Origin of the sequence: Rhizobium sp. 862_C5_N1_2 (assembly GCF_051811205.1) — a bacterium.
GTDB lineage: Bacteria > Pseudomonadota > Alphaproteobacteria > Rhizobiales > Rhizobiaceae > Rhizobium > Rhizobium leguminosarum.
Genome location: NZ_JBPWPT010000004.1, coordinates 454,843 through 566,971 on the forward strand (window position 1 = coordinate 454,843; position 112,129 = coordinate 566,971).

The window sequence follows — 112,129 nt, forward strand, 5'->3', positions numbered from 1 at the left end:
ATCGGAAAAGCCTCGCAGACCGCAGCCTCAAGAGATTTCAAATTCGTGCGGTTATCTTTCGCAAAATTGCTGATTTGCCATCGGCGGGTGCTAGCTCAAAGACGGACCGAACGCTGGTATTCCTTCGGAGTCGCCCCCATCAGGCGGCGAAAGACGCTGGAGAAATGCGCCTGGCTGGAAAAGCCTGTGGCATAAGCGATGTTTGCGAGCGTCTCCTTGCCATCGGCGAGGTAAAGTCGCGCCCGCTCGATCCTGCGTTCGAGAACGAAGCGATGCGGTGCCATGCCGGCCGCCCGTTTGAATTCCCTGCTGAAGTGAAAGGGGCTCATATGGGCCACCCCGGCCAGCTCCTCCACACTCAGATCGGATTTGCCAAGCAGGTTCTCGATGTAATCAATCACACGCCGGAGATTGTCCGATGTCAGCGGACGATCGCCGACTTCGGGTTTGGCGCCTAGCAGCTTTACAACGCAGCAGGCGAGCGCCATCCCCAGATGCTGCATCAAAAGCGGGTCGTCGCGCCCGGTCTTCTCGGCGGCAAACGCAAGGGAGAGCGCGACCTGCAGCGTTGTCGGATCAGTCGTCGCGCTCAGCGCATCACTATCCCAATGCTCGGGATCGAAGCGAGAGCCGCCGATGCTGCTGTAGAGCGCAGGTGACTGGAAGATCGAGATATAGTCCGCCGCATCGCCATCGACTTCAAGGACGGTGGCGGCCGGTTGAAATCCCAGGGTGAACGGCGGCCTCTCAACTTTGCGGAATGCCCCGCTTCCAAGCCGATAGGCATATTTGCCGTGCGCCGTGCGGTTGATCGAAATTCTATGAAGGGAGCCCCTCGAAATCATTTGCCCCGCGGCGCTGCGATAGGTCTCGACGATCATGTCGCGTTGAACGAAGGCCTTGTAGCCTCCGAGGGATGGCCGGCTTATTGAGAAAATCTGCGGGTCGATGTCGGGCATTGTTTCATTCTCCCTAGCAGGGGAGAGGCAAGTTGCGCGCCAAGTGGAGCCAAGCTTCGCGCTGGATATCAACGTCGCAGCATAAAACCCGACGGTGCCCGTTAAATCCTGATTTTCCGCCTGCCGTCGCCCACACGGCACCACGGCCTCGCAGGAGTTCACCCTCGGCAAATTTGGTCGCATGCGCAAGAATTATGCAGTGCATGTTTCTTCTTGATCGGCCCGCTCGCGGGAAACCGCGGCCGGAAATGAGCGTTCGCTCCGTCCACTCTTTTCATCGGAGAGCGTCATTTTGGAAATTCCTTTCTCCCTATTCTCATTAGTCTACTTAATTTATAGACATAACTGAATTGGAGAGAATGGTAATGAGCATCGAAAAGTCCGGAAGCGGTCTCGGAAGACGAGATCTGTTGAAACTGTCTGCCGCGGCCGGGGTTGCCGTCGCCGGTGCTTCGCTGGTCGGGCGGAAGCCGGTTCTTGCAGCCGAAGAGCAGTCGCTGAAAGGCAAACGCATCGCCATCAGCGCGACCGGCACCGATCACTTCTTCGACCTGCAAGCCTATAATGCCCAGATCGAAGAGGTGAAGCGACTCGGTGGCGAGCCGATCGCCGTCGATGCCGGACGCAATGACGGCAAGCTGGTCTCGCAGTTGCAGACGCTGATTGCCCAGAAGCCGGATGCGATCGTTCAAATCCTCGGCACGCTCAGCGTCATCGATCCGTGGCTGAAGAAGGCGCGCGATGCCGGGATCCCGGTTCTGACCGTCGACGTCGGCTCGACCAATTCGATCAACAACACCACCTCCGATAACTGGGGCATCGGCAAGGACCTGGCGCTGCAGCTCGTCTCCGATATCGGCGGCGAAGGCAACATCGTCGTCTTCAACGGCTTCTACGGCGTAACCCCCTGCGCGATCCGCTACGACCAGTTGGTCAACGTCGTCAAATATTTCCCGAAGGTGAAAATCCTCCAGCCGGAATTGCGCGACGTCATCCCGAACACCGTGCAGGACGCCTTCACTCAGATCACGGCAATCCTCAACAAATATCCGGAAAAGGGCTCGATCAAGGCGATCTGGTCAGCCTGGGACATTCCGCAGCTTGGCGCGACCCAGGCTTTGGCGGCTGCCGGGCGCACCGAGATCCGCACCTACGGCGTTGACGGCAGCCCTGAGGTACTCCAGCTCATCGCCGATCCGAATTCCCCGGCCGGCGCCGATGTCGCCCAGCAGCCGGCAGAAATCGGCCGCACCGCCATCCGCAACGTCGCCAAGCTGCTCGCCGGCCAGACGCTGCCGCGCGAGACCTATGTTCCAGCACTGCTCGCCAACAAGACCAATGTCGGCGAAGTCACCAAGAAGCTCGGCATCGGCTGACATTGAACCCGAGCGATCCGGTCGTCGCCAGATCGCTCGGAATCTGCCCGCCGGGAGAGATCGACATGACGGCCATTTCATTGAAGCAGCCGGTGACGGCACGCGACGACATCATCCGCTTTGAAGGCATCGTCAAGCATTTTGGCGGCGCGCAGGCGCTTGCCGGTGCGTCGCTGATCGTCAGGCGCGGCACCATCCACGGTCTCGTCGGTCAGAACGGAGCCGGCAAGTCGACGCTGATCAAGCTGCTGGCCGGTCTCCATCAGCCCGATGGCGGCCGGATCGAGATCGAAGGGCAAACATTCGACAGGCTGACACCACATCTTGCCGAAGAGCTTGGCATCCACTTCATTCACCAGGATCGACTGCTGGTGCCGACCTTCACCGTCGGCGAAGCCCTGTTCCTCGGCCGGGAGCCGCGGATATCAGGCACGCCGTTCCTCGACCGCCGACTGATGCAGCGCCGCGCGTCTGATATTCTCAACGACTATTTCGGTATCCGCTTGCCGAACGCCGCCTTGATCAGCGAATTGTCGACTGCCGAAAAACAGATCGTGCAAATCACCCGCGCCCTCCTCAATCAGCCGAAAGTGCTCGTCTTCGATGAGCCGACGGCCGCCTTGGTGCGCCGCGAGGCCGATATCCTCTTCCGGTTGATCCGCCGTCTGCGCGACGAAGGCGTCACCATCATCTATATCTCGCATTACCTGAACGAAATCGAAGAGCTCTGCGACCACGTCACCGTGCTGCGCAATGGCCTCGACGTCGCCTCCCTGCCGATCGGCGACACTTCGGCCGGTGCAATTGCCCGGCTGATGGTCGAGCGCGACATCAAGGAGATGTTCCCGAAGCCGCAGGTGACGCCGGGCGAGGAAATCCTCAAGCTCGAGCAGCTGTCGGCGCCAGGGAAATATAGCGACGTGAGTTTTACGCTTCGCCGCGGCGAGGTGCTCGGCCTCACAGGCCTGCTCGGCTCCGGCGCAAAGGAATTGGTCCGCACTCTCTTCGGTCTGGAGACCCCGGCTTCCGGCCATATCGAGATCAGCGGCAAGACCACCCGTTTCACCAATCCCACCCAGGCAGCCGGTCGCGAGATCGCACTGGTGCCGGAAGACCGGCGTCGCCACGGCGTCGCGCTCGACCTCAGCGTCGCGGAAAATATCAGCCTTTCGAGCCTTGGCCGCTTTACGCGTTTTGGCTTTCTCGATCGCAGACGCGAACAGAGAGAAGTGGACGCTCTGATTACGCGGCTGCAGGTGAAGACCAACGGGCGTGATGCCCTGCTGCGCACGCTTTCGGGCGGCAACCAGCAGAAGATCGCCATCGCCAAGTGGCTGAGCCGCCGTTCCGAGGTCTATCTCCTCGATGAGCCGACGGTTGGCGTCGATATCGGCTCCAAGGTCGAGATCTATACGCTGATCGGCGAACTCGCGTCGCGCGGCGCCGGGGTCATCGTGCTGTCTTCGGATCTGCCCGAACTCATCGGCATCACCGATCGCATCCTGGTGCTCTTCCGCGGCCGCGTGGTGCGGGAATTCATATCGTCGGAGACCACGACGGATGCGGTGCTGGCTCAATCGACCGGATCATCCGAGGGACATCGCCATGTCGGCTGAAGTGGAATTCGCGCCTTCCGGTTTTTCCGCTGCTGAACCGCCTCCCCGCCCGGCCGGCAATATTGCGGCTGCGGCATTGCGCTTCGGATCGCTGATCGCTTTCGCCGCCATCCTGATTATCTTCTCGCTGACCGCACCTTATTTCCTCAGCATCGGCAATATCGGCAACGTGCTTGGCCAATCGGCCATCTCCGGTGTGCTGGCCATTGGGTTGACGATCGTGCTGATCGCCGGCGGCTCCAATGTCGTCACCGGTGGCATCGACCTGTCGCTCGCTGCCAATATGGGTCTCAGCGCCGCCGTCTATGCGAGCCTGACGCAACTCGGCTACGGCGATGCGACGGCGATTGCCGCGACAATCTTGACCGGCGCCCTGATCGGCACGGTCAATGCCATTGCCGTCGTCTATGCCGGCATCGTGCCGCTGCTGGCCACGCTTGCCGTCATGAACGTCGTCGCCGGTCTGGAGTTGGTACTGACCGGCAATACCGTCCTGCCGGCCTCGACACCTTTCCTATCGGCGCTTTCCGCCTCGGATCCTTTCGGCATCCCGGTTCTTGCCTATGTGCTTCTCGGCTTCACGGCCGTCACCACGGCGATCGTGCAATATACGCCGCTCGGCCTGCGTCTCTACGCCGTTGGTGAGTTCCCGGATGCGGCGCGTGCCGCCGGTCTGCCGCTTCGCCGGCTGCTGGCTGGCGCCTTCGTCGCCAGCGGCGTCTCCGGCGGCATCGCTGGTATCCTGTCGGTTTCCTATCTGAGCGGCAGCACGACCGGTGCCGGTGAGATGCTGTTGCCCGTCGTCGTGACGGCCCTGCTCGGCTCGGTCTTTTCGCGCCGGCTGGTTCCAACGGTCACCGGAACGCTGCTTTCGGCCCTTTTGGTCGGCTTCCTGGTCAATGGTTTCCAGCTGCTGAACATTTCGAGCACGCTGGTCAGCGGCGTCCAGGGTGTGCTCATTCTCATCGTCGTTTCCGCGACCACGCTGCTGCGCCGACAGGAGGCCTGACATGTCGCTCCAGACCCCTCCCCTCGCCACCATCGGCTTGCCGCGTCTTATCGTCGGCGGCTTGGTGCGCTATGGCTTGATCCTCGCCCTGGTTGCGGTATTTGCCGCCTTTTCCGTGGCAACGCCGACGTTCCTGACGCCTGCGAACCTGCAGAGCATCCTCGTCAACAATTTCACGCTGCTTGCCATCGTCTCCATCGCCATGACCTTCGCCGTCGCGTCGGGCGGCATCGATCTTTCGGTGGGAACGGCGATGGATTTTGCCAGCTTCGCCTTCGTTTCGCTCGTCCTCGCCGGGCAGCCGGTGGCAGTCGCCGCACTCGCGGGACTGGCCGCCGGAGCGTTCGTCGGTGCGTTCAACGCGCTGCTGATTTCCGGGATCGGCGTGTCGCCATTCCTCGCCACGCTCGGCACGCTGTTTATCGGCCGCAGCGTTCAGCAGCTGCTGACCAATGGCGGCAATCCGGTCTATCTGCCGCCGAACGGCGTGCCGGAAGCCTTCCGTTTCCTCGGCCACGGCACGATCGCCGGCTTCCCGGTGCCGCTTGCGGTTGCCATTGCCGTGATCGCGGCCGCTGCGGTCGTTTTTGCCCGCACGCGGTTCGGCCGCGTCATCCTGTCGATCGGCATCCAGCCGGGCGTCGTGCGCTATTCCGGCATCGCCGCGCCGGCCCATGTCGCGGTCACTTTCATCCTGGTCGGGTTGATCGCGGCAATCGTCGGCCTGATCCTGACCGCAACCGTCACCACCTATATCCCCTCCTCGGGCAATGCCTTCCTGCTGAATGCGATCGGCGCGACCTTCATCGGCACGACACTCAGCCCACTCGGGCGGCCGAATGTCGGCGGGACCGTTCTCGGCGCGCTGCTGCTCAGCATCGTCGCCAATGGGCTGCTGCTGACGGATCTGAACTTCTATTGGCAGCAGGTCGGCACGGGAACGCTGATCTTCGCCGTGCTCGCCCTGAGCTTTATCAACAGAAAAGCTGCCGACGGCGCTTAAGAGAAGCCGCCACTGCGGTCGTATTTGGGGAAGCTGTTCTACCCCACTGAGGCGTCGGAAATCATTCGCGATACGGCATTCTTCCAGCCGATGATCTTGGTCTGCCGCTCGGTCTCATCCATCGAAGGGCTGAAGCGGCGGTCGCAGGCCCAAGCCTGCGCAAAATCCCGCATGCCTGGCCAGATGCCGGCTTTCGAGCCGGCAAGCCAGGCTGCGCCCAGCGCCGTCGTCTCGCGGATCGCCGAGCGGTCGACGGGGTTTCCGGTCATATCGGCCAGGCACTGCATCGTCCAATCCGAAGCCGCCATGCCGCCATCGACGCGCAGCACCGTTTCCAGCTGGTTGACGCCCCAGTCCTTCTTCATCGCCACCAGCAGGTCGAGCGTCTGGTAGGCGACGGATTCAAGCACGGCGCGGGCGAATTCCGCTGGCCCGCTGTTTCGCGTCAGACCGAAGATCGCGCCGCGCGCAGCCGGATCCCAATAGGGCGCGCCGAGGCCGGTGAAGGCTGGGACGATATAGACCTGCTGTCCGGGATCGGCCTTGGCCGCAAGCACCCCTGCCTCGGATGCCTGACCGATGACGCCGAGGCCGTCGCGTAGCCATTGCACGGCGGCACCGGCGATGAAGATCGAGCCTTCGAGCGCATAGGTCGTCTCGCCGTCGAGCCGGTAGGCGATCGTCGTCAGCATCCGGTTGGAGGAGGAAACACGATCCCGGCCGGTGTTCAACAGGGCAAAGCAGCCGGTGCCGTAGGTGGATTTCATCATGCCGGGCTCGAAGCAGGCATTGCCCATCGCCGCCGCCTGCTGGTCGCCGGCGACCCCGAGGATCGGAAGTTCCGCGCCGAACAGCGTCTTGTCGACGCGGCCGAAATCATCGGCACATTCCCTGACTTCAGGAAGCATGGCGGCCGGAATGCGGAGAATGCCGAGAAGCTCCTCGTCCCAGGCACCGTCGTCGATATTATAGAGCAGCGTCCTCGATGCATTGGTCGCATCGGTGGCATGCACGCGGCCACCCGTCAGATTGTAGATTAGCCAGCTGTCGATCGTGCCGAAGCAAACGTCGCCCGCCTCGGCCTTCTCACGCAGGCCGTCGACATTGTCGAGCAGCCAGCGCAGCTTCGTTCCGGAGAAATAGGGGTCGAGCAGCAGGCCGGTCTTGGCGCTGAACAGCTTCTCATAGCCATCGGCCTTCAGGCTCTCGCACATTTCGGCCGTGCGCCTGTCCTGCCAGACGATCGCGCGGTGAAGCGGTGTCCCGGACCTGTGATCCCAGACGACCGCGGTCTCGCGCTGATTAGTAATGCCGATCGCGGCAATGTCGGCGGCATCAATACCGGCATCGACGATCGCCTTGCGCACAGTATCGACGACCGATCGCCAGATTTCGGCGGCGTCGTGCTCCACCCATCCGGGCTGCGGATAATATTGGGTGATCTCCGCCTGCGCCGAGCCGGCCATTTTCATGTCGCCATCGAAGATGATCGCGCGCGACGATGTCGTGCCCTGGTCGATTGAAAGAATATAGCCGCTCATATCCGTCTCCGGCTCGCACGAAACCGCTCCGCCTGCAGAGGACAGCAGGACGCGGACGTTTCATGAGAGAAAGATTGTGGGTGCCACCGGCTTGCTGCCGGTGGCAGGAAGGGATGGCCGGAAGCCTCGTCGCTTCCGGCCGGGTCCGCCTTACTTCTTCTGCCAGCTCTTGACGAGATCGTCGTAGTTGACAGTGACCGGCTTATCCTTCTCGTTCTCGATCTTCAGCTGCGGGGCAAGGTTGCCGTTCTTCACCGCATCCGCGTTCCAATAGGCGAGATCATGCTCCTCGGCGAGCTTCGGGCCGATGTCGCCCTGGACCTTGGCGCGTTCCAGGCGCTGCAGTACCTTCTCCTGTTCGGAGCAAAGCGAGTCCATCGCTTCCTGCGCCGTCTTGGCGCCGGAAGAGGCATCACCAATCGCCTGCCACCAAAGCTGAGCCAGCTTCGGATAGTCAGGAACGTTCGTACCGGTCGGCGACCACTGCAGACGGGCCGGCGAACGATAGAATTCGATCAGGCCGCCGAGCTTCGGCGCGCGATCGGTGAAGGACTTGTGGTCCAGCGTCGACTGGCGGATGAAGGTCAGGCCCATGTGGCTCTTCTTCACGTCGACAGTCTTGGAGGTGACGAACTGGGCATAGAGCCAGGCCGCCTTGGCGCGATCGTCAGGCGTGGACTTCATCAGCGTCCACGAACCGGCATCCTGATAGCCGAGCTTCATGCCGTCCTTCCAGTAGACGCCATGCGGGCTCGGCGCGAAACGCCATTTCGGCGTGCCGTCCGCGTTGACGACGGGCAGGCCCTCCTTGACGAAGTCGGCGGTGAAGGCCGTGTAGGTGAACATCTGCTGAGCGACTTCGCCCTGCGAGGGGACGGGGCCGGATTCGGAGAAGGTCATGCCTTGGGCGGCAGCCGGTGCATAGGCCTTCATCCAGTCCAGATATTTCTGGATGGAATAGACCGCAGCAGGGCCGTTGGTATCGCCGCCACGCGCCACGCAGGAGCCGACCGGACGCGAGTTCTCGTCGACCTTGATACCCCATTCATCGACAGGTTTGCCGTTCGGGATGCCCTTATCGCCATTGCCGGCCATCGACAGCCAGGCATCGGTGAAGCGCCAGCCGAGCGATGGGTCCTTCTTGCCGTAGTCCATATGGCCGAAGACTTTTTTGCCATCGATCTCGCGACCGGTGAAGAACTCGGCAATATCCTCATAGGCCGACCAGTTGACCGGCACGCCGAGATCGTAGCCATACTTCGCCTTGAAGTCCGCCTTGTTCTTCTCGTCGTTGAACCAGTCGTAACGGAACCAGTAGAGGTTCGCGAACTGCTGGTCTGGCAACTGATAGAGCTTGCCGTCAGGCGCCGTGGTGAAGGACTTGCCGATGAAGTCGTCGATGTCGAGGCCCGGATTGGTGACATCCTTGCCTTCGTTGGCCATCCAGTCGGTCAGCGAGCGAGCCTGCTGATAGCGCCAATGGGTGCCGATCAGGTCGCTATCGTTGATATAGGCGTCGTAGATGTTTTCGCCCGACTGCATCTGCGTCTGCAGCTTCTCGACCACGTCGCCTTCGCCGATGAGGTCGTGGGTGATTTTGATGCCGGTGATCGCCGTGAAGGCGGGCGCCAGCACCTTCGATTCGTATTCATGGGTCGTGATCGTTTCGGACACGACCTTGATGTCCATGCCGGCGAAAGGCTTTGCAGCATCAACGAACCACTGCATTTCCTTTTCCTGGTCGGCGCGCGGAAGCGTCGAGAGATCGCCGACCTCCTTGTCGAGGAACGTCTTGGCCTCGTCCATGCCGGCATAGGCCGATGCTGTCATTGCCAGCAGCAAGCCTGCTGTCGTCGTCAATAAGTGCCTTCGCATAATATCCTCCCAGGGTTTGCGATTGCAGTCACGTCTCAGGCGGCCAGTACCCCCGGCCATCTGTCTTCTCCTTGCCGTCACACGTAGCGGAAGACGCCGATGGCGTAGACCACGGAGATGGCAAGAGCCCACCACAGGTTGGGCCCACCGAGCCCAAGCCATGCAAGATGAATGAAAGCGCTGCCCAGCAGCGAAATGAAGAGGCGGTCGCCGCGCGTCGTCTCGAAACGCAGCACGCCCGTGCGCGGTGAGCCGCCCGGCGAAAGATATTCCCAGACGCTCATGGCGATCAGAAGCGCCAGGATCGTCAGGAAGAACAGCGTCGTCGGCAACGTCCAGGCCATCCAGGAAAAATTCATGACCGTCTCCTCCTCAAACGCGCCCGAGCGCGAAGCCCTTGGCGATGTAGTTGCGGACGAAATAGATGACGAGTGCGCCCGGAATGATGGTGAGCACGCCGGCCGCAGCCAGCACGCCCCAGTCCATGCCCGAGGCGGACACCGTTCGCGTCATGATCGCCGAGATCGGCTTTGCCGCCGTCGTCGTCAGCGTGCGGGCCAGCAGCAGCTCGACCCACGAGAACATGAAGCAGAAGAAGCCCGCGACACCGACGCCGCTGGCGATCAGCGGAATGAAGATCCTGATGAAGAAGCGCGGGAAGGAATAACCGTCGATATAGGCGGTTTCGTCGATCTCTTTCGGCACACCCGACATGAAGCCTTCTAGGATCCAGACGGCGAGCGGCACGTTGAACAGGCAGTGGGCAAGCGCCACGGCGATGTGCGTGTCGATCAGGCCGAAGGCCGAATAGAGCTGGAAGAACGGCAGCGCGAAGACCGCCGGTGGCGCCATGCGGTTGGTCAGCAGCCAGAAGAACAGGTGCTTATCACCGAGGAAACGGTAGCGCGAGAAGGCGTAGGCCGCCGGCAGCGCCGCAGCGACCGAGATCACCGTGTTCATCACCACGTAGATGATCGAGTTGATATAGCCGTTGTACCAGGACGGGTCGGTAAAGATGACCGCGTAGTTGCGCAGCGTCGGGTTCGTCGGCCAGAGCGAGAAGGCGCCGGTGATCTCCGAATTCTCCTTGAAGCTCATATTGACCAGCCAATAGATCGGCAGGATCAGGAACAGGATGTAGATCGTCGGAACGAGCCAGGAGAGGCTGCCTGCAGGTTTGTATTTGTTGGTCATATCTCGCCCTCCCTTTAGCTCGCGTCGCTGCTGGTCATCACGGTGTAGAATACCCATGAGAGCAGCAGGATAATGAGGAAGTAGATGATCGACATTGCCGCCGCCGGGCCAAGATCGAACTGGCCGACGGCCATCTTCACGAGGTCGATGGAGAGGAAGGTCGTCGAGTTGCCGGGCCCGCCGCCGGTGACGACGAAAGGCTCGGTATAGATCATGAAACTGTCCATGAAGCGTAGGAGCACGGCGATCAGCAGCACCCGCTTCATCTTCGGCAGCTGAATGTAACGGAAGACGGACCAGCGCGAGGCGCCGTCGATCTTGGCAGCTTGATAATAGGCATCCGGGATCGAGACCAGGCCGGCATAGCAAAGCAGCACGACGAGGCTTGTCCAATGCCAGACGTCCATGACGATGACGGTGACCCAGGCGTCGACAGGATCGCGGACATAGTTGTAGTCGAGGCCGATCGCTTCGAGAGTGTGGCCGAGCAGGCCGATATCGACGCGTCCGAAAACCTGCCAGATGGTGCCGACGACGTTCCACGGGATGAGCAGCGGCAGCGCCATCAATACCAGGCAGACGGGAACACCCGGGCCTGATTTCGGCATGTTGAGCGCGATGAAGATGCCAAGCGGAATCTCCAGCGCCAGGATGATGAACGAGAACAGCAGATTGCGCTCAAGCGATTCCCAGAAACGATCGGAATGCAGCGTCTGGACGAACCAGTCGGTACCGGCCCAGAAGAACTCGTTGTTGCCGAACGTATCCTGCACCGAATAGTTGACGACGGTCATCAGCGGGATGACGGCCGAAAACGCCACAAGCAGCAACACCGGCAGGACCAGAAACCAGGCTTTGTTATTCCACGTCTTCTGCATGGCTCAGGCCTCCCTGCCGACACGCCAACTGTCGGCGTAGATGCTGATGGCGGACGGATCGAAGGTGACGCGGGCATCCGCGGGAATGTCGGCATCCTCCGGCACGACGATTGCGATCGGCTGGCCGGCAAAGCGGGCGCGCACGATCTTCTGCCGGCCGATATCCTCGACCTTGCTGATCGTGACCTGCATGCCCTCCCGTCCGAGGCGAATGAATTCGGGGCGGATGCCGAGTTCGGTCTTGGCGGTACCTGATGTCTTCGGTGCGTAATCGAGCGTCAGCGTCTCGCCTCCGACCTTGACGGCGCTGCCCTCGATCCTGGCCGGCATGAAATTCATGCCCGGCGAACCGATGAAATAGCCGACGAAGGTGTGGCTCGGCCGCTCGAACAGCTCGGCCGGCGTGCCGATCTGGACGATCTGGCCGTCATACATGACGACGACCTTTTCGGCGAAGGTCAGAGCTTCTGTCTGGTCGTGGGTAACATAGACCATGGTGAAGCCGAACTGCTTATGCAGCCGCTTCAGCTGCGAACGCAGCACCCATTTCATATGCGGATCGATGACGGTCAGCGGCTCGTCGAACAGGATGGCGTTGACGTCGTTGCGCACCAGCCCGCGGCCGAGCGAGATCTTCTGCTTCTGGTCGGCGGTCAGGCCCTGCGCCTTGCGCCTGGCCCAGCTGGCAAGGTCGATCATTTCGAGGATGTCGCGGACACGCCGGTCGACATCCGCCTCGGCCACACCGCGGTTGCGCAGGGGAAAGGCAAGATTGTCGTAGACCGTCATCGTGTCGTAGATGACCGGAAACTGGAAGACCTGTGCGATGTTTCGGCTCTGGGTCGAAAGGTTCGTAACATCCTTGCCGTCGAACAGGATGCGGCCGTGCGAGGGCTGCAGCAGGCCGGAGATGATGTTGAGCAGCGTGGTCTTGCCGCAGCCGGAGGGGCCGAGCAGCGCATAAGCACCGCCATCATTCCATTCGTGGTCGACTTCCTTAAGCGAATAATCCTTGTCGGATTTCGGATTGGCGCCGTAGGCGTGGCGGATATGGTCGAGCGTGATGCGTGCCATTGTGCTCTCCTATGCCTTTCCGGCCGCAGCGATGGCGCGGCCGTCGCTGCCGAAGGCCATCAGGTGGCGGGTGTCGAGAAAAGCTTCGACCTCCACGTCGGGATCGATGTCGTGAATGCCATGCGCCAGCATCACCCAGCGCACACCGTCATATTCCAGGTGGACGAAGCTCTCCGAGCCGGTGATCTCGGAAACCAGCGTGCGCGCCTGCAGGCGGGCCGCATCGCCGGTCTGCGGCGCAAGGCCGAGATGATGCGGGTGGAAAGCGACGGTGACGGGACCATCCGGCACGACGGCCAGATGCGAGGGAACTGAGATCGTGACCCCGCTCGGACGCGTGAACACATTGCCGGATTTCGTGACGTCGAGGGTGTTCAGCGGCGGATCGGCGAAAATGCCGGCGGTGGCGAGATTGACGGGTCGGCGATAAACCTCGATCGTCGGCCCGAACTGGGTCACCCGGCCCTGGTTCAGCGTTGCCGTATTGCCGCCAAGCAGGAGCGCCTCGGAAGGCTCGGTTGTGGCATAGACGAAGATCGCGCCGGATTGGGCGAAGATCTTCGGCAGTTCCTCGCGCAGTTCCTCGCGCAGCTTGTAATCGAGATTGGCGAGCGGCTCGTCCATCAGCACGAGGCTGGCATTCTTGACCAGAGCGCGCGCAAGCGCCGTGCGCTGCTGCTGGCCGCCGGACAGATTGAGCGGGGTGCGGTCGAGATAGGGCGTGAGCTTCAGCAGCTCGGCCGCCTTGCGCACCTCACGGTCGATCGTGGCGGCATCCTTGCCCGATATGCGCATCGGCGAGGCGATGTTGTCGTAGACAGTCAGCGCCGGATAGTTGATGAACTGCTGGTAGACCATGGCGACGTTGCGCTTCTGCACCGGCATGCCAGTGACATCAGCACCGTCGAAATGGATGGAGCCGCCTGTGGGACGATCAAGGCCCGCCATCAGCCGCATCAGCGACGTTTTACCCGCGAGCGTCGGCCCGAGCAGGACGTTCAGCGTGCCCCGCTCGAGAACCAGATCGGTCGGGTAGATATGATAGTCCGCGCCCACCATCTTGGCGGCGTTTCGCAGTTCCAGCATTCCGATTCCCGTGCCTCCACGCAGCGGGGACCACACGTTGCCCTTATCCGACCATCGCCGGTATGGCAGCCATGTACTCCTCCAGTGACTGGGCCTGCTCCTTCGAAAGGCGCAGACCATCCTTTGTTCTCCTCCACAGCACGTCTTCGGCGTGCCGGGCCCATTCATGTTCAACGAGATAGGTAACCTCGGCCTCGTAGAGATCGCCGCCGAACAGCCGTCCGAGATCGTCGATGCCGCGGGCATCGCCGAGCAGCGCCTCGGCCCTGGTGCCATAGCGGCGCACCAGGCGGCGGGCATGCTGATCGGCGAGGAACTGATAACGCCGCTTCAGCTTGTCAACTTGTGCCTCATAGCCCCGAACCGGGAAGTCGCCGCCCGGCAGATGGCTTTTGCCCGTCCATGGGGCACCCTTGACGCCGATCGCAGCGCCGATCTTCTCCAGCGCGTGTTCGGAAAGCCGGCGATAAGTGGTGAGTTTACCGCCGAAGACGTTGAGTAGCGGCGCGGCGGCACCTTCGCCTTCCAGCTTCAGTACATAGTCGCGCGTCGCCTCCTGTGCCTTCGAGGCGCCGTCGTCATAAAGCGGCCTGACCGCTGAATAGGTCCAGACGATATCCTCCGGCCTGACGGGCTCCTTGAAATATTCCGACGCCGCATTGCAGAGGTAGACGGTCTCCTCCTCGGAGATCCGGACATCCCGCGGATCGGCGGTATAATCGCGATCCGTGGTGCCGATCAGCGTGAAGTCGCCCTCGTAGGGGATGGCGAAGATGATGCGGTTATCGGGATTCTGGAAGAAATAGGCTCTCGCATCGTCGAATTTCTTCTTCACGACGATATGGCTGCCCTGGACGAGGCGGACATGATGGGCTTCGTTCTGGCCGAAGGCGGAACGAATGACATGATCGACCCAGGGACCGGCGGCATTGACCAGCATCCTGGCCTGATGGCTGTCATTGCGGCCGGTGACGGTATCGGTGGTTTCGATATGCCACAGGCCATTCTCGCGCCTCGCCGACACCACTTTGGTGCGCGGCATGATGGTTGCCCCTTTGTCGGCGGCGTCGCGGGCGTTCAGTACCACCATGCGGGCATCGTCGACCCAGCCGTCGGAATATTCGAAGGCCTTGGCAAAAAGCGCTTTCAGCGGTTTGCCGGCCGGATCGCTGCGCATGTCGAGTACGGATGTCGGCGGTAGCAGCTTGCGGCCGCCGAGATGGTCGTAGAGGAACAGGCCGAGCCGGATCAGCCAGGCCGGACGGATCCCGCCCTTGTGGTAGGGCAACACGAAACGCAGCGGCCAGATGATGTGCGGCGCCATCGCCCAGAGGATCTCGCGCTCCATCAGCGATTCACGCACCAGACGAAACTCGTAATGCTCAAGGTAACGCAGGCCGCCATGGATCAGCTTGGTGGCGCCCGACGAGGTACCCGAGGCGAAATCGTTCATCTCCGCCAGCGCCACCGAATAGCCACGCCCAACAGCGTCGCGCGCGATGCCGCAGCCGTTGATGCCGCCCCCGATGACGAATATGTCGTGAATATTTCGGCCCAATTCCCCCTCCGAGCCCGCTGTCGATTTCGCATCGCACAAAATTTGCGCAATTGCGAAAGTAACACCAGTTAAAACGAAAGAGATCCGAATGTCAAACGAATGTTTCCGCAGATCCCCATCTAACGGGATCTGCCATTCGTTTCGATCAGTTTCACATTGTTTTCCAGGCAGAGATTGCGGATCGACGGCACCGGACAGTGGTCGGTGATGAAGGTATGAACCTGGGAAAGCTGGCCGATCCTGACCGGTGCGGTGCGTTCGAACTTCGTCGAATCGGCAACGAGAATGACATGTCGGGCATTGGCGATAATTGCTTGAGCAACCTTCACTTCGCGAAAATCGTAATCGAGAAGCGCGCCGTCGATGTCGATCGCCGAAGCACCGATCACGGCGTAATCGACTTTGAACTGGCGGATGAAATCGACGGCCGCCTCCCCGACGATCCCGCCATCCGAACCGCGTACGACGCCGCCGGCAATGACGACCTCGATTGCCGGAAAAAGACGTAACCTATTGGCAACGTTTATATTATTTGTGATCACCATCAGCTCGTGATGGTTGGCGAGCGCCTCGCCCACCGCCTCGGTCGTCGTTCCGATATTGATGAACAGCGAGGCACCGCTTGGGATGAGCTCGACCGCCGCAATGCCGATTGCCTGTTTCTCGGAAGCGGCGATCTGCCGGCGCGCCTCGTATTTGACGTTCTCTGTCCCGCTCGGAAATGTTGCGCCGCCATGGATGCGTGTCAGTACCTGCGCATCGCAGAGATCGTTCAGGTCCTTGCGGATCGTCTGTGGCGTCACCGAAAAGCGGGAAGCGAGCTCCTCGACCAGAACCCTGCCGCTCGATTTCGCAATCGCGACGATTTCAGTTTGTCGGTCGGTCAAGAACATGGGACGCCTTTCGATCTGCTTTCGTTTTAAAGAAAGCGAATGGCGGCGCAATGCCTAACTGTTACCAGGCCGCCTTCGCGGCCCGAATTTGACGCTACCGCTTCCGCATCACGTTGACGACCAGCACGCCGAGAATTGCCATGATGCCACCGATTGCGCCGAGCGCGGTCGGAATTTCGCCCAGCCAGACAAAACCGATCAGCGTGGCGACCGGCGGAACGCCGTAAAGAAAATTCGAGGCGCGGGCGGCCGTCAGCCGCTTCAGCGCGATCGCCCAGGTGAGGTAGCCGATCGCTGTGGGGAAGATGACGAGATAGGCAACGCCCCAGTTCACCTCCGCCGGTGCGGCGGCAAGCGCCTGGATCGTCGCCGGAACGGCCGGAACCAGCGGCACGGAACCGATGAGCAGGATCCAGGCGGTGACGGCAAGCGCCGGCAGCCGTCCGAGCAGCGGCTTCTGCAGCACGCTGGCGATCGCCGAGCAAAGCGCTGCGCCCAGGATGAGGATGGCATTCGGATCGAGCTTGAAACCGTCATTGGAGGCGACCGCAATCAGCGCCACGCCCCCGAAGGAAACCGCGGTCCCCGCCCAGCCCCAGCGGCCGAAACGCTCGCCAAGCGCAAATGTGGCGATCAGGGCGGTGAAGACGGGCATGGTGTTGATGATGAAACTCGCCGGTCCTGCCGTAACGGTCTGCTCGCCAGTGTTCAGCAGCACCGCATAGGCGGCGATAAAAAGCACGGCGGCAACGGAGAGGCGGACGAAATCGCGTTTTTCCGGCATCGGCCGGTAGATGACGAGATAGACGAGAGCAATGACGCCGGCTGCCACATAACGCGCCGTCGCCAGTTCGATCGGCGTCAGCGGTCCGAGGCAGATGCGGATCACCACGAAAGAGGAAGCCCAGAAGAGGATGGTGACGAGGATCGCCGCAAAGGCCACCAGATCGAACCCGCCTTGCTGTTTCGTCGACATCGATGCGCTTGCCGCCATGCTCATTTTCGCCTCCATATGTTCCTGCGGACAATGGATTAGGCCTTCGATGCGTGCTTGAAAAGCATCGCAATCGATGATCAAATGTGCGTATGGTTCACAGCTCACCAGTGCTTCCGCCACTCGATACGCTCGAGACCTTTGCCCGTGCAGCCCGGCTCGGATCGTTTTCGGCCGCAGCCGAGGAAAGCGGCATCACCCATGGCGCGGTGTCGCGGCAGGTCTCGCGCCTGGAGCGCTGGATGGGCGTGCGCCTGTTTGCGCGCGAAGCCCGCGGCGTGCGCCTGACGCCGGAAGGTATGCGGTTTTTCGCGCGGGCGGAGGAAGCACTTGCGCTGCTCGGCAATAGCGGCGAACGCTGGCTGCCTCGCCGTAACAAGGCGGTAGTGCGCCTTTCGGTGACGCCCTCTGTCGCCTCCCTATGGCTGTTTCAACGCCTGCCGAAGCTCGAAGGAAACGAGCTGCATGTCGAGCTCACGCTCGAACACCGGCTGGCGGATTTCGGCGAAGGCACCGATCTGGCCATTCGCTGCGGCAAGGGGCCGTGGGCCGGCGTACGCGCCCTGCCGCTCTGGCAGGAGAAATCGTTCCCGATCGCCGCCCCGGCGCTGGCGGACCGGCTCGGGCAGCATTCCGATGCCCTTTCGCTGCTCGATCTGCCGATTCTGCATGATTCGAACATCGAAGGCTGGCGCCGCTGGCTCTCCCGCGAGGGTGTCGACTATATACCGCGCGGCCACGACCGGCGCTTCGAGGACTACAATCTGGTGATCGATGCCTGTGCGCAGGGGCTCGGGATCGCACTCGCGCGGCCGCCGCTATCGGATGCCGCGCTGGCGGCCGGACGCGTCGTCGCCGTATCGGAGCGGACGCTCGATTATCATGTGGCCTTTCACCTGATCCGGCCGGACGATGCGCTTAGAAGCCCTGCCATCGAATTCGCCAGCCGCTTCCTGCGCGAGGCCGGCCACGACGAGGCGACGATTGCCACTTTTATCGCGCCCGGCCGAGCGAAAACGTAAGTGGAAGAAGCGACACCGGCGGCCTTCAAGCGGCCGGGCATGAGGTCTTTACCCTCGGTTTCGATGCGGGAGAGGTCGCGCGCTTCGATGAAGGCTTCGCCCGGGCCGTTACTCTGCCAGAAGCTTCAGGCGCATTTCCTTCGCCAGCTCGAAACCAGCGGCTCGATAGACGGGCTCGCCGGCATCTGAAGCATGGATGACGGCCGTCGTGCAGCCGATCGATTTCAGATAGTCGACAGCCTTGTCGGTCAGCGCCGATGCGATGCCGCGCCGGCGGAAGGCGTCGGCGACATAGACGGACCAGATGTAACCGTGCAGCCGCTGTTCCGGCCGGATGACCTCCGGAAACGGCGATTGGTGCAGCTGGCAGGATGCAGAACCGGCGATGTCACCGTCGACGACCGCAAGGAACGAGGTCAGGCGGCGCTCTTCGCGACCGCTTCTGATAAAGGACAAAATCCGCGCCGCCGCATCAGACCTGTAGTGTTCCGGTGGTGTGCCGTAGCTGTCCCAGATCTTCAGATAGTGCCCAACCAGGATCTCGTCCTCGCTGGGCTTTGCCATTCGAATATCCATCGTGTCGTGATCCGGCTTGGGCATATGAGGGCGCGAAATCGCTCCTCAGACGAGGTGGCGTCCCCTGCCGCGATGCGGCAGGGGACGCCAAAAGGCTACATCAATTCGCTGCCGTGAGCGTCATCGAGGCGCTGCCGGCCGCAACGTTGAGGCCGAGCTGACCGGTCAGGCTGACCGTCTGCAGATGGATCGAGCCGGACGTGCCGCCAACCAGGAGATTGGCGCCGACACCGGCACCGAGCGTCGCTTCAGCGCTAGCGCCGACATAGAGGCCGGCGAGCGAACCGCGGTGATAGCCGGCCGTCGGCGCGAACACGGCCCAGATCAGGCGGCTGCGCGTGGTGAAGCCAAGGTCGATGCCGAGCTTTCTCACTTCGCCCGTATAACGATCCGAAAGTTCGTTGCCGACGGTCGACTGGAAGATGCAGTCGGCCTCTTTGGAGGAGCCGAGCACGTAACCCGTGCCGCCGCCGATATCGCAGGTGAGGTAGCCGATCTTCACGCCATTGCGCAGGTCCGGCTCTTCATACGTCCTGGTGACGAGGTCGGCGGCATTAACCGCCCCAGCGCCGACCAGCGTCAACGATACCGCGGCAAACGCCGTCGCAAAAGTTTTATTCATAAGTCTCTCCTTCTCAAATCGTGACGGGAGCATACCCGGCTACTCGCCACCAGATTCGGCAACAGATAACGGACGGAACCGCAAAACGATCCCGACCCGGCATCATTTACGCATCGCATGTCAAAGCGCATGGGAGGGCGCAACCGACAAACACGGCTACGGTTCAGCCCCCATTGGGACATTTCGAAGGCATCATTTCGCGTCATCCGGTTATTTTACGATGTTGTCAGCGATGGTTGCCGGAAAGGCACGATCCTGATCGCCGTCAACTCTTAACGAGCGGTATCATGCAAATTGCAGGCGCCCCATTTGGATAGGCGATCGATGATCGCGCAGGTTGCCATGCCGTATAGATAGCTGTACTATTTGAAAATACTCTCCATGCAGCGCTGTAACTGGAGAGGAATCGGCATGATTGCTTGGCATTGCCGCAGAATTTCCGCTTGTTTTCCGGAATTATGCTTCCGTTCGAACGGAAACTAAGTCTGAATTTGAGAGATATAATCAGGCGATATTTTCGCGGGGGCCGGACAATCGTACGCCCGCTCATCTCTATTGGAGATAGCGGGTAATTTATCGGGAGGGAAAGATGCGCATACGCAGGACAAACATCATACTGGCGGGATGCCTTGCCGTCTCCGCCTGCCAGTCCGGGCCGACGTCACAGGCCGTCTCGGATCGTAATTCCGAATTCGGCTGCATCGCGGGAACCGTCGGCGGCGCGATTGTCGGTGGCTTGATCGGCAGTACGATCGGCGCCGGAACCGGGCAGGTGCTTGCTGTCGGCGCCGGCATAGGCGGTGGCGGTTTCGTAGGCAACCGCCTGGCTTGCCGATAATTGGGGAGGGATATCAAGCGATGAAAACCTTGGCTTTCGCGACGACACTCATCCTGTGCCAATGTGTTGGGGCAGTGGCGCAACAGCAGCAACAGCCCGGATCGATGTATCAGGGCCAGATGGACCGGCTCGACGGCAATGCCAGCAAGGCCGTCGACCGTTCGGAATACGAGACCTTCATGGGCACGGCTTTCGGAAGTCTCGACAAGAACAAGGACGGCAGCCTGCAGTCCGACGAGACGGTGCAGATCCTGACGGTCGAGCAATTCACTTTGACCGACGCGAACCACAACGGCCGCATCAGCCGAAGCGAATTCATGCAGCGGGTGATGGCGGATTTCGCGACCGCCGACCACGACCGGGATGGAAACCTTCAGTGACGTAGAGGTCAAACCGAGTGTGGCAATAAAGAAAAACCCGGCGATGTGTTCGCCGGGTTTTTATACTCGATCTGTCCGCACTATACTTTTCGCATTAGTCTCATGACGAGCGACACGACGAACAGAACCAGGAAAATGAAGAACAGAACCTGGGCAATGGAAGCTGAAGCACCTGCGATGCCGCCAAATCCGAGGACGCCGGCAATCAAGGCCACAACGAGAAACACCAGAGCGTAGTAAAGCATCGCAATCTCCTTTTACGTTGCTGCGGAGATAACGGAGGCCGCCCCATTTGGTTCCCGTCCGTGTCACGGTCGGCGCATCGGCTTGTTCAGCCGAAATGAAAAACGCCGCTGTACCTCCGGTCGCCTTCATTCGGCTCGGGAGGTTCGGCCGCATCGAGATAGGCCTTGAGCGGCCCGGTCAGCACGAACCAGATGCTGGCTCCGAGCATGAAACAGGCTCCCACCGGATCGTCGATGCGGGCGATGAACGGAAGGCAGGCGGATGCGAACAACACGATGATCCGCACCGACCACTCCGCCTCACGTTTGGCGATGGCCCGCGCTCTCAGCGATTTATATTCCCGAGCGCCGTAACCGCCTCCCCCTGCCTTCACAGCCGAAAGCAGTTTTCGCGCGGACGGCAGCGCCAGCATGATCAGCGCGGCAACGCTGAGCGTGAAAGTCTCGCCGGCCATGACCTGCCCGCTCGCGATCAGCAGAAAGGAGAGCACGACGAGATTCCATGTCGGCTCCAACAATTCCGGCGGTTGCCGCGTGCGGAGATGCCAACTCCGCAGCAAACCCGCCGCGCCGTGCAGTAGCGGCTGATCGATATAGCGATTGATCCAGTCCATGCCGTTGTGCCCGTCCCCGATTGCATGAAGAGGCCTTCGAACACCACGGAATTTGGTCATCATCGTGGCGATAGCCGTGGAATCCGCTCTTCGCGTGGACGAACTGGCATTACCGAGGCGCGTCACGGTCGCAAAATCTGAAGGCGACCTCAGAACTCGGCGACACCAATTTAGCGCAATTCCTGCGCAACCTCCCAGACATGGCCCGACGGATCCGCAAAGGCCGCGGTACGGCGGCCCCATGGACGATCGATCGGACCATTGAGCAGCGTGACCCCGAGCTTGCGCAGTTCCGCGCAAACCGCATCGACGGCATCGACCTTGATCGTCAGCAGGACGCGCGCGCCGGAACCCGGTGCTGCCACCGCCGACGGCTCGACCAGTTGAGGCGCTTCCGTCACTTTCAGCAGGTTGATCATCGTCCCAGAGAATTTCAGCACCGAGGATACTGCGTCCTCATAGACGATCTCGGGTGCAAAGACCTTCTGGTAGAACGCTTTGGCCTCGTCGATATCATCGACGAACAGGGTGACGACCTCGATCCTGTCTAACAGCATGGACATATCTTCCTCCGTTGCTTCGACCGCTCAGCCGATATCGCTGGCCGGCTGTCTGCTGGTCGCCTCGAGCCTGGCAATTTCGACATGCCCCGCGAAAAAATCCGTCAGCTTCGCAGGCCGGGCGCCTCCTGGCCGGTGCGCGCCACATATTCGGTGTAGCCGCCGCCATATTGGTGGACGCCCTCGGGCGTCAGTTCCAGCACCCGGTTGGAGAGTGCGGCGAGAAAATGCCGATCGTGCGAAACAAACAGCATGGTGCCCTCATATTGCGACAGTGCCTTGATCAGCATTTCCTTGGTGTCGAGGTCGAGATGGTTCGTCGGCTCGTCGAGCACGAGCAGGTTCGGCGGGTCGAACAGCATGATCGCCATGACCAACCGGGCCTTCTCGCCGCCTGATAGTACCCGGCACCGCTTCTCGACATCGTCGCCGGAGAAACCGAAGCAGCCGGCCAGCGCGCGCAACGGCCCCTGCCCTGCCTGCGGGAACTGGTCTTCCAGCATCTGGAAGACAGTGCGCTCGCCATCCAATATATCCATGGCGTGCTGGGCGAAATAGCCCATCTTGACGCTGGCGCCGAGGGCGACGCTGCCCTGATCAGGCGCGGTGGAGCCGGTCACCAGCTTCAGCAGCGTCGACTTGCCGGCACCGTTGATGCCCATGATGCACCAGCGCTCCCGGCGGCGCACGACGAAGTCGAGTCCCTCGTAGATGCTGCGGCTGCCGTATTTCTTATGAACGTTCTTCAGGTTGACCACGTCCTCGCCGGAGCGCGGCGCCGGCTGGAACTCGAAGGAAACGATCTGGCGGCGCTTGGGCGGTTCCACCCGGTCGATCTTCTCCAGCTTCTTCACCCGGCTCTGCACCTGCGAGGCATGCGAGGCGCGCGCCTTGAACCGCTCGATGAACTTGATTTCCTTGGCAAGCATGGCCTGCTGGCGCTCGAACTGGGCCTGTTGCTGCTTCTCGTTCTGCGCCCGCTGCTGCTCGTAGAATTCGTAGTCGCCGGAATAGGCCGTCAGCGTGCCCGCATCGATCTCGATGATCTTGGTGACGATGCGGTTCATGAACTCGCGATCATGCGAGGTCATCAGCAGCGCGCCCTCGTAACCTTTCAGGAATTCCTCTAGCCAGATCAAGCTTTCGAGATCCAGATGGTTGCTCGGCTCGTCGAGCAGCATGACATCGGGGCGCATGAGGAGAATGCGAGCAAGCGCTACGCGCATCTTCCAACCGCCCGACAACGCGCCAACATCGCCGTCCATCATCTCCTGGCTGAAGCTGAGCCCCGCGAGCACTTCGCGTGCGCGGCCCTCGAGCGCGTAACCGTCCAACTCCTCGTAGCGCGCCTGCACCTCTCCGTAACGCTCGATGATCTCTTCCATGCTATCGGCTTGCTCGGGATCGGCCATGGCGGCCTCGAGATCGCGCAATTCGCCGGCAACGATGCTGACCGGGCCGGCACCGTTCATCACCTCGGCGACGGCGCTGTGGCCCGCCATCTCGCCGACATCCTGATTGAAATAGCCGATGGTGACGCCCCTTTCGACGGAGACCTGCCCCTCGTCGGGCTGCTCCTCGCCGTTGATCATCCGGAAGACGGTCGTCTTACCGGCGCCGTTCGGGCCGACGAGGCCGATCTTCTCGCCTCTGTTAAGAGCCGCGGACGCCTCGATGAAGAGGATGCGGTGACTGAGCTGCTTGCTGATATTTTCAATACGGATCATGATTTGCGCGGGAGCCTGGAGAAGGAGATTTTGGCGCGCTTATGCCATGCGGGGAAATCGCAGGATAGCCCTGTTTCCGACCGTCTTGATCTCAAGAGTATGATGCCGAAAGGTGTGAGCGGTTTTCGGGCGAACATGCTCGCCTTCTTTAATTTGGAACCGGATTGGATATTATCGCGGCTCACGCCAACGGAGACCTGTGCCAATGAGCGTTCGTCCGCCGCAGTCCTTCAGACCATCCGAGCAGAATAAAAACGGCTTCAACGTCCTCGAATACGAGCTGATGTCGGAACGCGCGGATTCGCTTGGACGTCACGGACTGAAAGCGGAGGCGGCACTTGCCGCACTGAGGAACGCGAGAGGCTTCTCAATGAAGCCTCCGACGCCGTCTGGGCGTTCTTCATCCAGCGTGAGATCTGCGGGTTGCGGAACAACCGCGACGCCGTCCAGCGCTACGGCATTCCGAACGAAGTGATCGCCAGATTGGGCGCGGTGCGGAAGTAGCGCACTGCGACGGCTCTGCTATTGTCACCGTGGCTGCCGTCCTGCCTCTCTCTATTGGGTGGAAATCCCCGGTGCGGAAAGGTATGGCTTGGTGCCCAACCAATGCGAAAGGGAAACGCGATGCCAACCTCCATCCGGATCGGCAATCAGGATCTCACCGTCGATGTCTCCACCCTCGGCGCCGAGATGCAGGCGCTCACGTCAAGCGATGGGCGTTCATGGTTGTGGACGGGCGACGCGGCCTTCTGGACCGGGCGTTCGCCGATCCTGTTTCCGATCGTCGGCAAGACACCTGACGACAAGATCACGATCGACGGCACGGTCTATCCGATGGCCCAGCATGGTTTTGCCCGCCGCAGCGAATTCGCGCTTGCGGCATCCACCGAGACGATGTGCCGGTTCGAACTGACCGCCTCGGAGGCGACGCGGGCGGTCTATCCCTTCGAGTTTCAGCTGGCCGTGGTGCATGCGGTCGAGGGCCGGGCGTTGACTGTCACGGCGGAGGTCAGCAATCGCGACCAGAAGCCGATGCCCTTCGGTCTCGGCTTCCATTCGGCCTTCGCCTGGCCATTACCCGGTGCTTCCGGGCGCGACCATATCGTCACCCTAGACAATGAAGGCGAGCCGGCGCTCGTGCGGCTGGAAGGCGGCCTCATCAACCCTGCGGCCTTGCCCTCGCCGTTCGATGCCGGCCGGCTGGTGCTCGATCATGCCATGTTCGAGCAGGATGCGATGATTTTCCCGAGCGGTGCGGGCGAAGGGCTGCGCTATGGCGCAGAAGGCGGGCCGGCCATGCATTTCCATTTCGAAAACCTGCCCAATCTTGCGCTGTGGACCAAGCCGGGGGCGCCCTTCCTCTGTGTCGAGCCCTGGCATGGAACGGCCGCGGAAGCGGGAGGTTCGAGCGAGCTATCGAAGAGGCCTTCGACCACGATCCTGGAACCGGGTGCTGTCGCCCGCTTCGCCTTTACGGTCGAAATCCCGCAATAGAAAGCGCTCGCCAGGAAGCCCGGCGAGCGCCGGTATTTCGTTCAGTGAGCGCCGGCGCCACCGCCGGCCCGCGGTTTCTGGGTGAGCAGCAGGGCAACGGCTGCAATGGCAAGAACAACGCCGATGACGGCGAAGGTATCGGCAAAACCCAGGATGAGGGCCTGGCGCCTGACAATCTGGCCAAGCGCCACGATGGCTTTCTGGGCTGCGACGGCATGATCGGAAACACCATGCTGCAGGAAGTAGCCAGTCATCTGGTCGAGACGGTTGCGGACTTCGTCGCGGCCGAGCGTCACCGACTGGCCGATGATATTAGAGTGGAACTGCTCGCGTTTGGTCAGCACCGTGCCGAGTGTCGCCGTGCCGACGGCGCCGCCGAGATTGCGCAGCATGTTGGTCAGGCCCGAGGCGGCGGCCGCATCTGATGGAGCGATGCCGGCAGTGGTGATGGCGGTGATCGGTGTCAGCACCAGGGCCTGGCCGATGGCGCGGACGATATTCGGAATCCAGAACTGGTCGCCGGCGGTATCGGCCGAAAGCGTGATGTTCATGAAGCAGCTGATCGCGAAGATCGAGATGCCGAGGAAGCCGATGTAACGCGCATCGAAGCGCTTCATCATCATCGGCACGAGCGGGATCAAAAGCAGCTGCGGCAGGCCGGTCCAGGCCAGGACATTGCCGATCTGCTCGGCATTATAACGCTGCACCTGGCCGAGATATTGCGGCAGGATATAGACGGTGCCGAAGAGAGCCACACCGACCAGCACGTTGACGGCAACGCCGATGCCGAAATTGCGCTGCTTGAGCAGCCGCAGCTTGACCAGGGGCTTCTCCACCGTCAGCTCGATCCAGATGAAGGCGACGAGGAAGACGAAGGCGACGATGCTGAGCTTGACGATGAAGGGCGAGGAGAACCAGTCTTCCTTGTTGCCCTCTTCAAGCACCGTCTGCAGCGCCGAAAGACCGATCGCCATGGTGAAGATGCCAGCCCAGTCGCCCTCCCTGAGTAGGCCAAGCTGCATCGGCTGCTTGTCGAGCGTCAGGGCAAGGGCGACCGCCATGATGGCGCTCGGGATGGCGTTGATGAAGAAGATCGTCTGCCAGCCATAGTTTTCGGTGAGGTAACCGCCGATGGTCGGGCCGATCGCCGGTGCGAAGGTAACCGAGAGCGCGAAGATCGCCAGGCCGAGCGGCTGCTGCGATTTCGGCAGCTTGGTCAGCACCATGGTGAAGGCCATGGGGATGAGCACGCCGCCGGCAAAGCCCTGCAGGCCGCGCAGCACGATCATCGTGCCGAGATCATGGGCGAAGGCACAGGCGATCGAAAACAGTGGAAAGAGGACGGAGTTGACGAGGATAAAGCGCCGGAATGAGAAGACGTTGCTGAAATAGGCCGTCAGCGGAATGACGACGATCTCGCCGATGAGGTATGAGGTGGAGATCCAGGCGCCGTTGTCGACGCCCGTTCCGATGCCGCCCTCGATGTCGAGCAGCGAGGCATTGGTGATCTGGATGTTGAGGATCGCCATGAAGGCGCCGATCATGCCGGCGAGAACGGCGATCCATTCCCTGGTGCTGGCGCCGGTTTTCGGCTGCGGAGCGGCGATTGATGTTGCTGCGATGGTGGACATGACACAAACTCCTCGACCCCCGGCCTAGCTGCGGTCGTTCTTGGTGTCGATGCTCGGCTGGACGGACATGCCGGGTCGCAGGTCGCCGTTGGCGGCGGCGTCGCCGTCGAGCACGATCCTGACCGGAATGCGCTGGACGACCTTGGTGAAGTTGCCGGTGGCGTTATCGGGCGGCAGCAGGGCGAATTCCTGGCCGCTTGCCGGTGCGAGGCTGTCGACATGGCCGTGATAGGTGCGGCCGGGGAACATATCGACCTCGATATCGACTGGCTGGCCGGCCTTCACGTCGGTGAGTTGGGTTTCCTTGTAGTTGGCGATGACATAGGCAGCCGTCGTCGGCACGACCGACATCAGCTGGGTGCCAGCCTGGACATATTGGCCGATGCGCAGCGTCCGGTTGCCGACGGTGCCGTCGACGGGCGCTGTGATCGTCGCATAGGAGAGGTTGAGCTCGGCCTGGTGCTGGACGGCCTGGCTGCGCGCAAGAGCCGCCTTTGCCTGGGCCAGTTCGGCGTTGAGAAGATCGACCTGCTTGACGGCGGCATCGAGCGAGGCGGTGTCGCGGACGATCGAGGCCTGGGCGGCAGCGATCTGCGAGGCGGCCTGCTGTGCCGTCTGGACCGGGGCGTAACCGCTGGTGGCAAGGTTCGAATAGCGCTTGTTGTTCTGCTCGGCAAAGGTCTCGTTGGCGCGGTCGACGTCGACGGTCGCGCGGGCGGCGGCAATCGTGGACTGCTGGATATCGAGCGAAGCCTGCTTGGCGTTGACGGTGGCTTCCCCGGCTGCGACATCGGCCTTTGCCTGATCAAGGGCTGCCTTGAAGTCGCGGTCATCGATGCGGGCGAGCGGCTGGCCGGCCTTGACGGTCTCGTTGTCCATGACGAGGACCTCGGCGAGATAGCCCGAAACCTTGGGGGCGATGGTGCTGCTGTCGGCTTTCACATAGGCGTCGTCGGTCGAGATATGGAAACGCCCGACTGTCCAGTAATCATGGCCGTAATAGGCGCCGGCGGCGATCAGCACGAGGGCGGTGGCACCGAGAAGCAAGGAGCGGCCGCCACGCTTGCGGGCGGGCTTTTCCTCGGCAATGGGGGCAGCGGCCTCAGCGATGAGCGGTGGCTTGCCGGCGTCCAGGCTCGCGGGAGCGGCTTCGGCAACGGTTTCGACGGCGTTATTGTTGTTCAAGGCACGCAGCTTCTTGGTAGTCATTGTCTTTCTCCGGATGACGGGTCGCCGTCTCTTGGGCTGCGGCCTCTGAATTCAAGTGAAATCCTATTTAGGAAACTTGATATTTTCCAAAATATGCACTATAAAATGGATGTCAATAGGAATTTGGAAAATCATCATGGTCCAAAATCAACAAATTGAGAGAAGGCCGCGCGGAAGGCCGCAGTTGCGCTGTGACGACGACACCAGGGGCCTGATCATCAAGGCGGCAAATACCCAGTTTCACGAGAATGGATACGCGGCGGCAAGCATCGCCACGATCGCCCAGGAGGCTGGTGTTTCCACAAAGACCCTCTATCGGCTGTTTCCGACCAAGGCCGATCTCTTTGCCAGCATGATCTCAGAGCGTATCGTCGGTTTCCTGCTCGCGCTCGATCCCCCGATGCTCGCCAATGCCGATCTGAGAGATGGGCTGGAACGTATGCTGATGGCTTACGGCATGCTGTCGCTTTCTGAAGATACGGTCACCATCATGCGCCTCGTCATCGGCGAGTCGGACCGCTTCCCTGAAATCGCCACGTCCTTCTACGAACAGGCGATCCTACGCACCAATGCGCTGATGGAGGACTGGCTGCGCCGGCAGGTCGACCGCGGCCTCATTGCGCTCGAGGATCCGCATTTAGCCTGCGGCATGCTGCGCGGGATGATGGCCATGGAACCGCAGCGCGCGGCGATCCTGCGTCAGGAGCCACCGCCGACGATCGAAGCAATACAGGCGCGGGCGAAGATGTGCGCCGATCTTTTCCTGAAGGGTTGCGCGCTCTGAAGCATCGCTCGGGCTTCAGAGCGCGATGATTTTTTCTTACGAGCGAGCCGGTGCGGGCGCGGGAAGAAGCTTGCCCCGCAGCAGCCCAATTCGCCAAGGTCAGTCGATGCCGTTCGAGGACACCCTCAGGTCGGCGGCGCGCCCAGAGCATGCAGGATACCGCGCAGTTCGGCGAGGCCGCGCATGCGGCCGATGGCGGGGTAGCCTGGGGTGACGACCTTGTCGAGATCGTCAAGCATGCGGTGGCCATGATCCGAGCGGAAGACGATGGTGTCTTGTGTGCCGCGGTGGCGGTCTTCCGCGACCAGTTCCCGAAGCACCGCGACCATGTCGACGTCGCCTTCCAGATGCGCGCTTTCATGGAACGTTCGGCCGTCGCCCTCGCGCGTCGTGGCGCGCAGATGGGCAAAGTGGATGCGCGAGGCGAAGCGCCGTGCGATCGCCGGCAGGTCGTTCTCGGCGCGCACGCCGAGACTGCCGGTGCAATAACACATGCCGTTTGCCGCCGATGGCACCGCATCGAAGAGCGCGGCATAATCATCGGCCGTCGAGGCGATGCGCGGCAGGCCGAACAGCGAGCGCGGCGGGTCATCGGGATGCAGCGTCAGCTTGACGCCGCGCGCTTCGGCAGCCGGCGTTACAGCCTCCAGGAATTCGATCAGGTGCCGACGCAATCTTGCTGCATCGATACCGCTATAAGCGACCAGCTTTTCCCGGAAGGCCGGTATGGTCAGAGGTTCGGTGGTCGACCCCGGTAGAGCCGAGGTGATGATGCGGGTGATGTCGGCGACCTCGTCGTCCGTCATCGCCTCGAAGACGATACGCGCCCTTTCCCGGTCTTCCGCGGAATAGTGCTGCGCCGCATCTGGCCGTTCCAGAATGAAGAGATCGAAGGCTGCGAAACGCTCGTGATCGAAACGCATGGCGGTGGCGCCCGTCGGTGTCACGAAATCGAGTTCGGTGCGGGTCCAGTCCACCACCGGCATGAAATTATAGCAGACAATCGGAATGCCGCAGGCGGCGACCGCTTCGAGGCTGGCGATCCACGCCTCGATTTCCGCCTTCGCCTCCCCGCCCTTGCGCTTGACCGCGTCGGGGATCGGGATGCTCTCAACGACCGACCAGACGAGCGGCGCACGGTCGCCCGGCGTCGTCTCGATCAGAGACTGGCGTTCGCGCACTTCCTTCTCGGTCCAGGCCCTGCCGATCGGCACCTGATGCAGCGAAGAGACGATATTGGTGGCGCCCGTCTGACGGACGTCATCCAGCGTCACCGGCGCTTCCGGTCCGAACCATCTCCAACCTTGTCGCATCCTTCTTCCTTCCCTGGTCTTTCGTTTCGTGTTGGCCTGCCGTCAGCAGAAATAATCGGGGTAACGCGCGCGCAGTTCGTCGACATCGGGAATGACGGCGCTTAAGTGATGGATCATTGCGCTGCGTGCAGCCGCCGCATCGTGAGCGGCGAGCGCATCGCGGATAATGATGTGTTCGTGCACCACGTTGTCCATGCGCCCAAGCACCGGCAGCGTCAGCCGCCGCGCCCGATCGATCTGCACCTTGACCGTTTTCAAGATTGCCCAGATGCCGGGATAACCTGATATCTGCGCGATCGCCTCGTGGAAGGCCTCATCCTCCTCATGGAAGCTCGAGGCATTGTTGGTCGCGGCGTGCGACCGCTGCCGGGCGATGATGGTATCGAGACGGGCGATGTCTGCGGCAGTCGCGGTCAGGGCCGCAGTCTCGACGGTCGTGCCTTCGAGCGCCTTGCGCACAACGACCGCCTCGGGGATCGCCGAGACCGGCACCCGCGAGACGACCGTGCCCGATTGCGGATAGATATCGACCAGTCCACCTTCGGAAAGCCTGAGCAGCGCCTCACGCACCGGTGTGCGGCTGACGCCGAAATCATCGGCAATCCGCTTTTCCTGCAGCAGCATGCCAGGCGGCATTCGTAGCGACACGATGTCGGCGTAGAGACGATCGTAGATGGCGCCGGCCGTGGTGATGCGGCGCAGCCTGCCGCCAACCTCCTGCGACGTCGGGACTACCAAGACTTCGGTTTCTGATGCTTGCGACATAACGATACCGGGCGTCGATGCTTGTTGGCATACTAGTATATCAGTTATATGGCCTTGCCAAGACGTGCTGCGGGTGAGTGAGGGTATAGCGCCACATCTCGTGATTCAGCGCTTCGCGAATTGAGCATTTCAGTCTGGGCCCGGGGATCGAGCAATGATTGCGCTTCAAAAGCGCTGGTGAACGGCATGAGCCTTGCGAAATCAGAAGCCCGATCTTTGTGCCGTGACACTCTTTGTTTGGAACTTAGATCCGTCGAGTTGGTTGAAATCCCCAAGGAGATGGTCATGAAAAACCCAGCACGACGCAAGATAAGCGAAAGTACGACCGACGACGGGCGGCCGAAAGCTCCACCCGTTGCGGACGCACGCGGACAGAAGATGGCTCGGCGAGCCGCAAACCAAATCGACAGGAAGAGCGGCGGGTTGCCAGCAGCCACCCGCGAGGAGGAGATCCGAAGAAGGGCATATTCGCTGTGGGAGAAGGAGGGGAGGCCGGAAGGCAAGCACCGGCATCACTGGACCCTGGCCGAACATGAACTCGACGCCCAGCAGGGCGAGGCCGACAATCCTCCAAATCTCGCAGCCCTGCGAGAGGCCTCGCGCGAACATACCGATGCATTCCTCGTCAAGACGGATCTCGAAGACGCGGATCAACGCGAAGCCTCCCCCGGCACACGCGAGCAGGATTGAACTTTCCGCCTCGCGCCAATCTCAGAAAGGTCCCCGAAATGGTCGACAAACAGAACTTGAACGCTGGATTCACCGGAACGCCCACCGAGCAGCCGGAGGGATTGACCAAGGTCGCGAAGTCGGCAGCCAAAGAGATGAAGCGCGAGGCCTATGCCGTCGCCTCCGGCGCTAGAGAGCACCCGTACACAGCAAGCGCACTGTTGCTCACCACCGGCATTCTGGCATTCGGGCTCGGCTATCTCCTCGGTCGATCATCGGCGGAAAGCTCCACAAGGGTGTATTGGCGATAGCGGCAGACACTTCACGTCAACGAAACGCAGCATCGGTTCTTCGATTGGCTCTCCTGATCCCGATGTTGCCGCCTTCTCTTCCCGCAGTACGCTCGTCGGATGATCACGATCAAACCCTCAAATCAAGCCGCACCTCAAACGTGTTTTCCGTTGAAGCCGGCTTTCCCGCCGTATCCGTTTGCCGCGATCATCGAATAGAACCATGTCTGTCCAGAACGGCCTGTTGCCTGAATACCACGTTGAATAAAGCCATGGATTGCGCCCTCATCGCGACTTGACAGCCGTCTTCACGATCCTTAGCGAGGCAGTATCGACACGGTCAGGGCCGGCATAGTGAATTATTTTAAACAACTCAAGATGGCGGTTCTCGATCCCGGAAATGGGGCGGGAGGCGCGCTCGACCGAAACAACCGCATTGCGGTCTTTGCCTTTGCAATCCTTCCAGGACTTTCGCCGAACTTTAACTCCTTCATCCTCCTCGCGTCGATGGTGTGGGGCCTCTACGGTCTGGTCACGGGCCGCCTGGCCTTGAACCTGTCGCGATCCGACCGGCTGGTTGCCATTAGCATGTCGATCTACCCGCTGGTGATGATCGCCAGCATATTCATCAATCCGCCTTACTCCGAAGAACTGGACTGGATATTCCGGCTCCTGCCTTTCTTTTCGGTCTGGCTGATATTGCCGCGGATGCGCCAATCTCCCGATGGCCGTCTCTTGCCGCTCTTTATCCTCGGCGCAGGCATCGGCATGATCGTCACCTTTGTCTTCAGTCTCCTGCAGATCATGTTTCTGATGTCCAGGGCAGAAGCTGGAACTTCGAACGCTGCACTGCTGGGGATCATAGGCGTTCTTTTCGGCGGCATTGCGCTTCTCAACGTTCAATCTCCGAGAAGCGTGGAGCAAAGAATTGCGATATTGGGATATGCCGCCGGTCTAGGCTGCGTTCTGCTTTCCGGAACGCGCTCGGCCTGGCTGGTCATTCCCGTCCATATCGTCATTTTTTTCTGGTATTTTCGCAAACACAGCTTCCATTTGAGTTTGCGCAGCCTCGCCATTACCGGCTCCTTGCTGTTAGCGGGACTTATCACTCTGGGTAGCGGCCAGATCCTCGATCGCATTGAAGCGCTCCAAGGAGATCTGACAACGCTCGAACGCAGTGACGGCGAGATCACGTCGCTCAGTGCGCGGTTCGCTTTGTACAAAGGTGCACTATCAGCAATCCGCAAGGACCCCTTGACTGGTTATGGCCCGCAAAACCGGATGACTTCGGTTTTGGCAGAGCTGCCCGATAGTATAAGGCCACAGCTGCCCTTCTCGCATGTCCACAACGGTTTTCTGACTGCGGGAATCGACGCCGGCGTTTTCGGCATTGCGGCGCTTTCGCTGATGCTCCTGACGCCCGTGATAGGCGCGTGGAGAAAAGAACCCGGACCGGGCCGGGATCTCGCCATTGCGCTCGCTCTTCTGCTCGTCAGCAGCTACGTCATAACCGGCAGCTTTGGCATCATGTTCAATCAGAAGGCTCTGGATCCGATCTTCGCCTATTTGGTCGCCCTTATTTGTGTGGACCGCGGCAGCACACGGTTTGCGCCTGTCGTTCGGAGGTAACGTCTGCTGGCACTTGACGTCTCAGGCCGCCGTATTGGTTTCGGCGCCGGTGAAGGCCAGATCCGAGACTTCACCGGTTGAGGAATAGCCGGAGACGAGCTCCGCCAACATCGCGCGTGCCGCGACCATATCGTTCCGATCCAATACCGCATTGAGCGAGTTGAGCTTTTTCGAAAGCTCCGGCCAGAAGAGGAAATCCTCGCGCGCCTTCATAATGCGAGGATGTTCGGTTGTTTCAGGGTTGTCGCCGATCAAAAGTTCTTCGTAGAGCTTCTCGCCGGGCCTGAGGCCGGTAACGGAAAGCTCGATATCCCCTTCAGGATTGTCATCGTCGCGGAGGGTCAGCCCGGAAAGCTCTACCATCTTGCGGGCGAGATCGGCGATGCGCACGGGTTCTCCCATGTCGAGCAGGAAAACATCTCCACCCTCGGCCATCGCGCCAGCCTGGATGACGAGTTGCGAGGCTTCCGAAATGGTCATGAAGTAGCGGGTTATCTCAGGATGTGTCAGGGTAACGGGGCCGCCTTCCTTGATCTGCTGCCTGAAAAGCGGCACGACGGATCCGGACGAACCGAGTACATTCCCAAAGCGGACCATGGAAAAATTGGTTCGCATTCTGTCGGTCGTAGACTCCGCTGCGAGCGCCTGCAGAACCATCTCCGCCAGTCTCTTGCTGGCCCCCATCACGTTCGTGGGGCGTACGGCCTTGTCTGTACTGATCAGCACGAAATTCGAAACGCCGCATTTATTGGCCGCGCGCGCCGTGACCAGCGTACCCATGACATTGTTCTTGATGCCTTCCACGGCATTATGTTCGACAAGGGGCACATGCTTGTAAGCGGCTGCATGATAGAGCGTGTGTGGTCGCCAGCTCTGCATGATATGTTCCATGCGATCCTGGTCGCGAACGGAACAAAGAATTGGGACGATCTGCAGATCTTCTTGTCTGTACAGCTCGGCCAGCTTCTGCAATTCGGCATGGATATTATAAAGCGCAAACTCGTTCTGATCGAGGAGGATCAGGGTGGAAGGCTCGTTGCGTAGAATCTGGCGGCACAACTCGCCGCCGATCGAGCCACCAGCACCCGTGACCATAACCACCTTTTTACGCATCGCCTTGTCAAGCAACTCCTGCCGTGGCGCGACCGCTTCTCTCCCCAGCAGATCTTCGATCTCCAGCTCACGGATGTCGGAGACGGCGATGCGTCCCTGAGCCAGGGCCGTGAGATCGGGCAATGTACGAACATTGACCCTGGCTTTGCGGATGTGCTCCAGGATTTCGTTGCGACGCTGTCGCGATGCGGATGGAAGAGCAAGAAGTACATTGTGGACGCCAAGAGCTTCGGCAAGCACCGGAAGATCCGAGGGGTCATAGATCGGCAAACCACCCATGACGCCGCCCTTGAGACGCGGATCATCATCCAGATAGCCGACGACATTGAGTTCGGCGCTGTTCATCAAGGCAGCCGCCAGTTGCCGCCCGGCCTTCCCCGCCCCATAGATCAACACCTTGGCGAGCATATTCTTGTGGAGGATGCGCTGGTAGGCATCCCCGAGCCAGTAGCGGATACCCAGCCTCGACAGCCCGATCGCAATCAACAGCAGGAAGGGCTGGAGGATGCCGACGGTTCTCGGAACGCCCGGCACACTGAGGGCGGTAAAGATCGTCATGAAGGCAAAGCCGTAGATCGCAATCGCCTTCAGAACAGTAATGAAAGCAGCCATATTGGCATAACGAAAGATCGCCCGATACATGCCCATGACGATGAAAATGGGAAGTGCCATGCACAAGGAAACGAAGACCGGCAACCACTGGACGCCGGTTAGTACCGTCCATTCGTTGAGGCGGAAGCAATAGGCCAGCCAGATGGTTAGAACGCAAAAGCTGGAATCCACCAGCAAAGCCAGAGCACGTTTGGCAACCCGCGGCATCGCCAACAGAGGGGCGACGAGCGCTTGCATCGGCTTTAAGAACCATCCTGAGCGCGATGTCTCAGCGGGGGTATTTTCAGGCATTGCTTACCAGCGTTTCGCAGATCGATCGACACCACCTTCTTGTCATTTTCTGCAACGAGCGCAACTGAAATAATCGGAAACCAAGGTCTTCCGCACTGCTTATCTATCAGAAGTAGGTAGCTTAATGCCTTATTCCCTTACGGCGGATTACCTTCTCGGCCGTCATAAACAGGATGCTTATGTCGAGGCCGAGCGAGCGACGTTCGAGATATTCGATATCGAATTTAACCTTCTCCGGAATCGGCAATTCGTCACGTCCGTTGATCTGCGCCCATCCCGTCAATCCGGGCAAGAGCTTGTCGACGCCATGGGCCGTCCGCAATTCTATTAGGTCGTATTGATTGTAGAGTGCCGGCCGTGGGCCGACGAAACTCATCTTCCCCTCGAGAATGCACCAGAGCTGCGGCAGTTCATCGAGGCTGGATTTGCGTAGAAACGAGCCGATAGGCGTCAGAAACCGATCCGGGTTTTCAAGCAGATGCGTGGCCACCGTCGGCGTGTCGACGCGCATGCTGCGAAACTTTGGCATCAGAAAGATCTGATTGAAACGGCCGACACGTTTTGACCAATAAAGGATTGGTCCCGGCGAGGTAAGGCGAACACAAAGAGCGACGATGAGGATTGGAAGGAGCAGGATCACCGACGCAATCAAAGCCAGCAAAAAATCCACCGCCCGTTTCAAACCCATGCTCCGCAGCTCCGCGCCATCGACCGACCATCCGCCGTTCACGCTATCGCCTGCCGTATCGTCAAAAAGCGTTTCGCGTCAACTGGAGGACATGGTGTTTTATCTATAGGCATGCTCGATCGATCATCGACCTGTTGGCCCCCTCCCGCCATGCCCGTCTGGGTTCCACCACGCTGCAAACCGGTCGGCTGCTTCCCCCGGGAGGCTGATCATGGGTCTTATGCACCCCCGCGGTTGGCAGCTTGTTTGGCCGATACGGACCGACACCGCTCGTCGTCCCGGGTGCCATTCTGCTTAATATGCTGATGTGGCCCCTGACATTCGTCCAGCAGGACACCTCATTCTGGCTGCTGCCCGTGGCCCACTGGAACGACCACTCCGCACGCTGAGTTGCGTCCCATAAAAGGTTGTCGGAGGGCTGTAGCGGCAATTTTGGCGAAAGGGACTGGCGACGCCTGCGTGGCGAAAAGATCGGCTTTGTTCTTCAGGATGCGCTCGTGTCGCTTGATCCGCTCCGGCGGATTTCCTTGCCGCTCAGCGCGGAGCGATCGTCGCCACGACGAAGTCATGACAATGATTGACCGACATGGCATTTTCAGCATGGGCATTGCCTACACGGATGCCCACGTGCTGGCGCAGCCGCGAGCTGGCAACTGTCCCAAATTAACCCATTAATTAGCATTCTCTTGCATGCGCGGACTGCGATGTTACCCTCGCCGACATCGTGGGGGGATCGCGTATGACGATTGAAGAGCTGATCGATCTACAGGAAGCAGGCTCAAGGGCGCGGGTGCTCGGCCTGAAGGCTCACGAAAACCCATACCTCGCCGCCGATAGGATGCCTACTGGTGATACCAGTGCCCTCGGGGATTGGCTTGCGCGTCACGACGCGTGGAAGTTCGGTTGGGAAGCGGAGGACGCTAGCCGCGAAGGTAGGATTGCTGCGCACTTCAAGGAGTTGATCTCGACTGCCAAACAACGTGCGCTCGATACGTAACGTTACTGATAATGGTTTGCTAGCGACGAGCTAGGTTTTCTTGCCCCGTCGCGGTGAAGGATCCGCACCTCTTTCACCATCGGATTGTCGGCGTTCAGGTCTTTTCGAAGAGCGGCGAGATCACCATTTCCGGCACCAGCACCAGACCCTTATCGGTTATCCGGATTTCCGGGATGACCGACAGCGGGATGAGGTTGAAGCCCATATAGGCGATGGTGCAGCCTGCCTTTTCCCATTCGAGCTTCAAGGCCTTTACCTCGTCCGCGACCTCGTGCACGCGCTTGTCGGACAAAAGCCCGGCGATCGGCAGTGGCACCATGGCCGTCACCTTGCCGTCCATCACGACGCAGACGCCACCCTGCTTTTCTTCGATCGCGTCGAGCGCCACCTGCATGTCCGCTGCATTGGTGCCGGCGACGATGATGTTGTGGCTGTCGTGGCCGACCGAGGATGCGACCGCGCCTTGTCTGAGCCCGAAGCCGTTGAGCAGTCCGTGGGCGATATTGCCGGCAGACTTGCCGTGACGCTCCACCACCGTCACGAAGCAGAGGTCGTGCCTGTCGAAATGCGCCTGCCAGTCATTGGCCGGTTCCAGCGTGACGGTGACATGGCCCAGCGTAATGCCAGGCAGCTCCGTCTTGATCGTATGAGCGACGACCGTCTCCGTCGGCAGGTCCGGTGTCAGCTTGAGATTTTTTGGCAGCTTGACCGTGTGGTAGGCGGCATCCGGATAGCGGTATGGTTTCGACAGGGCCTCGTCGAGGATCGGCGTGATCTTCTTGCCGTCGACGACGAGCTCGCCACCATACCAGGTGCTGACCGGCGTAAGGTCGTCGTTGAGAAGCACCAGGTCGGCGCGCCGCCCGCCGCCCAGACCGCCGATTTCGCCTTCCATGCCGAACCGCGTTGCGCCGTGCAGCGAACCCATCGCCCAGGCCTCTTCCGGCCTCATGCCGTATTTCACCGCTTCGCGCGTTACCCAGTCCAGGCCGAAGGCGAGCAGATCTTCCGCATCACGATCGTCGGTGCAGACGGCGACGCGCTTGTGGGAAGCGCCGAGCTCGGTGATCGTCTTGATCGCCTGCGGTAGCGAATGCCAGGGTGTCGTCGGCGGGCCGCCGCGCAGGAAGATCCACACGCCGGCTTCCAGGAGGTCGTCGGCAATGTCGCGGTCGATGGCTTCATGCGTGTCGGTGACACCGGATGCCGCATAGGCGGCAACGAACTCTCGCCCGTAGACATGACCCGACACCGGCCTGCCGCGCTCGAGTGCCGCAGCCAGGATAGCATGGCTGCGCTCGTCGCCCATCGCGACCGGGACGAAATCCATTTTCTCACCAAGAGCCACTGCTTCTGGCCATTTGTCGAACAGGGCGGCGATCTTATCCGGCGTCAGGTCGCCGCCGGCTGTTTCCAGATCCGGCGTCGTCGCCGGCACCGTGCTCGGCACGGTCAGGAAGATCGACAGCGGCGCCTGCCGTGCATCCTCGAGCATTGCCTCGACGCCGGCGACGTCCATGACGTTTCCGATCTCGTGGCTGTCGCAAAAGATCGTCGTCGTGCCGTTGAGGAGGGCCGCTTCGGCATAGGCGCAGGCCGTTACCATCGAGGATTCGATATGGATATGCGGATCGACCAGGCCGGGGGCGATGATGCCGCCCTTGGCGTCGTAGAGCTTAGCGCTCCCGCCCCTGTAGCTACCAGCCGGCTTCACGGCAGCAATGCGGCCACCCGAAATCCAGACTTCCCGTCCTTCGAGAAAGCGCTCCGAATAGGTGGACAAGACGCGCGCGCCCTGGATGACCAGATCGGGTTCGCGACGAGCGGAGGCGACATCGGCAAGACGGCGGGTCATGGTCGAGAGCGGCTGAACGGAGAAGCGGGTAAGCGTGCTCATGAAAACCTCATTTCCAGGGCGGGAGAACAGGCAGATTGTAGGGAACGCCATCGAGGGAAGGAAGCGAGAATAGTTGTTGTCACTGGCGTGGGTACCAGCCTACTGAATCGGGACAACAGGCAGGGATGCCCTACCGCTCGGGCAATCGAGCAGAACTGACAAACGTCTGGCGAGGACATAAGGCTTGGCAGAACGACTTCATCGAACCGGACCAGCCCCTTTCGCCGGCGGCAGAATGAAGAAACGAAAGAGGCTGCCACCCGGAGCCGGACAAGCGGCATGGCGCCGGTCGCATCGAAGCTAATGCAAGATCCCCCTATCCAGTCCTGACCTGGAACGAGTTCGTCCTCCTGCTGGCTCCGCGGTCGGAGCGACCGGCATCGTTCATCCCGATGTCGAGAAATCTTGTCTTGAACGTCATCCGGTTTCCCTCACGGTTTCTTCAGCCGGCGGAAAAGCACCTGTCGGCGATATCCCGGCCGATCGGGATCGACGACGTGGCTGCCGGCGACGGCGCATTGCAGACGTGCAGCATGCGACCCGTCTTTAGGAACAGAAAATCATGCTCCAGACGCCCGTCCCGCATCACGGCCTGGGCCCTGATGCCCGCTTCCATCGGCTGAAGGTCTTCGAGTGTCAGCGACGGGCAGTATTTGCGGCACGCTTCCAGATAGTTTGTCCGCCACAGCGAGTCCCTGAACTCGCGCACGGAGGCGCCTGCGTTTTTCCAGAGAAGTCGCCATAGGCCCGGAAACGAGAGACACTCGCGGAGATCCCAGATGTTTATGCTGAATTTCGGATACCCCTCGCGCGCCATTCCCAGAACCGCATTGGGTCCGACGGTAAGGCTGCCGTCGATCATCTTGGTGACATGAATGCCAAGGAATGGAAGCGACGGATCGGGCACCGGATAGATCAGGTGCCTGACCAGTCCATTCCGCGACGGCGGCAGGCGGAAATATTCGCCCCTGAACGGTATGATCTGATGATCGATCTTGAGGCCCGCAAGTTTGGCGATGCGGTCGGACTGCAGACCGGCGCAGGCGATCAGCTGTCTGGCCCGCCATTGACGCTCACCCGCTGCAATCTCGACGAGATCCGAGGTTTCTCGGATCGCGGAAACCTGCGTATTCAATTCGATTTCCACGCCCTGAGCGGTCAGATGAGCGCCCATGGCGACGCACACAGCCTTGTAGTCGACGATACCCGTCGCCCGAACGAAAATTGCCGCGACGCCTTCGACCATGGGCTCGCGTTGTTTCAGCGTATTCCGATCGAGCCATTCGATATCGATGTTGTTGATCTTTGCCCGTTCGGCCAGGTCCTTCAGGCGGCGGTGTTCGAGCTCGTTGGTGGCAACCACCAGTTTTCCGCATTGTTCATAAGGTACACTCTTCTCCCTGCAGAACGCCTTGATGGCATCGGCCCCCTCCCGACAAAGGCGCGCTTTCAAGCTGCCTGGCGCATAGTAGATTCCCGCGTGGATGACGCCGCTGTTGTGCCCTGTCTGGTGGACGGCCAAGCCAGGCTCTTTTTCAAGGAGAACTACACTTGCACCGGGCCGCTTTTCCAGAACGGCCATGGCGGTGGCAAGACCAACTATGCCGCCGCCTATAATGCAGACGTCGTAAATCATTGCGACACTCATTCCCAATCGATCGAAGTTAACGCCGGAAGCCGGGCAGATCCGACTTCACGAACATGCGGGCGCGACAGGCCGCGGCTTTGAGACGCGAAATTTCTGCCTTGAATCTTACTCGAGATCCCAGTCCGGGGACTGATCCATCACGTCCTAAGGTTCGCGTATTGCGTTGTCGAGGCCACGCAGCAGCGGATAAAGGAAATAGGAGATCACCGTGCGGTTGCCGACCTTGATTTCGGTGGTCACAGTCATGCCGGGAAGCAGTCGCACCGGCACATCTGTGGCATTCAGCCGGGTATCGGCAAGCAGGATCCGCGCCTTGAAAAAGGGGGCGGCCGGCTGGCCGGAGGTGGCGGTCTGCTCCTGTTGGCCGGTTAGGAAGGTGTCCTGGCTGATGGTCCTCACCTCGCCTGTCGCGGTTCCGTATTTCTGGAACGGATAGGCGTCGAGCTTGATACGGGCTTCCTTGCCGACGGCCACCCGGCCGATATCGCGCGTGTTGATCGAGACTTCCGCTTCCAGCGGCACGTTAATGGGCACGAGTGTGACCACCGGCTCCGCCTCCCGCACCACCGAACCGACCGAGCGCTGCGCCAGGTCGAGCACGACGGAATCGGCCGGAGCCGTCAGCACGACCATGTTGCGGCGCAGTGCCATCTTCTTTAGTTCCTCGTCCGCCATGTCACGCTGGCCGCGCAGCTCCACTAATTGCTCCATCGCCGCCCGGCGGAAATCCTCGATGAAGGCCTGCCGGTCCGCCGTCAGCTTGGCATAGGAGTGTGCGGCCTCGTCGGCCCGGCCGCGGACGGCTGTCAGATCGGATTCGACGTCGAGGCGGGCGTCGCGCGAACCGAGCAGCGTGATTAGCGAACCGCTCTGGTTGTCATAGAGCCTCTCGCGCGCTGCTTCGATCTGTGAGAGCCCATCACGTCGGTCATTGAGCACCGCCTCCTGGTTTTTGCTCGCCACAAGAGCGGCCGATTGGCCGGCGATCTGCTGATCGAAATTCTGCAGCTGCGCCACGTAGAAGGCGCGTCGCTGGCCGAAGAGCTGCGCCTGCAGCATCTGGTCGGGCGTATCTCCCGCCATCTTCGTATAGTCGTCGCCGGCAAGCTCGGCCTCGATGCGCCTCACCTGGGCGTCGAGCGCGGAGAATTTCGCCTGCTGCTGGTCGACATCGGCCTGGCTGAAGGTGGCGTCGAGGGTCGCGAGCGTCTGACCGGTATGCACGACCTCGCCGGCCTTCACCTCGATCGTGCGGATGATCGAGGTTTCGAGCGGCTGGACGACGATGGTCGGCTGGGTGGTGACGAGCTTGCCGGGCGCGATCACCACCTCGTCGATCGAGGAGACCGAGGCCCAGGTGATCGCCGAAGCAATCAGCGCGGTTACGCAATAGAGCGTCATGCGCGCAACTCTGGGCGGCGCACGTTCCTCGAGCTCGACGGCATCGGATTGGAATTCGGCAATTGCCGGCGGCAGCGGCGGGCGGGCGGTCAGTTCCCTTCCCTTGCCCGTGGGCGCCTTGTCTGAGGGAGCCTTGTCTGAAGGGACCGGCAGGTTCTCGCTGGGTTTTCTGGTGTGCGCGTTCATGCGACCTGCCTCATCTGCTGGGACCACAGGTGGCGATAGGTCATGCAGCGCGATACAAGCTGATCGTGCCGGCCGATATCGGCGACCTTGCCACGGTCGATGACGAGAATGGCATCGGCATCGACGAGCGTCGAAAGCCGGTGCGAGACGATGACGACGGTGCGGCCGGCGGCGATGCGGCTCAGATTCTCGCGGATGATCGCCTCACTGTCGGGGTCAAGCGCGCTCGTCGCCTCGTCGAAGATCAACAGCTTCGGATCGGTGATAAGCGCGCGGGCAATGGCAAGCCGCTGCTTCTGGCCGCCTGAAAGGTTGGAGGCGTTTTCCTCCAGCATCGTGTCAAAGCCGCGCGGCAGGCGCTCGATGAACTCCTCGGCGCCGGCGATGCGGGCGACTTCCATGATCTCCTCGATGCTGGCATCAGGCTTGGCGGCGGCAATATTCTCGCGCACCGAGCCGCGAAACAGGAAACTATCCTGCAGCACGACGCCGATGCTCGTTCTCAGATGCACGAGGTCGATCTCGCGGCTGTCATAGCCATCCATGCGCACGAGGCCTTCCTGGCTCTGATAGAGGCCCTGGATGAGCCTTGTGATCGTCGTCTTGCCCGAGCCGCTCTTGCCGACCACCCCGAACAAGCAGCCCGCCGGAATGGCGAAGGAGACATTGTCGAGCGCCGGCGCGCTGTCCGGGCCGTAGCGGAAGGTGACCCTGTCGAATTCGATACGGCCCTGCAGATGCGGCCGTACACCTCGCCCGCGGCCCGCCTGCTCCGGCCGCTGGTTCATGATCTCGCCGAGCATGCGCACGGAGAGCGCGACTTCCTGATATTCGTGCACCATGGTGACGATCTGTACCAGTGGTCCCGAGACCCTGCCGGCAAGCATGTTGAAAGCGACCAGCGCGCCAATCGTCATCGCGCCGCTGAAGACATCGAGCGCGCCGAGGCCGATGATCGCGACGCTCATCAGTTTCTCCAGCAGTCCGGTCATCGCCTGGGCGATGGTCGAGATCTTGTCGACCCGGAAACGCACGGAGATCGACTGGGCCGAATAATCGTCCCACACCTTGCGCTGGCGCGGCTCCAGCGCCAGCGATTTGACGGTGCGCATGCCGTGTACGGTTTCCACCAGCAATGCCTGCCGGTCGCCTTCGGCCTGGTAGAGCGCCTGCAACCGGCGCTGGAACGGCCCGACGAGCATCATCACCACGAGGCCCACGAGGGCTGCGAAACCGAGCACTACAAGCGTCAATTTGACACTATAGAGAAGCAGGATCGGCACGAAGACCAGGAGCGAAACGCCGTCCAACAGTGTGAGAAACAGCCGGCCGGTCAGGAATTCACGGATGCGCCCTGTCTGCTGCATATGCTTAACGAGAACGCCGGCCGAGGCCTGTTCGAAGAGCGCGATCGGCAGGTTGAGCAGATGGCCGAAGGTGCGGGTCGCGACGCGGATGTCGATCCTGTTCGTCGCATAGAGCAGCAGATAGCGGCGCAGGAAAGTAAAGGTCGCGTCGAAGACGAGCGCGATCGCAATGCCCGCCGTGAGAACCGTCAGCGTCGCATAGCTCTGATGCACCAGCACCTTGTCGATAACGAGCTGAAAGAAGATCGGCGTCGTCAGCCCAAGCCCGTAGAGCACGAAGGCGGCGAGCGCGACATCGCGGAAGAAGCTGCGCTGCTTGATGATCTCGGGTACGAACCAGCGGAAGCCGAAGGGTCGATCCTCATCGGACATGCGATAGTTGCGCTTCACCAGGATCACCGATCCGAGCCAGGCCTTGGCGAACTGCTCTTCGCTGAGCATCATCACTTCGGCGCGTGATGCCAGCGGGTCGAGAACGCGGATTCTCTCATCCTCCCCGCTCCCGACAGCGCCGGCGATGACCACCCAGTTGCCGTTCGTCAGCTCAGCGAGCACCGGGAATGCCTCGCCAAGTTGGAACAGGGATCGCCAGTCGAGCGTCAGATGCTTTGCCCTGAGGCCAGCATCCTTGGCCATGCGCAGCAGCTGCCGCAAGGCAACAGGATCGTTGCCGACGGCATAATCGTGCTGCAATCGTTCAGGAGCAAGATCGACGCCGTGATGACGCGCGACCAATGCAAGACAGTGCAGGTTGGTATGCAGAAAACCACTCATGGCCCACCCGAAACAATACGAGACTGAGGCAATATTTGTTTTATCAGTTGAAGTTCGGCGAGGCGTTCGAAGCGCCTGCCTGCACCGACTGGATATCGGCAGCCGCCGCAGTTGACGTATCACCGATACGACGGACCGCGCCCGCCTCGACCAACCCGCCAAGCGCCTTCTGCATGAGATCGACCGCATTGGCGAAGGCATCGACCGGCATGATGATGCGCTGGCGGAATACTGGCTTCGGATTGTTGTTGGCATCACGATCGGTGGCCGAGAGCGACATCAGGTCGATGCGCACGATCGTACCCGTGATGGTGATTTCGCCGATGCCATCTGCATAGAGTTCGTTGCTCATTGTTCTCTCCTCTGGTTGATAATCAAAACGTCTTCAGCTTGGGCGTCTTACGTCCATTAGGATGCTCTACCGATGTGATTGTGCGTGCTGCCAGGCCGGAAACGGGTCCCGAAGCCCGGCAGCGGTCTGCGGATCGAAGCCCGTGTCCTCACCGGTCAGGCAGTCGTCGAGTGCGGTGCGGATTGCGTCTTCGTCGAAGCCGGCGCCGATGAAAACGAGTTCCTGGCGGCGGTCGCCCCAGACCTCGTCCCAATGCCGTTCGATGAGCTGGCGGAACTGCGGATAATGCGGCCATTGCGCCTTCGGCACGGACGCCCACCAGAAGCCCTTGCTGTCGATGCGGCACTGCGTGCCGGCAATCGATAGCAGGCCGATCTCGTCGGGCCTTGTCGCCAGCCAGAAATGGCCCTTCGCGCGGATGAGGCCCGGCCATTTCCTGTCGAGAAAATCCCGCAGCCTGGAGGGATCGAACGGCCGGCGGCTGCGATAGACGAAGCTCGAAATACCGTATTCCTCCGTCTCCGGCACATGGTCGCCCCAACCGAAGAGTTCCTTGTGCCACAGCGGATGACGGGCAGCTCTCGCTTCGCTGAAAAGGCCGGTATTCAGGATGGCGTCGAGCTTCAGCTGGCCGAAGCCGGTCTCGATGACGCGGGCATCGGGGTTGAGCGCGGCAACGACGCGGCGAACCTCGGCAAGCGCTGCAGGCGTCACATCCCGCGCCTTGTTGATGACCACGACATCGGCAAATTCGATCTGCTCGACGAGCAGTTCCACCAGCTTGCGCTCGTCGTCTCCGTCCCGGCTCTCGCCGCGATCCCTCAGGAACTCCGCGCTCGCATAATCGGCCAGAAGATTGACCGCATCGACGACGGAAACCATCGTGTCGAGCCGCGCGACGTCGCAGAGGGCTGCTCCGCTCTCGTCGCGGAAGGAGAAGGTCGCTGCGACCGGCAACGGTTCGGCAATGCCGGTGCCCTCGATCAGCAGATAGTCGAAACGGCCGGCGGCGGCGAGGCGGCGCACTTCGCTCAGGAGATCGTCGCGCAATGTGCAGCAGATGCAGCCATTGGTGAGCTCCACCAGCGTCTCGTCCGTCCGCGACAGATTCGCTCCCCCGTCGCGCACGAGATCGGCATCGATATTCACCTCGCTCATGTCGTTGACGATGACGGCGACCCGACGCCCCTCGCGATTGCGCAGGACATGGTTGAGGATCGTCGTCTTGCCGGCGCCGAGAAAGCCGGCAAGGACCGTGACCGGAAGTCTGTTGTCTGCACTCGTCATCGATACTCCCCGCTCGCTTCTTCTACGCCGCGAGCTGCGGTCTGAATGCTACGTCCACATAGTAGTTTGTGCTGTTATAGCTGGCACTTGGGAACAAGCCGCCCGAGCCGTAGGCATAGACGCCGTTGTTGCCGCTGAGCGCCCTCAAGTCGCCGTTCGTCACATCGGCGCTGAAGTAATTGCCAGTCGCCGAATAATTGCCGTTGGTGCTGTAGGAAACGACATAGGTCGTATCCGCGGCGACCTCGACCTGCTGGGTCAGCGTCGCGGTCTGCCAGCCGCTTGCCGTTTCGTTGCTGAAGCTGACGCTGCCGAGCAATGTGCCCGAGGCGGTCCACAGATAGCCGTTGTGCGGGCCTGTATTGTCTGCCCCTTTGTAGAAGCGGATGCCGGTGACCCAGCCTGCCGTATCGGCCTGGAATTTCATGCCGAGATTAACCGGCTGGTTGTCGTTGACAGAGACGATTGAAGGCGTCGCATCGGCGGCAAAGAGGTTCTGCTCCGGCCCTTCCGTCTGGCCGCCGTTGATGGTGAGCGCAACCTGCGCCGACGCCGTGCCGCCCTTGCCGTCTGCAATTGCGTAGCTGAAGCTCGCCGGTCCCGAATAGCCTGCCGTCGGCGTGAATGTCACCGTCTGGGCCTGGGCGTCGTATGCGACCGAGCCATTGACCGCGCCACTGACGCCGGTGATGGCAAGCGGATCGCCATCGGCATCGGTGTCGTTTGCCAGGAGCACTGAGGCCTGGATGGTGATCGGCGTGCCGGTATTGGTCGACAAGCCGCTGTCATTGGCGGCGACCGGAACCGCGTTCTGCGCGCCGCCCTGATGGTAGAGGACATCCACCCAGTAATTCGTGGCATTGTAGGAGGCGGTCGGGAACAGGCTGCCCGAGCCATAGGCATAAAGGCCGTTGCCACCGCTCGCAGCACTCGACGGTGCCGTCAGCGCGCCACTCGTATGGTCCGTCGTGAAGTAGTTCGCCGTTGCGGAATAGAAGCCGTTCGAATGGTAGCTCGCCACATAGGTGGCGCCGGCCGTGACATTGATCGGCTGGCTGAAGGAAACCGTCTGCCAGCCGCTCGCCGTCTCGTTGATGAAGGTCGCCTGGGCCAGAACCTGGCCGCTCGCCGTCCAGAGCGAGCCGACATGCGTGCCGGTATCCTGGGCGCTCCTGTAATAGGTGAGCCCGGTGATCTGGCCATTTGCGGAAGCGATGAACTTGACGCCGAGTTCGACCGAGTTGGCGTCATTGGCGGCGGTAACACCCGACGTGTCGGCGCCGGTGAACAGGCTTGACGTCGTGCCTCCCGCGGGCGTCGTGCCGACAGTGAGGCTGACCGTGGCCGACGCTGTGCCGCCATATCCATCCGCGATCGAATAGGAGAAGCTTGCCGCACCCGTATAACCCGCCGTCGGGGTGAAAATGACGGACTTGGTCTGGCTGTTGAAGGTCACCGTTCCGTTGACCGCGCCGTTGACGCCGGTGATGTTGAGCGGATCGCCATCGGCATCGGTGTCGTTTGCAAGCAGGCTGGCTGCGGCAATCGACAGCGCCGTGTCGGAATAGGTCGTGTAGCCATTGTCATTGGCGGCGACCGGCACCGCGTTGCCCGTCGCCTGGTTGTAGACGACATCGACCCAGTAGTTCGACGACTGGTAGCTGGAGGACGGGAATGCCGAGCCCCCGACCGCGTAGACGCCGTTGCTGCCGGCGAGCGCCGTCAGCGAGCCATGGGTATGGGCTGACGTGAAATAATTTGCCGTCGCCACATAGGAGCCTGTCGTGCTGTAGGAGGCGATATAGGTCGTGCCGGCCGCGATATGCACCGGGTTGGTGAATGTCGCGGTCTGCCAACCGCTCACCGATCCGCTGTCGGCGAAAGTGGCGGTCGCAACCAGCGTTCCGTCTGCCGTCCACAGGGAGCCGGTATGGCCCCCGGTATCGCCGGCCGCCTTGTAGTAGCGGATGCCGGTAATCATGCCGCGGGTCGAAGCGACGAACTTCATGCCGAGTTGCAGCGACTGGCCGTCGTTGAAGCTTGCGCCCGTCGGCCCTTCGCTTGAGGTAAACAGCGTTTCTCCGGCAGGGCCCGGGTTCACGGTGAGGCTGACGCTGCCCTGATCCGTGCCGCCGCGCCCGTCCGACAGCGTATAGGTGAAGCTTGCCGGCCCCGAATAATTGTTGGTCGGCGTGAAGATGACGGTGCCGTTCTGCTTGTTGAGCGTCACCGTGCCGTTGACGGCATTGCCGACGGCCGAAATCGTCATCGCATCGCCATTGGGATCCGTATCGTTTCCGATGAGCGAGGCGATCGAGATTACGACGCTGTCGTTGCGGGTGATGGTCAGCCCCATATCGTCGGTCGCAACCGGCGCGCTGTTGGGCCCGGCATCGAAGACCACGTCGACCCAGTAGTTGGTGCCGGTACCGGGGCTCTGGCCGGGAAATGTGCCGGCATTGTCGCCATAGGCATAGACGCCGCCGCCATCGACGGCCTTCAGCGCGCCGCTGGCATAGGGGCTGGCGAAATAATTCTCGGTGACGGAGTAGAAGCCGCCGCTGTGATAGGAGGCCACATAGGTCGTGCCGGCGGCAATCTGGATCGGGCTGGAGAACATCGCCGTCTGCCAGCCGGAGAGCGACTCGCCGGCGGAGACGCCAGTCGCCAGCAGCGTTCCGTTGGCGCTCCAGAGGCTGACGACATGGTCGCCGATATTGTAGAAGCCCTTGTAGAAGCGGATGCCCTCAACGGAGCCCGCCGTCGTCGCCTGGAAGCGCAGGCCGAGCTCGACGGAATCGCGATCGATCGCCACTTCGGTCGCCGGCTTCTCCGCAAGTGTCCACAGACCCTGTGTGCCCGGCAGCGTGACGGTGACCTGCTTGCCCGCCGACGGCGCCTCCATATTGACGCTGTCGTCAACGGCCCGTGACATGACCGTGTAGGTTCCGCTCGCCTGGACGACCCAGTTATAGCTCCAGCTCTCGCGGCCGGTGGCCTTCAACCAGTGCTGGCCGCCATCGGTCGAGACTTCGACGCCGGCAATGATGCCGCCGCCGAAATCCTGCGCCGTGCCCGTGATCGTCACATGCTGCCCTTCGAGGAAGCTTGCGCCGACGATCGGCGAGGTGACCGACGAGGTGGGCTTCAGCATGTCGGTCGATTGTGTCGCAAGGATCAGGCTCGCGTCCAAAGTGGTCGGCTGAATGCCCATGTCCGCGAACATGTTGACCATCGCCTGCTGCACGTTGCGATCGGTTGACGTGGCCGGGCCCTGGTGGTTGTCACTCAGCCCCCAGGACCAGAAGACGGTGCCGGCGCCGAAGACCAGCGCGCCGCTTGCTGCCCGGTACATGGTCAGGCTGTGGGTCGCCACTGCATCGCCGACCGTGGTGCCGTAATCGCGCAGATACGTGCTCACCGAGACCGAGGAGAGCGACAGATTGATCAGTCCAGCCGGACGGAATCCGTTCTCGACATCGGAATCCCATTCATAGCCGAGCAGGTTCTGCACGAGATTGTAGGTCTCGCCGTCCTGCAGCTCCGAAACGTCGGTATTGCGCCAGAAGCGCAGGTTCGAATAGTCGTAGGGGATGGAGATCGTATCCTGGCGGTAGCTGTCCACCTGGAACATCGTGCCCGTCAGCGCATTCTCCGGCTGCTGCCCCGGATCGGCATAGCGCGGATCGCGCCAGGTGCCGGTGCCGACATTGCTCGGATCCGTGCTCGTGCCCCAGGTTTCCTTGTAGCAGACCATAGTGCGGTAGGCCTGGCCACTGCCGTCGATGCTGCTTTCCCAGCGGACCTTCCAGTAGCACTCGTTGCCGCTCCAGAAGGCGAGGTTGACGCCGGCATCGCGCGCCGCCTCAACATTGGCGCGCTGTTCGGCAGACCAATATTCGTCATGCCCGACGGAGAGATAGGCATCGTGGTTGAGCAGCAGCGCGCCGTTGCGCGTCGCATCGACGCCGGAAATATAGGAAACGTCGTAGCCGTTCTGTTCCAGCCACGAAATGGCGGAGGATTCGACGCCGAAAATGTAGTCGTGCGAGCCGCCGATCGGGCTCGTATTGGTAATGATCGGCCTGTTATAGCTGACCGCCGAGGCCCGACCGATGGCCTGCAGGCCGCAGCTGCAGTTCGGCGGCAGGTAACCGATCATGTCTGCCGGATCGACGGGCACTTGACCATAATAGAGGCTGGCGCCGCCCCAGGCATTATAGGCCTGCCATGTCGTGTCGGACGTCTGGAAGACGATATTGCTGGTGGAGGCGTCGTCGCGCACGACGAAAGGAATGATGCTGGCGTCTTCAACGCCGTCCTCGCGCACCAGCTTGGCGAAATAGACGCCGGAGACCGCGTCCGTCGGAATCTGCCAGCTCGCCGAGACCGACCAGTTGCCGCAGTCGATCAGGCCGAGCGACATATCGACGATCGGATGCGGCTGGATCTGCGCCGTTGTCAGCGATTGCTCGATGGAGTCGACCTTGCGCGCCCCGTCCCCGCCATAATAGCCCATGCGGTAGATATCGATGCGGTAATGGGTGGAATCGGTGGCGATCTTGAAATCGACCGTCTGGCCGATATTCGTGCTGATTTCGGTGGCGAAGCCCTGGATGGTGCCGCCGCCGTCGCCCTCCAGACCCCACTCGCTGATCGGATTGCCTTGCTTCATGTTCTCGAGCGCGATCTTGTTGGGCGTCGCAGCAGTTGCAGCAGCTGCAGCCGCCGCCACCGGTGCTGCAAGCGCAGTCGGGGCCGCGGTCGTATTGGCGGAAGCGTCCTGGCTTGGCCCTAGCGAGATGGAGGCTATCGAGGTTTGAAGGCGCAATGACGTCGTGCCGGAACCGGCGGCAGGATCGGCCGGCGGCGTGGTAGCGCCTCCCGTGCCGGCATCGCTGGTAACACCCGTCAGCACGGGCGCGGCAGGCAGCGTCGCAGCCTCCTCGTACGGGTCCGGGCCGAGCACGGTGCGCTCGGATGACGTAGTCGTCGTCTGCAACACCGTCGCAACCGACGCCGTCTTGGCGGACGTGTCCTGTGCGCTGCCGTCGCCTGCAGGCGCAGGCATCGCCGTTGGTGGAATCGAGGCCGTCTGCACGCCGCCTGCTGAGATCAACGCGGCGGGCAGCATCATATTGCCTGTGTAGGAGGACGGGAGGGCGGCGCCGTCGAGATTGGCGAAGCTGCCCTTACTGGCAAAGCTTTGGGAACCATCGGTACTCGTGGAAGATACAACCGTCGCGGTTCCCAGCACTGCGCTCCACGCTGAGGGTGCACGACAGATACTCAACGCTCCACCAAATGTACTCAAATACTCACGATTACTGACATGAATTCTCCGCATCAGCGGCGTCCCCTCCCGCATCGGCCGGCCCTTCGACCGCTATAGCAAGGCGTGTATTCTGGCACCTTTGCTAAGGGAATGTACGACAGCAATCTGGGGTATGAGGGAGGTATCCCCTACGCCGATATGATGATCCTCAACGTAGGCCGGCCGACAAAGTCCCAGAGCTGCCTGCGGCTACTGGTAGAGCCTTTCCGGGCTAGAGCTGCCCGGCCCACCGGTCGCACCGTTTCGCGTTGGCGAAGCTCTGCGTCTCCTCTCAATCGACCTTGACAAGCACGTCCAAGTCGAGACGCTATTGGGCTCGCAACGTCGTAGAAAAACGAGGATAGGATGAGGTTCAGCAGACCGGCAGTCGCAGGCGTGATTGGCGTGACAGCGTGTGTGTTTGGCGCGTGCCTTGCGGCATCGCCTGCGCTCACACAGGAAGTCGAGCCGCCCGCTCCATGGGTTAAGCTCACCGGTTCGCATGCGGGAGCGGTCGGAACATGCTCAATGATTGATGCGAGCGACATCGAGGCTTGTTACATGGTCCGGTGCGACGCCAAGAACGGTCTCATCTTCGAGATTGGCGATGCCACTGTTGGTGGGAACGGTCTGCGATTGGCGCGCTTCGAGATTGGGAGGTACAAAGAGACTATCCGCCTCGACGGGAACAGTCCCGATCGGCGAACGATTGTTCTCTCAAAGCATCCGAAGCTGCTTTCCGCCCTCACATCTGGCGCTGATTTCGCCACTATGTTCGCCATCAAGGCCGGTGTGATAGATTACAGCACCGGCTTTGAACTTACGGGGGCGCGAGACCAGATATCTCGCCTGGCAAATGGCTGCCGAACCAAGCCGTGACAATGGGCAAGGGTCCTGTCCTAGGTAGCTGACGCTGGTTGAAAAAATTCCGGGCCGGATCGGCTGCTCGAGCCGGTTACGTTGTCCTGCGCCGCCCGTGCTACCAGGCAGGAAACGGATCTTCGAGGGTCGCCCAGTCGCGTGGATCGGCGCTGGCGAGGCATCCGTCCAGTGCGGTCCGCACACCTGTCTCGTCCATATCAACGCCGATAAAAACCAATTCCTGCCGACGGTCGCCCCAAGCGCGGTCCCACCGGCTCTCGATGTGCTGACGAAACTGCTGATGGCTCGGCCAGTCCTGCCGGGGCACGGCTGCCCACCAGAGGCCCATGGGTTCGCAGCGCCGCTGCACCCCGGCAGCCGACATCAGACCCACATGACGCGGGCGCGTGGCAAGCCAGAAATGGCCTTTGGCGCGGATTACCCCCGGCCAAGGCTCGTCCAGGAATGCTCGAAACCGCCTGGGGTCGAAGGGACGCCGCGTGCGATAGACAAAGCTCGATACCCCGTATTCTTCCGTCTCTGGGACATGGTCGCCCGGGTTGTACAGTTCCTTGTGCCACAACGGATGGGCGGCGGCCTTTGCTTCATCGAAGAGGCCCGTATTGAGAACAGTTGCCAGAGAAACCTCGCCGAAATCCGTCTCCACCTGGCGCGCATCCGGGTTGAGCGCGGTAACTATCTTGCGGACTTCCGCACGGATCTCTTCGCTCGCCTCCGAGATCTTGTTGATCACGACAATATCGGCAAACTCGATCTGATCCACCAGCAGGTCGATGAGTGTGCGCCGGTCCTCACCGTCGCGTTGCAGGCCGCGGTCGGCAAGCAGATCGGCACTGCTGTAGTCAGCTAACAGGTTTGCGGCGTCGACCACGGTCACCATTGTGTCGAGGCTGGCAAAATCGGCGAGCGAAACGCCGTTCTCGTCGCGGAAGGAAAAGGTTGCCGCGATAGGGCATGGCTCGGCAATGCCGGTGCCTTCGATCAACAGATAGTCGTATCGCCGCTCCTCTGCCAGTCGTCGTACTTCCGTCAGGAGGTCGTTGCGCAGGGTACAGCATATGCAGCCATTGCTGAGCTCGATCAACGTCTCCGTCGTATGCGACAGATTACACCCGCCGTCTCGAATGAGACTGGCGTCTATGTTCACTTCACTCATATCGTTGACAATGACAGCGACCCGCAGGCCCTGACGGTTATTCAGGACGTGGCTGAGGAGCGTCGTCTTGCCGGCGCCGAGAAAACCGGCAAGCACGGTTACCGGGAGCCGCTCGATCCTGTTCATCGGCATTCCTTGAATGTGGGTGGTCGGAGCGCCCCTCGCCGCGACCAGCATTTGCGTCTTATGAGCCTCATTCGAAACTGGTCCGTAACCTTGTCCTTTGCTTCACCCGACGAGCTGCGGCCGGAAGACAACGTCGGCATAGTAATTCGCTGAATCGAAGGAGTTGGTCGGGAAGAGACCGGTGGTGGCGGATCCGCCATACGCATAGACACCGTTGCCGCCGGCGACGGCACTTGATTGGGCCGTCAACGGACCGTTGGTGACGGCATTAGCGAAGAAGCCATCAGTTGCCACGTAAGCGCCGGTGGTGTGATAGGAGGCGACATAGGTTGTATTGGCGGCAATCGTGACCGGAGCTGTGAAGTTCACCGTCTGCCAGCCGCTCGCTGTGGTGTTGGCGAAGGTGGCGGTGGCGAGCTTGGTGCCGGTCGTGGTCCACAGGTCGACGACGTTCTGGCCGTTGTCGTTGGCACTGCGGTAGAACCTGATGCCGGTGACATCACCGGTAACGTTCGACTGGAACTTGACGCCGAGCTCGAGCTGCTGACCATCGTTGAGGTTGGTCTGGGTCGGCGTGCTGGAGGCGGAGAACAGGCTGTAGGTCGTTGGCGCCGCCGATGCGGCGATGTTGAACGTCTCGTTGGCGGCGAGGCCGCCGAGGTCTGTCGCCGTCACCCTGACACCGTAGGTGCCGGCTGTCGTCGGCGTACCGGAGAAGGTCCGCGTCGAGGCGTTGAAGGCGAGCCAGGCGGGCAGCGCCGTGCCGTCGGCAGCGGTTGCCGAATAGGCCAGCGTCTCGGTGCTGTCGACATCGGTGAAGGTCGTCGTCGGAACGGCGAAAGAGAAGGCAGAGCCGACGGTGGCGTTCTGGGCGGCCGTCTGGACGGCCAGCACCGGCGCATCGTTGGCGCCATGGATGGTGATGGTCAGGTTTGCTGTGGCGGTGGCGCCGGCGGTATCGCGCATGGTGTAGCTGAAGACATCGCTCAGGGTGTTGGTGGACTGCCGCAGGGCCTGGACGGCCGCATTGGTCTCGTTGACGGCATAGCTGTAAGTGCCCGATGCATTGAGCACGAGACTGCCATAGGTGCCGTTCAGCGCCGTGCCGAGCGTGCCTGATGTCGCACCAAAGACGACTGCGGTGACCGTCTTGGTGTCACCGGTATCCGCATCGGTGTCGTTGGTCAGCACGTTGCCGCTCGCAACCACACCGCCCGAACCATTGGCGACCCCGCCCTTCTCGGTCGCATCACCCGCATCGGCAACCGCCGTCGGCGGCGTATTGCCAGGCGTCGACACGGCGATGTTGAAGGTCTCGTTGGCAGCAAGGCCGCCGAGATCGGTCGCCGTCACCCTGACACCGTAGGTGCCGGCTGTCGTCGGCGTACCGGAGAAGGTCCGCGTCGAGGCGTTGAAGGCGAGCCAGGCGGGCAGCGCCGTGCCGTCGGCAGCGGTTGCCGAATAGGCCAGCGTCTCGGTGCTGTCGACATCGGTGAAGGTCGTCGTCGGAACGGCGAAAGAGAAGGCAGAGCCGACGGTGGCGTTCTGGGCGGCCGTCTGGACGGCCAGCACCGGCGCATCGTTGGCGCCATGGATGGTGATGGTCAGGTTTGCTGTGGCGGTGGCGCCGGCGGTATCGCGCATGGTGTAGCTGAAGACATCGCTCAGGGTGTTGGTGGACTGCCGCAGGGCCTGGACGGCCGCATTGGTCTCGTTGACGGCATAGCTGTAAGTGCCCGATGCATTGAGCACGAGACTGCCATAGGTGCCGTTCAGCGCCGTGCCGAGCGTGCCTGATGTCGCACCAAAGACGACTGCGGTGACCGTCTTGGTGTCACCGGTATCCGCATCGGTGTCGTTGGTCAGCACGTTGCCGCTCGCAACCACACCGCCCGAACCATTGGCGACCCCGCCCTTCTCCGTCGCATCACCCGCATCGGCAACCGCCGTCGGCGTCGTGTTCGGTGTTGTCGATGCCGGACGGAAGACCACATCGGCATAGTAATTGGCGGCGTTGTAGGTGGCATTCGGGAAAATGCCTGCGGTAGCGGAGCCGCCATAGGTGTATACGCCGTTGCCGCTGGCTGACGCGGTCAGCGGGCCGCTGGTCACTGTGGCGGTAAAGAAATTGTCGGTCGCGACGTAGGCACCAGTCGTGTGGTAGGAGGCGACATAGGTTGTATTGGCGGCAATCGTGACCGGAGCTGTGAAGTTCACCGTCTGCCAGCCGCTCGCTGTGGTGTTGGCGAAGGTGGCGGTGGCGAGCTTGGTGCCGGTCGTGGTCCACAGGTCGACGACGTTCTGGCCGTTGTCGTTGGCGCTGCGGTAGAACCTGATGCCGGTGACATCACCGGTAACGTTCGACTGGAACTTGACGCCGAGCTCGAGCTGCTGACCATCGTTGAGGTTGGTCTGGGTCGGCGTGCTGGAGGCGGAGAACAGGCTGTAGGTCGTTGGCGCCGCCGATGCGGCGATGTTGAACGTCTCGTTGGCGGCGAGGCCGCCGAGGTCTGTCGCCGTCACCCTGACACCGTAGGTGCCGGCTGTCGTCGGCGTACCGGAGAAGGTCCGCGTCGAGGCGTTGAAGGCGAGCCAGGCGGGCAGCGCCGTGCCATCGGCAGCGGTTGCCGAATAGGCCAGCGTCTCGGTGCTGTCGACATCGGTGAAGGTCGTCGTCGGAACGGCGAAAGAGAAGGCAGAGCCGACGGTGGCGTTCTGGGCGGCCGTCTGGACGGCCAGCACCGGCGCATCGTTGGCACCATGGATGGTGATGGTCAGGTTTGCCGTGGCGGTGGCACCGCCAGTGTCGCGCATCGTATAGCTGAAGACATCGCTCAGCGTGTTGGTGGACTGCCGCAGGGCCTGGACGGCCGCATTGGTCTCGTTGACGGCATAGCTGTAAGTGCCCGATGCATTGAGCACGAGACTGCCATAGGTGCCGTTCAGCGCCGTGCCGAGCGTGCCTGATGTCGCACCAAAGACGACCGCGGTGACCGTCTTGGTGTCACCGGCATCCGCATCGGTGTCGTTGGTCAGCACGTTGCCGCTCGCCACCACGCCACCCGAACCGTTGGCGACCCCGCCCTTCTCGGTCGCATCACCCGCATCGGCAACCGCCGTCGGCGGCGTATTGCCAGGCGTCGACACGGCGATGTTGAAGGTCTCGTTGGCAGCAAGGCCGCCGAGATCGGTCGCCGTCACCCTGACGCCGTAGGTGCCTGCTGTCGTCGGCGTACCGGAGAAGGTCCGCGTCGAGGCGTTGAAGGCGAGCCAGGCGGGCAGCGCCGTGCCGTCGGCAGCGGTTGCCGAATAGGCCAGCGTCTCGGTGCTGTCGACATCGGTGAAGGTCGTCGTCGGAACGGCGAAAGAGAAGGCAGAGCCGACGGTGGCGTTCTGGGCGGCCGTCTGGACGGCCAGCACCGGCGCATCGTTGGCGCCATGGATGGTGATGGTCAGGTTTGCTGTGGCGGTGGCACCGCCAGTGTCGCGCATCGTATAGCTGAAGACATCGCTCAGCGTGTTGGTGGACTGCCGCAGGGCCTGGACGGCCGCATTGGTCTCGTTGACGGCATAGCTGTAAGTGCCCGATGCATTGAGCACGAGACTGCCATAGGTGCCGTTCAGCGCCGTGCCGAGCGTGCCTGATGTCGCACCAAAGACGACTGCGGTGACCGTCTTGGTGTCACCGGCATTCGCATCGGTGTCGTTGGTCAGCACATTGCCGCTGGCAACCACGCCACCCGAACCGTTGGCGACCCCGCCCTTCTCGGTCGCATCACCCGCATCGGCAACTGCCGTCGGCGGCGTGTTCGAGCTCGGCGTGGTAAACATCACATCGACCCAATAGTTCGTCGACTGGAACGTGCTCGTGGGGAATAGGCTGTTGCTGCCATAGCGGTAGACGCCGTTGCCGCTGGCCGGCGCCGTGAGCGACCCGCTCGTTACGTTCGAGGTGAAGTAGCCGGTGGTCGTGGAATAATGACCGCTATTCGTGTGATAAGACGCCGTATAGGTTTGTCCGACTGTCAGGGACACCGGACTGGTGAAATAGGCAGTCTGCCAACCGCTGGCTGACTCATTCGTGAAGGTGAGGGTCGCAAGCCGCGTGCCGGTGCTCGACCATAATGAACCGGTATGCGTGCCAGTATCCAGGTCGCCCTTGTAGAAACGAATGCCGGTGACGGTGCCTGCCACGGAGGTCTGGAATTTGACGCCGAGTTCAACGGCTGAGCTATCGTTGGTGTTGACGACCGCCGGCGTCGCCGCGCCGAAGAGAGAGGTGTAACTCGGCCCGCTGACGGTGACCGTGCGTCCCGCCGAGGGTGTTTCCAGATTGATGTTATCGTCGACGGCGCGAGATCGGATGGTGTATGTGCCCGCTGTCTGCGGCGACCAGGTATAAGTCCAGTTCTCATCGCCCGTCGCCGGATGCCAGCTTGCCCCGTTGTCCGTGGAAACCTCGACGCCGGCGATGACGCCGCCGCCCGTATCGGCAGCGGTGCCCGTAATCGTCACGGTGGATCCAACGGCCGCTGTCGCGGGTACCGTGATGACGGAGGTCGGTGCAACATGGTCCGACGAAGCGGTTGCCGCGACGAGCCCGGATTGCAGCGTCCCGGGCTGAATGCCCATATCGGCAAGCAAGTTGACCATTGCCTGCTGCACGCGCGGGTCCGTCGGCGTCGCCGTGAGATCGTGGTTGTCGCTCAGGCCCCATGTCCAGTAGACCGTGCCGGCGCCGAACACCAATGCACCGCTGGGCGCGCGATAGAGCGTCAGATTGTGGGTCGAGGTCGCATTGCCGGTCGTGTTGCCGTAATCGAGCAAGTAAGTGCTGACCGGAAGCGTCGTCGACGACAGCTTCACGAGGCCGGCCGGATCAAAGCCGTTGTCTACAGCTTCGTCCCATTCGTAACCAAGATAGTTCTTGGTGAGCGTCGCCGTCTGGCCAGGCTGAAGATTGGCGACGCTGGTATTGCGCCAGAAACGCAGATTGGCGTCGTCATAGGGAATAGCGATCGCCTGGAGATTGCTGCCGACATCGTCGACCTTGAACAACTGTCCGGTCAGCGAGTTTTCCGGGTTTCCGCCGCCGATAGCAGGTGGGCTGAGACGCGGATCCCGGAATGTGCCCGTCCATTCGTTGGAAGGGTCGATGCTGGCGGTGGGCGACCAGGTCTCCTTATAGGAGATCAGTGTGCGATAGGGCGTGCCGTCGGCGCTGTAGGCATTGCCCCAACGGGTGCGCCAATAAACCTCGTTGCCGCTCCAGAACATCAGGTTGACGCCCGCATCGCGCGCGGCTTCGACATTGGTTCGCTGCTGTCCAGACCAGTATTCGTCGTGCCCGGCATCAACATAGGTTTTGTGATTGAGCAACAGGCTGCCATAACGGTCGACGTCGACACCCGACAGGTAGGAGACGTCATAGCCGTTCTGTTCCAGCCAGTAGATGCCTGCATATTCGGCGCCGAACAGATAGTCCTGCGGACCGGCATAGGTGCCGACCCCGCCGCGGGTCGCAATCGGCCTGTTGTAGCTGACCGCATAGGCACGACCCGCCCCCTGGCCTGTCGCCGGACCATTGCCGCCATAGAAGTTAGCGCCACCCCAGCCGTTATAAGCTTGCCATGTCTCGTCTGCAGTCTGGAAGACGATGTCGCTGTGGCTGTCGTCATCCCGCACGATGAACGGGATTTGATTTTCGCCAGAGGTGCCATCCTGTCGCACGAGCTTGGCGATGTAGACGCCCGAGACGGCATCATCGGGTACGGTCCACGACGCCGAGACTGCCCAGTTGCCGGCATCCACCGTGCCGGTCGAGGCGTTGCGCAACGGATTGGGCTGCGTCTGCAAACCGGTATGCTGCATGGTCGCGACCTTGCGCGCGCCCATGCCGCCATAATAGCCGAGCCGATAGATGTCGATCCGGTAGTTAGTGGAATTTGTATTGATCTTGAAGCTGACCGTCTTGCCGTTGTCGACGCTGATGTCGGTCGCAAACCCCTCGATGTTGGAGCTACCGGCACCGTCGATGCCCCACTCGCTCTCCGGGTTACCCTGCTTCTGGTTTTCCAGCACGATCGCGTTGCTGGCCGCCGCCGCCGCGGCCGCCAGATTTTGCGTTGCCAACGACCGCTGTGTAGAAGGTGGCGTTGTCACCGAGCCGGAAAGGATGCCGATACCCTTGGATGTGGACGTGCCCGTTCCGATTTCTCCGCCACCGGGCAACGATCCGTTCAAGATCGTCGAATCCGTCCACGTTGCGGTCCCGCGCCAGCCCGAGAGCGGGGACAAATCACGGTCGAGAAGCGGATCGCTGACCGAGGCGCCGATGGCCCGTTTGATCGTCTCCACATAATCCGGGCCCTCGGTCAGCTTGGTTCCCGACAATTGACCGTCCTGTTGAAGCAAGGCGCCGCCATGCGCCCAATCGAGAATCCGCGTGGGGGAGGTAAAGTAGCCGCATCCGCACACACCAAAGGGCATGCCAAACGCCAGCGAATTAGCGCCAGCCTGGTGCGTAGTCGCCTGCGCTGACGGGCTCGATTCGAGAATGACGACCTTGCCTGAGTGCGCAAGCTCGCCCGTCACCGCAGCAGAACCCTGCCCCGAAACTGTCGTTGCAGGGCTTTGCGGCAGATACGCAGCTAGAGGATCATCACCTATGAGGCTCATTCCAGCGTAGGTGCGATAAAGGGACGATTGAGCACCGAATGCAACTCCGTTCGCGTTCCGCCCGAGACCTGCAAAACCAGGCGTGTGGGCGGGCAACACAGACGCGGCAGTCTCACGGCTTCGCCCCCCCATCTCGCGATTTGTTGCGAAAGCGTCGGGCAAGGGCGGCGGTACGCGAGTGATATCGGCCCAAGGGTCCGGTTCACCGATCACGCCCACTCTATGTCCAGCGTCATGTTCGTTGAGCGCCGCGTTGTTGGGGGGATTGTCGACAAGGGTACCGTATTTGATTCCATCCGCGGTCTGCACGGATGCCGCAAGTTGAGCACTGTCCTCGTGCCTTTCGGCAGGCTTGCGCGGCCTTCCCTTGCCGCCGATGGTCAGCCATCCGGGAATCAACGAATCCACTAGGAGTGAGCGCGAGGTCCACCGACGAGCGTTGCGATACATGGCAGGCACCTCCCGCGAGATTATCAGGATCGAATCTATGAGGACCGCTCGATACGCGGCCCTGAATTGTAGTCGAAAAATGAGAGAGTATATGCTACGCCTTTCGCTCTACAGGCGGCATCCTTTGGGCAACCGGCCTTGTTGCACGCCCACGTGATGGATAAGACGCGCGAAGATTCGCCACATGCTGTGCAAGGCTTGAAGCCGCATAGGCGGCTGAGATGGCGGCTTATTCGGTCGTCAAGATCTGGCACGAGAACGGCCTTGTGCCGCACCGCTGGCGCTGCTTCGAGTTGTCGAACGAAAGGCGACGCCGCCGGTCAATATCGTCGTCCGGCAAAATTTGGCGATGCGAGCATAAAGGCTCTGCCGCGGGGGATTGCGGTTCTTCGAGGCTAGCGCACCCGAGGCGACGCCCTGTGTAGCGCCGAAGATATGTGTTCTGCTCGATTGAGGCTTAAGCACTCTCCCCACCTCATCAATTGTGATTAGGCAAAGTAAACGACCTCCACCTTCCTCAAGGCTTCGCCAGGCTGCACACTAGCGATCTGGTTTCGGGCTTGGCGTCCGGCGTTCGAACAGCGCTTAAGGCATTGGACCAGCGTCCGTTGAAGGATGTTTTGAAGGCGAGACATGTAATGAATCTATCGCACCGTGCCCCTCACCCGTTCCTTCGCGCCACGTTTGTCATCAGCGCACTCGTCTTTCTTGCCGGAGCCGTGTCGCCGGTTCTCGCCGATAGCGCCCCTTTGGCTCCGCAAACAAAAATCCGCCTGACGGTCGTCCAATGGATGCCGGCCAAGGGCCAGTTTGAGCGATGGGATGCGATTGGCGGCGAATATACGGTTTCAGATGCAGGTGAAGTCTCCCTGCCCTTTCTGGGGTCGCTGTCGGTTGGAAGTCTGGACAATGCCAGCCTCACCAACGAGATTGGCAAGCGCCTTCAGGCAAAGATGGGTTTGGCCCAGACACCTGCGGTGACCATCGACATTATCGACTATCCGTCTATTTACGTCGTCGGAGATGTGATGGCGCCGGGAGAATATAAGTTTCACTCCGGTCTCAGCGTCCTGCAATCCCTGGCCATGAGCGGCGGCCCGTTGCGGGCGCCGGCGCAGCAGCGATCGCAGACGATCACTCTTGTCGGCAACTTGCGGGAAATCGACCATTCGCTGCTGCGCAGCTCGGCAAAGCTCGCGCGTCTGCAAACGGAAATGGCCGGCGCGAAGGAGATCGTCTTCGATCAGCCGCCGGCTGCCGATCGGCAATATGCCGAGAGTCTCTACCAGGAGGAGCGGGTCATTTTTCAGGCTCGTGCAAACGCGCTGGACAAGCAGTCGGTGGCTCTCGCCGAATTGCGCAATCTCTTGACGGCGGAAATCGATACACTGGAAGAAAAGTTGAAAGGCTCGGATGACAATATCCGGTCGGTCGAAGAGCAACTGACGAGCGTGAAGACGCTGGTCCAGAAGGGCCTCACGATCACTTCACGCCAGATGGATCTGGAACGATTGCTCACCACCTATCGCTCCGACCGGCTCGACCTCGTGACGGCCATCATGCGGGGCCGCCAGGCGATCAACGAGACGACGCGCAATCTCGAGGGACTTTCCGACACCCGCCGGAGCGAGATCGCTTCCGAAGTGCAGGTGGAAAAGGCCAATCTCGATCAGCTCAAATTGAAGCGCGACACCACGCAACAACTGCTTCTCGGAGAACTGTCGACCGGCCCTAACGTGAATAACCGCGATGAAGAACTCCCGCTGACCTTCAGCGTGAGCCGGCGGGACAAGGGACAAGTCGATCAATTCCAGGCCTCCGAAACGACGGAACTGGCGCCGGGCGACGTGGTCAGGGTAACCCAGCCCCGTCTCACGGATGCGTCGTCCGAAGACGCCGCTGCGGTGCCTGTTCAGACAGAGGCGCATGTCAGTCAGGTAAGCCGGTGATCCGCAAAATGCATGTGCTGCCATCGACCCTGCGGCGGGCGATTGAACGCCAGCACGGAATAAACGGCTAGGGGCATCCGATGACTTTGCGCATGACCCCACCCAGCAGCCAGACCTACACCCAGATCCTCAAATCGACGATGTTGATGGGCGGGTCTTCGCTCGTCAACGTCGCACTCAGCATTGTCAGAAACAAAGCCATGGCTGTTCTGCTCGGGCCGGAAGGCGTGGGACTGATGGGCCTTTACGGGTCGATCCTCGATATCGCGCAGGCGATTGCCGGGCTTGGCGTGGGCAGCAGTGGCGTGCGCCAGATTGCCGAAGCTGCGGGCACCGACGACGCAGAAATGATCGCACGATCAGCAACAGTGCTGAGACGCATATCGATAGTGCTCGGATTGCTTGGTGCGCTCCTTCTCGCCGCGTTGGCATTCCCGATCTCAAATTTCACTTTCGGCGACTACCAGCATGCCGGTGGCATTGCATTGCTGTCGCTGGCAATCTTCTTTCGCCTGGTCTCTGCAGGGCAGACTGCATTGATCCAGGGCCTGCGCGGCATTGCCGATCTTGCTCGTATCAACGTGCTTGCCGGGCTTATCGGCACAGCTGTCAGCATCCCGCTGATCTATCTGTTCGGCCTGCAGGCGATCGCACCGTCCCTCGTTGTGATTGCGGCTGCATCAATCCTCCCGACCTGGTGGTACAGCCGGCGGATCTGCCCGCATCCCTCGCCAATGCCCACGCGCCAGTTCGGTCGGGAAGTGTCGGCACTGCTCAGGCTCGGCTTCGTCTTCATGGCAAGCGGGCTTCTGACCTTCGGCGCAGCTTATGCCATCCGGCTCATCGTGCTGAAGGAGGGTGGCGTCATGGCGGCTGGATTGTACCAGGCGGCCTGGGGCCTTGGCGGTCTCTATGCCGGCTTCATCCTGCAGGCGATGGGAACGGATTTTTATCCGCGCCTGACTGCGGCAGCCGAGAACAATGCCGAATGCAATCGCCTGGTCAATGAACAGGCGGAAATCAGCATGCTGCTCGCTGGTCCCGGCCTGCTCGGCACCCTGACGCTTGCGCCGCTCATGATGAGCCTGTTCTATTCGGCGGAATTTCATGGGGCAGTCGATCTTCTGCGCTGGATCTGCCTTGGAATGATGCTGAGGATTATTTCCTGGCCGATGGGTTTCATCGTCGTGGCGAAGCGTACCCAGGCGATTTTCTTCTGGACGGAGGTTGCGGCGGCAGTCGTGCATGTGGGGCTTGCCTGGCTCTTCGTATCGCTGCTCGGTACGCAAGGAGCCGGTATGGCGTTTTTTGGCCTCTATGTCTGGCACAGCATCCTGATCTATGTGATCGTGCGGAAGCTGACCGGTTTTCGCTGGTCCGCCGCCAATCGCAGACACGGGCTGCTTTTCTTGCCCGCATCGGGACTGGTATTCCTGATGTTCTCGATTTTGCCGCTATGGGCGGCGACGATGATTGGCTTCGCCGCCGTCGCTCTCTGCGGGCTCTATTCCCTGCGCATGCTGATCGACCTGCTTCCACCGGAGTCCGTGCCAGTAACCATCCGCGGATGGATCACGAAATCAGCATAACGAAGAATGCGCACGAAGAATGCGCGCATCCGGAGATACGCGCATTCTTCGTTATGCTGATTGTTACGTCGGGCAAATGCGGGTTCAGGCGACAGCGATATCCATGGCATGTTGCACGCTGGCGGCTCCGACGGTCGCTTCCGCAAGGGCTGCGCGAAGTGCCTCAACAACCCGGTCCATGTCAGACACCGTCATCTGGGCATAAAGCGGCAGTATTATCGTTTGCTGCTGCGCAGATACGCTTCGCATCAGGCTCGTGGCAGCGCGGTGGGAGCTTTCACCGGAATAGGCTCCCTCCAGATGAATGTTCATCACACCACGCCGGGTCGAAATACCCTGATCGAGCAGGGTCTGCATGACGGCCCGCTGGTCGACCGTATCGGGCAATCTCACGCAGAAGCTCTGCCAGTTGCTGCGAGCCCAGCGCGGCTCGACCGGCAGAGAAAGTCCGGCAATTGTCGACAGACGTTCGCAATATTGCTCGGCAAGACGTCTGCGCTGGGCAACCAGCTCCGGCAGCCGCCGCAACTGCTCACGTCCGACGGCCGCCTGAAGATCGGTCATCCGGTAATTGTAACCCAACTCGTCATAGTCTTCGAAGATGACCTGTTTCGAGCCGTGACGAACGGCATCGGTGACGCTCATGCCATGCTGGCGCCAGAGCCGGAACTTCCGGTCATATTCGGGATTGGCCGTCGTCAACATGCCGCCGTCGCCTGTCGTGACGACCTTCCTGGGGTGGAAAGAGAAGCAGGCAATGTCGCCATGCGCTTTGCCGATCTTTTCCCAACGGCCGTCCCACAGGATTTCGCTTCCCGTTGCACAGGCTGCATCCTCGATGACCGGTATCTGATGGCGCTTGCCGATCTCCACGATGGCGCGGAGATCGCAAGGCATGCCGAGTTGATGCACGCAGAGAATTGCCCTGGTGCGAGGCGTGATTGCCTTTTCGATCAGACTGGCTTCGATGTTGTAACCATCTTCTTCGATATCGACGAAAACGGGCACCGCATTGCAGTACCGAACCGCGTTTGCGGTCGCGACGAAAGAATGGCTGACCGTGACGACTTCATCACCGGCGGATACACCGACCGCCTTCAGGGCCAGATGCAACGCGGTCGTGCAATTGGACATGGCGCAAGCGTGCGCGGCGCCCACAAAGGCAGCGAATTCACGCTCGAAAGCCGCGACTTCCGGCCCCTGCGTCACCCATCCCGATAGAATAACGCGGCGCGCAGCCTCAGCCTCTTCCTCCCCGAGGACGGGTTTGGCGACCGGAATTGTGAATTGAGATGAGCTCATGCTGCCTGCCCCCCTGCGTCGGTCTGCGTTTGCCACCAGGCAACGAGATCACGAAGCCCTTGCTCCATAGAGATCTCCGCCTTGAAGCCGAGGAGCCGTTCGGCCTTGCTGATATCGGCAAGACGACGGGTCACGCCGTTGACCGTGCGGGCCTCTTTGTGCTGCGGTTCGAGTGAGGAACCCATAATGTCGCTCAGCATCTTCGCGAGTTCCAGCAGGCTTATTTCCTTGCCGCTCGCGACGTTGAACACTTCGTCCGTGACATCGCTTTTGGCGGCCAGAATGTTTGCGCGGGCGATGTCGCGTGCATCGACGAAGTCCATGGTCTGGCTACCATCTCCATAGATGAGGGGCGGCATCCCGGCCACCAGGCGTTCCATCCAACGGATCAGAACTTCCGTATAGGCGCCGTAAACGTCCATGCGCGGCCCATAGACGTTGAAATAGCGGAGCGCGACATAGCGCAGGCCGTACATCTCCGCAAAACTGCGCATCAGCCCTTCGTTGAATGTTTTCGCCGCGCCGTAGATCGTCCGGTTATTGTACGGATGATGCTCTTCGGTCGTTGGAAAATTCTCGGCAAGCCCCAGAACGGAGGCGGAAGAGGCAGCAACTACCTTCGATACACCCGCCTTGACGGCGGTTTCGAGAACGTTGAACGTGCCCTCCGCGAGGACATCGAAAGCCAGCCGTGGCTCTTCGGCACATTGCGTGATGCGGATGGCGGCCTGATGAAAGACGATGTCGACGCCTTCGAAGACTTTTGCCAGAAGCGCTCTGTCGCGGATATCTCCGTCGATGATTTTAACAGGCGCGCTGACTATTGCCGAGCTGAGATTGTCCCGGCGCCCGCGCACGAAATTGTCGAGGACGATGATCTCACGAGGTTTTTCCAATGCGACAAGATCGGCAATATGCGATCCGATCAAACCGGCACCGCCTGTAATGAGCACCCGTTTGTCTCTCATGATCTTCCCTCACGCGACATGTTCGTCATCGGATCATTATCCGAACGCCAACGTATGAATTTCGCAGGTACACCTGCTGCGACTGAGAACGGCTCGACGTCGGAAACGACAACTGCTCCCGCTCCAACGATCGCCCCCTTCCCGATGGTCACACCGGGAAGAATGGTCGCGTTCGTTCCGATATCGGCCTCTGCACAGATGCGTACCGGCCTGATTTCAAGATCCGTGCGAATGATCGGCACATCCAAGGGCAGTGCCGTGTGGGTCGAGCCAAGCACCTTGGCACCAGGTCCCCACCCGACGGAATCCTCGATCACCAAATCGCGAGCGTCGAAATAGGCCATCGGCCCGATCCAGACATTGTCGCCGATCTTGCATCGGCCGTCGAAGCGACCCTGGATATAGGCCTGGGCGCCGATGAAGACCCCATTGCCGATCTCGAACGTCTCGGGATGTTTGAAACCGGCACCGCCTGCAACCTGCAATCCTGTTCCACAGCTCCGCACGATGGCTTGCCAGATGGCTTTTCGCATCAGAGTATCGATGACACCGTCACCTGCCGCGAAACGACCGTAGAGCTCAATCAGGCCAGCGCGCCCGTATGACTGCCTGAGTTCTTCAGCCAGTCCGGCCTGGTAGGCAGGGTCCGCCGGCCTTTCATGACTTCCATGGACCGCCTGCACGATCCGGGCCTCGCCCGCACGATCAGCTGACATAGGCGTTCTCCAGCGCGGCGGCCACCTGGTCGACGTGCCACGCCGGCATCTCGGGATAGATCGGCAGCGAGAGAACCTCCCGTGCGGCGGCTTCCGAGATTGGGAAATCGCCGGCCTTGTAACCAAGGTCGGCATGGGCCTTCTGCAGATGCACTGGGATCGGATAGTGCAGCCCGGACTGAATGCCCTCCGCGGTCAATACGCGCTGAAGCTGGTCGCGATCGCGGCTTCTGATAGCATAGACGTGATAGACGTGGCGCCGGTCGGTGATTTCGACAGGCGTCCTTAAATTCGCCGAACCGCCAAGCAGCAACGAGTAGCGGCGTCCATGGGCGCGCCGCGCTTCGGTCCAGGCTTCGAGATGCCGGAGCTTGATGCGCAGGATCGCACCTTGAATGGCATCCATGCGGTAGTTGAAGCCCTTCAGCAGATGGTGATAGCGCTGTTCCTGACCCCAGTCGCGCAGCATGCGCATGGCCTTGGCCTGATCGTCGCTGTTCGTGACGACGATACCCCCCTCGCCGCAGGCGCCGAGATTTTTGCCGGGATAGAAGCTGAAGCAGCCGGATGTGCCGATACTGCCGGCGCGCGCGCCTTTGTATTGCGCTCCGTGGGCCTGGCAGGCGTCCTCGATGACCGGGATCCGGTAGTGGTCGGCAATCGCTTTGATCGCGTCCATATCGGCCATCTGACCGTAGAGATGGACGGGAATAATGGCCTTAGTTTGGGCTGTAATCTTAGCCTCGAGTTGAGCCGGATCCATTGTCAGCGTCACGGGTTCGACATCGACGAATACCGGTCGTGCACCTGCGTAGCAGATCGCCGATACGGTCGCGACGAAGGTAAATGGCACGGTGATGACTTCATCGCCGGGGCCGACGCCTGCCGCGAGAAGCGACAGGTGCAGGGCACTCGTGCCGGTGTTCACGGCTATCGCATGTTTGACGTCGCAATAGTCCGCGAATTCCTGCTCGAGGCGAGCGACCTCCTCGCCCAGTATGTATTGCCCCGAGGCCAGGACACCGAGCACGGCGGCGTCGATTTCGCTCTTGATGGACTGATATTGTGCCTTGAGGTCCAGGAACGGGATCATGCGATGAGCCTCGCCTCTTCAAGCTCGATGATACGGCCGCGCTGGGCGAGCGACCGGCTTGCGGCTTCAAGGATGCGAACGACCCGCAGTCCGGCCTGGCCATCCGTGATGGGCCGCGAATTTTGCTCAATGCAATCGACGAACTGATCCAGTTCGCGTTTCAACGCCTCGGTCATATCGAGCTTGGGCGCCCACATGTCGCCGCTGCGGTAGCCGACCATCATCTGATGCACCTTCTCGCCATATGCATCGGAATTGGGGCACATGGTGATGCCCTTGTCATAGACCTTGATCTTTTCGCTGGGCTCCAGATCGTCATAGACGATCATCTTGCTGCTGCCGCCGATCAGCGTGCGGCGGACCTTGACCGGGGCCAGCCAATTGACGTGGATATGTGCGATGAGCTTGCTCTCGAAGAAAAGCGTCAGATAGGCGATGTTCTCCGGCTCGCCGAGCACATGACTCATGCCCGTCGCGGAAACGGCTACCGGCCTTTCGTGCACAACATGGTCGAGGATGGAGAGATCATGCACCGCGAGGTCCCAGATGACGCTGACATCGTGCTGGAAGAGCCCCAGATTGACCCGAACCGAGTCGTAGTAATACATGTCGCCGAGGCCGCTTTCGACTAGTTCGCGCATCTTGCGGACGGCGCCGGTATGCACGAAAGTATGATCCACGGCCAGCACGAGGCGTCTACGCGCGGCCTCCTCGACCATCCGCGAGGCTTCGTCCGTCGTCGAAGCCATCGGTTTTTCGACGAAGACATGCTTTCCGGCCATCATCGCCTGCATCGCGAGTTTGAAATGGGTGAAGACCGGCGTCGCGATAGCGATGGCATCCACTCTCGGATCGCGCAGGACTTCCTCGAAATCATCGGTGATCGTCACTGCGGGGTAGCGGCTTTTGACAGCCGCTAACCGTTCGACATTGAGATCACAGACTGAAATGAGCTGCGCGCCGGCCGCTTCCGAGATGTTACGAACCAGATTCGGACCCCAGTACCCATATCCAACAACGGCGATACCAATCATTGCACTTCTCCCAGCGCTTGCATGTTGACTGATCGGTCATGAACGCGACCGATGATCCTGGCCGGAACGCCGACAACAATGGCGCCGTCGGGCACATCCTTGGTTACAACCGCGCCGGCGCCGACCTGTGCGGCTTCTCCGATGATGACGCCAGGCAGAATGGTGGCGTTGCTGCCAATCGACGCGTGGCGCTTGACCAGAATAGGGATGACGGCCCAGTCGGCTTCGGTCTGCAGGCTGCCATCGAGATTGACGGCGCGCGGGTATGTGTCGTTCGTAAACATGACCCCGTGGCCTATGAACACGCCGTCTTCCAGCGTCACGCCCTCACAGAGGAAGGAATGGCTGGAGATCTTGCAGTCTTTTCCGACGATGACGTTCTTCTGAATCTCGACGAAGGTGCCGATGCGCGTTCCCGCGCCGATCGTGCAGCCGTATAGATTCACAAGATCTCGATGGTGGATGACGCAGCCGTCATCCAGCTTAACGTTTGATGCAATCATCCCTGCAAAACCCCTACTCCTGAACAAGCCCAGACTTTCGGTTGAAACGAACAATCGCTTGGTTGCGCCCAAGTTTTCACACCGACAGGACTAATATTTCTCTGCACTTCAAGGAGAATTGTTTTCGTCATCCGAGTAAAGAAACAAAACGTTTAAGGTTATTCACCTAAAGGCGTATCTACTTATGACGACTTACGCCCTAGTTCATGCATCTACCGACATTAGTGGCGGGGTCATATTCCGCACCCCTTGCCGGACCTACGCCCGAGACACCGATTGTTTCCATGCGTTTAATTGACCTCACCCGGAGTGCCGTGTAACGACGCAGACTATCCTGCCGGCCATATAGTATTATATAAGTCTACCTCAGATCTTCCTTTATATTTCGGCCTTACGATAGAAGTTGTGCGCCACTTAGCCTATATTAGCTACTGTAACGTTCCGCGAATTGTGGTATTCGATTCCTACTTTAGAGTTTCCTAAACCCCCGTAATGAGAGGGGTTGGTACTCGGGCCGTAGTGTGGCGTAACGTGTTTAGGGGGAGGGTGAAGCTGTGAATTCAGCGCTTATACCGAATTTGGACCTAAGGCAGGAAAACGTAGCCTTTCCCCTTAAGATGGAGAACAATTCGAACATACCTGTCGTGTCGGCAAGACAGACGCATTCGCTTGTCATTCTCGACAATCGTGAACTTGATCGGCAATGCCTGGCGCAATGCATGGCTGCCCAGAAGGCGGATTTGCAAATCCTGGCATTTGGATCAATTGAGGAGTGGAAGCAGAGGCGCGACGAATATCCTCCGCTTTCCGCGATCCTCCTGAACGTCGGCGGCAAAAAGATCGATGAACCGGCCGTTTCGGAGCAAATCCGGAAGCTTGCGTCGGAATTTGCATCAACGCCACTCATCGTATTGGCTGATAGCGACGATTTCGGCCAGATCGTCAGGGCGCTTGAGTACGGAGCCAAAGGGTTCATACCCGCCTCAGTCAGCGTCAGTGTGTGTATGGAGCTGATCGCGCTGTCCGTGGCAGGCGGAATTTTTGTGCCTGCAAGCGCCCTGTTCGCCATGCGTCACTTGCTGGACTCGAGCAATTCGACCGCACGCCCGCTAGCCGGCATATTCACGGATCGTCAGGTCGAAGTCGTGGAGGCGCTGCGACGCGGAAAGGCGAATAAAATTATCGCTTATGAGCTCAATCTTCGAGAAAGCACCGTAAAGGTGCACGTTCGCAATATTATGAAAAAGGTCAAGGCTACGAATAGGACGGAAGTCGTATTCAAGCTCAACGACTTGTGCCAAACCAGTATTTCGGCGTGAGCGTGAATAAGGCGTTGTGCTGATCAACCGTTGGGGCAAATCTTTTCGTATCTTGGGACCACGGTCTTGCTCAAATCACCCCGGTGGCGCGAATGCGTCACCGGGTCTTTTGATTCCGGGGCGCCTCCATCACGTCCCCCACGATCTTGGCCCGCGATTTTGGCATGAATAGCGATCGAGCGCTCAACCACCCGACTGTTGTTTGCGTACTTGCCGATGAACTAACCCGGCCCGGTCCTGCCTATTTATCCGGCAACTCGTCGCCCGATAGAATTCAAGGCGTACCAGCACTTTGGCCCGATTGTTTGCTTGCAGACCAACTTGATCCAGGGCAATGAATTTCGCACTTCGGGAGAAACCTCGAGAGCAAAGCGTTGAATAGCCACGGCTGTGGCAACATCGAAATTATTGAATGCCCTGCCGGCCAGCCGAAGCGCCTCTTTCCCAAGATCCTTGGCAAGGAAACGTCTTAGTTTCTCATCTTTCCTGAGGCTTTCCGCGCCTTGGCGAAATAGAATATCGAAAGCCTGTTTTCTTTGCCGGAGGTCAGGAAGGATACTTTGTCCATAGTATTGTAGCGACATGTTCGAAGCATGTCTGCGGTATACTGCTTGGTCTTGGTTAATGTAGCCCACTCCAGCATGTGATGCGAGCCGCAGCCACATCTCCATATCACCGGCATGCGGCAGTTCCTTATTATAGCCGCCGACCTGTTTTTGCAGCGTCGTTCTCACGACGGCTGTCGGTGTCGGAACCAGATTGTTTGCTCCACTCAACCGTATGAATTGCGGACCGGACAAGACTTGCATGGGAGGCACACCATTGTCGCCGAGAGGATCGACGCGCTTACTGACGCCACTCGGCTCAGCTATGAGGGCGTTCCCGAACGTAAACCCCACATGCGGATGATTGTGCATCAGCTCCGAAGCGCGACCCAGCGCGCCTGGCAAGAGATAATCATCCGCAGAGAGAAGCAGGAACAAGTCGCCGCCCGCCCACTCGATTCCCCCATTATAGGTTGCGATATGGCCCTTGTTTGCCGTGTGCCGCCGATAGGTGACCCGTTTGTCGCGGGATGCCAGAGCCTTTCCGACTTCCGGCGTATTGTCTGGCGAGCAGTCATCCAGAATAAGCACGCGCACATCGACGCCTGCTTGTGAAAGAACACTTCCAACACATTCCTCAAGGAAATGAGCGTAGTTGTAGCAGGGAATGACGACATCAACGCGTTGCAAACTCGTTCCTCCGCAGGCAATCGTTTCGTTCGGAGCATTTCATGCAACCCGAACTCGGCTTCGTTTCGCTCTTACGCGTTCTTCGCTCCCCGATTCATCGGCGCGACGTTAATGCGTGCGCCCGCATAGCCGATTTCGTGCAGGACCATGCCGCTCTCAACAAGACGGATCGGGCAAGCAGCCGAGAGCCTGCGCGCTTCAGGCCACTCTGAACGCGCTCCCACCGGGTAAGCGCAAAACGGGTCCGGGACCGAAACGTATCGTAGAAGGCGACGTTCGGGCTCAAGCTTCCCGATTTCCAGGGCTTCACGTTGGTCACGAAATGAACGATGCCGAGCTTCTGCTCGAGCGCGATGCGGGCGATCGCCTGCGTTGGCTCGAACTGAAAATTCCAGGCGCGGTCCAAGATCTTCCACTTTCCGTCGCAGGCAGCGTTAAGGGCGTCTTGATCCGAATATTCCGTCGCCGGAAAGCGGTCGAGATAGTCCAGCGATCGTTCCGTTATTCGCTCGTTTCGCCATTTTGCAAGGTCGATAAGAAGCATGCCGGCGTTAAAATAACGTTCGACCCGAGGGCTGCCTGTCGCACCTGGTCCGTTGCTCACACCATTGTCCAGCCAGTAATCCGGTACGGCGCCGATCACTGCCTCGCCGAGATCGATATTCCACAACTGTTCAAGCTCAGTCAGGACCAGGATGTCGCCATCCAGATACAGAGCCCGGCTGCAGGTCTGCGGAAGGAACTGCGGCAGAAGGATCCTTGCGAAGGTCATCCTCGAAACGCCAGGGCGAGTGGAAAATCCGCTTGCGAAGGACAATGTGGCGATGGGATGCCAGTGAATGACTGCAGAATTTGCGGGCAGAGATTCAAAGATCAGTCGCTTTATTTCTTCGCCTATTCCCTCATGAATGACATGGATATTCAAGGGCCATGCGCTTCGGTTATTCTCGGCGATCGATCTAAGGGCGGTCGCCAAGGGAACAGCGTAGGCCGCATCGACCGCAAAGACGATGGGCCCCAACCGCTGTTTTGCTCCCGCAGGCGCGGCTCCTGTTCGTATGCTATGCACATTCATGTTTCCGGCACCATCCCATCGAAAGAACACGAGCTTCGCCTTGCAATGATCGACGTTGCTGTTCACGGCCCGATTGATACGGCTTCCTGAACGGGAAGGCCGACGGCCGGGGTAGGCAGATGGGTGTAGGCCGTTCGCGAGGACTGGACACCAGGCGTGCTCTTGGCTCCGCCAGAAAGCTTCCACTCGAAATACGCGATCGTTTTCTCAAGCCCCTGTCGCAGGTTCACTGTCGGCTGCCAGCCCAGCTCCTGCTTTGCGCGGCTGATGTCAGGCTTGCGCTGTGTCGGATCGTCAATCGGCAGAGGCTTGTAAACGATGCTTGATTTCGATCCCGTCATCTCGATGACCATTTCGGCCAGTTCCCGGACCTGGAATTCTCCCGGGTTACCGAGATTGATCGGACCCGTAACGCCGGCCGGCGTGCCCATCAGGCGGATGAAGCCCTCAATCAGATCGTCTACATAGCAGAAGGAGCGCGTTTGCGTGCCATTGCCGAAGATGGTGATCGGCTCGTTTTGAAGCGCCTGAACGATGAAATTGGAGACGACGCGGCCGTCATTGGTCTGCATGCGCGGCCCGTAAGTATTGAAGATCCGCGCCACGCGGATTTCCACACCATATTGGCGATGGTAATCGAAGAACAATGTTTCGGCACACCGCTTGCCTTCGTCATAACATGCCCGCGGCCCTATGGGATTGACGCTGCCTCGATACTCCTCGGGCTGAGGGTGGACTGCCGGATCGCCATAAACTTCGCTCGTGGATGCCTGGAAGATCTTCGCTCTGGTGCGTTTTGCCAAGCCGAGCATATTGATGGCCCCGTGCACATTGGTCTTCACGGTCTGCACGGGGTCATGCTGATAGTGGACCGGAGATGCCGGACAGGCGAGGTTGTAGATCTCGTCGACCTCCACATAGAGCGGGAAGGTAATGTCATGGCGGAGCACCTCAAAGCGAGGATCGTCCAGAAGATGCAGCACATTGTCGCGCGAACCGGTGTAGTAATTGTCCACACAGAGGACGTCATTGCCCTCTCGCAAAAGTCTTTCGCACAGGAATGATCCCAGAAACCCGGTGCCGCCGGTTACCATAATTCGCTTTTGTCCGTACATTGGTGTGCTCCGTTGTTGACGGTTGCCTCGCGAAAACGAGGATGGTCAGTAGGCTCCCCTGCGCTTGAAGACCGCAGGGATTGTGCTGAGAAGAATTTGGCAGTCCAACCAGAGGGACCGGTTGTCGATGTAGAACTCGTCGAGTTGCTGCTGCAGCTCGATATCCGCATTGCTTCGTTCGGATATTTGCCAAAGGCCCGTGAGCCCCGGCGTGACGGAACGGCGCTTGTTTCGAAATTCGCCGTCCATAGCCAGGAGGTGATATTCCGGAAACGGACGCGGCCCGACGATGGCCATCTGGCCGGCAATGATGTTTGCCAATTGCGGGAGCTCGTCGATGCTCGAAGCGCGCAGCATATGTCCTATAACCGGAAGGATGCGCGGATCGTCCTTGAGCTTGAAGTGGCTCAACCACTCGGCACGCATGGTAGGGTTGTCTCGGAATAGTGCTTCAAGGCGCTGTTCTGCATCTTGGTACATCGTCCTCAATTTCAGGACGTGCACCGGCTTGCCGGACCGTCCTTCCCTGGTATGCCGGAAGAAGACGGGGCCCGGATCGATGGCATAGATTGCAGCCGCCGCAAACGCGATGAATGGGGCGACCACGATCATTGCAGGGATGGCGATGGCGAGATCGAGGATCCGGCGAACCAGATCCGAGTTGACCGACCTCCCACCGGTGGTGAGGCGAATGCCGATCTCTCCGCCGACATCCGCAGGTCGCAATCCGCTTACCTTGAGGCTCGGCGTGTCGGACAGCAAAATGACTTCGGCGAACTTCCGACGCATCGCCGCCAAGTCGGGTCCAAGTGAGCCTGTGTCGCCCGCAATCATGGCAATGGATGGCCCGCCATCTGGCAATGCCTCCAAAGTATCAGAGGAAAAGGGCTCCGGCCTGATGCCATGCTGCCAGTGGTTCTTGAAATGGGCCACGAGAGCGGGAGTAAGGTTGTACCCCCCTATGACAACCGCGCGCTCCCCCCAGATTCCAAGTTTCCAGCACAGGCCTCGTGCAAGCCAATGCACAAGTGGCTGAACAATCAGCCCGAGAGCGAGGAACCCAATAACGGCAAGCAGCAGTCGTTCCCCCTCCGGCAGGATAATTGCTCCGAATGCCGCAAGGACAGCCACCTTGACGGCAGCTATGGTGCGTCGCCGCAGATGTTCGTGCTCATGCAACCGATATCCAGGATAGAGGCCGGCCGATGCGTAGAGAATAATCGCAGCGAATGCTGCGATCGTGAACGTACGCTCCACCATCGTGCCCTCCGAACCACTGGGGAGAACCGACAGGACAACAAAATAGGCAATCAAATAGCTTGCAATGTCGCCGGCGACCAGGAAGGACGACGTTGCAAGCCGAGCAAGCCGACGCCGTAGTGCGACGGGCATATTCAGCGCTGCCTGTGCAAAGGGATCGGCGGTCTTAGCTGCTATGGGCGGCACGGAACCTGCCGGAATCGTCCGCGACGTCACGTCATTTGATGTGGATGCCTTCGACGGACCCGGTGTCATTGCTGGCGACGCAAATAGGGACATGATGGCTTTACACCTTTGCAGCTGCTTCTTTTGGCGCGCTTGATCCAAAAACCTTGTCTTCGATCGGAAACTTCCGAAGCCCCAGTCTCTGGACTGCCGTCAGTGAGATGAAGGTCGGCACGACAAGCGCATAGCGCCGCCATAGCCGTCGCGGCTCGCACAAAAGACGAAACGCCCATTCGAAGCCGCTTCTTTGAATGAACCTTGGAGCCTGCCGCTTGAGGCCGGCGTGGAAATCGAATGCGGCTCCGACACCGATGAGCATCGATGCTTCCAGACTATCGCGCATGCGCGCCATCCAGAGTTCCTGCTTGGGACTGCTCAGCCCGACCCAGATGATATCGGCGCCCGACCGATTGAGCCGGTCAGCAATATCCGTTTCCTCCCGCGTCGACAGTTTGCGAAAAGGCGGCGCATAGGAGCCGACGATCCGTGCTTGCGGAAATTTTGCCAGAAGGCGCGCCTGCAGTTGTTCGAGCGTTTCGGCCGTTGCGCCATAAAGGAAGTGGCGCAGGCCCTTGGAGCTGCCGGCATCGAAAACGGATAGCATGAGATCCGGTCCATAGACCCTGTCGCTTTCCACATGGCCAGCATGTCTCAGCGCCCAAACAAGCGGCATGCCGTCGGGAGTTACGAGGAACGCCCGGTTATGTATCGACCGGAGCTCGGGATCATCTTGACAGCGGACGATGCCGTGTGCGTCGCGAACGCACACATATTCCTTCCTGCCGTCTTCGATCGCTTTTTGAATAAATCCGGTCGCGCTTTTGAGATTGACTGCTGAAATGCGAACACCAAGGACATTCGTCCATTCTAAGGGACCCTTTGAATGAAGAACTGAAGTTTGGCTGCCGCCTGCTGTTTGCTTTCCCATGACCTACGCTTTCGCGATCGAAACTGTCATCAGAATATCCCGGCAGGCCGATTGCCTCCATACTTGCCGCTCCAGCTATTGGACGTAGAAGAGATTTCATATTTACGTCTTATGCCGCGATGACGTACAATATTCGAAGTAAGTCTACGTACCCCACGGCTTACCATTTTGCTCTTTTTGATGACCGTTGGCCCGAAATAGCGTTTCGACCCGCGCAGAGTCGCAGAAGCTATTCACTCTGGTGCGATCAAAGCTGGTGAGGTTTGAGCGCGAACAAAGCCGGGGAGAGAGACATGGTCAACCCAATAGGCGAGATGAAGGCCCCCGGCTGGCGAGCGTTCAGAGATGTCCGACAGAACCAACCAGCTGCGGAAAGATCTAGACGCGATCGAGCATTCGACGGCTCGGCAGGCTCCCCACCGCGTCGCAGTTTTCGTGACCTTTGGTCCGTCTGATGCGTGGACCCATTCCTATGCCGAGGAAGGCTGCAATCGCCATCTTGAAGTTCGCAGAACGCTCAGTGCAGAAGTGCTGATATAGCTCGCTGCCAATAATGCCCCGCCCATTATCGGGAAACCTGCCCCACCTACCAGATCTCTAGGTCCTGATTTTGATGCACATGCCTGTATGGACTATGCCTGCGAGCCTCGCGCAGGAGTTATAAGTCGCCATAGCTGCGGACTTTATCGCAGCAGAACACCCCTCGTCGCGGCGCCTTTTGTTACTCGCGCGGCGCGACTACGCTTCCCGTGTCCTTCCCAGCCTTCTGAAGATCTCCTAGACTGCCAAATTCTCCCCAACGCATGATCTGCGGATGTACCCTGAAGCTCTTGTCGTTCAGGTTGCCGCTGTAGCGGTTGCGCGCGAATTGCACAAATCCAAGCCCAAGATCGGGAGCGTTGATATACGCTACAACGCCGCTGTCACCGTCAACCGATACAACGTTCTCCTCAATGCGATTAGGGCGTGCCCATGGCGGACGCCAACCCCTGCCGGTACCGTCATCAACGCGAAAAGCCGCGCCCGATCCGTGTGTGATGACGTTTCCCGCCACCAGGTTGCTCCAACCGCCGTTGATACCGATCGCCGCGACGTTCCCCGAGAGCGTATTCCCCTCGATACGCAGTCCGCTCGCCTTCCCATCCGTATAGATCGCCCAGCTGATAGGAGACGGCCATTCACTGGTATTCTCATATCCGGGAGGCCAGAAGGTCCCATCGGCCCTGTTCATGAGATGACCGGTCCCGGTCACCAGATTGGAGCGGATGGTGCTGTTCAGAGGGTCGGCCTGCTCGCCCATCATCTTGATGGCACCGCCATCTGCCGTCTGCTGATTGGCGTTATGGATCACGTTGTGCTCGATGACAGCGTTATAGACAGCGTCGTTGGAACCCCACAGCGAACCGCCGGCGATTCCGAACTGCGCCGTGTTTTCGATCAGGTTGTTGGCGATCCTGACATTGTCGGCCGCCTGGAACCATATCCCGGCGGTTTCAATGTAAACCTTTCCGATGTCATGGATATGGTTTGAAAGGATCCTGGCGCCGTTCGACTTGCCGAATGTGCCATAATTTGTGCCGACGTATATCCCGTTGCCAGCCACATTCGCGATCACATTGGCGGCAATCAACGCATCCTTGCTTTCAGTCACATGGACCCCGACGCCGACATTGTCGATACTGTTGCCGACAATCTTGACGCCATCAGCATGTTCGATCCGTATCGCGCCAAATCCTCTGGTCTCCGTATAGAACTTACCGCTGCCGTCAGGAGCTCCATCTCTAAACTCGAGCCCTGATACGACCATCCCATTGGCCCCATCCAATTTGAAGAATGTCGGCAGAATGCCGGCGACGACTACGGAATCGGGTAACGACTGATCGACAGGGACGTAATGGAGCTGGCCCGCGGCAAGGTCGTACCACCACTCTCCGGGAGCATCGAGCAAGGCCTTGGCTCCGGTCAGGAAATAGCGGCTGCCTTCTGCGGTAAAGAAATAGCCGGTGCCTTTCGTATGGACAGTCCGGCCTGCGCCATCGATGGATACGACTGGGAGCGTATCATTGCCCCACTGGCTTCCGGGTTGATAGCCCCCAACGATGTCCACGACCAATCCACTTGTATCATCCACTGCCGGAAGATCGCCGGCATGGAAACAAAAGCGCGTGTTTCCTTCCCACATGTCGATGGCAGGATTGCACTTTGCGGCAAACAACCATCCCTTGCGTGGATCACCATCAGCGGGAGCGTTAGGGAATCGAGCCCGAGTTTGGCGCATCCCATTGACGAAAAGGTCACCGACCGCTTCATCCGGTGGCAATTTCAGTGGCGCCGTCCAGCGACCATCGGCCTGCTGCGCCCAGTTGCGCACGCGTCGTCCGCCATGCAAAATCGGCACATCTTTGCATCTTGCCGTGAGGATCAAGCCCATATCGCGGGCGTCAAAGACGATCGGCTGAGTGAGGTAGTAATCGCCTTTACCGAGCGCGATTGCGTTGGTGCCGCCCTTCGCGCGGGCAGCATCACGGGCTCTTTCAATGCTGGCGAAAGGGCCATCGTCACCCTGCTGATTTGCCGTCGGAAGGAGGCCGCTCCAGGTGTCTTTGCCATCGGGAGAAACGTAAAATATCGTCCGCGGCCCGGTGCTGCCGGTCAATACGTCGCTTAAAGAAATCCCATTCAACTCGGGCGACAAAGTCGCGGAAGCTTCCGCGCAAGTGGCCTCCCTGACGAGCATCTGCAAGCGCTCGGGCGCATCTATCTCTGTCCCGACCGGAGCCGGATTGCCGGACTGCGGATAGAGCATGACAGGCAAAATGCTCAGGATCAGTCCAAAACGCCGCCTCATGATATCTGCAACCCGCTCGCAACGCCACGCGAAGGCGTCTGCCAAGGTGGCGAACGGTTGAGCGAAACGACGGGCGCGTACAGCGAAAACATGATGATGGCTGCGGTAAACAGGATGAAGATGGCGTCATTCTGAACGAAAAAAATACTCTCGGTCAGATTCATCACCAGAATCATGATTGTTAGGACGTTGAGCCAGAGCCACCCGTACTGCGTATCGTGACAGTGAAGGACCGCGCCCCGGCGGATTGCCTGGGGAAGCATCAGAACAAACGGAATCATTCCCGTTATTCCAAAGCTTAACAAGATATCGCGGTATCCATTATGCGCGTGGGGCGCCGGCCATCCGAGCTTGAACCACATGTGCGTCGCTTCCGGGTTCGCGGTTGTCCAGAAAGCCTGGTAGCCATAACCAAGAAACCATCGATCGGATATTTCGCGATCAACCAGTTCCCACAATGGCACCCGACCCGTCAAAGTCGCGTCCTTGCCGAGCGCTTCAAGGGCCGGAACCAGGAATTCGTGAAGCGAAATCAGAATGCCGAGAGACAGCTGAATGAAAAACAGGACGATGACGACGCGGCCAATGCTGCTGCTTCTTTGCAGGAGGGAATAAAAGCCGATCAGGCAATAGGCCACTGACGTTGCAATGATCGCGGTCATCGATCCGGAGCTTGCAAGGCAGATCACACCCGCGGCCAATACGATGAACGCGGTTCGCCGCAGGCCGAGCGTCCCGTCTATCAGCACAGCCGTCGCGACCAGGATCGTCAGAGCCGCGTACCAGCCCAGGACGTTCTTGTGAATGAAGACGCCCCGCATAGCACCATCCGGCATACTGGCGAGCCTTGGCGACACCACGGAGACAACCACACTGAGGACGCTACAAGTTCCCAGGGTCACAAATAACAGGAACAGCAGCTGCCTTGGCGTGAACCGTATCGCTAGAACGTAGGAAAGAAGTACGCAAAACAAAAGGGCGATTGCGCGCCTCAAGGTCGTTGGAGGTGCTATCGACCACAGGGTAGACAAAAACGGCAGGACAAGGATCAGGGGAACAATCAGATTTCGCCTGAGCGCCGTTAAAAATTGCGGAAAATTGCGTATCAGGATCACGATTGTAAATGCATACACAGGAAAGCAAGGAAGACGCAGTATAGATTTGGCAGATTCGCTGAGCGTTCCGTCCGCATCTGACAGGATGAGTGGCAGAAAGGCGCCTGCCTGAAGAAAAATGGATATGCCGGCGCCCCAGCATTCGATGACCCGCCAACTGATGGCTGGTCCGCTGGCGGTTCTGAGGCTATCTACTCTCATTGTCCGTCCCGACTGACTTGAACAGAAGCGGCTGCGCGGCAATAAAAAACTGTCGGCCTTCGCTGCTCTCAAGCAATCATTCAGCCACATCCGCAGTCAACCTGTCCTAGTGAAGGGCGGGCTACGCCTAATGCACCTTCGCTCCACCCAAAGACTGTGTTGTGCGTAAGCCTTCAGCCGGCCTTTGCCCAAAAGACGGGTCTTCATATCCGCGCATAGCCCTTAAGAGCAGATGTTGCGCATGTCCGTTCACCGGTACCGTGGCAATGAATGTCTTGTGAAGCGTGGGGGGTAAGCCGCGGCTCCACTGGAATGGGGCAACAATTCTGACTGAGGCTCTCTCTGCAGTCGAAGCCTGAAAGGTTTAGGATTACTATGTTTCTGCGTCATGATCCTAGTTCTCTATGCGACACGATGGGCGCTCTACTCGTCGTGGCGATCTCACCGGCTCTGCGCGAGATGCTGTTCGGCCGACAAGATATTTTGGATATCACCATCGCCGAGGCTCCAAACCTTGATGGCTGCATAAAGGTCGACCTCTTAAGCAACTTTGCGCTGCTGTATGGCGGTGCATCGCCGCGACCCGCCTGAGAGCGCGTCATGGAGCGGCCGGCCCTCAGTGTCCTTATCAATAATTACAACTACGCTCGCTTCGTTGGGCGGGCGATAGACAGCGTGTTGAGCCAAGACGCGCGCAACGTCGAGATAATCGTCGTCGATGACGGCTCCACCGACCAGTCGCGGTCCGTCCTGGAAGCGTATGGCACCCGAGTGAAGCTGATCTTTCAGGAGAACGCAGGACAGGCCGCTGCGATCAATACCGCTGTGGGATCAAGCACGGGCGAGATCCTCTGTTTTCTGGATGCCGACGACTGGTGGGCGCCGAGCAAGCTGTCGGCGGCGGCTGCAGCGTTCCGCGCCAACCCTCAAGCATCGCTCGTCTATCACCGACTGCAGCCAACGCTTGTCGATGGCACGCCGACTTCCAAGCCGATCCCTCGAAGCCTGTGTTCGGGCGCTTTGTCGTCGCTGCTCACGAGATCGGCTGGTTGGTGGCCTTTTCCGATGACGTCAGCCATCGCGGTACGACGTAGCGCATGGAATGCTGCGGGCAGCATTCCCGAGCAATTCCGCATATCAGCCGACGCCTGGCTCGTGGGGATCTATCCGTTTCTGGGGGACGTTATTGCCATGCCGGATTCGCTTGGATTCTACCGCATCCACAATAACAACTGGTATCGCGCGACCGAGGATGCGACCACGCTAAGGAGGCGGATGACGCACTGGCAGCATACTGTTGAAGCGACGAACCTGTTTCTCTCAGCCCATGAACTGCCGGCAAGACTACATCTGACGGATCACTATCCCTATCGCATCGCGTCGGCAAAGCTGCAGGGAGCCGATGCACGCACCCGGTTCAAGCTTGCCGTCGAAGGCCTCTTCTTTGCCGGCGAACCGAACCTGCTCAGGCGGACGCGCGATAGTTTGCGCTCGGCGCGCGGCCTGTCACGGCTCGGTCTGGACGTCGGCTTGTCGGAGGCAGCGAAATGAAGGCGCTGCTATTGGTTTCCGAACTCGAAGACTATACCATCTCGTTTGCCAGCGGCGTTGCCCAACACCTAAACGTTGTGCTTGCCGTACCGCGCCGGCGGTATGCACATCTCGCCTCTTCCATCGATCCGGCTGTCGATCTGCACCTTCTGGACTGGCCGAGACACCGTTCTCCCTCCAATCCCTGGTTTCTGTACCAGCTTACACGTCTGATCCGGCGGGAACGGCCGAACCTCATTCATCTCCTCAGCAATTCTACACTTTGGCTGAACCTCGCCGTGCCGTTCTGGCACCCGATCCCGCTGGTGACGACCGTTCACGACGTGGAAATCCATCCCGGCGATTCCGATACGCGCACACTGCCCGGCTGGGCCCCCGAATTGATGGTGAAACAATCCGGACATCTTGTCGTCCACGGCGAGGGACTGAAGCGGCTGGTCCTCGATCGATATTCAAAATCGCCGGACTGTGTCCATGTTCTGTCGCATCCCTCCATCCTTCGCTATGCGGAGCTCGCCCGGCGACAGAAGATGGCGCCGCGCGAAGCGGATGGAACGATACGCGTCCTGCTCTTCGGACGGATTTTTGCCTACAAGGGCCTGGAACATCTGGTCCGGGCCGAGGCGATGCTCAAGGACGTACTTCCCAACCTGCGCATCACGGTCGCAGGCCGTGGCGACAATCCGATGATCTTCAAGCCGCTGATGGGGGATGCCGGCCGCTACGATATTCGCAATCGTTTTATCGAGGATACAGAGGTCGCCCAGCTTTTCCTGGACACCGACATCGTCGTGCTTCCCTATACGGAAGCATCCCAAAGCGGTGTGCTCAACCTTGCCGCTGCATTTGGCAAACCGGTCATCGTGACGGATGTCGGCGAGTTGCGGGGCACCGTTCAGCCCAATGGGTTGGGAATGGTGGTCCCTCCCGGAGATGCCAAAGAGCTCGCCGCAGCTATCAGGACATTGGCAGACAATAGCGAGCTTAGAAACAATTTCGGTGCCAATGCGCTCGAATGGGCACAAGGACCGAATTCGCCTGAACGGGTCGGCGCCCAGGCCGCGGCCGTTTATCGGGAGGTGGTCGGGTCATGCTGATGGAGGCCCTCACGGACAGGAGTCGAATGGCAGCACGGAGCGCGGCTAGCGTCCGCCACTATGTTGCGGGCGGCCGCGAGAACGGCGGCGGCATTGGCAGGCTGGTCGGCTATATAACAGAGACAGCGAAAGAGACCGGCGCGAAACACTTCGTCACCGATACCAGAGGGGCTCGGTGGTCCAAGGTGACGTCACCCGCACGCATGCTCAGCGCCATCCTGATGATGGCAAAGGACCGGATTGTTGCGCCAGCCCGCATTCACCATTTCCATATCGCTGGCCGCGGCAGCACCTCCCGAAAACTGATCCTGACCGAGGCTGCCCGTTTGTTCGGGTGCTGCCACATATTACACCTGCACGACTACGACTACGCCGGCGACTTTGAGAAACGCTCGCCGCGCCGACAACGGCTCATACGTCGGATGTTTCAGAATGCCGATTGCGTTGTGGCGCTCGGCCGGCGCGATCGCATGACGCTGACGACACTTTTGGGCGTTGACGAGCGCCGCACGGTCGTTGCCCATAATTGCGTCCCCGATCCCGGGGCGCACAATATTCGCGTCGGTCAGACACCGTTGATCGTATTCCTTGGCCGGTTGAGCGAACGCAAGGGGGTCACGGAGCTTCTGTTGGCCCTGAGCCACCCGGTCATGAAAGAACTCCAGTGGCGGGCTGTGCTGGCCGGCGACGGACCTGTCGAGGATTATCGCCGTCAGGCTGACGCCATGGCGCTTTCAAATCAGGTAGAGATGCCCGGCTGGCTTGACGCCAGTGAGGCGCGGGCCCTGTGTGCACGAGCAGATATCCTGGTCTTGCCTTCGCACGCCGAAGGTCTGGCAATGGCTGTGCTCGAAGGGCTGTCCCACGGCCTCGCCGTCGTTACCACGCGTGTTGGGGCGCATGACGAAGTCCTTACCGACGGTGAAACCGGCATCTTCGTCCCAGTCGGAGACCAGGATGCCCTGGCTGCAGCCCTGGCGAAGCTGGTGTCCGATCCAGAAATCTGCATCCGCCTCTCGGTCCAGGGGCGCGCACATTATCTCAACCATTTCAGCATGTGGGCCTATATGCGGTCGCTCGAGAAACTTTACGAAACCGTTTCCGCGAAACCTCAAGCAATGGTTGGCGCACGATGACGATTTCCACTGTTCCGCCGGACCGCAACCTTCCGATCTCACAGATGCGCTACGATCCTCGCTTTCAGGTGGAGACCAAGGCGGACAACTTCGACCTGGCATCCGTCTTCCGTCTCGTCCGGCGAAGAATGATCATGATCATCGCGATAACCGTTCTGTTCATGGCGCCCGCGGCGATTATGATCTTTGGGTTGGAGCCCACCTACCAGGGCTGGGCCCGGTTAATTGTCCACCAGCCCCTCGCAACATCACTTGATGCGGACGATGCCAGCCACAGTGATCTGCTTGACGCGAAATCGGAGACTGAACGGCTTCGATCCAGAAGCATCGCAGAGCGTGTTGTCCGCGAGCTGCATCTTGAAGTGCGGGAGGAATTCAATCCTGCGCTGCGGGAGATCTCGTTCATTGAAAGGGTCCGGGCCACGTTGCGCGGCCTGTTCGACACAAAAAAAACCACTCCGCCTGATCGGGACAACATCAACGCCATCATCCCGGAATATTTTAGGGCGCTCGGCGTGTGGCATGAAGATAAGAGTGACGTTGTCCAGATCAGCTTCAATTCGACTGATCCTCTACTCGCAGCCGCGGTTCCGAACCGGATCATCAGCATTTACCTCGATGAACGGAAGGGCAGTGTCGATGCCCGCCTGGAGACAGCGGGAGAATGGATCCGACAGCGCATCACCGAACAGCAGGCTCGCGCGGACATTTCTCGCGACGCTGCCCGCAACTACCAAGAATCGATGGACGTCGTCTCGAAAGAGGACGCTCAGGAGGAACGGATCAAGTCATTTCTAGAGCTCACTGGCCGGGAAGGGAAAATCGAAGAAAGCCGCGTTGAGGTAGAGGGGGTGATATCGGCGCTGGAAGCAGCGGATAAAGCTTCGGTCGTCGCACAGAATATCGTCGTCCCCGATAGCATTGCCATAAAGCAACGCGATCTTCGCGGACAGGAGCAGGATCTCGCCCGTCTTCTTGAGACATATGACGGCAATGCCGAGGCCGTGGTGGATTTACGTGGCGAGATCGAAAAATCCCGTGCCGATCTCGACCTTGCGACCAAGCAATATCTCCAGACAATGCGCGCGAAGCTCACCGCACTTGATCATGAAGCTGAAGGAGTACAATCCCGGTTGGTTGTTGCTCAAGAAAAACGCATACGCGATGCGCTGGTGCAGACGGAGTTGTCGCGACTGCAGAAAATCGCCGAAAAGGAACAAACGGCACTCGACAAGCTTGAGAACCAGCGCCGTGACCTCGCCGCGAAGGCCATGCTGCCGGGGGCGGAATTGGAAGTTTTATCACCGGCTACAGTGCCGCTCGCGCCGCAGGGACGTGGACGGCTTTTCTATCTGGTGGGTGCCCTCCTGGCTGCAATCTCGGGTGCCGTAACGGCTGCTTTCGTGATCGAAATGTCGGATCGGACGGTCCGGAGTTTCGACCAAGTAACTGCAATGGCGCGCACGATACCGGCTGGACTTATCCCGCGTCTGGCGCGGTGGGAAAATTCGAAAACGATGTTCGAACATATGCCGGTCCCGATGTTTGACGAAGCAATCCGTACCGTGGTGCTTTCACTCAAGCAGTCCAATGGCGGCAAGTCGCCGAGCAGTATCGTCGTTACCTCGGCCCACAGCGGGGAAGGCAAGTCGCTTGTCGCGAGATCGCTGGCTATCGAACTTGCCGCCGCCGCAATTCCGGTGCTGCTGGTCGATGGCGACCTTCGGCGGGGAAAACTCGATTCGTTTTTCAGGTCGGGGTTAAAATACGGACTGAACGAATTCCTGAATGGTCAGGCCGATCTCCGCGACATCATCTACCGCCATCCATGCGGTATCGACTTCATTCCATCTGGAAGATTTAGTCTCCAGCGGCGCATCCGTTCGAACGGCCTGGCGGAAATCATCGAGATGGCGGGCGCGGCTGGCCAGATTGTCATCTTCGACAGCGCGCCTGTGCTCGCCTCGGCAGATACCGTGCATTTGACTGCCCTGGCGGAAAGAACACTGGCGGTCGTTAGATGGGGAAAGACGAGCCGCCGCGCGGTCGAGTTCAGCCTGCAGCAAATGAAAATCTCGAGAAATTCTGAAATCGTTGTCGCGATCAACAATGTAAATCCCGCAAGGCATGCGTTGTATAATTTCAGTGACTCGGAATTGTTTTCGAAATCACTGATGAAATACTACAGCTTAAAGGGAGCTAATACTTAAAATATAAAGCACTAAACTCTCATTTGTGTGATATTGTACGAAATATACAGCATCATCCGCTTCTGCATTGGTATTCGAGTTGGAGGGCAATCATGGATACGGGAATGACAAAGAACCGAAAAGTCGCGCTGATTACGGGTATAACAGGTCAGGACGGTGCGTATTTGGCCGAATTGCTCCTGGAGAAGGGCTATATTGTTCACGGCCTCAAGCGACGCTCATCATCCTTCAACACCAGTCGCATCGAGCATCTATATGAGGATCCCCATGTCGAGAATCCTCGCTTTATTTTGCATTTCGGGGACATGACTGATTCGACGAATCTCATCCGTGTCGTTCAGGAAACGCAGCCGGACGAGGTCTATAATCTTGCCGCACAGAGCCACGTTCAAGTCTCTTTCGAGACACCGGAATATACTGCTAACGCAGATGGAACCGGGACCCTTCGGCTGCTTGAAGCAATTCGCCTCCTTGGGCTGACCAGGAAGACCCGCTTCTATCAAGCGTCCACCTCCGAGCTCTACGGCAAAGTCCAGGAAGTCCCGCAGAGCGAAACGACCCCGTTCTACCCTCGATCACCCTACGCGGTGGCCAAGCTTTATGCCTATTGGATAGTGGTCAATTATCGCGAGGCATATGGCATGCACGCCTCGAACGGCATTTTGTTCAATCATGAAAGCCCGATCCGCGGCGAAACCTTCGTGACGCGTAAAATCACCCGGGCTGCGGCGGCGATCCATCTTGGGCTGCAGGAAAGGCTCTATCTCGGCAATTTGGATGCCAAGCGCGACTGGGGACATGCACGAGAATATGTCCGCGGCATGTGGCTGATGCTGCAACAGGACGAACCGGAGGACTATGTCCTTGCGACCGGCGAAACGCACTCGGTTCGTTCCTTTGTCGACAAGGCCTTTGCCAAGGTGGGCATGCCGATTGATTGGCGTGGGAACGGGGTTGAGGAAAAGGGATACGATAAGACATCCGGTCAGTGTGTGGTGGAGATCGATCCAGCTTACTTCCGTCCGACCGAAGTTGATCTTCTGATTGGCGATCCGACGAAGGCGCACACGAAGCTTGGCTGGAAACATGAGACCAGTCTTGATCAACTGGTTACGGAGATGGTTCGCGAGGATCTGAAGGTCATGGCACGAAACGTGCCGTCGGTAGGCGTAACCAAAGGTTTTGCCTATGCCTGAGGTGATCTATAGCCTTGGCGGAAAAAGGGTCTATGTCGCGGGCCACCGCGGCATGGTGGGCTCTGCGATCGTGCGGCGTCTCGCTTCCGAGGGCTGCGAGATTTTGACGGCCACCCGCGCCGAGGTCGATCTCAGACGGCAGGACCAGGTTGAGGCCTGGATGAACGAGAATCGTCCGGACGCTGTCTTCCTGGCTGCTGCGAGGGTCGGCGGTATTCTGGCGAACGCTACCTATCCGGCCGACTTCCTTTACGACAACTTGATTCTCCAAGCGAACGTCATCCACGCAGCCCATAGAGCTCACGTCGAAAAACTGATGTTTCTGGGCTCGTCCTGCATCTATCCGAAATTCGCCGATCAGCCGATCGTTGAGGACTCACTCCTGACTGGATCGCTTGAACCCACGAATGAATGGTATGCGGTTGCCAAGATTGCCGGATTAAAGCTCTGCGAAGCTTATCGCAAACAGCACGGTAGAGATTTCATCTCGGCCATGCCTACCAATCTTTACGGTCCAGGGGATAATTTTGACCTCGGGTCAAGCCATGTCATGCCGGCGTTGATACGCAAGGCGCATGAGGCCAAGATCAACCAGCAGCAAGAGATATGCATCTGGGGTACTGGCACGCCGCGGCGCGAATTCCTGCATGTTGACGATTGCGCCGACGCCTGCCTGCATCTCATGAAGACCTATTCCGCCGAAAGTCATGTGAACGTAGGTTCGGGCGAAGACATTACCATCCTGGATTTGGGATACCTCGTCTCCAAGGTCGTTGGTTTCGAAGGCAAGATCACGCGCGACCTGACCAAGCCAGATGGCACGCCACGTAAACTCTTGAGCGTCGACAAGCTTCGCACGCTCGGCTGGTCTCCTAAGATCGGTCTGAAGGAGGGTATCGCGGACGCTTACCGCTCCTTCCTTGATGGGCATTATCTCGAACGCAGCAACAGGCTATGTCCGGCGACTTGATCGGTCAAAGCGGCATCAGGTTTGAGAGAGCCAAAACTTCGGCGCTGCACGCGCCCACTCTCTCTACAGTCGCACATCATCCCTCGCGCACAGCGAATTTGCGCGAGGAATAATAAGGTTTTGTCTCGGGGGGGACGCACATGCTGGGGGGAGCAAATAATGCAACCAGTAGAAATTAGGATTGCAGCGTTAATTTTCCTAATAACCGTGTGGGCGATGATTATCAGGGCGGCGATGGATTTTTTCCCGGTCGAGATGCCGATACCGCTTGTCGCGCTCTTGCACGGATAGTCCAGTCGGATGGCTCCGCGAGATTACCTTCGGCTGGCTGTCGAACGACAATCGCTGCAGTAAAGTCGGCAGGCTTGGCCGCACCGCGTTCGAAGCGCGTGGCCACTCTTTCCTGAAGCAGGGCGTTCAGTTCTTCCTCGCCGATCTTTGGCGCCGGTGGGTTTTCGACGAGGCGGTGAAACTCTCGATCGCTGAGCGATCTTGAAGGACAATATCGGAGGCTGAAAAAAGTATTACTTTTTGACCCCGTGACTTGGTTTTGCGGCGCTCTGAGACTAACTACATCCAGCCATCATCGTTGAAACGTCCGCAAGCGATCTTTTAACGCGGACCTGAACAGTGGTCCAGAATAGGTTTTCGAAAGGATGTATCATGAAAGTCTCCGGCGATCTTCTCATCGGCGGCGCGGTTCTGCGGGGCGGCGCAGCCAGCTTTTCCGCCACCAATCCCGCCAGCGGCTCACCTATGGAGCCGAGCTTTGCGGGAGCGACAAAAGATCAGGTGGCGCAAGCCACGGCTATCGCCTGGGATGCTTTTCCCATTTATCGGGAGACACCGCTGGAGAAGCGCGCGCTTTTCCTGGAGGCGATTGCAGAGAACATTTTCGAACTCGGTGACGATCTGATCCTGAGAGCGATGGACGAAACCGGCCTGCCGCGCGGGCGTCTCGAAGGCGAACGAACGAGAACCGTCGGCCAGCTTCGCCTGTTCGCCAAAGAGGTACGCGAAGGTGCATTCCAAGAACTCCGGTTCGATCCGGCCGATCCCGATCGGAAGCCTGCACCCAAGCCTGATCTTCGTCTTCGCAACGTGGCTCTCGGGCCTGTGGCGGTGTTTGGCGCTTCGAATTTCCCTCTTGCTTTCTCCGTCGCAGGAGGCGATACGGCCTCCGCTCTTGCGGCCGGTTGTCCGGTCATCGTGAAGGCTCATTCCGCCCACCCCGGAACGTCGGCGCTTGTCGGCAGCGCCGTCCAGCAGGCGGTCGCAGCAAGCGGCCTGCCGGCAGGAACTTTCGCCTTACTGTTCGACGCTGGTTTTGAGGTTGGACAGATGCTTGTCGCCGATCATCGGATACGTGCAGTGGGCTTTACGGGCTCCTGGCGCGGCGGAACCGCACTGATGAAGATTGCGTCGGAGCGGAAGCAGCCAATTCCGGTCTACGCCGAAATGAGCAGCATCAATCCCGTCATCCTTTTCCCGAACGCCCTGCAGAACAACGCGGAAGCGATCGGGAAATCGTTCGCGTCCTCCTTGACCTTGGGAGCCGGTCAGTTCTGCACCAATCCAGGCCTCATCATCGCAATCGATGGCCCCGGCCTCGACGCGTTCATAAACGCTGCCTCCGCAGCTCTTCAGGAATCTCCGGCTCAAACGATGCTGACCGGGGGGATATGCGAGGCCTATCGGAAGGGTGTCGCCAGACTGTCGGCGTCGTCTTCCGTATCGCAGTTGGCGACGGGAAAGCAGGGAACGCCGCAACAGGCAGTGGCAGCCCTCTTTGAAACGACCTCGGCATCCTTCCTGTCAGAGCCCGAGCTTCAGGAGGAGATATTCGGCGCAGCAGGATTGATCGTGCGTTGCCGGGATGAAGCAGATCTGCGCCAGGTCGTGAACGCTTTGGAAGGTCAATTGACGATTGCCCTGCACGTCCACCAAGACGACTTGTCGAATGCTGCGGAAATGCTTTCCCAGTTGGAGCTCCTGGCCGGTCGTCTCCTCGTGAACGGGTTCGGCACCGGCGTCGAGGTTTCTCCGGCGATGGTGCACGGCGGGCCGTACCCGGCAACGTCCGACGGTCGGTCGACTTCAGTCGGCACGCTGGCAATCTATCGGTTTTTGCGACCGGTTTCCTACCAGGACTTTCCACCTGAGTTGCTTCCGGCGCCACTTCAGAGCAGGTAGCTCCCAGCATCCGCGTTCTTACCAGCAACCTATCTCGTGAGGGAAACGAGGGGGCGACCTTTCGAGGAGCACCCTCCCACCCCGCGCGCGACCAACGCTGCGGACATGGGTGGTTGGCCGAAGATGCCCGTCCGGACCTCACCGCGAGTGGAACTGGTCGCCGGTTTGGACGGGGCCGACTTGCGCCAAAAGATCCTACTCCTCCGGCCGAGCCAGCACGAAATCGTGCTCTACCTGCCAGAACTCACCCAGGAAACCGAGCTCGTTGGCGCGTACCGGATCCTCAACCTGCTGGAACTTGGCAAGCAAGCTCTCCTTCACACCGAAGACGGCGTCAGAATGGATATACGGGTCGTCCGGATCAAAGATGTGTGTCGTGAGCGTCTCGAAGCCGTGGGCCTTGATGATGTAGTGCAGGTGAGCAGGCCTGTAGGGGTGGCGACCGAGCGCACCGAGCAGCTTGCCAACCGGTCCATCGTCCGGGATCGGGTAATACTTAGGCTTGACCGCGCGAAACCAGTAACGGCCGTCCGCGCCGGTGCGAAAGACGCCGCGGAGGTTGAAGTCTGGTTGGATCCCCTTCTGCTGCACGTCGTAGAAGCCTTCGTCGTTGGCCTGCCAGACGTCGATCACAGCGTTGGCAATCGGCCTGCCATCAGTGCCGAGGATGTGGCCGCCGATGACCATGTCCTCGCCCTTCTGATCGAGGCAGATGTTGGCGCCCATCGGCAGTTCCGGCGCGTCGGCAACGTGAAACGGGCCAAGAACAGTGCTTTCGGAAGCCCCTGAGGGCTTGCGGTTATTGATGGCGTCGACCAGCATCGACACGCCGAGCACGTCCGACAGCAGGATAAATTCCTGTCGCCATTCGTTGCATGTGTGCCCTGTGCGGGTGAGAAAAAGGATTGCCTCCATCCATTCCTCCTGCGTCGGCTCAAGCTCCTTTACCGCCTCGTGCAGCTTACGTGTTACGACCTCCATCACACGCTTCAGGCGCTGGTCTGTGGCGGTGGCGTTCCGGCTCGTCACCACCTCAACTGAGTTCTCCTCTGTGAAGAAACCCTTTTCATGTGCGTCAATCATGGCCTCATTTCCCTAAAACGGTGGTCAGCACGCGCCGCAGTTCGGCTGACGGATCGTCGACGATCGCCTCGCTTCGCCAGGCGATATGATGGTCGGGACGCACGAGCAGGACGCCGCTGTCGCGGATTTCGCGCATATTCGCCCAGTCGCCGGTAAAGTCCTGCCAGGGCTGACGCGGACCGATCAGGTGTGCGGCTATATCGATGCCCCGTTCCTTCCCCAGGGTTCGGGCGGCCTCGATCCAGCCCTGCCCGCCGATGCCGGTGAGCACCGTGAACTTGCCGTGTCCGGCAAGGTCGAGCGTCGACAGCTTTTCACCTGTCGCGGAATAAACCCAGGCATGTGGAAGCCTTGCACCCGGCCAACTCGTCTGCTGGCAGTGCAGCTCCGGGTCTCTGGCGAACGCCGGCTCCGCCTGCCCATCCGTTACGATCGCCCGGGATCGATAGCGCTGGTTCATCTCGACGCCGTGGCAATCGAACTCATAGACTTTGTCGGCGATCGCCTTGCGGATGGCGGCGCGCTGTTCTTCAGCAGCAACCGTGTTGTTGCAGCGAGCATCCATGTTCTGCTGCATCTTAACCGGATCGATCGAATCAAGCAGGCCGAGCGCCTTGAAGATCGGCCCGAATTCTTCGATCGACTTGTTGGCGCGGGTGACGATCTGCTTGGCGACAGGCGCTCGCTCGTCCTGATAGCTATCGAGAAGTTTCTGGTCAGCGGCGCCCTTGAGGACGAAAGCCAGCTTCCATGCCAGGTTGAATGCATCCTGGATCGAGGTGTTCGAGCCGAGCCCGTTTGACGGCGGATGGCGATGGGTGGCGTCGCCCATGCAGAAGACGCGGCCGTTCGACATTGACGTGGCATACATGTTGTTGACGGTCCAGGTCGAGACCGACTTGATCGTCATATCGAGATCGGGATCGCCGACCAGGTCGCGCACGACTTTCTTCGCATGCGCTTCATCCACCGAAGGGGCCGGCTGATTGATGTCGTAACCCCAGACGATCAGCCACTCGTTCCACGGCCTTACCATGCGCACCAGACCCATGCCGATGCCGCCGACATCGGCGCCCGGCTGCAGCACCCAGTAAAGCACCGAGGGTCGATGGGCGACCAGTCGCGACAGATCGGCCTCAAACAGAATGTTCATCGAACCGGCGACGCCCATCTTGCCTTCGAATGTCAGGCCCGCATGTTCCGCAACCCTGGAATTGCCGCCATCGGCGCCAACCAGATATTTCGAGCGGACGGTGAACTCCTTGCCGGTCAGCCGGTCGAGACAGGTCGTCGTAACCCCGTCTTCATCCTGTACATTGCTTAGATATTCCGTCGACATGCGCGATTGGCTGCCGCGCGAACAGGCCGTCTTGTAGAGGAGCGGCTCCATGAAGGTCTGCGGCAGGTCATTCATAAGGGTCGGCGACGACAGCTGGTGCTCGGCGCGTGACAGCGGATGTTTGCCCCAGCTCTTCATCCGGCCGATCTCCTCGCCGGTGAGCGAGGTGCAGAAGACGTTCTCACCCATCAGGTCCTGCTCGGCCGCGAACATATAGGCCTCATCCTCCACGTCGCGGCCGAGATCGCGCAGCACCTCCATGGTGCGCTGGTTGGTGATGTGGGCGCGCGGCGTGCTGGCGAGCCAGCGGTAGCGGTTGATCACCAGGTTCTCGACCCCGTAGGACGAGAGCAGGGCAGCGCTGGCGGAGCCTGCTGGGCCGGTGCCGATGATGAGTACGTCGGTGGTAATGTCAGCCATGAGGCCCTCCCCTATGCGTGAGATTGAGCGGCCCGCCCTTCAGGACGCGGCGAACGGGGAAAAGCTGGATGCCGGTGCGTTCTGAGAACAGTCCCCAAAGGCCGCGCGGCGCAAACAGCATGATGGCGATGCCGAGAAGACCCAGCATCAGCAGGTACCAGGAGCCGTAATCGGCCAGGAGGTTCTGCAGCAGAAAAAAGATGATGACGCCGAGGATCGGTCCCTCGATCGTGCCGATGCCGCCGATCACGACGATGAAGATGACATAGGCGGTCCAGTCGGTGACCGAGAAGGCCGCATCCGGCGAAATCCGCGCCTTCTGCACATAGATCAGCGCCCCGGCAATGCCTGTCATGAAGGCGGTGGCGAGATAGACCAGCGTCTTCATCCGCCGCGCATCGACGCCGACGGCGCGGGCCGCCTGCTCGTTGTCGCGCACGGCGGCGAGACCAAGGCCCTGCTTGCTGCGCAGCAGCCCATAGATGAAGCCGATGGTCGCGACGACGAGGATCAGCGCCAGCCAGTAAGTCAGTGCATCGCCTGCCTGCGAGGCCTTCATGCCGAAGACATCGCGCATTGCGCCGACGCCCATCATGTCGCGGGTCGCATCCCGCGGCAACGAGGTGCCCGTGCCGCCGCCGAGCGCTTTCCACTGGGCCAGCAGCAACCGCACGACCTCGGCCACCACCCAGGTGCCTATGGCGAAATAGGGACCGTAAAGCCGAAAGGTGAAGAAGGCTGTGGGAATGGCAAGGGCGACCGAGAACAGCCCGGCAATCAGGATTGCAACGACCGGATCGATGCCGAACAGGATGACGCAGCCGAACATCGTATAGGCGCCGAAGCCGACGAAGACCTGCTGGCCGACCGAGATCAGCCCGGCATAACCGGCAAGCAGGTTCCAGTTCTGCGCCAAGACCAGCATGGTGAGGATGAAGAACAAGTCCTGGATGGCGCCGCGCGAGACGATGAAGGGTGCGGCGAAGGCAAGCAGCAAAAGGGCAATGATCGCCGCGGCGGACAATGTCGATGCCCTGGTGCGCGTCTCGACGGTGAAGGAGGGAATGGCCATGGTCATTGATGCACCTCAATCCACCGCGCGCGGGAAAAGGCCGCGCGGCTTGAACAGGAGAATGGCGAGGAATGCCAGATGGCCGGCAAGGATCTGCCATTCCGGATTGATCGCAGCGCCCAGCGTCTGGGCAACGCCGAGAATGATGCCGCCGGCGAGCGTGCCCCAGAGCGAGCCAAGCCCGCCGATGATCACCGCCTCGAAGGCATAGATCAGCCGCGCCGGTCCTGATGTCGGATCGAAATTTGCTCGCGTCCCGAGGTAGAGAGCCGCGATCGTCACCACGACCATGGCAAGTCCCGTCGCCATGGCGAAGATACGTTGCGGCCGGATGCCCATCAGCCCTGCTGTCACCGGATCGTCCGAGGTTGCCCGGAAGGCGCGGCCGACGGACGTGCGATAGATCAGCTGGTTGAGACAGACGATGACGGCGACTGCCGAAAAGAAGGTCATCAGCGGCATGATGCCGGCGGTGACGGGGCCCAAATTCACGGAGGCGCTTTCGAGGCTGCCGGCAAAGACGCGGCGGCTATCGGCGGAAAAACCTTCGAGCAAGCCGTTCTGGATGACGATCGACAGGCCGAAGGTGACGAGCAGCGGCGGCAGGATATCCTTGCCGAGCGTGCGGTTGAGCAGGAAATATTGCAGGCCCCAACCGATGGCGAACATCAGCGGCATCGCTATCAGGGCGGCAACAAACGGGTCGAGCCCGAGTGTCGTCACCAGCACCAGGATCAGGAAGGCGGCAAGCACGATCAGGTCGCCGTGGGCGAGGTTGACCAGCCGCATAATGCCGAAGACGAGACTGAGCCCCGCTGCAAACAGCCCATAGAGCCCGCCGAGCAGCACGCCCTGGAGAATGGTATCAAGCCAGTTCATGGTGATCCGTCCCGAAATAGGCCTTGTGGATGTCGTTGCGGCTAAGATCGGCGGCGCGGCCGAAGAGCGTCACCCGCCCTTCCATCATGCAGTAGACGCGGTCGGCCACCTTCAGCGCCTGGGCGATGTCCTGCTCGACGATGACGATCGAAGCGCCGGTCTCGCGGATTCGTGGAAAGGCGGCGTAGATATCGCGGACCACGACAGGCGCCAGACCGAGGCTGATCTCGTCGCAGAGCAGCACCGCCGGATTGGACATCAGCCCGCGGCCGATCGCCACCATCTGCTGCTGCCCGCCGGAAAGTGCTGTGGCCGGATTGTCGCGCCGCTCCTTGAGGACCGGGAACAGCGAAAAGACGCTTTCGAGCGTCCACGGCCCATCGACCTTGCGGCCATAATTGCCGATCAGCAGGTTCTCCTCGACACTCAGCGATGGAAAGAGCTTTCGCCCTTCCGGCACCATGGCAATGCCGCGCGCCAGAATGTCAGGCGCCGGCAGCGCGCCGATCGGCTCGTCGCGGTAAAGGATCGACGAAGCCGCATTGGCGAGCACGCCCGAGATCGAGCGCATCAGCGTCGTCTTGCCGGCGCCGTTGGCGCCGATGATGGCGATGGTTTCGCCGGCGCCGACCGTAATATCGACACCGAACAGCGCCTGGAAATCACCGTAGGAGGCAGTCAAGCCTCTGGTTTCGAGCAGCGCCATCAGACCTCGATCCCCAGATAGATTTCGCGCACATCGCGCGAGGCCATGATGTCCTGCGGCTTGCCGATGCCGATGACCCTGCCGAAGTGCAGCACCAGCAGCCGCTCGACGACGGAATTCAGCGCGTGCAGCACATGCTCGATCCAGATGACCGCAACGCCGCGCGCATGAATGGCGCGGATCGTGGCAACCAACGACCGGCATTCGCCCTCGGTCAGTCCGCCGGCGATTTCATCGAGCAGCAGCAGCTTCGGTTCCGTCGCCAGCGCGCGCGCCAGTTCCAGCCGCTTGCGCTGTAGCAGCGACAGGCCTCCGGCCAGCACATTCGCCTTGTCGATCAGCCCTGTATCCACCAGGATTTCGGCGCAACGGTCCGACACCTCGGCCTCGCGCCGCCGCGAGCCGAAAGCGCCGGCGACCAGGAGGTTTTCAAAGACCGTCAGCTTCTCGAACGGCTGCGGGATCTGGAAGGTGCGGCCCATTCCCGACAGGCAGCGCGCCATCGGCGGCGTGCGCGTCACATCGCTGCCGAGAAAGCGGATGCTGCCGCTATCGGCGGCGATATTGCCGGTGATCAGATTGAAGAGCGTCGACTTGCCGGCGCCGTTCGGCCCGATAATCCCCAGCGCCTCGCCTTCGCCGACGGCAAAGGAAATCTGCTCGGCCACGGTCAACGCTCCGAATTTCTTCGAGACACCATCGAGTTCGAGAATTGCCAAACCCATTCCTCCCAGAACAGGCGGGGCCTCTAGCGGGCCCCGCGCCCAAAATCAGGCGATAGCTTCCATCTTGCCGCCGACCGGAATGTTCGGCGCCGTTTTATTGTCGGTGATGACGAGATCGTAGCCGCCGCCGTCTTTGAGCCGCCACTGGCCGCCGACGAGCGGCGTCTTGGCAATGTTCTTGGCGGCAAACGGCGGCAGGCCCTTGCCGTCCCAGGCGATTGGCCCGACCAGCGTATCGAGCTTGGTCGCCGCAATCGCCTGCGCGACGGCATCCCCATCCTTGGGGTCTCCGGCCCGCTTCATCGCATCCACCGCCAGCTCGAACAGCGCATGGGCAAAACCGATCGGCTGTGTCCAGGGCCTGTTAGTCGCCTTGGTGAAGGCGGCTGCCACCTGTGTCGCACTTTCCCCCGTCAAGGACGACTTGAACGGATGGCTCGGCGTCCACCAGACTTCCGACGACAGATTATGCCCGGCATTGCCAAGCGCCTCTACGGTCTGCGGGAAGAGTAGCGCCTTGCCGATCGAGGCGATTTTCGGGGCGAAACCCTGTTGCTTGGCCTGGTTCCAGAAGGTGGTGAAGTCAGGCGGGATCACCACGCCGGTGATGATCTCGCACTGGCCCGATTTGAAGGCGTTGATCTGCGCCGAAAAATCGTCGGTCATATTCTGGTAGCGGCCGGGGTCGATCAGGCCATAGCCCATCTTTTCCAGCACCGGCGGGAAGCCGACGACCTTATCGCCCCAGGCATTGCCATCGCCATCATTGGGGAACAAGCCTCCGACCTTCTTATTGGTCTCGATCTGCGCCCACATATTGGTGAAGACGGAGATGACGTCCTCGAGACCCCAGAAGAAGTGATAGGCATAGTTGAATGGTTTCCACGAGGTGGGGTCGCCGGGATTGCCCTGCTGGCCGATGAACCAGGGTTGCCAGGGCGCCACCGTCGAAATACAGGGCATTTCCTCGGCCTCGCAGGTGGTCGCCACCGGATTGGTGGTCTCCGGCGTCGAGGCGACGAGGATCAGGTTCACCTCATCGGTGACGATCAGTTCCTTGGCGACCTCCGCCGCCCGGTTCGGATTGGACTGGCTGTCCTTGACGACGACCTCATAGTTGAGACCCATCGACTTGGTGGTCGTCAGAAAGCTGTCGATGACGAATTTGTCGGCCTCGCCGAAGGCGGCAAGCGGCCCCGTCTGCGGGCTGACATAACCGAGCTTGATCGTAGCATCCTGTGCGATTGCGGGGGCGGCAAGCCCGGATGTCGCCACCAGTGCCCCGGTGGCGGCCGTCGTCTTCAGAAAATCGCGTCTCGTAAACATGTTTCCTCCTCCCATTTTTCTCTCCTCCCAGAGAGCGTGATGTCTGTCGTCAACTCATGCCGGCCGTTTGCCCTGCCAGGCATCCTGTAGCAGGGCACGAATGGATTGCCGGTCGATCGGCCTCGGATTCCAGTAGGGATTTTCGGTGGCGATCTCGGCTGCGCGATCGAGATCGGTTTCGCTGAGGCCAAGATCCTTCAGCGCCTGCGGTGAACCGATCTGACTGGCGAAATCCCAAAGCCCGCCGCCGACCGAACCGCCAAAGATATCGGCGACAGGCGCCAGAAGTTCCGGCACGGCAGCGGCATTGTAGGCGGCGGTGTGGGGCAGCATGATCGCATGCGTGTCGGCGTGCGGCGTATCGAAAGTGCCGCCCAGCGTGTGGCAGATCTTGTGGTGCAGGGCCATACCGACCGTGCCGAGCACGGTGCCGCAGAGCCAGGCGCCGTAGAGCGCATCGGCGCGGACATCGGCATCCCGCGGCACAGCGACGATGTCGGGCAGACTGGTCTTGAAGGCCCGCAGCCCCTCCGCCGCCATCAGTGTCGATATCGGGTTGCGATCCTGCGCGTAGAGCGCCTCGACCGCATGGGCCATGGCATTCAGGCCCGAGGTGGCGCTCATGCCAACCGGCAGGCCGAGCGTCAGGGCGGGGTCGTAGATCACAACCTCAGGCAGGATGCTCGCATGGCGCACGGTGGTCTTGCGCCCGCCCTCCGTCTGGCCGAGGATAGGCGTGACTTCCGATCCGGCATAGGTCGTCGGAATGACGATCTGATGCAGATCCGTGCGATAGGCGATTGCCTTGCCAAGCCCGGTGGTCGATCCGCCGCCGAGCGAAACGACGCAATCGGCCTGCGTTCGGAGAACCACTTCCATCGCCTCTTCGGTGACATCGACTGGCGTGTGCATGACGGCGCCGGCAAAGACGCCGACGGCGAGAGAGCCCAGCCGCGCGGCCAACGCTTCAGCGTCGGCCCTCTGTTGCGGCGTCGAGAGGACGAACGCCTTGGCGCATCCGAGCTTTTCCACCCATTCGCCGGCGGCAGCGCTCTTGCCTTCGCCGAAGACGATATGGGCGGGGCTGCCGCGATAGATGAAATCGCGGCTCATGTGTCGCCTCTCTGTCTGGCGCGGACCATGATGAAAATCAGTTTCAACAACCATTCCTCGCCCTGCTGCTCGAAGGTTCGCACCAGCTCCGGCTTGACGGCGAAGATCGCGTCTTCGGCCAGATGCGGATCGCTGCCGTCATAGATATGCGTGGTGATCGTCTCGAAGCCCGGCGCCTTGATGATGAAATGAAGATGCGCCGGGCGGCGCAGTGGATAGCCCGCCTCCCGCAGAAGCTTTCCCACCGGACCATCGTCGGGCACGCCATAGCCACATGGCTTGATGGTCCGATAGTGGAAACGTCCGTCCGCATCCGTGCGGAAGCTGCCGCGCAGATTGAATTCCGGCTGCTGGTCCGGCTGCTGGTTTTCGTAGAGCCCTTGAGCATTGGCCTGCCAGGTGATGATTTCGGCATTTGCGATAGGCTCGCCATCGAGATCCTGCACGCGGCCGGAAACCTCCAGTGTCTCGCCGATTCCATCGAGCGAAATATTGCCGCCGAGCGGCAGTTGCGGAACGTCGGCGCGGAAGAAAGGTCCGCGCACGGTGTTGGGGGTGGCCGTCTTCGGACGGCGCGAATTGATCTCCTCGACCAGTGCCGAAGCGCCGAGCAGATCCGACAGCAGCACCCACTCCTGGCGCCGCTCGTCGCTGGCGTGGCCGACATCGGTCAAGAATTCGATGACCTGGCGCCATTCCGCCTGGGTGGGTCGCACTTCGCGGATCAAGGTATGAAGATGCGTCACCGCCGCCGCGAGAACCTGCGGCAGGCTGTGCTCCTTTGATGGCGGAAGTCGTTGCGCGAACATGTCATGCGAGTTGGCCTCGCTGAAATTCAGCGCCATCGGACCCGGCGTCATGCGTCTCCTCCAAAGCAATGGCTGGTAGAGATAAATTAGCGCGAGATCACTTTGCCCATGATGATTTTATTCCAGTTTAATATATCATATCGTTATGAAGATAGATGAACGCCACCTTGTCCAGCTTGCCGCAGTCGTTAAAACCGGCGGGGTCACCGAGGGAGCAGCCCTGCTCGGCCTATCGCAGCCGGCCGTCTCGCGCACGCTCTCGATGCTCGAAGCCCGCATCGGCGAACCGCTGTTCGTCAAGGGGCGACGGCCGCTGCAGCCAACACCATTGGGACGAGCGCTGGCCGATCACGGTCAGACCATGTTGTCGGCATCACGCAAGGCCTCCGATGTCGTCGAAAGCTTTCGGGTCGGCAGGAGCGGCGTGGTGCGTGTCGGCGGCACGCCTTTTTTCATGGACGCATTGATCGCCGGGATGGTCGCCGAGTTCCAAAACCTGCATCCAGACGTGCGCATCGACCAGACCTATGGTTATTTCCCAGACCTCCGGGCCGCGCTCAATGCCGACCAGATCGACCTTGCCATCTGTCCAATCGATATTCTCGACGAGGGCTCCGGCCTTGAATTCCAGCAAATCCTGCCCGGCCGCAACGTCATCGCCTGCCGGGTCACCCATCCATTGCTGTTGAAGCGGCGGCCTCAACCGGCACACCTGCTCGATTTTCCCTGGGTGGCACCACCGCCAGGCAGCCCGCTGCTCACCGATCTGCGCAGCATGCTCCTGTCTTTCGGCGCAACCGAAGTCAAGATTCGCTATTCGGGCGGCTCCCTCATGAGCGTCGTCCACTACATGAAGGCGGCTGATGCACTGACCATCATGCCGCACAGCGTCGTCTTCGCATTGCGTAACGAAAAATCCATCACAGCCCTGCCCGTCCCCATCCCCCATCCGGAACGCGCGCTCGGTCTGTTGAAGCGTTCGGACGCACCTCGCACGCCCGCCGTAGATCACTTCGCCCGCCACATCCGCACGGGCTTCGATAACCTCAAGCACCTGATCAAGCGGCATGAGCAGTCAGTGGTCTGGGGCTCATAAACACGATGCAAGAATTTGGTGTAGGTTGGCGCCACTACACATTCGACTTGACATCGACGACCCAGATACAGCCGGGTTGTCCTTCCTCATGGCCATATTCCTCATCAAGGAAACCGTCATCGGTAAAGACGGCAGCCACCCGCTCTTTTAGCAACGCCTCGACGCTCCGATCGGCGCTCGAAATCGGGCCAGCAACAGGCGCGGTTCTTTTTGCTCGTTACTGCGGCAGAACAAAAAAGCGAATCCGGAAGAAGGGGACGCGGGAGCATGTATACTCTAGGAAAAATGTAGACATACTTTATTTTAGCGTCGTCTATTCCGGAGGGTATGATGAAGATCACAAGACGCGCTTTCACTGCGGTGGTGGCAGGTGCCATCGCAACACCTTTGATGCAGGTTCGACTGGCTGGTGCGACTGACAAGGTGGTGCGCATCGGCTACCAGAAATATGGAACTCTGGTGCTTCTCAAGGGCAAAGGGTTGCTGGAGAAGAAACTCAAATCCATCGACTACACCGTTGAATGGACCGAATTTCCGGGCGGTCCCCAGCTCCTCGAAGCCCTGAACGCTGGTGCGGTCGATTTCGGATCGACCGGGGAAACGCCGCCGATCTTCGCCCAGGCGGCGAACGCTCCGCTTGTCTATATCGCACACGAGCCGCCTGCCCCGCGCGGTGAAGCCATACTTGTCCCGAAGGATAGTCCCATCAAGTCCGTTGCCGACCTGAAGGGCAAGAAGATCGCCTTTACCAAAGGCTCGAACGTGCACTACCTGCTCGTTAAGGCGCTCGAAGAAGCCGGTTTGACCTACGAGGACGTGGAGCCATCCTTTCTCGCCCCAGCCGATGGCCGCGCGGCTTTCGAAAAGGGCGCGGTGGATGCATGGGTCATCTGGGATCCCTTCCAGGCAGCTGCGGAAGTGGCGATCGAAGCGCGAGAGCTCAGAAACGGCGAGGGCATCGTTCCCAACCACCAGTTCTATCTCGGCACGACTTCGCTGGTTGACGGCCATGCCCAGGCGATCGATGTCTTGATCGACGCCATTTCCGAGATCGACGAATGGACCAAGTCCGACACCGCGGCTGCGGCTGCGGAGCTATCACCGTCGGTCGGCATCCCCGAACCTGTCCTCGTCAAGGCGCTCGAACGTCAGTCCTACGGGATCAAGAGTCTGGATGACACGGTCGTCGCGCAGCAGCAGAGCATCGCCGACACCTTTTTCAAACTGAAGCTCATTCCCAAAGAGGTGACGATTGCGGACGTCGTCCGCAAGGGCAAGGCGTGATGCCCATCTTCAGGATCTGAGCACTGGCTCGAGCGAGAAAGTCTGGCCGCCTTCTCGCATGACACTCAGCCGGGACACCGGGCTCCGTGTGAAGCTGAGACGCGGTGCATTGGGAGGGGCCGCAAATCAGAACGCAACCCTCTCAGTCGTGAGTTTTGGCGCCGGCGATCCGGCGCGGTTCGATCGTCCGGTTTGCGTGGAAAACCTAATTGGCGGCAGGCGTCTTCGCGATCAAATCTCTCAGAAAGTCATTGCACCAGCGAGAGACGTCGTGTTCTAGCAGATGATCCATCATTCCCCGCCAGCGTTCGCGGCGTTCCTCGATTGACATCGTGAGTGCCTTGGCAAGGGCATTGGCGGTGCCTTCGACATCATAGGGATTAACCAGCAGTGCACCTTTCAATTCGCGGGCCGCGCCGGCAAAGCGGGAAAGAACGAGGACGCCCGGGCGATCGGGGTCTTGCGCCGCGACATATTCCTTCGCGACCAGGTTCATCCCATCGCGCAACGGCGTTACGAATCCGATTGTCGCAAGACGGTAGAGGCCAGCGAGCACATTTCTGCTGCTGGACCGATTTATGTAGCGGATCGGCACCCAATCCACGGTTCCGATCGCGCCATTTACCCGGCCCGCCTGTTCAGCCACCATTCGCTGCATCTGTTCATATTCAGGCACTTCGGATCGCGATTTGGGCGTGATCTGCAAGTATGTCACCTTGTTTTGATAGGCTGGATTGCTGGTGATGAAACGTTCGAAAGCGTCCAGACGCTGGGTAATGCCCTTCGAATAGTCGAGCCTGTCGACGCCGATGATCAAGTCGCGTCCCTCGACGCTCTGCCGGGCCTTGCGGACCATGTTATTTGCCGAAGCTTTGCCTGCGAGTTCAGCGAAAGCCGCGGTCTCGATCCCAATTGGGTAGGCAGCTGCCTTGAACGTCCGTCCGTGTGAATCAAATAAGCCGTCGCCGAGGTCGTCCCCGATGCCCTCCCGCGTGAGATAACCGGCGAAATTCTGAAGATCATGGTCGGTCTGGAAGCCGAGAAGGTCGTAGTGCGACAATCCACGCATGATTTCCTCATGCACCGGCATCGTGACGAGCACGTCGGCTGATGGCCAAGGGATGTGCAGGAAGAAACCGATTCGGTTTTTCAGCCCTATCCGGCGCAGTTCCGCCGCCAGCGGAATGAGATGATAATCATGCACCCAGATGACGTCGTCCGGCTCGATCAGCGGCGCCAGCCTCTGTGCGAAGAAGCGGTTGACGCGGAAATAGCCGGCCATTTCCTTGCGGCCATACTCTGCAAGATCGAGCCGATAGTGGCAAACCGGCCAGAGAACGCGGTTGGCAAAGCCGTGATAATATTCCTCGACGTCGGTATCGGTCAGGTCGGTCACGGCATAGGTGATGTTACCCTGCTGCCGCCGCGAGAGCCTCTCCGGTTCTCGGCTCCCGCTCGACTTGCCCGACCACCCCATCCAGATACCCCCTCGTTCCTGGAGAGCGGCCTGCAAGGCGACGGCAAGACCGCCTGCCGGTGCCACGCCGTCTTTATCGGGAATCGGCACTCGATTGGAAACGACAACAAGCCGTGCCATTGCAAAGTCCTTTCATGGAGTGTTCTAGCCGCGAATGGCCAATGATCCGATCAGTCCGCGAAGCTGCCGACATGGCAGGAGACCGAGACGCGCAGACGCGAGTCGACGAGTTGCTAGACTTACCTCTTTTGACCTCGCCAACCAATACTTGGTCGGTAACATCGTCTGTGATGACCAGTCCAGACGCCTTCTGCCACATAACGATCAGGCTAGCGGCATTCCATCGCTTTGGGTCATCAATGTTCGGTGACGTTTTCGGGTTTGGCTTTTCAGTTTCGCGATCTTGGCCCAACTCGGACCTGACATTCTGTCACGGCTGGCGCCTAACCAGCCCCGCGGCACCGTAAGAAGACTTAGGCCGGCTGCTGCCGAAATTTTCGACCAACTGGTCGAATGACGCGACGACTCGGTCAGACGCGCCAACCGGTGGATATGGTTCAACCCGGCTGAACGGACGCGTCCGGCCGGGTTGAGTCTGGAGCTTTACTTACCCATCATCTGCTTCGCGTTTTCGGGCGTAATGGCGGTGGTATCGACCGTTACTGTCGCCGGCACCGACGATGCGCAGTCCAGCAATATCGACTTAGCCATGTCGACCGCCTCTTTGCCTCCTGTCGGATAAGTGAAGGTCGCTGACCAGTCGCCCTTTGCGACTGCCTCGATCCCGCCTGCTGGACCCGGCAAGCCGTCGGTGCCGATGATCTTCACGCTCTTACCGGCACCTTTCGCAGCAAGTAGCGCACCCGCCGCCATCATGTCGTTGCTGGCATAGACCATCTTGATATCGGGATGAGCCTGCAGCATTGCCGCGAAGGCGGTCTGCGCTTTATCCGGCAACCAGTCAGCCGCTTGTTCCGCCACGATCTGGATCTTGGGGTTTGCCTTCACGCCATCTTTGAAGCCGTTGAGCCGTTCGACGGCTGGTGTCGAGCTCGGCAGCCCCTGCAGCACGGCCGCCTCGCCGCCATCCGGCAGAAGCGTCTTGCTCGTATATTCGCCGGCGGCCAACGCGATTTTGTAGTTATCTCCTCCGATGAAAGCTGTGTAGTCCTTGCCAGCCTCACCGTTTGTCTTGCGGTCAAGTTCGATGACCGGGATACCCGCGTCCATTGCCCGCTTGACGGCGGGCGTAAGCGGAGCCGCCTCGAAAGGCGAGATCAACAGAAGGTCAACCTTTTGGGTGATGAAATTGTCGACCTGCGATGTCTGGGTGTTGACGTTTCCCGCGCCGTCAGCGATCTGCAGCGTGAACTGCGGGACTGCCTTGGCGGCTGCCTCTAGTTCATCGTTGACGTGCTGGCGATAGGGCTCCGCATTGTTGGCCTGCGAGAAGCCGATGACGAACTCGCCATCCTTGGCACAAGCCTTCACCAGCGGATCGGCAGCGTGAGCCACGCCGGCAATAGCAAGGCATGACCCGGCCAGGAGTGCCATGCGCCCGGCATGCGACAGTCGAAGTGCATTCTGTGTCATTACTTTCTCCTCCACATTGATCCCGGATCCACCCTCCGGGTGATGCCGCCACACTACCTGCCCAATCCTTCGCGGCGACGAACGAGGGATTGAAGGACTGCCGCCAGAACGATAATTGCCGCTGTGGCAAGCAACTGCATCGCTGGCGTGATGTTGTTCAGCTGCAATATATTGGCCAAAGCGCCGAGCATGATCGTACCGGCGATTGTTCCGACCATTGAACCTGACCCGCCAAACAGGCTGGTTCCTCCGATGACGACAGCCGCGATGGCCGTCAATTCATATCCGGTCCCATCATTGGCACTCCCAAAATTGAATTGCCCGGCATGGACGATGCCAGCAAGCGCGGATGCAAAGCCGGTAATGGCGTAAACGGCGATCTTGATTGCCGAGACCGGAACACCTGAGATGCGGGCGGCGCGCTCATTTCCGCCGACGGCATAGACGTAACGGCCGAATCTGGTCGTGTTCAGCACCAGCGTGGCGATGCAGGCAAAGATCAAGAAGACGATCGTAGCCACGGGAACGACGTTGCCGAATAGTCGACCGCCCAGAATGGCAAAGATGGGCGGAGCGAGCCCAGGACCATCACCATAAGAGATATTGATGTACTGATTGTCCGACACAACGAGTGCAAGCCCGCGAGCTGCCTGTAGACCGGCGAGAGTCACGATAAACGCTTCAAGTCGAAACTTGCTTGAGATCGCTCCCTGGACCAACCCGAAGCAAATGCCCATCAGCAGCACTGCCAGCACCGTCGTGATCAGCCCAAAACCGCCTGAGACCATCAATGTTGCTGTTACCACGCTCGCAAGACCAAGTGTCGCCCCAACCGAGAGATCAATTCCGGCCGTGATGATCACGAACGTCATTCCGATCGCGATGATGCCAGTCTCAGACACCGCACGGACGATGTTGGCGATGTTGTCGGGTTGAATGAACAGGATGACACCGTGCCGACGCGGTGAGAAAATGATGCCCCCGGCGAAAACGAGTATAAGGCCGATCAAGCTTTGGAAGCGGACCAACACCGCAAGCGGATCCATCCGCTTGGCGGGCTGAATGGCTGGATTGGATGTAATTTGCTGTTCGGACATCAGGCCTCCCTCCCGTTGGCGGCCGCCAGGACTTCGTGTTCGTCGACGCCGCCAGAAAACTCAGCAACGCTGCTGCCGTTGCGCAAAACCACTATTCGATCGCACAGGCCGATCAGCTCGGGCATCTCGCTCGAAGCGACAAGAATGCCCAATCCCTCTGAAGCAAGTTTGCGCAGGCGGGCGTAGATTTCCCCCTTTGCGCCGACGTCGACGCCACGCGTCGGCTCGTCGAGAAGCAACAAGCGCGGATTTCCCAGCACTTCCTTTGCGAGGACGACCTTCTGTTGATTCCCCCCCGAAAGTGCCCCGACCGCGATCCCGGGATTCTTGGGACGGATGTCGAATTGGCCGAAAGAACTTTTGATCGCGTCCTCTTGGCGTCGCGCAGACATAAAGCCTCTTGGTGATATCCAGCGGATGATCGACATCACCAGATTGAGACCTACAGACATACGCAACATGAGACCGGCTCCACGCCGGTCATCGGTTACGAATGCCAGTCCTGCCCTGCGAGCAGCCGCGATCGATTTAAGCCTGGTCGGTCTGCCACCAATCGTAATGTCCCCATGCCATTGGCCCGGCACGCCTGTTCCGTAGAGTGCGCTCAAGAGCTCGGTTCGACCCGCCCCCATAACGCCCGCGAGCCCGACGATTTCGCCGCTACGAACATCGAGATCGACTTTGATGGGCGCTTGCCACCCGGGAGACGCGCGATGTGGGCGGAAGGAAGCCTGCCGCATCCGCAGGAGCACGTCACCAACACTATGGGCGCGGCGCGGATAAAGCTCGTTCAAAGGACGTCCGACGAGAAGCTGCACCAGTTCGGCCTGCGGAGCATCTGGTTTGGTGACGCCAGCCACCTTGCCGTCGCGCATGACCGTTACGCGGTGAGCGATCTGCGGCACTTCCTCAAGACGATGCGAGATATAGACGATGCCAACGCCCGAGGACGCCAGGCCACGCATGATGTCGAACAATCGATCTACTTCGCCAACGGTCAAGGCAGCCGTCGGCTCATCCATAATGAGGGCTTTCGATGCGTAGGAAAGCGCCTTGACGATGGCGACGACCTGTCGCTGGCCGATCGAAAGCTCACTGACGAACTGGGTGGGATCGATCGATCGGTCGATCGCTTCCAGTCTTTTGCGCGCCTCTTGCAGCATCGCCTTGCCATCGAGCGTGCCATGCCGATGGACAAGCTCGCGCCCGAGAAAGAGATTGGCGGCCACTGTCAGGCTCGGAACGAGGTCCAGCTCCTGGAAGATCGTTGCGATTCCCGCTGCTTGTGCATCACGCGGGCTGTGAAATCGCGCGGGTTTGCCGTCGATGAATATCTCTCCCTCGTACGGGGTATTCACACCGGACAACAGGTTCATCAACGTCGACTTTCCGGCACCATTTTCACCAAGCAGCGCATGGATTTCGCCAACCTTTAGTTCGAAATCCACGCCACGAAGCGCCTGAACGCCGCCGAAGCGCTTGACCACACCTTTCGCTGAAAGAACAACGTGGCTCATGCTGCCTCTCCACACGATTCACGCACCCGCAAAACTGGCGACAGTCGAATGGTCTCGCGGGGGCGGAGCTTGTTGCCTATCCGCTCGATCAGCAAGTCCGCCGCCTTCCTGCCAATCTCATCGCAAGGCTGGGCCATCAGCGTCAGGCGCGGTTCGAAATAATCTGCCCATTCGAAATCATCGATTCCAAGCACAGAAATGTCCGCGGGAACACGCAGCTTCCGCTCCCGGATAGCCCTCATAGCCCCGATCATCGCCAGATTGTTCGAAGCAAGAATCGCTGTCGGCGGCTCCTTCAGCTCCAGCAAACGGTGCGTCGAAGCCGTGGCGTCGGCGGTGCTGCGATTGCCGTCGCTGATTAAATTGTCCTCTACCTCTATTCCCTTCTCGATCATCGCTGCGCGGAAGGCCTTTGCGCGCTCCACAGTCGTCGCAAAGCCGGGTTGACCGAGAATGATCCCAACCCGTCGATGATGCAGCGTCACGAGATGATCGACGAGCGTTTGTATTGCGGCGACGTTATCCGTCCCGACCTGGTCGAAACGGTTGTCCGACAGCCTGTCAACAAGCACACAGGGAAGGTCGGACCGGATGAGATAGTCCAGCGCTTTTTTAGGATCGCCCGAAGGCGCAAGTATAATCCCGTCGACTCGGCGTTGATGCAGATGCTGGACCAGTTCCAGCTCCCGGACCGGGTCATCTTGCGTGTCACAGAGGAACACGATCAAGCCCCGTTTGGAACACTCGGTTTCAATCGCACAGATGATGTCACTGAAATAAGGGTTCGAAATTGCGGAAATCGCGAGGCCGACGGTACCTGTCGATGACAATTTGAGCGAGCGAGCGACTGTATTGGGGATATATCCGATCGCCTCCACGGACTCGAGGACGAGCTTGACCTTCTCGGGTGAGACGTAGCGCGTCTTATTGAGAACGTGCGAAACCGTGGAGACTGAGACCCCGGCCGCCTTTGCCACCTCGGAAATAGTCGTCATGAGCGCACTCCAGCTCTCGCTAGCAGCGCAACAAACAGGTTTTTCAAACTATCCTCCCAAGCGAAATTCCAACCTCCAGAGGCTCTCCCAGGATCCGCTATGTAATAACGCTAGCGCCATCGAAACGTTTGCGCAATCGTTTTTTTCTGCTAATCGTTCATCGTTCTTGTCGCTGCTAATCTCTTGGGAGGGAGACGCCATGCTGAAGGGTGTGCCGCCGTTCATTACGGCCGACCTGTTGTGGGTCATGGCCTCCATGGGTCACGGCGACGAACTGGCAATCGTGGATCGAAACTTCTCCGGTTTTCGTGTAGCGACCCAAACCACGAGCGGAAAGCTTCTCATCTTAGAGGGTGTCGATGCACCGACTGCAGTCCGCGGGATCCTTCAGATGATGCCCTTGGACACGTTTAGTGAGACGCCTCTGATGCACATGGAGGCCGTCGACGCGCCAGGCGAGTTGCTGGAAGTACACAAAGACGTCCTCGCCGTTTGCAGTGAAGCAGAGGGCCGTTCGATAGCGAGCCAACCGGTCGAGAGGTCTGCGTACTATCCCATCGCGATGCGATCGTTTGCAGTCATCCAGACGGCGGAATCGCGCGCCTATGGGAACTTCATCCTTAAGAAGGGCGTGGTCTGAGGGTTCTCTTCGACTAACAAATCTGCGACTTGCCACCCTTGCTACTTTGCGGCCTCTTCAGGTGCCGTCCGACCGTCACCGATCCTTGTGACAGCCATCGAGGCCGTGAAGGGCGCTTCAGCGAGAGCGACCGCGACTATCTCTCGGTCAAGCTGGACGATCCAAGCTTCCCAGCTCCGATCTACGCAACGCTCTCCGAGATCGAAGGCGAGGACGGCTACCAGCTGATCTGGTCCCGCCCCAACCGCGACTAAGAGCCCGCTAAGGCCCCCGCCGCTCAGGCGGGGCCGAACTGCTGACACAGACATCCATTCGGGAGGCTGCGGGGCACCCTCGCTTCGGCTGTGAAGGAAAGAAGAAGAACGAGGTCAGCCCCGCAAATATCGGATAGTTGTTTTCGGTCGGTAGCCGCGAGCACGTTTTTGTTTCACCAGGTCGAGGAACAGTCGAACTGCTTCCTCCTCCCGTTCGAAGACATGGTGCTTTTCCTGCCCATGCTTGCCGATCCGTCCCCATCGCCGCGTCAGGCAGGGCTCTCCAAACAGCGTCTGCCCAATCTCTATGGCGTAGTAGCGCGCCATGTTCTTCTCCGGATCCGCTCGTTCGATATAGAGGTGGTAGGGCTGCACAGTCATGTTGGCATCATCGTCAAACGGGACGGCGACGTCCAACGACACATTTGAATCAATCACATGCAACTGATTCATTTCCGTGAAGGATGGTACTTGGGCGAGTGGCCGTAGGATATCTGCAAACATACCGAACGTGACGTGGCGCAAGGCCCCCTCCCCGGCTTCACGAGGACACGCAGTATCGACGTAGATGACGGATGTGCGTCGAGCCGCCCTGGCGAAAGGAGCTGCGGGAAGACGTGTTCCAGCATGGTAGGGCCAATGGCGGGCAGCAGCCGTGCGCAACCGATCACCACGTCAATATCCCCTATCCGCTAAGGCAAGAATATAAGTCGGTTCGATTTCGTCGAATTGATCGCGCTCCCGACCATTGGATCTGGAGACGTTCCAGGCGAGCTGGTCCGCGACGACGCGCGCCTGGAGGTGGTAGATTTGACCGAGAATCGCTGCGTCCTTGCTCGACGTCGGCGCCTGGATTGCTATCAGCTTCATGATCCCGCTCCGCAATTGTGCTGGTGCGCGGATCGTGATTTGCGCAAAGAAGCGGTTTGATTCCAGTCGCAAATCTGCGAGTCGCTCGTCGCTGCCGCTGGAGGTGGTGCCTTGTCCATACCAGGGCGGCCCGTGCACATAGGACCGCCACCCGCAAAACTGCGGGTATGAAAACAACCGCTCAGCGACGCTCCGCGCCTTCAAGTCGTTGAAAAATATGGTGGAGCGCCGGATGACGGTGTCGGCAGCAAGTTGTTTATTAAATTTTCGTTAACCAAAGAAGGTTTGACGACTCACGCGATACCTGCAACCTTTGCGACGGAAAATGCGCGATCATCGGTGAAAAACCGTCGCGAGGTGAAA

At 60.1% G+C, this 112,129-nt stretch carries 90 protein-coding genes and 4 pseudogenes; 32 read left to right on the plus strand and 62 right to left on the minus strand.

Annotated elements, in window-relative coordinates; all coding sequences use genetic code 11:
* Nucleotides 1-95: 95 nt before the first annotated feature.
* Complete coding sequence (locus ACD590_RS34925) at nt 96-959, minus strand: helix-turn-helix transcriptional regulator (protein ID WP_018446150.1); 864 nt, start codon at nt 957-959, stop codon at nt 96-98.
* A gap of 365 nt (nt 960-1,324) precedes the next feature.
* On the opposite strand from ACD590_RS34925, the gene ACD590_RS34930 reads away from it, so the two are divergent.
* The 4 genes from ACD590_RS34930 to ACD590_RS34945 all read left to right on the plus strand — a co-directional run bounded on the left by ACD590_RS34930 (nt 1,325) and on the right by ACD590_RS34945 (nt 5,963).
* Nucleotides 1,325-2,335 carry a sugar ABC transporter substrate-binding protein gene (locus ACD590_RS34930; protein ID WP_018246659.1) on the plus strand — a complete coding sequence of 337 codons (1,011 nt, stop codon included), beginning with the start codon at nt 1,325-1,327 and terminating at the stop codon, nt 2,333-2,335.
* A 65-nt stretch (nt 2,336-2,400) separates the two neighbouring features.
* Nucleotides 2,401-3,951, plus strand: a complete 1,551-nt coding sequence (locus ACD590_RS34935; protein WP_439004369.1) for a sugar ABC transporter ATP-binding protein — start codon at nt 2,401-2,403, stop codon at nt 3,949-3,951.
* The gene (locus tag ACD590_RS34940) at nt 3,941-4,960 is read left to right on the plus strand and encodes an ABC transporter permease (RefSeq protein WP_047620402.1); all 1,020 of its coding nucleotides are present in this window, start codon (nt 3,941-3,943) and stop codon (nt 4,958-4,960) included. The genes ACD590_RS34935 and ACD590_RS34940 overlap by 11 nt, the downstream gene beginning before the upstream one ends.
* A 1-nt stretch (nt 4,961) precedes the next feature.
* Nucleotides 4,962-5,963: an ABC transporter permease gene (locus ACD590_RS34945; RefSeq protein ID WP_439004370.1), complete on the plus strand. Its 1,002-nt coding sequence runs from the start codon at nt 4,962-4,964 to the stop codon at nt 5,961-5,963.
* Between the two features lie 38 nt (nt 5,964-6,001).
* Here the strand turns inward: ACD590_RS34945 and glpK are convergent, their stop codons facing one another.
* From glpK to ACD590_RS34995, 10 genes are all read right to left on the minus strand, one after another.
* A complete protein-coding gene (glpK, locus tag ACD590_RS34950) occupies nt 6,002-7,504 on the minus strand; it encodes a glycerol kinase GlpK (protein WP_439004371.1) in 1,503 nt (500 codons plus the stop codon).
* A 150-nt stretch (nt 7,505-7,654) separates the two neighbouring features.
* Nucleotides 7,655-9,379, minus strand: a complete 1,725-nt coding sequence (locus tag ACD590_RS34955; protein WP_112907947.1) for an ABC transporter substrate-binding protein — start codon at nt 9,377-9,379, stop codon at nt 7,655-7,657.
* 77 nt (nt 9,380-9,456) lie between these two features.
* Complete coding sequence (locus ACD590_RS34960) at nt 9,457-9,738, minus strand: DUF2160 domain-containing protein (RefSeq protein ID WP_112907948.1); 282 nt, start codon at nt 9,736-9,738, stop codon at nt 9,457-9,459.
* A gap of 13 nt (nt 9,739-9,751) precedes the next feature.
* Nucleotides 9,752-10,573: a carbohydrate ABC transporter permease gene (locus ACD590_RS34965; protein WP_112907949.1), complete on the minus strand. Its 822-nt coding sequence runs from the start codon at nt 10,571-10,573 to the stop codon at nt 9,752-9,754.
* 14 nt (nt 10,574-10,587) lie between these two features.
* Nucleotides 10,588-11,451 carry a carbohydrate ABC transporter permease gene (locus ACD590_RS34970; protein ID WP_112907950.1) on the minus strand — a complete coding sequence of 288 codons (864 nt, stop codon included), beginning with the start codon at nt 11,449-11,451 and terminating at the stop codon, nt 10,588-10,590.
* A 3-nt stretch (nt 11,452-11,454) separates the two neighbouring features.
* Nucleotides 11,455-12,525: an ABC transporter ATP-binding protein gene (locus tag ACD590_RS34975; protein WP_439004372.1), complete on the minus strand. Its 1,071-nt coding sequence runs from the start codon at nt 12,523-12,525 to the stop codon at nt 11,455-11,457.
* Nucleotides 12,526-12,534: 9 nt separating this feature from the next.
* A complete protein-coding gene (locus ACD590_RS34980; RefSeq protein WP_439004373.1) occupies nt 12,535-13,611 on the minus strand; it encodes an ABC transporter ATP-binding protein in 1,077 nt (358 codons plus the stop codon).
* A gap of 43 nt (nt 13,612-13,654) precedes the next feature.
* Entirely contained in the window at nt 13,655-15,169 is a 1,515-nt protein-coding gene (glpD, locus tag ACD590_RS34985; RefSeq protein ID WP_439004374.1) for a glycerol-3-phosphate dehydrogenase, read from the minus strand.
* A gap of 119 nt (nt 15,170-15,288) precedes the next feature.
* The gene (locus tag ACD590_RS34990; RefSeq protein WP_018246648.1) at nt 15,289-16,062 is read right to left on the minus strand and encodes a DeoR/GlpR family DNA-binding transcription regulator; all 774 of its coding nucleotides are present in this window, start codon (nt 16,060-16,062) and stop codon (nt 15,289-15,291) included.
* A 94-nt stretch (nt 16,063-16,156) separates the two neighbouring features.
* On the minus strand, nt 16,157-17,074 hold the full coding sequence (locus tag ACD590_RS34995; RefSeq protein WP_247264869.1) for a DMT family transporter: 918 nt from the start codon (nt 17,072-17,074) through the stop codon (nt 16,157-16,159).
* 74 nt (nt 17,075-17,148) lie between these two features.
* Here ACD590_RS34995 and ACD590_RS35000 point away from each other — a divergent pair, with 74 nt between their 5' ends.
* Nucleotides 17,149-18,078 carry a LysR family transcriptional regulator gene (locus ACD590_RS35000; protein WP_018446160.1) on the plus strand — a complete coding sequence of 310 codons (930 nt, stop codon included), beginning with the start codon at nt 17,149-17,151 and terminating at the stop codon, nt 18,076-18,078.
* A 108-nt stretch (nt 18,079-18,186) separates the two neighbouring features.
* Here ACD590_RS35000 and ACD590_RS35005 read toward each other — a convergent pair whose 3' ends face one another.
* Nucleotides 18,187-18,678, minus strand: a complete 492-nt coding sequence (locus ACD590_RS35005; protein WP_032994396.1) for a GNAT family N-acetyltransferase — start codon at nt 18,676-18,678, stop codon at nt 18,187-18,189.
* A gap of 76 nt (nt 18,679-18,754) precedes the next feature.
* On the minus strand, nt 18,755-19,276 hold the full coding sequence (locus ACD590_RS35010; RefSeq protein WP_018246644.1) for a DUF992 domain-containing protein: 522 nt from the start codon (nt 19,274-19,276) through the stop codon (nt 18,755-18,757).
* 589 nt (nt 19,277-19,865) lie between these two features.
* Between ACD590_RS35010 and ACD590_RS35015 the strand changes: the two genes are divergently transcribed.
* Entirely contained in the window at nt 19,866-20,114 is a 249-nt protein-coding gene (locus ACD590_RS35015; RefSeq protein ID WP_012759902.1) for a membrane protein, read from the plus strand.
* Nucleotides 20,115-20,134: 20 nt separating this feature from the next.
* Nucleotides 20,135-20,494, plus strand: a complete 360-nt coding sequence (locus ACD590_RS35020) for a hypothetical protein (protein ID WP_028732287.1) — start codon at nt 20,135-20,137, stop codon at nt 20,492-20,494.
* An 80-nt stretch (nt 20,495-20,574) separates the two neighbouring features.
* Here the strand turns inward: ACD590_RS35020 and ACD590_RS35025 are convergent, their stop codons facing one another.
* The 4 genes from ACD590_RS35025 to ACD590_RS35040 all read right to left on the minus strand — a co-directional run bounded on the left by ACD590_RS35025 (nt 20,575) and on the right by ACD590_RS35040 (nt 23,640).
* The gene (locus ACD590_RS35025) at nt 20,575-20,739 is read right to left on the minus strand and encodes a DUF1328 domain-containing protein (protein ID WP_003549551.1); all 165 of its coding nucleotides are present in this window, start codon (nt 20,737-20,739) and stop codon (nt 20,575-20,577) included.
* Nucleotides 20,740-20,825: 86 nt separating this feature from the next.
* Entirely contained in the window at nt 20,826-21,416 is a 591-nt protein-coding gene (locus ACD590_RS35030; protein ID WP_018246642.1) for a hypothetical protein, read from the minus strand.
* Nucleotides 21,417-21,523: 107 nt separating this feature from the next.
* Nucleotides 21,524-21,916, minus strand: coding sequence for a VOC family protein (locus ACD590_RS35035; RefSeq protein WP_018246641.1), 393 nt, complete (start codon nt 21,914-21,916; stop codon nt 21,524-21,526).
* A gap of 101 nt (nt 21,917-22,017) precedes the next feature.
* Nucleotides 22,018-23,640 carry an ABC-F family ATP-binding cassette domain-containing protein gene (locus tag ACD590_RS35040; protein ID WP_247264871.1) on the minus strand — a complete coding sequence of 541 codons (1,623 nt, stop codon included), beginning with the start codon at nt 23,638-23,640 and terminating at the stop codon, nt 22,018-22,020.
* Here ACD590_RS35040 and ACD590_RS35045 point away from each other — a divergent pair.
* From ACD590_RS35045 to ACD590_RS35055, 3 genes and pseudogenes are all read left to right on the plus strand, one after another.
* Nucleotides 23,602-23,892: a hypothetical protein gene (locus ACD590_RS35045; protein WP_439004410.1), complete on the plus strand. Its 291-nt coding sequence runs from the start codon at nt 23,602-23,604 to the stop codon at nt 23,890-23,892. The genes ACD590_RS35040 and ACD590_RS35045 overlap by 39 nt on opposite strands.
* Nucleotides 23,846-24,144 (plus strand): annotated as a pseudogene (locus tag ACD590_RS35050) (DUF6665 family protein). The gene ACD590_RS35045 and the pseudogene ACD590_RS35050 overlap by 47 nt, the downstream one beginning before the upstream one ends.
* Nucleotides 24,145-24,264: 120 nt before the next feature.
* Nucleotides 24,265-25,134, plus strand: coding sequence for an aldose 1-epimerase family protein (locus tag ACD590_RS35055; RefSeq protein WP_047620395.1), 870 nt, complete (start codon nt 24,265-24,267; stop codon nt 25,132-25,134).
* 41 nt (nt 25,135-25,175) lie between these two features.
* On the opposite strand, the gene ACD590_RS35060 is transcribed toward ACD590_RS35055, so the two are convergent.
* The gene (locus tag ACD590_RS35060; RefSeq protein ID WP_018246637.1) at nt 25,176-26,765 is read right to left on the minus strand and encodes a DHA2 family efflux MFS transporter permease subunit; all 1,590 of its coding nucleotides are present in this window, start codon (nt 26,763-26,765) and stop codon (nt 25,176-25,178) included.
* Between the two features lie 24 nt (nt 26,766-26,789).
* Complete coding sequence (locus tag ACD590_RS35065; RefSeq protein WP_047620394.1) at nt 26,790-27,974, minus strand: HlyD family secretion protein; 1,185 nt, start codon at nt 27,972-27,974, stop codon at nt 26,790-26,792.
* A gap of 136 nt (nt 27,975-28,110) precedes the next feature.
* Here ACD590_RS35065 and ACD590_RS35070 point away from each other — a divergent pair, with 136 nt between their 5' ends.
* Nucleotides 28,111-28,758, plus strand: a complete 648-nt coding sequence (locus tag ACD590_RS35070; RefSeq protein WP_018446168.1) for a TetR/AcrR family transcriptional regulator — start codon at nt 28,111-28,113, stop codon at nt 28,756-28,758.
* 125 nt (nt 28,759-28,883) lie between these two features.
* Here ACD590_RS35070 and uxuA read toward each other — a convergent pair whose 3' ends face one another.
* Together uxuA and ACD590_RS35080 are read right to left on the minus strand one after the other, a co-directional pair.
* A complete protein-coding gene (uxuA, locus tag ACD590_RS35075; protein WP_018446169.1) occupies nt 28,884-30,071 on the minus strand; it encodes a mannonate dehydratase in 1,188 nt (395 codons plus the stop codon).
* Nucleotides 30,072-30,113: 42 nt separating this feature from the next.
* The gene (locus ACD590_RS35080; RefSeq protein ID WP_028732280.1) at nt 30,114-30,836 is read right to left on the minus strand and encodes a GntR family transcriptional regulator; all 723 of its coding nucleotides are present in this window, start codon (nt 30,834-30,836) and stop codon (nt 30,114-30,116) included.
* A 285-nt stretch (nt 30,837-31,121) separates the two neighbouring features.
* Between ACD590_RS35080 and ACD590_RS35085 the strand changes: the two genes are divergently transcribed.
* The 3 genes from ACD590_RS35085 (at nt 31,122) to ACD590_RS35095 (ending at nt 33,424) form a co-directional block, all read left to right on the plus strand.
* Nucleotides 31,122-31,526 carry a DUF2934 domain-containing protein gene (locus ACD590_RS35085; protein WP_247264885.1) on the plus strand — a complete coding sequence of 135 codons (405 nt, stop codon included), beginning with the start codon at nt 31,122-31,124 and terminating at the stop codon, nt 31,524-31,526.
* 38 nt (nt 31,527-31,564) lie between these two features.
* Nucleotides 31,565-31,816: a hypothetical protein gene (locus ACD590_RS35090; protein ID WP_247264874.1), complete on the plus strand. Its 252-nt coding sequence runs from the start codon at nt 31,565-31,567 to the stop codon at nt 31,814-31,816.
* 333 nt (nt 31,817-32,149) lie between these two features.
* Complete coding sequence (locus ACD590_RS35095) at nt 32,150-33,424, plus strand: O-antigen ligase family protein (protein WP_026230626.1); 1,275 nt, start codon at nt 32,150-32,152, stop codon at nt 33,422-33,424.
* 21 nt (nt 33,425-33,445) lie between these two features.
* Here ACD590_RS35095 and ACD590_RS35100 read toward each other — a convergent pair whose 3' ends face one another.
* On the minus strand, nt 33,446-35,440 hold the full coding sequence (locus tag ACD590_RS35100) for a polysaccharide biosynthesis protein (RefSeq protein WP_018246629.1): 1,995 nt from the start codon (nt 35,438-35,440) through the stop codon (nt 33,446-33,448).
* Nucleotides 35,441-35,561: 121 nt separating this feature from the next.
* Nucleotides 35,562-36,128: a sugar transferase gene (locus ACD590_RS35105; RefSeq protein WP_026188787.1), complete on the minus strand. Its 567-nt coding sequence runs from the start codon at nt 36,126-36,128 to the stop codon at nt 35,562-35,564.
* A 555-nt stretch (nt 36,129-36,683) separates the two neighbouring features.
* On the opposite strand from ACD590_RS35105, the pseudogene ACD590_RS35110 reads away from it, so the two are divergent.
* Both ACD590_RS35110 and ACD590_RS35115 read left to right on the plus strand, forming a co-directional pair.
* Nucleotides 36,684-36,764, plus strand: a pseudogene (locus tag ACD590_RS35110) (type II toxin-antitoxin system VapC family toxin); the annotation flags it as partial.
* A 103-nt stretch (nt 36,765-36,867) separates the two neighbouring features.
* The gene (locus ACD590_RS35115) at nt 36,868-37,125 is read left to right on the plus strand and encodes a CrpP-related protein (RefSeq protein ID WP_018446177.1); all 258 of its coding nucleotides are present in this window, start codon (nt 36,868-36,870) and stop codon (nt 37,123-37,125) included.
* A 94-nt stretch (nt 37,126-37,219) separates the two neighbouring features.
* Here the strand turns inward: ACD590_RS35115 and ACD590_RS35120 are convergent, their stop codons facing one another.
* From ACD590_RS35120 to ACD590_RS35150, 7 genes are all read right to left on the minus strand, one after another.
* On the minus strand, nt 37,220-39,022 hold the full coding sequence (locus ACD590_RS35120) for an adenine deaminase (protein WP_439004375.1): 1,803 nt from the start codon (nt 39,020-39,022) through the stop codon (nt 37,220-37,222).
* A gap of 442 nt (nt 39,023-39,464) precedes the next feature.
* The gene (gene lhgO / locus ACD590_RS35125; protein WP_130654085.1) at nt 39,465-40,670 is read right to left on the minus strand and encodes an L-2-hydroxyglutarate oxidase; all 1,206 of its coding nucleotides are present in this window, start codon (nt 40,668-40,670) and stop codon (nt 39,465-39,467) included.
* Nucleotides 40,671-40,814: 144 nt separating this feature from the next.
* Nucleotides 40,815-42,257 carry an HlyD family type I secretion periplasmic adaptor subunit gene (locus ACD590_RS35130; RefSeq protein ID WP_168299817.1) on the minus strand — a complete coding sequence of 481 codons (1,443 nt, stop codon included), beginning with the start codon at nt 42,255-42,257 and terminating at the stop codon, nt 40,815-40,817.
* Nucleotides 42,254-44,398, minus strand: a complete 2,145-nt coding sequence (locus ACD590_RS35135) for a peptidase domain-containing ABC transporter (protein ID WP_047620386.1) — start codon at nt 44,396-44,398, stop codon at nt 42,254-42,256. Before ACD590_RS35135 ends, ACD590_RS35130 begins: the two co-directional genes overlap by 4 nt.
* A gap of 43 nt (nt 44,399-44,441) precedes the next feature.
* Nucleotides 44,442-44,750 (minus strand): hypothetical protein, encoded by a 309-nt coding sequence (locus ACD590_RS35140; RefSeq protein WP_018246620.1) that lies wholly within the window; start codon nt 44,748-44,750, stop codon nt 44,442-44,444.
* 66 nt (nt 44,751-44,816) lie between these two features.
* A complete protein-coding gene (locus ACD590_RS35145; RefSeq protein ID WP_168299819.1) occupies nt 44,817-46,037 on the minus strand; it encodes a GTP-binding protein in 1,221 nt (406 codons plus the stop codon).
* 22 nt (nt 46,038-46,059) lie between these two features.
* Nucleotides 46,060-51,405, minus strand: a complete 5,346-nt coding sequence (locus ACD590_RS35150; protein ID WP_439004376.1) for a DUF4082 domain-containing protein — start codon at nt 51,403-51,405, stop codon at nt 46,060-46,062.
* 474 nt (nt 51,406-51,879) lie between these two features.
* Here ACD590_RS35150 and ACD590_RS35155 point away from each other — a divergent pair, with 474 nt between their 5' ends.
* Entirely contained in the window at nt 51,880-52,230 is a 351-nt protein-coding gene (locus ACD590_RS35155; RefSeq protein WP_233944075.1) for a hypothetical protein, read from the plus strand.
* 100 nt (nt 52,231-52,330) lie between these two features.
* On the opposite strand, the gene ACD590_RS35160 is transcribed toward ACD590_RS35155, so the two are convergent.
* Together ACD590_RS35160 and ACD590_RS35165 are read right to left on the minus strand one after the other, a co-directional pair.
* Nucleotides 52,331-53,515: a GTP-binding protein gene (locus ACD590_RS35160; RefSeq protein WP_439004377.1), complete on the minus strand. Its 1,185-nt coding sequence runs from the start codon at nt 53,513-53,515 to the stop codon at nt 52,331-52,333.
* A 102-nt stretch (nt 53,516-53,617) separates the two neighbouring features.
* Nucleotides 53,618-60,643, minus strand: a complete 7,026-nt coding sequence (locus tag ACD590_RS35165) for a DUF4082 domain-containing protein (protein ID WP_439021056.1) — start codon at nt 60,641-60,643, stop codon at nt 53,618-53,620.
* A 638-nt stretch (nt 60,644-61,281) separates the two neighbouring features.
* Here ACD590_RS35165 and ACD590_RS35170 point away from each other — a divergent pair.
* Both ACD590_RS35170 and ACD590_RS35175 read left to right on the plus strand, forming a co-directional pair.
* Nucleotides 61,282-62,592 carry a polysaccharide biosynthesis/export family protein gene (locus ACD590_RS35170; RefSeq protein ID WP_439004379.1) on the plus strand — a complete coding sequence of 437 codons (1,311 nt, stop codon included), beginning with the start codon at nt 61,282-61,284 and terminating at the stop codon, nt 62,590-62,592.
* A gap of 80 nt (nt 62,593-62,672) precedes the next feature.
* A complete protein-coding gene (locus tag ACD590_RS35175; protein ID WP_439004380.1) occupies nt 62,673-64,181 on the plus strand; it encodes an O-antigen translocase in 1,509 nt (502 codons plus the stop codon).
* 84 nt (nt 64,182-64,265) lie between these two features.
* Here the strand turns inward: ACD590_RS35175 and ACD590_RS35180 are convergent, their stop codons facing one another.
* The 6 genes from ACD590_RS35180 to ACD590_RS35205 are packed head-to-tail and all read right to left on the minus strand — an operon-like array spanning nt 64,266 to nt 69,797.
* Nucleotides 64,266-65,483, minus strand: a complete 1,218-nt coding sequence (locus ACD590_RS35180; RefSeq protein WP_439004381.1) for a DegT/DnrJ/EryC1/StrS family aminotransferase — start codon at nt 65,481-65,483, stop codon at nt 64,266-64,268.
* Nucleotides 65,480-66,451, minus strand: coding sequence for an NAD-dependent epimerase/dehydratase family protein (locus ACD590_RS35185; protein WP_247264734.1), 972 nt, complete (start codon nt 66,449-66,451; stop codon nt 65,480-65,482). Before ACD590_RS35185 ends, ACD590_RS35180 begins: the two co-directional genes overlap by 4 nt.
* Entirely contained in the window at nt 66,448-67,167 is a 720-nt protein-coding gene (locus tag ACD590_RS35190; protein ID WP_439004382.1) for an acyltransferase, read from the minus strand. The genes ACD590_RS35185 and ACD590_RS35190 overlap by 4 nt, the downstream gene beginning before the upstream one ends.
* Nucleotides 67,157-68,260, minus strand: coding sequence for a DegT/DnrJ/EryC1/StrS family aminotransferase (locus ACD590_RS35195; protein WP_247264736.1), 1,104 nt, complete (start codon nt 68,258-68,260; stop codon nt 67,157-67,159). The genes ACD590_RS35190 and ACD590_RS35195 overlap by 11 nt, the downstream gene beginning before the upstream one ends.
* The gene (locus ACD590_RS35200) at nt 68,257-69,294 is read right to left on the minus strand and encodes a Gfo/Idh/MocA family protein (RefSeq protein WP_439004383.1); all 1,038 of its coding nucleotides are present in this window, start codon (nt 69,292-69,294) and stop codon (nt 68,257-68,259) included. The genes ACD590_RS35195 and ACD590_RS35200 overlap by 4 nt, the downstream gene beginning before the upstream one ends.
* A complete protein-coding gene (locus ACD590_RS35205; protein ID WP_018247110.1) occupies nt 69,291-69,797 on the minus strand; it encodes an acyltransferase in 507 nt (168 codons plus the stop codon). Before ACD590_RS35205 ends, ACD590_RS35200 begins: the two co-directional genes overlap by 4 nt.
* A 554-nt stretch (nt 69,798-70,351) precedes the next feature.
* Here ACD590_RS35205 and ACD590_RS35210 point away from each other — a divergent pair.
* Nucleotides 70,352-71,116, plus strand: coding sequence for a response regulator transcription factor (locus ACD590_RS35210; RefSeq protein WP_131647635.1), 765 nt, complete (start codon nt 70,352-70,354; stop codon nt 71,114-71,116).
* A gap of 245 nt (nt 71,117-71,361) precedes the next feature.
* On the opposite strand, the gene ACD590_RS35215 is transcribed toward ACD590_RS35210, so the two are convergent.
* The 7 genes from ACD590_RS35215 to ACD590_RS35245 form a co-directional block, all read right to left on the minus strand.
* A complete protein-coding gene (locus tag ACD590_RS35215) occupies nt 71,362-72,351 on the minus strand; it encodes a glycosyltransferase family 2 protein (RefSeq protein WP_131647634.1) in 990 nt (329 codons plus the stop codon).
* Between the two features lie 94 nt (nt 72,352-72,445).
* Nucleotides 72,446-73,492, minus strand: coding sequence for a glycosyltransferase family 8 protein (locus tag ACD590_RS35220; protein ID WP_439004384.1), 1,047 nt, complete (start codon nt 73,490-73,492; stop codon nt 72,446-72,448).
* Nucleotides 73,489-74,541: a UDP-glucuronic acid decarboxylase family protein gene (locus ACD590_RS35225; protein ID WP_439004385.1), complete on the minus strand. Its 1,053-nt coding sequence runs from the start codon at nt 74,539-74,541 to the stop codon at nt 73,489-73,491. The genes ACD590_RS35220 and ACD590_RS35225 overlap by 4 nt, the downstream gene beginning before the upstream one ends.
* A gap of 45 nt (nt 74,542-74,586) precedes the next feature.
* Entirely contained in the window at nt 74,587-76,080 is a 1,494-nt protein-coding gene (locus tag ACD590_RS35230; protein WP_439004405.1) for a sugar transferase, read from the minus strand.
* A gap of 7 nt (nt 76,081-76,087) precedes the next feature.
* Complete coding sequence (locus ACD590_RS35235) at nt 76,088-76,954, minus strand: WecB/TagA/CpsF family glycosyltransferase (RefSeq protein ID WP_047622230.1); 867 nt, start codon at nt 76,952-76,954, stop codon at nt 76,088-76,090.
* 721 nt (nt 76,955-77,675) lie between these two features.
* On the minus strand, nt 77,676-79,802 hold the full coding sequence (locus ACD590_RS35240) for a right-handed parallel beta-helix repeat-containing protein (protein WP_439004386.1): 2,127 nt from the start codon (nt 79,800-79,802) through the stop codon (nt 77,676-77,678).
* The gene (locus ACD590_RS35245; protein ID WP_247264743.1) at nt 79,799-81,118 is read right to left on the minus strand and encodes an O-antigen ligase family protein; all 1,320 of its coding nucleotides are present in this window, start codon (nt 81,116-81,118) and stop codon (nt 79,799-79,801) included. Before ACD590_RS35245 ends, ACD590_RS35240 begins: the two co-directional genes overlap by 4 nt.
* Nucleotides 81,119-81,532: 414 nt before the next feature.
* On the opposite strand from ACD590_RS35245, the gene ACD590_RS35250 reads away from it, so the two are divergent.
* From ACD590_RS35250 to ACD590_RS35285, 8 genes and pseudogenes are all read left to right on the plus strand, one after another.
* On the plus strand, nt 81,533-81,709 hold the full coding sequence (locus ACD590_RS35250) for a hypothetical protein (protein WP_247264744.1): 177 nt from the start codon (nt 81,533-81,535) through the stop codon (nt 81,707-81,709).
* Nucleotides 81,710-81,718: 9 nt separating this feature from the next.
* The gene (locus ACD590_RS35255; protein WP_439004387.1) at nt 81,719-82,669 is read left to right on the plus strand and encodes a glycosyltransferase family 2 protein; all 951 of its coding nucleotides are present in this window, start codon (nt 81,719-81,721) and stop codon (nt 82,667-82,669) included.
* Nucleotides 82,666-83,766 (plus strand): glycosyltransferase family 4 protein, encoded by a 1,101-nt coding sequence (locus ACD590_RS35260; RefSeq protein WP_439004388.1) that lies wholly within the window; start codon nt 82,666-82,668, stop codon nt 83,764-83,766. Before ACD590_RS35255 ends, ACD590_RS35260 begins: the two co-directional genes overlap by 4 nt.
* Nucleotides 83,760-84,902 (plus strand): glycosyltransferase family 4 protein, encoded by a 1,143-nt coding sequence (locus ACD590_RS35265; protein ID WP_439004389.1) that lies wholly within the window; start codon nt 83,760-83,762, stop codon nt 84,900-84,902. Before ACD590_RS35260 ends, ACD590_RS35265 begins: the two co-directional genes overlap by 7 nt.
* Nucleotides 84,899-87,112, plus strand: a complete 2,214-nt coding sequence (locus ACD590_RS35270; RefSeq protein WP_439004390.1) for a GumC family protein — start codon at nt 84,899-84,901, stop codon at nt 87,110-87,112. The genes ACD590_RS35265 and ACD590_RS35270 overlap by 4 nt, the downstream gene beginning before the upstream one ends.
* Nucleotides 87,113-87,204: 92 nt before the next feature.
* A complete protein-coding gene (gmd, locus tag ACD590_RS35275) occupies nt 87,205-88,308 on the plus strand; it encodes a GDP-mannose 4,6-dehydratase (protein WP_018247097.1) in 1,104 nt (367 codons plus the stop codon).
* Nucleotides 88,301-89,391, plus strand: a pseudogene (gene fcl, locus ACD590_RS35280) (GDP-L-fucose synthase). Before gmd ends, fcl begins: the two are co-directional and overlap by 8 nt.
* 550 nt (nt 89,392-89,941) lie before the next feature.
* Nucleotides 89,942-91,471, plus strand: a complete 1,530-nt coding sequence (locus ACD590_RS35285; protein ID WP_439004391.1) for an aldehyde dehydrogenase (NADP(+)) — start codon at nt 89,942-89,944, stop codon at nt 91,469-91,471.
* 195 nt (nt 91,472-91,666) lie between these two features.
* On the opposite strand, the gene ACD590_RS35290 is transcribed toward ACD590_RS35285, so the two are convergent.
* The 9 genes from ACD590_RS35290 to ACD590_RS35330 are packed head-to-tail and all read right to left on the minus strand — an operon-like array spanning nt 91,667 to nt 100,994.
* On the minus strand, nt 91,667-92,551 hold the full coding sequence (locus ACD590_RS35290; RefSeq protein ID WP_439004406.1) for an intradiol ring-cleavage dioxygenase: 885 nt from the start codon (nt 92,549-92,551) through the stop codon (nt 91,667-91,669).
* Between the two features lie 7 nt (nt 92,552-92,558).
* A complete protein-coding gene (locus tag ACD590_RS35295) occupies nt 92,559-94,313 on the minus strand; it encodes an FAD-dependent oxidoreductase (protein WP_222284253.1) in 1,755 nt (584 codons plus the stop codon).
* Nucleotides 94,306-95,391 (minus strand): branched-chain amino acid ABC transporter permease, encoded by a 1,086-nt coding sequence (locus tag ACD590_RS35300; RefSeq protein WP_439004392.1) that lies wholly within the window; start codon nt 95,389-95,391, stop codon nt 94,306-94,308. The genes ACD590_RS35295 and ACD590_RS35300 overlap by 8 nt, the downstream gene beginning before the upstream one ends.
* 9 nt (nt 95,392-95,400) lie before the next feature.
* Nucleotides 95,401-96,264 carry a branched-chain amino acid ABC transporter permease gene (locus ACD590_RS35305; RefSeq protein ID WP_168319819.1) on the minus strand — a complete coding sequence of 288 codons (864 nt, stop codon included), beginning with the start codon at nt 96,262-96,264 and terminating at the stop codon, nt 95,401-95,403.
* Nucleotides 96,251-96,970, minus strand: a complete 720-nt coding sequence (locus ACD590_RS35310) for an ABC transporter ATP-binding protein (protein ID WP_047622217.1) — start codon at nt 96,968-96,970, stop codon at nt 96,251-96,253. Before ACD590_RS35310 ends, ACD590_RS35305 begins: the two co-directional genes overlap by 14 nt.
* Nucleotides 96,970-97,689 (minus strand): ABC transporter ATP-binding protein, encoded by a 720-nt coding sequence (locus tag ACD590_RS35315; protein WP_334545412.1) that lies wholly within the window; start codon nt 97,687-97,689, stop codon nt 96,970-96,972. Before ACD590_RS35315 ends, ACD590_RS35310 begins: the two co-directional genes overlap by 1 nt.
* Before the next feature lie 51 nt (nt 97,690-97,740).
* On the minus strand, nt 97,741-99,021 hold the full coding sequence (locus ACD590_RS35320; RefSeq protein ID WP_247264754.1) for an ABC transporter substrate-binding protein: 1,281 nt from the start codon (nt 99,019-99,021) through the stop codon (nt 97,741-97,743).
* A gap of 54 nt (nt 99,022-99,075) precedes the next feature.
* Nucleotides 99,076-100,134, minus strand: a complete 1,059-nt coding sequence (locus ACD590_RS35325) for a maleylacetate reductase (RefSeq protein ID WP_439004393.1) — start codon at nt 100,132-100,134, stop codon at nt 99,076-99,078.
* Nucleotides 100,131-100,994 carry a dioxygenase family protein gene (locus ACD590_RS35330; protein WP_247264756.1) on the minus strand — a complete coding sequence of 288 codons (864 nt, stop codon included), beginning with the start codon at nt 100,992-100,994 and terminating at the stop codon, nt 100,131-100,133. The genes ACD590_RS35325 and ACD590_RS35330 overlap by 4 nt, the downstream gene beginning before the upstream one ends.
* 94 nt (nt 100,995-101,088) lie before the next feature.
* Here ACD590_RS35330 and ACD590_RS35335 point away from each other — a divergent pair, with 94 nt between their 5' ends.
* A complete protein-coding gene (locus ACD590_RS35335) occupies nt 101,089-102,039 on the plus strand; it encodes a LysR family transcriptional regulator (protein WP_018247085.1) in 951 nt (316 codons plus the stop codon).
* A gap of 330 nt (nt 102,040-102,369) precedes the next feature.
* Nucleotides 102,370-103,323, plus strand: a complete 954-nt coding sequence (locus ACD590_RS35340; protein WP_439004394.1) for a sulfonate ABC transporter substrate-binding protein — start codon at nt 102,370-102,372, stop codon at nt 103,321-103,323.
* Between the two features lie 205 nt (nt 103,324-103,528).
* Here ACD590_RS35340 and otsA read toward each other — a convergent pair whose 3' ends face one another.
* From otsA to ACD590_RS35365, 5 genes are all read right to left on the minus strand, one after another.
* Nucleotides 103,529-104,920, minus strand: a complete 1,392-nt coding sequence (gene otsA, locus ACD590_RS35345; RefSeq protein WP_247264758.1) for an alpha,alpha-trehalose-phosphate synthase (UDP-forming) — start codon at nt 104,918-104,920, stop codon at nt 103,529-103,531.
* Nucleotides 104,921-105,403: 483 nt separating this feature from the next.
* Nucleotides 105,404-106,393, minus strand: coding sequence for a substrate-binding domain-containing protein (locus ACD590_RS35350; RefSeq protein WP_018247081.1), 990 nt, complete (start codon nt 106,391-106,393; stop codon nt 105,404-105,406).
* Between the two features lie 53 nt (nt 106,394-106,446).
* On the minus strand, nt 106,447-107,490 hold the full coding sequence (locus ACD590_RS35355; RefSeq protein ID WP_018247080.1) for an ABC transporter permease: 1,044 nt from the start codon (nt 107,488-107,490) through the stop codon (nt 106,447-106,449).
* Nucleotides 107,490-109,007 (minus strand): sugar ABC transporter ATP-binding protein, encoded by a 1,518-nt coding sequence (locus tag ACD590_RS35360; RefSeq protein WP_439021058.1) that lies wholly within the window; start codon nt 109,005-109,007, stop codon nt 107,490-107,492. Before ACD590_RS35360 ends, ACD590_RS35355 begins: the two co-directional genes overlap by 1 nt.
* On the minus strand, nt 109,004-110,002 hold the full coding sequence (locus ACD590_RS35365) for a LacI family DNA-binding transcriptional regulator (RefSeq protein WP_018247078.1): 999 nt from the start codon (nt 110,000-110,002) through the stop codon (nt 109,004-109,006). Before ACD590_RS35365 ends, ACD590_RS35360 begins: the two co-directional genes overlap by 4 nt.
* Nucleotides 110,003-110,201: 199 nt before the next feature.
* On the opposite strand from ACD590_RS35365, the gene ACD590_RS35370 reads away from it, so the two are divergent.
* The gene (locus ACD590_RS35370) at nt 110,202-110,642 is read left to right on the plus strand and encodes an RbsD/FucU family protein (RefSeq protein WP_026188826.1); all 441 of its coding nucleotides are present in this window, start codon (nt 110,202-110,204) and stop codon (nt 110,640-110,642) included.
* 113 nt (nt 110,643-110,755) lie between these two features.
* Nucleotides 110,756-110,896 (plus strand): annotated as a pseudogene (locus ACD590_RS35375) (DUF736 family protein); the annotation flags it as partial.
* Between the two features lie 114 nt (nt 110,897-111,010).
* Here the strand turns inward: ACD590_RS35375 and ACD590_RS35380 are convergent.
* From ACD590_RS35380 to ACD590_RS35390, 3 genes are all read right to left on the minus strand, one after another.
* Complete coding sequence (locus ACD590_RS35380) at nt 111,011-111,277, minus strand: WGR domain-containing protein (protein WP_439004407.1); 267 nt, start codon at nt 111,275-111,277, stop codon at nt 111,011-111,013.
* Between the two features lie 68 nt (nt 111,278-111,345).
* Nucleotides 111,346-111,525 carry a hypothetical protein gene (locus tag ACD590_RS35385; protein WP_439004408.1) on the minus strand — a complete coding sequence of 60 codons (180 nt, stop codon included), beginning with the start codon at nt 111,523-111,525 and terminating at the stop codon, nt 111,346-111,348.
* A 46-nt stretch (nt 111,526-111,571) separates the two neighbouring features.
* Nucleotides 111,572-111,766 carry an acyl-homoserine-lactone synthase gene (locus ACD590_RS35390; RefSeq protein ID WP_439004397.1) on the minus strand — a complete coding sequence of 65 codons (195 nt, stop codon included), beginning with the start codon at nt 111,764-111,766 and terminating at the stop codon, nt 111,572-111,574.
* Nucleotides 111,767-112,129: the final 363 nt, after the last annotated feature.

What these genes read in the sequence shown, in the direction of transcription:
- ACD590_RS34925 (WP_018446150.1), bottom strand. Translation starts at nt 959, where the DNA reads ATGCCCGACATCGACCCGCAGATTTTCTCAATAAGCCGGCCATCCCTC.
- ACD590_RS34930 (WP_018246659.1), top strand. Translation starts at nt 1,325, where the DNA reads ATGAGCATCGAAAAGTCCGGAAGCGGTCTCGGAAGACGAGATCTGTTG.
- ACD590_RS34935 (WP_439004369.1), top strand. Translation starts at nt 2,401, where the DNA reads ATGACGGCCATTTCATTGAAGCAGCCGGTGACGGCACGCGACGACATC.
- ACD590_RS34940 (WP_047620402.1), top strand. Translation starts at nt 3,941, where the DNA reads ATGTCGGCTGAAGTGGAATTCGCGCCTTCCGGTTTTTCCGCTGCTGAA.
- ACD590_RS34945 (WP_439004370.1), top strand. Translation starts at nt 4,962, where the DNA reads ATGTCGCTCCAGACCCCTCCCCTCGCCACCATCGGCTTGCCGCGTCTT.
- glpK (WP_439004371.1), bottom strand. Translation starts at nt 7,504, where the DNA reads ATGAGCGGCTATATTCTTTCAATCGACCAGGGCACGACATCGTCGCGC.
- ACD590_RS34955 (WP_112907947.1), bottom strand. Translation starts at nt 9,379, where the DNA reads ATGCGAAGGCACTTATTGACGACGACAGCAGGCTTGCTGCTGGCAATG.
- ACD590_RS34960 (WP_112907948.1), bottom strand. Translation starts at nt 9,738, where the DNA reads ATGAATTTTTCCTGGATGGCCTGGACGTTGCCGACGACGCTGTTCTTC.
- ACD590_RS34965 (WP_112907949.1), bottom strand. Translation starts at nt 10,573, where the DNA reads ATGACCAACAAATACAAACCTGCAGGCAGCCTCTCCTGGCTCGTTCCG.
- ACD590_RS34970 (WP_112907950.1), bottom strand. Translation starts at nt 11,451, where the DNA reads ATGCAGAAGACGTGGAATAACAAAGCCTGGTTTCTGGTCCTGCCGGTG.
- ACD590_RS34975 (WP_439004372.1), bottom strand. Translation starts at nt 12,525, where the DNA reads ATGGCACGCATCACGCTCGACCATATCCGCCACGCCTACGGCGCCAAT.
- ACD590_RS34980 (WP_439004373.1), bottom strand. Translation starts at nt 13,611, where the DNA reads ATGCTGGAACTGCGAAACGCCGCCAAGATGGTGGGCGCGGACTATCAT.
- ACD590_RS34990 (WP_018246648.1), bottom strand. Translation starts at nt 16,062, where the DNA reads ATGTTCTTGACCGACCGACAAACTGAAATCGTCGCGATTGCGAAATCG.
- ACD590_RS34995 (WP_247264869.1), bottom strand. Translation starts at nt 17,074, where the DNA reads ATGGAGGCGAAAATGAGCATGGCGGCAAGCGCATCGATGTCGACGAAA.
- ACD590_RS35000 (WP_018446160.1), top strand. Translation starts at nt 17,149, where the DNA reads ATGGTTCACAGCTCACCAGTGCTTCCGCCACTCGATACGCTCGAGACC.
- ACD590_RS35005 (WP_032994396.1), bottom strand. Translation starts at nt 18,678, where the DNA reads ATGCCCAAGCCGGATCACGACACGATGGATATTCGAATGGCAAAGCCC.
- ACD590_RS35010 (WP_018246644.1), bottom strand. Translation starts at nt 19,276, where the DNA reads ATGAATAAAACTTTTGCGACGGCGTTTGCCGCGGTATCGTTGACGCTG.
- ACD590_RS35015 (WP_012759902.1), top strand. Translation starts at nt 19,866, where the DNA reads ATGCGCATACGCAGGACAAACATCATACTGGCGGGATGCCTTGCCGTC.
- ACD590_RS35020 (WP_028732287.1), top strand. Translation starts at nt 20,135, where the DNA reads ATGAAAACCTTGGCTTTCGCGACGACACTCATCCTGTGCCAATGTGTT.
- ACD590_RS35025 (WP_003549551.1), bottom strand. Translation starts at nt 20,739, where the DNA reads ATGCTTTACTACGCTCTGGTGTTTCTCGTTGTGGCCTTGATTGCCGGC.
- ACD590_RS35030 (WP_018246642.1), bottom strand. Translation starts at nt 21,416, where the DNA reads ATGATGACCAAATTCCGTGGTGTTCGAAGGCCTCTTCATGCAATCGGG.
- ACD590_RS35035 (WP_018246641.1), bottom strand. Translation starts at nt 21,916, where the DNA reads ATGTCCATGCTGTTAGACAGGATCGAGGTCGTCACCCTGTTCGTCGAT.
- ACD590_RS35040 (WP_247264871.1), bottom strand. Translation starts at nt 23,640, where the DNA reads ATGATCCGTATTGAAAATATCAGCAAGCAGCTCAGTCACCGCATCCTC.
- ACD590_RS35055 (WP_047620395.1), top strand. Translation starts at nt 24,265, where the DNA reads ATGCCAACCTCCATCCGGATCGGCAATCAGGATCTCACCGTCGATGTC.
- ACD590_RS35060 (WP_018246637.1), bottom strand. Translation starts at nt 26,765, where the DNA reads ATGTCCACCATCGCAGCAACATCAATCGCCGCTCCGCAGCCGAAAACC.
- ACD590_RS35065 (WP_047620394.1), bottom strand. Translation starts at nt 27,974, where the DNA reads ATGACTACCAAGAAGCTGCGTGCCTTGAACAACAATAACGCCGTCGAA.
- ACD590_RS35070 (WP_018446168.1), top strand. Translation starts at nt 28,111, where the DNA reads ATGGTCCAAAATCAACAAATTGAGAGAAGGCCGCGCGGAAGGCCGCAG.
- uxuA (WP_018446169.1), bottom strand. Translation starts at nt 30,071, where the DNA reads ATGCGACAAGGTTGGAGATGGTTCGGACCGGAAGCGCCGGTGACGCTG.
- ACD590_RS35080 (WP_028732280.1), bottom strand. Translation starts at nt 30,836, where the DNA reads ATGTCGCAAGCATCAGAAACCGAAGTCTTGGTAGTCCCGACGTCGCAG.
- ACD590_RS35085 (WP_247264885.1), top strand. Translation starts at nt 31,122, where the DNA reads ATGAAAAACCCAGCACGACGCAAGATAAGCGAAAGTACGACCGACGAC.
- ACD590_RS35090 (WP_247264874.1), top strand. Translation starts at nt 31,565, where the DNA reads ATGGTCGACAAACAGAACTTGAACGCTGGATTCACCGGAACGCCCACC.
- ACD590_RS35100 (WP_018246629.1), bottom strand. Translation starts at nt 35,440, where the DNA reads ATGCCTGAAAATACCCCCGCTGAGACATCGCGCTCAGGATGGTTCTTA.
- ACD590_RS35105 (WP_026188787.1), bottom strand. Translation starts at nt 36,128, where the DNA reads ATGGGTTTGAAACGGGCGGTGGATTTTTTGCTGGCTTTGATTGCGTCG.
- ACD590_RS35115 (WP_018446177.1), top strand. Translation starts at nt 36,868, where the DNA reads ATGACGATTGAAGAGCTGATCGATCTACAGGAAGCAGGCTCAAGGGCG.
- ACD590_RS35120 (WP_439004375.1), bottom strand. Translation starts at nt 39,022, where the DNA reads ATGAGCACGCTTACCCGCTTCTCCGTTCAGCCGCTCTCGACCATGACC.
- lhgO (WP_130654085.1), bottom strand. Translation starts at nt 40,670, where the DNA reads ATGAGTGTCGCAATGATTTACGACGTCTGCATTATAGGCGGCGGCATA.
- ACD590_RS35130 (WP_168299817.1), bottom strand. Translation starts at nt 42,257, where the DNA reads ATGAACGCGCACACCAGAAAACCCAGCGAGAACCTGCCGGTCCCTTCA.
- ACD590_RS35135 (WP_047620386.1), bottom strand. Translation starts at nt 44,398, where the DNA reads ATGAGTGGTTTTCTGCATACCAACCTGCACTGTCTTGCATTGGTCGCG.
- ACD590_RS35140 (WP_018246620.1), bottom strand. Translation starts at nt 44,750, where the DNA reads ATGAGCAACGAACTCTATGCAGATGGCATCGGCGAAATCACCATCACG.
- ACD590_RS35145 (WP_168299819.1), bottom strand. Translation starts at nt 46,037, where the DNA reads ATGACGAGTGCAGACAACAGACTTCCGGTCACGGTCCTTGCCGGCTTT.
- ACD590_RS35150 (WP_439004376.1), bottom strand. Translation starts at nt 51,405, where the DNA reads ATGCGGGAGGGGACGCCGCTGATGCGGAGAATTCATGTCAGTAATCGT.
- ACD590_RS35155 (WP_233944075.1), top strand. Translation starts at nt 51,880, where the DNA reads ATGATTGATGCGAGCGACATCGAGGCTTGTTACATGGTCCGGTGCGAC.
- ACD590_RS35160 (WP_439004377.1), bottom strand. Translation starts at nt 53,515, where the DNA reads ATGAACAGGATCGAGCGGCTCCCGGTAACCGTGCTTGCCGGTTTTCTC.
- ACD590_RS35165 (WP_439021056.1), bottom strand. Translation starts at nt 60,643, where the DNA reads ATGTATCGCAACGCTCGTCGGTGGACCTCGCGCTCACTCCTAGTGGAT.
- ACD590_RS35170 (WP_439004379.1), top strand. Translation starts at nt 61,282, where the DNA reads ATGAATCTATCGCACCGTGCCCCTCACCCGTTCCTTCGCGCCACGTTT.
- ACD590_RS35175 (WP_439004380.1), top strand. Translation starts at nt 62,673, where the DNA reads ATGACTTTGCGCATGACCCCACCCAGCAGCCAGACCTACACCCAGATC.
- ACD590_RS35180 (WP_439004381.1), bottom strand. Translation starts at nt 65,483, where the DNA reads ATGAGCTCATCTCAATTCACAATTCCGGTCGCCAAACCCGTCCTCGGG.
- ACD590_RS35185 (WP_247264734.1), bottom strand. Translation starts at nt 66,451, where the DNA reads ATGAGAGACAAACGGGTGCTCATTACAGGCGGTGCCGGTTTGATCGGA.
- ACD590_RS35190 (WP_439004382.1), bottom strand. Translation starts at nt 67,167, where the DNA reads ATGTCAGCTGATCGTGCGGGCGAGGCCCGGATCGTGCAGGCGGTCCAT.
- ACD590_RS35195 (WP_247264736.1), bottom strand. Translation starts at nt 68,260, where the DNA reads ATGATCCCGTTCCTGGACCTCAAGGCACAATATCAGTCCATCAAGAGC.
- ACD590_RS35200 (WP_439004383.1), bottom strand. Translation starts at nt 69,294, where the DNA reads ATGATTGGTATCGCCGTTGTTGGATATGGGTACTGGGGTCCGAATCTG.
- ACD590_RS35205 (WP_018247110.1), bottom strand. Translation starts at nt 69,797, where the DNA reads ATGATTGCATCAAACGTTAAGCTGGATGACGGCTGCGTCATCCACCAT.
- ACD590_RS35225 (WP_439004385.1), bottom strand. Translation starts at nt 74,541, where the DNA reads ATGTACGGACAAAAGCGAATTATGGTAACCGGCGGCACCGGGTTTCTG.
- ACD590_RS35230 (WP_439004405.1), bottom strand. Translation starts at nt 76,080, where the DNA reads ATGTCCCTATTTGCGTCGCCAGCAATGACACCGGGTCCGTCGAAGGCA.
- ACD590_RS35235 (WP_047622230.1), bottom strand. Translation starts at nt 76,954, where the DNA reads ATGGGAAAGCAAACAGCAGGCGGCAGCCAAACTTCAGTTCTTCATTCA.
- ACD590_RS35240 (WP_439004386.1), bottom strand. Translation starts at nt 79,802, where the DNA reads ATGAGGCGGCGTTTTGGACTGATCCTGAGCATTTTGCCTGTCATGCTC.
- ACD590_RS35245 (WP_247264743.1), bottom strand. Translation starts at nt 81,118, where the DNA reads ATGAGAGTAGATAGCCTCAGAACCGCCAGCGGACCAGCCATCAGTTGG.
- ACD590_RS35250 (WP_247264744.1), top strand. Translation starts at nt 81,533, where the DNA reads ATGGGCGCTCTACTCGTCGTGGCGATCTCACCGGCTCTGCGCGAGATG.
- ACD590_RS35255 (WP_439004387.1), top strand. Translation starts at nt 81,719, where the DNA reads ATGGAGCGGCCGGCCCTCAGTGTCCTTATCAATAATTACAACTACGCT.
- ACD590_RS35260 (WP_439004388.1), top strand. Translation starts at nt 82,666, where the DNA reads ATGAAGGCGCTGCTATTGGTTTCCGAACTCGAAGACTATACCATCTCG.
- ACD590_RS35265 (WP_439004389.1), top strand. Translation starts at nt 83,760, where the DNA reads ATGCTGATGGAGGCCCTCACGGACAGGAGTCGAATGGCAGCACGGAGC.
- ACD590_RS35270 (WP_439004390.1), top strand. Translation starts at nt 84,899, where the DNA reads ATGACGATTTCCACTGTTCCGCCGGACCGCAACCTTCCGATCTCACAG.
- gmd (WP_018247097.1), top strand. Translation starts at nt 87,205, where the DNA reads ATGGATACGGGAATGACAAAGAACCGAAAAGTCGCGCTGATTACGGGT.
- ACD590_RS35285 (WP_439004391.1), top strand. Translation starts at nt 89,942, where the DNA reads ATGAAAGTCTCCGGCGATCTTCTCATCGGCGGCGCGGTTCTGCGGGGC.
- ACD590_RS35295 (WP_222284253.1), bottom strand. Translation starts at nt 94,313, where the DNA reads ATGGCTGACATTACCACCGACGTACTCATCATCGGCACCGGCCCAGCA.
- ACD590_RS35300 (WP_439004392.1), bottom strand. Translation starts at nt 95,391, where the DNA reads ATGACCATGGCCATTCCCTCCTTCACCGTCGAGACGCGCACCAGGGCA.
- ACD590_RS35305 (WP_168319819.1), bottom strand. Translation starts at nt 96,264, where the DNA reads ATGAACTGGCTTGATACCATTCTCCAGGGCGTGCTGCTCGGCGGGCTC.
- ACD590_RS35310 (WP_047622217.1), bottom strand. Translation starts at nt 96,970, where the DNA reads ATGGCGCTGCTCGAAACCAGAGGCTTGACTGCCTCCTACGGTGATTTC.
- ACD590_RS35320 (WP_247264754.1), bottom strand. Translation starts at nt 99,021, where the DNA reads ATGTTTACGAGACGCGATTTTCTGAAGACGACGGCCGCCACCGGGGCA.
- ACD590_RS35325 (WP_439004393.1), bottom strand. Translation starts at nt 100,134, where the DNA reads ATGAGCCGCGATTTCATCTATCGCGGCAGCCCCGCCCATATCGTCTTC.
- ACD590_RS35330 (WP_247264756.1), bottom strand. Translation starts at nt 100,994, where the DNA reads ATGACGCCGGGTCCGATGGCGCTGAATTTCAGCGAGGCCAACTCGCAT.
- ACD590_RS35335 (WP_018247085.1), top strand. Translation starts at nt 101,089, where the DNA reads ATGAAGATAGATGAACGCCACCTTGTCCAGCTTGCCGCAGTCGTTAAA.
- ACD590_RS35340 (WP_439004394.1), top strand. Translation starts at nt 102,370, where the DNA reads ATGAAGATCACAAGACGCGCTTTCACTGCGGTGGTGGCAGGTGCCATC.
- otsA (WP_247264758.1), bottom strand. Translation starts at nt 104,920, where the DNA reads ATGGCACGGCTTGTTGTCGTTTCCAATCGAGTGCCGATTCCCGATAAA.
- ACD590_RS35350 (WP_018247081.1), bottom strand. Translation starts at nt 106,393, where the DNA reads ATGACACAGAATGCACTTCGACTGTCGCATGCCGGGCGCATGGCACTC.
- ACD590_RS35355 (WP_018247080.1), bottom strand. Translation starts at nt 107,490, where the DNA reads ATGTCCGAACAGCAAATTACATCCAATCCAGCCATTCAGCCCGCCAAG.
- ACD590_RS35360 (WP_439021058.1), bottom strand. Translation starts at nt 109,007, where the DNA reads ATGAGCCACGTTGTTCTTTCAGCGAAAGGTGTGGTCAAGCGCTTCGGC.
- ACD590_RS35365 (WP_018247078.1), bottom strand. Translation starts at nt 110,002, where the DNA reads ATGACGACTATTTCCGAGGTGGCAAAGGCGGCCGGGGTCTCAGTCTCC.
- ACD590_RS35370 (WP_026188826.1), top strand. Translation starts at nt 110,202, where the DNA reads ATGCTGAAGGGTGTGCCGCCGTTCATTACGGCCGACCTGTTGTGGGTC.
- ACD590_RS35380 (WP_439004407.1), bottom strand. Translation starts at nt 111,277, where the DNA reads ATGACTGTGCAGCCCTACCACCTCTATATCGAACGAGCGGATCCGGAG.
- ACD590_RS35385 (WP_439004408.1), bottom strand. Translation starts at nt 111,525, where the DNA reads ATGCTGGAACACGTCTTCCCGCAGCTCCTTTCGCCAGGGCGGCTCGAC.
- ACD590_RS35390 (WP_439004397.1), bottom strand. Translation starts at nt 111,766, where the DNA reads ATGAAGCTGATAGCAATCCAGGCGCCGACGTCGAGCAAGGACGCAGCG.